111 protein-coding genes, 1 tRNA gene, 3 pseudogenes and 1 riboswitch (2 of these 116 only partly in view) are annotated in these 109676 nt (G+C 72.9%); of the genes and pseudogenes, 68 read left to right on the top strand and 47 right to left on the bottom strand.

Translation table 11 applies throughout. The features are described 5' to 3' along the window. Both ACH4N1_RS12400 and ACH4N1_RS12395 read right to left on the bottom strand, forming a co-directional pair. Positions 1-144, bottom strand: the start of a protein-coding gene (locus ACH4N1_RS12400; RefSeq protein WP_363086876.1) for a LacI family DNA-binding transcriptional regulator. It extends 879 nt beyond the left edge of the window; only the first 144 of its 1023 coding nucleotides appear in the window; it begins with the start codon at positions 142-144; the stop codon falls past the left edge of the window. 86 nt (positions 145-230) lie between these two features. Further along, positions 231-1010 (bottom strand): response regulator transcription factor, encoded by a 780-nt coding sequence (locus ACH4N1_RS12395; protein WP_398096599.1) that lies wholly within the window; start codon positions 1008-1010, stop codon positions 231-233. Positions 1011-1184: 174 nt separating this feature from the next. Between ACH4N1_RS12395 and ACH4N1_RS12390 the strand changes: the two genes are divergently transcribed. The 8 genes from ACH4N1_RS12390 to ACH4N1_RS12355 all read left to right on the top strand — a co-directional run bounded on the left by ACH4N1_RS12390 (position 1185) and on the right by ACH4N1_RS12355 (position 6510). After that, positions 1185-2024, top strand: a complete 840-nt coding sequence (locus ACH4N1_RS12390; protein WP_398096598.1) for an alpha/beta hydrolase — start codon at positions 1185-1187, stop codon at positions 2022-2024. A gap of 52 nt (positions 2025-2076) precedes the next feature. Continuing rightward, positions 2077-2331 (top strand): MoaD/ThiS family protein, encoded by a 255-nt coding sequence (locus ACH4N1_RS12385; RefSeq protein ID WP_398096596.1) that lies wholly within the window; start codon positions 2077-2079, stop codon positions 2329-2331. 1 nt (position 2332) lies between these two features. Beyond that, positions 2333-3643 (top strand): hypothetical protein, encoded by a 1311-nt coding sequence (locus tag ACH4N1_RS12380; protein ID WP_398096595.1) that lies wholly within the window; start codon positions 2333-2335, stop codon positions 3641-3643. 115 nt (positions 3644-3758) lie between these two features. Next, positions 3759-4493 carry a DUF2993 domain-containing protein gene (locus ACH4N1_RS12375; RefSeq protein ID WP_398096593.1) on the top strand — a complete coding sequence of 245 codons (735 nt, stop codon included), beginning with the start codon at positions 3759-3761 and terminating at the stop codon, positions 4491-4493. 207 nt (positions 4494-4700) lie between these two features. Next, positions 4701-4784 (top strand): Ms5788A family Cys-rich leader peptide, encoded by an 84-nt coding sequence (locus tag ACH4N1_RS12370; RefSeq protein ID WP_353850233.1) that lies wholly within the window; start codon positions 4701-4703, stop codon positions 4782-4784. A 139-nt stretch (positions 4785-4923) separates the two neighbouring features. Next, positions 4924-5763 (top strand): sulfurtransferase, encoded by an 840-nt coding sequence (locus ACH4N1_RS12365; protein ID WP_398096591.1) that lies wholly within the window; start codon positions 4924-4926, stop codon positions 5761-5763. A 44-nt stretch (positions 5764-5807) separates the two neighbouring features. Further along, positions 5808-6095: a DUF1416 domain-containing protein gene (locus ACH4N1_RS12360; RefSeq protein ID WP_004986406.1), complete on the top strand. Its 288-nt coding sequence runs from the start codon at positions 5808-5810 to the stop codon at positions 6093-6095. A 154-nt stretch (positions 6096-6249) separates the two neighbouring features. Continuing rightward, the gene (locus ACH4N1_RS12355) at positions 6250-6510 is read left to right on the top strand and encodes a DUF3099 domain-containing protein (protein WP_363086869.1); all 261 of its coding nucleotides are present in this window, start codon (positions 6250-6252) and stop codon (positions 6508-6510) included. Between the two features lie 49 nt (positions 6511-6559). Here ACH4N1_RS12355 and ACH4N1_RS12350 read toward each other — a convergent pair whose 3' ends face one another. Then, positions 6560-6922, bottom strand: coding sequence for a DsrE family protein (locus ACH4N1_RS12350; protein ID WP_073495028.1), 363 nt, complete (start codon positions 6920-6922; stop codon positions 6560-6562). Positions 6923-7024: 102 nt separating this feature from the next. On the opposite strand from ACH4N1_RS12350, the gene ACH4N1_RS12345 reads away from it, so the two are divergent. The 6 genes from ACH4N1_RS12345 to ACH4N1_RS12320 all read left to right on the top strand — a co-directional run bounded on the left by ACH4N1_RS12345 (position 7025) and on the right by ACH4N1_RS12320 (position 11927). Next, the gene (locus ACH4N1_RS12345) at positions 7025-7801 is read left to right on the top strand and encodes a hypothetical protein (protein ID WP_398096588.1); all 777 of its coding nucleotides are present in this window, start codon (positions 7025-7027) and stop codon (positions 7799-7801) included. Beyond that, positions 7798-8727 (top strand): hypothetical protein, encoded by a 930-nt coding sequence (locus ACH4N1_RS12340; RefSeq protein WP_398096587.1) that lies wholly within the window; start codon positions 7798-7800, stop codon positions 8725-8727. Before ACH4N1_RS12345 ends, ACH4N1_RS12340 begins: the two co-directional genes overlap by 4 nt. Beyond that, positions 8724-9608 carry a hypothetical protein gene (locus ACH4N1_RS12335; RefSeq protein WP_398096586.1) on the top strand — a complete coding sequence of 295 codons (885 nt, stop codon included), beginning with the start codon at positions 8724-8726 and terminating at the stop codon, positions 9606-9608. Before ACH4N1_RS12340 ends, ACH4N1_RS12335 begins: the two co-directional genes overlap by 4 nt. Positions 9609-9835: 227 nt before the next feature. Continuing rightward, positions 9836-10411, top strand: coding sequence for an FABP family protein (locus ACH4N1_RS12330; RefSeq protein ID WP_363086868.1), 576 nt, complete (start codon positions 9836-9838; stop codon positions 10409-10411). A 78-nt stretch (positions 10412-10489) separates the two neighbouring features. Next, complete coding sequence (locus ACH4N1_RS12325; protein ID WP_398096584.1) at positions 10490-10951, top strand: Fur family transcriptional regulator; 462 nt, start codon at positions 10490-10492, stop codon at positions 10949-10951. Positions 10952-10961: 10 nt separating this feature from the next. Next, positions 10962-11927, top strand: coding sequence for a folate-binding protein (locus tag ACH4N1_RS12320; RefSeq protein ID WP_366061056.1), 966 nt, complete (start codon positions 10962-10964; stop codon positions 11925-11927). Positions 11928-11961: 34 nt separating this feature from the next. Here ACH4N1_RS12320 and dtd read toward each other — a convergent pair whose 3' ends face one another. Next, complete coding sequence (gene dtd, locus ACH4N1_RS12315) at positions 11962-12387, bottom strand: D-aminoacyl-tRNA deacylase (protein ID WP_398096582.1); 426 nt, start codon at positions 12385-12387, stop codon at positions 11962-11964. Positions 12388-12544: 157 nt separating this feature from the next. Between dtd and ACH4N1_RS12310 the strand changes: the two genes are divergently transcribed. The 3 genes from ACH4N1_RS12310 (at position 12545) to ACH4N1_RS12300 (ending at position 15754) form a co-directional block, all read left to right on the top strand. Continuing rightward, entirely contained in the window at positions 12545-13123 is a 579-nt protein-coding gene (locus ACH4N1_RS12310) for an aerial mycelium formation protein (protein WP_398096581.1), read from the top strand. 137 nt (positions 13124-13260) lie between these two features. Next, a complete protein-coding gene (locus tag ACH4N1_RS12305; RefSeq protein WP_398096579.1) occupies positions 13261-14517 on the top strand; it encodes a GNAT family N-acetyltransferase in 1257 nt (418 codons plus the stop codon). Positions 14518-14830: 313 nt separating this feature from the next. Then, positions 14831-15754 carry a winged helix-turn-helix domain-containing protein gene (locus tag ACH4N1_RS12300; protein WP_398096577.1) on the top strand — a complete coding sequence of 308 codons (924 nt, stop codon included), beginning with the start codon at positions 14831-14833 and terminating at the stop codon, positions 15752-15754. On the opposite strand, the gene ACH4N1_RS12295 is transcribed toward ACH4N1_RS12300, so the two are convergent. Further along, complete coding sequence (locus tag ACH4N1_RS12295) at positions 15744-15926, bottom strand: hypothetical protein (RefSeq protein ID WP_398096702.1); 183 nt, start codon at positions 15924-15926, stop codon at positions 15744-15746. The genes ACH4N1_RS12300 and ACH4N1_RS12295 overlap by 11 nt on opposite strands. 165 nt (positions 15927-16091) lie before the next feature. Between ACH4N1_RS12295 and ACH4N1_RS12290 the strand changes: the two genes are divergently transcribed. The 3 genes from ACH4N1_RS12290 to ACH4N1_RS12280 all read left to right on the top strand — a co-directional run bounded on the left by ACH4N1_RS12290 (position 16092) and on the right by ACH4N1_RS12280 (position 20628). After that, positions 16092-16979, top strand: coding sequence for a GntR family transcriptional regulator (locus ACH4N1_RS12290; RefSeq protein WP_398096575.1), 888 nt, complete (start codon positions 16092-16094; stop codon positions 16977-16979). Positions 16980-17008: 29 nt separating this feature from the next. After that, the gene (locus ACH4N1_RS12285) at positions 17009-17731 is read left to right on the top strand and encodes an HAD family hydrolase (protein WP_398096573.1); all 723 of its coding nucleotides are present in this window, start codon (positions 17009-17011) and stop codon (positions 17729-17731) included. A gap of 725 nt (positions 17732-18456) precedes the next feature. After that, entirely contained in the window at positions 18457-20628 is a 2172-nt protein-coding gene (locus ACH4N1_RS12280) for a phosphotransferase (RefSeq protein ID WP_398096572.1), read from the top strand. A gap of 71 nt (positions 20629-20699) precedes the next feature. Here ACH4N1_RS12280 and ACH4N1_RS12275 read toward each other — a convergent pair whose 3' ends face one another. After that, complete coding sequence (locus ACH4N1_RS12275; protein ID WP_398096570.1) at positions 20700-21665, bottom strand: zinc-binding dehydrogenase; 966 nt, start codon at positions 21663-21665, stop codon at positions 20700-20702. Positions 21666-21778: 113 nt separating this feature from the next. Here ACH4N1_RS12275 and ACH4N1_RS12270 point away from each other — a divergent pair, with 113 nt between their 5' ends. The 3 genes and pseudogenes from ACH4N1_RS12270 (at position 21779) to ACH4N1_RS12260 (ending at position 25024) form a co-directional block, all read left to right on the top strand. Continuing rightward, complete coding sequence (locus ACH4N1_RS12270) at positions 21779-22396, top strand: TetR family transcriptional regulator (protein ID WP_398096569.1); 618 nt, start codon at positions 21779-21781, stop codon at positions 22394-22396. 70 nt (positions 22397-22466) lie between these two features. Continuing rightward, positions 22467-24509 (top strand): HelD family protein, encoded by a 2043-nt coding sequence (locus ACH4N1_RS12265; protein ID WP_398096567.1) that lies wholly within the window; start codon positions 22467-22469, stop codon positions 24507-24509. Between the two features lie 21 nt (positions 24510-24530). Next, positions 24531-25024, top strand: a pseudogene (locus ACH4N1_RS12260) (hypothetical protein). Here the strand turns inward: ACH4N1_RS12260 and ACH4N1_RS12255 are convergent. Together ACH4N1_RS12255 and ACH4N1_RS12250 are read right to left on the bottom strand one after the other, a co-directional pair. Further along, positions 25002-25844 carry a GNAT family N-acetyltransferase gene (locus ACH4N1_RS12255; protein WP_398096565.1) on the bottom strand — a complete coding sequence of 281 codons (843 nt, stop codon included), beginning with the start codon at positions 25842-25844 and terminating at the stop codon, positions 25002-25004. The pseudogene ACH4N1_RS12260 and the gene ACH4N1_RS12255 sit on opposite strands and share 23 nt — an antisense overlap. Before the next feature lie 162 nt (positions 25845-26006). Beyond that, complete coding sequence (locus tag ACH4N1_RS12250) at positions 26007-26483, bottom strand: hypothetical protein (RefSeq protein WP_398096564.1); 477 nt, start codon at positions 26481-26483, stop codon at positions 26007-26009. 276 nt (positions 26484-26759) lie between these two features. Between ACH4N1_RS12250 and ACH4N1_RS12245 the strand changes: the two genes are divergently transcribed. From ACH4N1_RS12245 to ACH4N1_RS12235, 3 genes are all read left to right on the top strand, one after another. Further along, the gene (locus ACH4N1_RS12245; RefSeq protein ID WP_366061073.1) at positions 26760-27212 is read left to right on the top strand and encodes a helix-turn-helix transcriptional regulator; all 453 of its coding nucleotides are present in this window, start codon (positions 26760-26762) and stop codon (positions 27210-27212) included. 89 nt (positions 27213-27301) lie between these two features. Beyond that, positions 27302-28000 (top strand): hypothetical protein, encoded by a 699-nt coding sequence (locus ACH4N1_RS12240; RefSeq protein WP_398096562.1) that lies wholly within the window; start codon positions 27302-27304, stop codon positions 27998-28000. 161 nt (positions 28001-28161) lie between these two features. Then, a complete protein-coding gene (locus ACH4N1_RS12235) occupies positions 28162-28500 on the top strand; it encodes a DUF2516 family protein (protein WP_398096701.1) in 339 nt (112 codons plus the stop codon). 262 nt (positions 28501-28762) lie between these two features. Here ACH4N1_RS12235 and ACH4N1_RS12230 read toward each other — a convergent pair whose 3' ends face one another. The 3 genes from ACH4N1_RS12230 to ACH4N1_RS12220 all read right to left on the bottom strand — a co-directional run bounded on the left by ACH4N1_RS12230 (position 28763) and on the right by ACH4N1_RS12220 (position 32806). Continuing rightward, a complete protein-coding gene (locus ACH4N1_RS12230) occupies positions 28763-30130 on the bottom strand; it encodes a PP2C family protein-serine/threonine phosphatase (protein ID WP_398096560.1) in 1368 nt (455 codons plus the stop codon). Between the two features lie 470 nt (positions 30131-30600). Next, positions 30601-31689: an NlpC/P60 family protein gene (locus tag ACH4N1_RS12225; RefSeq protein WP_398096559.1), complete on the bottom strand. Its 1089-nt coding sequence runs from the start codon at positions 31687-31689 to the stop codon at positions 30601-30603. Between the two features lie 325 nt (positions 31690-32014). Beyond that, positions 32015-32806 (bottom strand): class I SAM-dependent methyltransferase, encoded by a 792-nt coding sequence (locus ACH4N1_RS12220; protein ID WP_398096558.1) that lies wholly within the window; start codon positions 32804-32806, stop codon positions 32015-32017. A 287-nt stretch (positions 32807-33093) separates the two neighbouring features. Here ACH4N1_RS12220 and mshA point away from each other — a divergent pair, with 287 nt between their 5' ends. The 4 genes from mshA (at position 33094) to ACH4N1_RS12200 (ending at position 35909) form a co-directional block, all read left to right on the top strand. Further along, on the top strand, positions 33094-34431 hold the full coding sequence (mshA, locus tag ACH4N1_RS12215; protein ID WP_398096556.1) for a D-inositol-3-phosphate glycosyltransferase: 1338 nt from the start codon (positions 33094-33096) through the stop codon (positions 34429-34431). Then, positions 34424-34957 carry a YbjN domain-containing protein gene (locus tag ACH4N1_RS12210; protein ID WP_398096555.1) on the top strand — a complete coding sequence of 178 codons (534 nt, stop codon included), beginning with the start codon at positions 34424-34426 and terminating at the stop codon, positions 34955-34957. The genes mshA and ACH4N1_RS12210 overlap by 8 nt, the downstream gene beginning before the upstream one ends. 65 nt (positions 34958-35022) lie before the next feature. After that, positions 35023-35208: a hypothetical protein gene (locus ACH4N1_RS12205; RefSeq protein WP_398096553.1), complete on the top strand. Its 186-nt coding sequence runs from the start codon at positions 35023-35025 to the stop codon at positions 35206-35208. Beyond that, on the top strand, positions 35205-35909 hold the full coding sequence (locus ACH4N1_RS12200; RefSeq protein ID WP_398096551.1) for a hypothetical protein: 705 nt from the start codon (positions 35205-35207) through the stop codon (positions 35907-35909). Before ACH4N1_RS12205 ends, ACH4N1_RS12200 begins: the two co-directional genes overlap by 4 nt. On the opposite strand, the gene ACH4N1_RS12195 is transcribed toward ACH4N1_RS12200, so the two are convergent. Beyond that, positions 35807-36658 carry an AraC family transcriptional regulator gene (locus tag ACH4N1_RS12195; RefSeq protein WP_398096549.1) on the bottom strand — a complete coding sequence of 284 codons (852 nt, stop codon included), beginning with the start codon at positions 36656-36658 and terminating at the stop codon, positions 35807-35809. The two genes, ACH4N1_RS12200 and ACH4N1_RS12195, sit on opposite strands and share 103 nt — an antisense overlap. Between ACH4N1_RS12195 and ACH4N1_RS12190 the strand changes: the two genes are divergently transcribed. Next, positions 36657-37133 carry a DUF2000 family protein gene (locus tag ACH4N1_RS12190; RefSeq protein ID WP_398096548.1) on the top strand — a complete coding sequence of 159 codons (477 nt, stop codon included), beginning with the start codon at positions 36657-36659 and terminating at the stop codon, positions 37131-37133. The two genes, ACH4N1_RS12195 and ACH4N1_RS12190, sit on opposite strands and share 2 nt — an antisense overlap. A 53-nt stretch (positions 37134-37186) precedes the next feature. Here ACH4N1_RS12190 and ACH4N1_RS12185 read toward each other — a convergent pair whose 3' ends face one another. Continuing rightward, positions 37187-38512, bottom strand: coding sequence for an MDR family MFS transporter (locus ACH4N1_RS12185; protein ID WP_398096546.1), 1326 nt, complete (start codon positions 38510-38512; stop codon positions 37187-37189). A gap of 151 nt (positions 38513-38663) precedes the next feature. Between ACH4N1_RS12185 and ACH4N1_RS12180 the strand changes: the two genes are divergently transcribed. After that, entirely contained in the window at positions 38664-39425 is a 762-nt protein-coding gene (locus tag ACH4N1_RS12180) for a phosphoglyceromutase (protein WP_363086845.1), read from the top strand. A gap of 288 nt (positions 39426-39713) precedes the next feature. Here ACH4N1_RS12180 and ACH4N1_RS12175 read toward each other — a convergent pair whose 3' ends face one another. The 3 genes and pseudogenes from ACH4N1_RS12175 to ACH4N1_RS12165 all read right to left on the bottom strand — a co-directional run. Beyond that, complete coding sequence (locus ACH4N1_RS12175) at positions 39714-40319, bottom strand: hypothetical protein (protein WP_398096700.1); 606 nt, start codon at positions 40317-40319, stop codon at positions 39714-39716. 203 nt (positions 40320-40522) lie between these two features. Beyond that, the gene (locus tag ACH4N1_RS12170) at positions 40523-40762 is read right to left on the bottom strand and encodes a helix-turn-helix domain-containing protein (RefSeq protein WP_398096699.1); all 240 of its coding nucleotides are present in this window, start codon (positions 40760-40762) and stop codon (positions 40523-40525) included. Then, positions 40755-41012, bottom strand: a pseudogene (locus tag ACH4N1_RS12165) (replication initiator); the annotation flags it as partial. The pseudogene ACH4N1_RS12165 and the gene ACH4N1_RS12170, both read right to left, overlap by 8 nt. Before the next feature lie 2 nt (positions 41013-41014). Between ACH4N1_RS12165 and ACH4N1_RS12160 the strand changes: the two are divergent. The 3 genes and pseudogenes from ACH4N1_RS12160 to ACH4N1_RS12150 form a co-directional block, all read left to right on the top strand. Further along, a pseudogene (locus ACH4N1_RS12160) lies at positions 41015-41287 on the top strand (ATP-binding protein); the annotation flags it as partial. Further along, entirely contained in the window at positions 41281-41664 is a 384-nt protein-coding gene (locus ACH4N1_RS12155) for a hypothetical protein (protein ID WP_398096545.1), read from the top strand. The pseudogene ACH4N1_RS12160 and the gene ACH4N1_RS12155, both read left to right, overlap by 7 nt. Before the next feature lie 863 nt (positions 41665-42527). Beyond that, entirely contained in the window at positions 42528-43769 is a 1242-nt protein-coding gene (locus tag ACH4N1_RS12150) for a calcium-binding protein (RefSeq protein WP_398096543.1), read from the top strand. Positions 43770-44511: 742 nt separating this feature from the next. On the opposite strand, the gene ACH4N1_RS12145 is transcribed toward ACH4N1_RS12150, so the two are convergent. The 3 genes from ACH4N1_RS12145 to phoU all read right to left on the bottom strand — a co-directional run bounded on the left by ACH4N1_RS12145 (position 44512) and on the right by phoU (position 46114). Beyond that, the gene (locus ACH4N1_RS12145; protein WP_398096542.1) at positions 44512-44760 is read right to left on the bottom strand and encodes an SCO4226 family nickel-binding protein; all 249 of its coding nucleotides are present in this window, start codon (positions 44758-44760) and stop codon (positions 44512-44514) included. 221 nt (positions 44761-44981) lie between these two features. Further along, a complete protein-coding gene (locus ACH4N1_RS12140) occupies positions 44982-45134 on the bottom strand; it encodes a hypothetical protein (protein WP_363086841.1) in 153 nt (50 codons plus the stop codon). A 278-nt stretch (positions 45135-45412) separates the two neighbouring features. Then, positions 45413-46114 (bottom strand): phosphate signaling complex protein PhoU, encoded by a 702-nt coding sequence (gene phoU / locus ACH4N1_RS12135; RefSeq protein ID WP_398096540.1) that lies wholly within the window; start codon positions 46112-46114, stop codon positions 45413-45415. Positions 46115-46336: 222 nt separating this feature from the next. On the opposite strand from phoU, the gene ACH4N1_RS12130 reads away from it, so the two are divergent. Further along, positions 46337-47683: a sensor histidine kinase gene (locus ACH4N1_RS12130; RefSeq protein WP_398096538.1), complete on the top strand. Its 1347-nt coding sequence runs from the start codon at positions 46337-46339 to the stop codon at positions 47681-47683. Beyond that, the gene (locus ACH4N1_RS12125; RefSeq protein ID WP_015659563.1) at positions 47680-48360 is read left to right on the top strand and encodes a response regulator transcription factor; all 681 of its coding nucleotides are present in this window, start codon (positions 47680-47682) and stop codon (positions 48358-48360) included. The genes ACH4N1_RS12130 and ACH4N1_RS12125 overlap by 4 nt, the downstream gene beginning before the upstream one ends. A 138-nt stretch (positions 48361-48498) precedes the next feature. On the opposite strand, the gene ACH4N1_RS12120 is transcribed toward ACH4N1_RS12125, so the two are convergent. After that, the gene (locus ACH4N1_RS12120) at positions 48499-49152 is read right to left on the bottom strand and encodes a DUF461 domain-containing protein (protein WP_398096537.1); all 654 of its coding nucleotides are present in this window, start codon (positions 49150-49152) and stop codon (positions 48499-48501) included. Between the two features lie 651 nt (positions 49153-49803). Here ACH4N1_RS12120 and ACH4N1_RS12115 point away from each other — a divergent pair. The 6 genes from ACH4N1_RS12115 (at position 49804) to ACH4N1_RS12090 (ending at position 56470) form a co-directional block, all read left to right on the top strand. Beyond that, positions 49804-50286, top strand: coding sequence for a CarD family transcriptional regulator (locus ACH4N1_RS12115; protein WP_003953493.1), 483 nt, complete (start codon positions 49804-49806; stop codon positions 50284-50286). A gap of 307 nt (positions 50287-50593) precedes the next feature. Further along, the gene (ispD, locus tag ACH4N1_RS12110) at positions 50594-51346 is read left to right on the top strand and encodes a 2-C-methyl-D-erythritol 4-phosphate cytidylyltransferase (protein ID WP_398096535.1); all 753 of its coding nucleotides are present in this window, start codon (positions 50594-50596) and stop codon (positions 51344-51346) included. Continuing rightward, positions 51336-51842 carry a 2-C-methyl-D-erythritol 2,4-cyclodiphosphate synthase gene (gene ispF / locus ACH4N1_RS12105; protein WP_398096534.1) on the top strand — a complete coding sequence of 169 codons (507 nt, stop codon included), beginning with the start codon at positions 51336-51338 and terminating at the stop codon, positions 51840-51842. The genes ispD and ispF overlap by 11 nt, the downstream gene beginning before the upstream one ends. Before the next feature lie 251 nt (positions 51843-52093). Next, entirely contained in the window at positions 52094-53494 is a 1401-nt protein-coding gene (gene cysS, locus ACH4N1_RS12100) for a cysteine--tRNA ligase (protein ID WP_398096532.1), read from the top strand. Between the two features lie 111 nt (positions 53495-53605). Next, positions 53606-54547: a 23S rRNA (guanosine(2251)-2'-O)-methyltransferase RlmB gene (gene rlmB / locus ACH4N1_RS12095; RefSeq protein WP_398096530.1), complete on the top strand. Its 942-nt coding sequence runs from the start codon at positions 53606-53608 to the stop codon at positions 54545-54547. Positions 54548-54742: 195 nt separating this feature from the next. Then, complete coding sequence (locus ACH4N1_RS12090; protein ID WP_398096529.1) at positions 54743-56470, top strand: DoxX family membrane protein; 1728 nt, start codon at positions 54743-54745, stop codon at positions 56468-56470. Between the two features lie 83 nt (positions 56471-56553). Here the strand turns inward: ACH4N1_RS12090 and ACH4N1_RS12085 are convergent, their stop codons facing one another. From ACH4N1_RS12085 to ACH4N1_RS12075, 3 genes are all read right to left on the bottom strand, one after another. Continuing rightward, positions 56554-57285 carry an NDP-sugar synthase gene (locus tag ACH4N1_RS12085; RefSeq protein ID WP_398096528.1) on the bottom strand — a complete coding sequence of 244 codons (732 nt, stop codon included), beginning with the start codon at positions 57283-57285 and terminating at the stop codon, positions 56554-56556. Positions 57286-57757: 472 nt separating this feature from the next. Continuing rightward, positions 57758-58225, bottom strand: a complete 468-nt coding sequence (locus ACH4N1_RS12080; RefSeq protein ID WP_398096526.1) for a hypothetical protein — start codon at positions 58223-58225, stop codon at positions 57758-57760. Between the two features lie 247 nt (positions 58226-58472). Beyond that, complete coding sequence (locus ACH4N1_RS12075) at positions 58473-59561, bottom strand: ABC transporter ATP-binding protein (RefSeq protein ID WP_398096524.1); 1089 nt, start codon at positions 59559-59561, stop codon at positions 58473-58475. 243 nt (positions 59562-59804) lie between these two features. On the opposite strand from ACH4N1_RS12075, the gene ACH4N1_RS12070 reads away from it, so the two are divergent. Both ACH4N1_RS12070 and ACH4N1_RS12065 read left to right on the top strand, forming a co-directional pair. Next, positions 59805-59877, top strand: a tRNA-Thr gene (locus tag ACH4N1_RS12070). A 68-nt stretch (positions 59878-59945) separates the two neighbouring features. Further along, positions 59946-61343: an NAD(P)/FAD-dependent oxidoreductase gene (locus ACH4N1_RS12065; RefSeq protein ID WP_398096523.1), complete on the top strand. Its 1398-nt coding sequence runs from the start codon at positions 59946-59948 to the stop codon at positions 61341-61343. 194 nt (positions 61344-61537) lie between these two features. On the opposite strand, the gene ACH4N1_RS12060 is transcribed toward ACH4N1_RS12065, so the two are convergent. Beyond that, positions 61538-62509 (bottom strand): zinc-binding dehydrogenase, encoded by a 972-nt coding sequence (locus ACH4N1_RS12060; RefSeq protein WP_398096521.1) that lies wholly within the window; start codon positions 62507-62509, stop codon positions 61538-61540. Positions 62510-62712: 203 nt separating this feature from the next. Between ACH4N1_RS12060 and ACH4N1_RS12055 the strand changes: the two genes are divergently transcribed. Both ACH4N1_RS12055 and ACH4N1_RS12050 read left to right on the top strand, forming a co-directional pair. Beyond that, positions 62713-63423, top strand: a complete 711-nt coding sequence (locus ACH4N1_RS12055) for a pentapeptide repeat-containing protein (RefSeq protein WP_398096520.1) — start codon at positions 62713-62715, stop codon at positions 63421-63423. A 5-nt stretch (positions 63424-63428) separates the two neighbouring features. After that, the gene (locus tag ACH4N1_RS12050; protein WP_398096518.1) at positions 63429-64070 is read left to right on the top strand and encodes a hypothetical protein; all 642 of its coding nucleotides are present in this window, start codon (positions 63429-63431) and stop codon (positions 64068-64070) included. A gap of 21 nt (positions 64071-64091) precedes the next feature. Here the strand turns inward: ACH4N1_RS12050 and ACH4N1_RS12045 are convergent, their stop codons facing one another. Next, positions 64092-64592 carry a hypothetical protein gene (locus tag ACH4N1_RS12045; RefSeq protein ID WP_398096517.1) on the bottom strand — a complete coding sequence of 167 codons (501 nt, stop codon included), beginning with the start codon at positions 64590-64592 and terminating at the stop codon, positions 64092-64094. Positions 64593-64917: 325 nt separating this feature from the next. Between ACH4N1_RS12045 and ACH4N1_RS12040 the strand changes: the two genes are divergently transcribed. Next, on the top strand, positions 64918-66330 hold the full coding sequence (locus ACH4N1_RS12040; protein ID WP_398096515.1) for a M1 family metallopeptidase: 1413 nt from the start codon (positions 64918-64920) through the stop codon (positions 66328-66330). Between the two features lie 330 nt (positions 66331-66660). Here ACH4N1_RS12040 and ACH4N1_RS12035 read toward each other — a convergent pair whose 3' ends face one another. Continuing rightward, positions 66661-67236 (bottom strand): TerD family protein, encoded by a 576-nt coding sequence (locus ACH4N1_RS12035; RefSeq protein WP_055636540.1) that lies wholly within the window; start codon positions 67234-67236, stop codon positions 66661-66663. 147 nt (positions 67237-67383) lie between these two features. Between ACH4N1_RS12035 and arfB the strand changes: the two genes are divergently transcribed. Then, positions 67384-67821 carry an alternative ribosome rescue aminoacyl-tRNA hydrolase ArfB gene (arfB, locus tag ACH4N1_RS12030; protein ID WP_382791857.1) on the top strand — a complete coding sequence of 146 codons (438 nt, stop codon included), beginning with the start codon at positions 67384-67386 and terminating at the stop codon, positions 67819-67821. A 49-nt stretch (positions 67822-67870) separates the two neighbouring features. On the opposite strand, the gene ACH4N1_RS12025 is transcribed toward arfB, so the two are convergent. Further along, positions 67871-68362, bottom strand: a complete 492-nt coding sequence (locus ACH4N1_RS12025) for a GNAT family N-acetyltransferase (protein ID WP_398096513.1) — start codon at positions 68360-68362, stop codon at positions 67871-67873. Positions 68363-68410: 48 nt separating this feature from the next. Continuing rightward, positions 68411-68989 (bottom strand): flavin reductase family protein, encoded by a 579-nt coding sequence (locus ACH4N1_RS12020; protein WP_398096697.1) that lies wholly within the window; start codon positions 68987-68989, stop codon positions 68411-68413. 356 nt (positions 68990-69345) lie between these two features. Between ACH4N1_RS12020 and cdgB the strand changes: the two genes are divergently transcribed. Both cdgB and ACH4N1_RS12010 read left to right on the top strand, forming a co-directional pair. Continuing rightward, entirely contained in the window at positions 69346-71070 is a 1725-nt protein-coding gene (cdgB, locus tag ACH4N1_RS12015; RefSeq protein ID WP_398096512.1) for a diguanylate cyclase CdgB, read from the top strand. Between the two features lie 153 nt (positions 71071-71223). Continuing rightward, entirely contained in the window at positions 71224-72168 is a 945-nt protein-coding gene (locus tag ACH4N1_RS12010; RefSeq protein WP_398096510.1) for a carbohydrate-binding protein, read from the top strand. Between the two features lie 6 nt (positions 72169-72174). On the opposite strand, the gene ACH4N1_RS12005 is transcribed toward ACH4N1_RS12010, so the two are convergent. The 3 genes from ACH4N1_RS12005 to ACH4N1_RS11995 all read right to left on the bottom strand — a co-directional run bounded on the left by ACH4N1_RS12005 (position 72175) and on the right by ACH4N1_RS11995 (position 75413). After that, on the bottom strand, positions 72175-73119 hold the full coding sequence (locus tag ACH4N1_RS12005) for a 1-phosphofructokinase family hexose kinase (protein WP_398096509.1): 945 nt from the start codon (positions 73117-73119) through the stop codon (positions 72175-72177). A gap of 138 nt (positions 73120-73257) precedes the next feature. Then, positions 73258-74469, bottom strand: coding sequence for an N-acetylglucosamine-6-phosphate deacetylase (nagA, locus tag ACH4N1_RS12000; protein ID WP_398096507.1), 1212 nt, complete (start codon positions 74467-74469; stop codon positions 73258-73260). After that, positions 74469-75413 carry an ROK family protein gene (locus ACH4N1_RS11995; protein ID WP_398096506.1) on the bottom strand — a complete coding sequence of 315 codons (945 nt, stop codon included), beginning with the start codon at positions 75411-75413 and terminating at the stop codon, positions 74469-74471. The genes nagA and ACH4N1_RS11995 overlap by 1 nt, the downstream gene beginning before the upstream one ends. Positions 75414-75618: 205 nt before the next feature. On the opposite strand from ACH4N1_RS11995, the gene ACH4N1_RS11990 reads away from it, so the two are divergent. The 3 genes from ACH4N1_RS11990 (at position 75619) to otsB (ending at position 78170) form a co-directional block, all read left to right on the top strand. Beyond that, positions 75619-76842 carry an extracellular solute-binding protein gene (locus ACH4N1_RS11990; protein ID WP_398096696.1) on the top strand — a complete coding sequence of 408 codons (1224 nt, stop codon included), beginning with the start codon at positions 75619-75621 and terminating at the stop codon, positions 76840-76842. Positions 76843-76877: 35 nt separating this feature from the next. After that, positions 76878-77132 carry a DUF3263 domain-containing protein gene (locus ACH4N1_RS11985; RefSeq protein WP_398096504.1) on the top strand — a complete coding sequence of 85 codons (255 nt, stop codon included), beginning with the start codon at positions 76878-76880 and terminating at the stop codon, positions 77130-77132. 165 nt (positions 77133-77297) lie between these two features. Continuing rightward, the gene (gene otsB, locus ACH4N1_RS11980; RefSeq protein WP_398096502.1) at positions 77298-78170 is read left to right on the top strand and encodes a trehalose-phosphatase; all 873 of its coding nucleotides are present in this window, start codon (positions 77298-77300) and stop codon (positions 78168-78170) included. Between the two features lie 167 nt (positions 78171-78337). Here the strand turns inward: otsB and ACH4N1_RS11975 are convergent, their stop codons facing one another. Together ACH4N1_RS11975 and ACH4N1_RS11970 are read right to left on the bottom strand one after the other, a co-directional pair. After that, complete coding sequence (locus ACH4N1_RS11975; RefSeq protein ID WP_398096500.1) at positions 78338-79750, bottom strand: trehalose-6-phosphate synthase; 1413 nt, start codon at positions 79748-79750, stop codon at positions 78338-78340. 130 nt (positions 79751-79880) lie between these two features. After that, positions 79881-80852, bottom strand: coding sequence for a glucosyl-3-phosphoglycerate synthase (locus tag ACH4N1_RS11970; protein ID WP_398096498.1), 972 nt, complete (start codon positions 80850-80852; stop codon positions 79881-79883). Between the two features lie 169 nt (positions 80853-81021). Further along, a riboswitch (SAM riboswitch) is annotated at positions 81022-81192 on the top strand. Positions 81193-81210: 18 nt separating this feature from the next. Between ACH4N1_RS11970 and thrC the strand changes: the two genes are divergently transcribed. From thrC to ACH4N1_RS11945, 5 genes are all read left to right on the top strand, one after another. Next, positions 81211-82494 (top strand): threonine synthase, encoded by a 1284-nt coding sequence (thrC, locus tag ACH4N1_RS11965; protein WP_398096496.1) that lies wholly within the window; start codon positions 81211-81213, stop codon positions 82492-82494. Then, complete coding sequence (locus ACH4N1_RS11960) at positions 82491-82766, top strand: MoaD/ThiS family protein (protein ID WP_366061167.1); 276 nt, start codon at positions 82491-82493, stop codon at positions 82764-82766. The genes thrC and ACH4N1_RS11960 overlap by 4 nt, the downstream gene beginning before the upstream one ends. A gap of 477 nt (positions 82767-83243) precedes the next feature. Then, positions 83244-83450, top strand: a complete 207-nt coding sequence (locus ACH4N1_RS11955; RefSeq protein ID WP_007493268.1) for a cold-shock protein — start codon at positions 83244-83246, stop codon at positions 83448-83450. Between the two features lie 352 nt (positions 83451-83802). After that, complete coding sequence (gene groL / locus ACH4N1_RS11950; protein WP_363086811.1) at positions 83803-85425, top strand: chaperonin GroEL; 1623 nt, start codon at positions 83803-83805, stop codon at positions 85423-85425. 291 nt (positions 85426-85716) lie between these two features. Then, positions 85717-86841: an NADH:flavin oxidoreductase gene (locus ACH4N1_RS11945; protein ID WP_398096493.1), complete on the top strand. Its 1125-nt coding sequence runs from the start codon at positions 85717-85719 to the stop codon at positions 86839-86841. Between the two features lie 223 nt (positions 86842-87064). On the opposite strand, the gene ACH4N1_RS11940 is transcribed toward ACH4N1_RS11945, so the two are convergent. Then, positions 87065-87634 (bottom strand): hypothetical protein, encoded by a 570-nt coding sequence (locus ACH4N1_RS11940; protein WP_398096491.1) that lies wholly within the window; start codon positions 87632-87634, stop codon positions 87065-87067. Between the two features lie 305 nt (positions 87635-87939). On the opposite strand from ACH4N1_RS11940, the gene ACH4N1_RS11935 reads away from it, so the two are divergent. Next, complete coding sequence (locus ACH4N1_RS11935; RefSeq protein ID WP_398096490.1) at positions 87940-89025, top strand: hypothetical protein; 1086 nt, start codon at positions 87940-87942, stop codon at positions 89023-89025. Positions 89026-89067: 42 nt separating this feature from the next. Here the strand turns inward: ACH4N1_RS11935 and ACH4N1_RS11930 are convergent, their stop codons facing one another. From ACH4N1_RS11930 to ACH4N1_RS11920, 3 genes are all read right to left on the bottom strand, one after another. Next, complete coding sequence (locus ACH4N1_RS11930; RefSeq protein WP_398096488.1) at positions 89068-90492, bottom strand: PTS transporter subunit EIIC; 1425 nt, start codon at positions 90490-90492, stop codon at positions 89068-89070. Positions 90493-90508: 16 nt separating this feature from the next. After that, positions 90509-91444 (bottom strand): N-acetylmuramic acid 6-phosphate etherase, encoded by a 936-nt coding sequence (murQ, locus tag ACH4N1_RS11925; protein WP_398096487.1) that lies wholly within the window; start codon positions 91442-91444, stop codon positions 90509-90511. 70 nt (positions 91445-91514) lie between these two features. Further along, positions 91515-92399, bottom strand: coding sequence for a MurR/RpiR family transcriptional regulator (locus ACH4N1_RS11920; RefSeq protein WP_398096486.1), 885 nt, complete (start codon positions 92397-92399; stop codon positions 91515-91517). Positions 92400-92454: 55 nt separating this feature from the next. On the opposite strand from ACH4N1_RS11920, the gene ACH4N1_RS11915 reads away from it, so the two are divergent. Beyond that, positions 92455-92844 carry a hypothetical protein gene (locus tag ACH4N1_RS11915; protein WP_366061173.1) on the top strand — a complete coding sequence of 130 codons (390 nt, stop codon included), beginning with the start codon at positions 92455-92457 and terminating at the stop codon, positions 92842-92844. A 7-nt stretch (positions 92845-92851) separates the two neighbouring features. Then, positions 92852-93121, top strand: a complete 270-nt coding sequence (locus ACH4N1_RS11910) for a DUF4031 domain-containing protein (protein ID WP_398096485.1) — start codon at positions 92852-92854, stop codon at positions 93119-93121. An 11-nt stretch (positions 93122-93132) separates the two neighbouring features. On the opposite strand, the gene ACH4N1_RS11905 is transcribed toward ACH4N1_RS11910, so the two are convergent. Beyond that, on the bottom strand, positions 93133-94227 hold the full coding sequence (locus ACH4N1_RS11905; protein WP_398096483.1) for a GNAT family N-acetyltransferase: 1095 nt from the start codon (positions 94225-94227) through the stop codon (positions 93133-93135). Positions 94228-94254: 27 nt separating this feature from the next. Next, complete coding sequence (locus ACH4N1_RS11900) at positions 94255-94938, bottom strand: hypothetical protein (RefSeq protein WP_398096481.1); 684 nt, start codon at positions 94936-94938, stop codon at positions 94255-94257. Positions 94939-95047: 109 nt separating this feature from the next. Between ACH4N1_RS11900 and ACH4N1_RS11895 the strand changes: the two genes are divergently transcribed. Further along, the gene (locus ACH4N1_RS11895; protein WP_398096479.1) at positions 95048-95740 is read left to right on the top strand and encodes a copper homeostasis protein CutC; all 693 of its coding nucleotides are present in this window, start codon (positions 95048-95050) and stop codon (positions 95738-95740) included. Positions 95741-95950: 210 nt separating this feature from the next. Here the strand turns inward: ACH4N1_RS11895 and ACH4N1_RS11890 are convergent, their stop codons facing one another. After that, positions 95951-96115, bottom strand: coding sequence for a hypothetical protein (locus tag ACH4N1_RS11890; protein ID WP_398096694.1), 165 nt, complete (start codon positions 96113-96115; stop codon positions 95951-95953). Between the two features lie 2267 nt (positions 96116-98382). On the opposite strand from ACH4N1_RS11890, the gene ACH4N1_RS11885 reads away from it, so the two are divergent. Beyond that, entirely contained in the window at positions 98383-98598 is a 216-nt protein-coding gene (locus ACH4N1_RS11885; RefSeq protein ID WP_398096477.1) for a hypothetical protein, read from the top strand. Between the two features lie 69 nt (positions 98599-98667). Next, positions 98668-99057: a hypothetical protein gene (locus ACH4N1_RS11880; RefSeq protein WP_398096476.1), complete on the top strand. Its 390-nt coding sequence runs from the start codon at positions 98668-98670 to the stop codon at positions 99055-99057. A 281-nt stretch (positions 99058-99338) separates the two neighbouring features. Here ACH4N1_RS11880 and ACH4N1_RS11875 read toward each other — a convergent pair whose 3' ends face one another. Both ACH4N1_RS11875 and ACH4N1_RS11870 read right to left on the bottom strand, forming a co-directional pair. After that, the gene (locus tag ACH4N1_RS11875) at positions 99339-100985 is read right to left on the bottom strand and encodes a DNA repair helicase XPB (protein WP_398096474.1); all 1647 of its coding nucleotides are present in this window, start codon (positions 100983-100985) and stop codon (positions 99339-99341) included. A gap of 179 nt (positions 100986-101164) precedes the next feature. After that, a complete protein-coding gene (locus ACH4N1_RS11870) occupies positions 101165-103813 on the bottom strand; it encodes a helicase-associated domain-containing protein (protein ID WP_398096472.1) in 2649 nt (882 codons plus the stop codon). Positions 103814-104089: 276 nt separating this feature from the next. Here ACH4N1_RS11870 and ACH4N1_RS11865 point away from each other — a divergent pair, with 276 nt between their 5' ends. Both ACH4N1_RS11865 and ACH4N1_RS11860 read left to right on the top strand, forming a co-directional pair. Continuing rightward, entirely contained in the window at positions 104090-105082 is a 993-nt protein-coding gene (locus ACH4N1_RS11865; RefSeq protein WP_398096471.1) for a hypothetical protein, read from the top strand. A 385-nt stretch (positions 105083-105467) separates the two neighbouring features. Beyond that, positions 105468-106103 carry an HAD family hydrolase gene (locus ACH4N1_RS11860; RefSeq protein WP_398096470.1) on the top strand — a complete coding sequence of 212 codons (636 nt, stop codon included), beginning with the start codon at positions 105468-105470 and terminating at the stop codon, positions 106101-106103. 41 nt (positions 106104-106144) lie between these two features. Here the strand turns inward: ACH4N1_RS11860 and ACH4N1_RS11855 are convergent, their stop codons facing one another. Continuing rightward, a complete protein-coding gene (locus tag ACH4N1_RS11855) occupies positions 106145-106393 on the bottom strand; it encodes a hypothetical protein (protein ID WP_382785468.1) in 249 nt (82 codons plus the stop codon). A gap of 165 nt (positions 106394-106558) precedes the next feature. Here ACH4N1_RS11855 and ACH4N1_RS11850 point away from each other — a divergent pair, with 165 nt between their 5' ends. Continuing rightward, positions 106559-106942: a cold-shock protein gene (locus tag ACH4N1_RS11850; protein WP_366061187.1), complete on the top strand. Its 384-nt coding sequence runs from the start codon at positions 106559-106561 to the stop codon at positions 106940-106942. Between the two features lie 20 nt (positions 106943-106962). Here ACH4N1_RS11850 and ACH4N1_RS11845 read toward each other — a convergent pair whose 3' ends face one another. From ACH4N1_RS11845 to ACH4N1_RS11830, 4 genes are all read right to left on the bottom strand, one after another. Beyond that, the gene (locus tag ACH4N1_RS11845) at positions 106963-107838 is read right to left on the bottom strand and encodes a 1,4-dihydroxy-6-naphthoate synthase (RefSeq protein WP_398096468.1); all 876 of its coding nucleotides are present in this window, start codon (positions 107836-107838) and stop codon (positions 106963-106965) included. After that, on the bottom strand, positions 107828-108577 hold the full coding sequence (locus ACH4N1_RS11840; RefSeq protein ID WP_398096466.1) for a futalosine hydrolase: 750 nt from the start codon (positions 108575-108577) through the stop codon (positions 107828-107830). Before ACH4N1_RS11840 ends, ACH4N1_RS11845 begins: the two co-directional genes overlap by 11 nt. Beyond that, positions 108547-109026, bottom strand: a complete 480-nt coding sequence (locus ACH4N1_RS11835; protein ID WP_398096693.1) for a DUF2771 domain-containing protein — start codon at positions 109024-109026, stop codon at positions 108547-108549. The genes ACH4N1_RS11840 and ACH4N1_RS11835 overlap by 31 nt, the downstream gene beginning before the upstream one ends. Before the next feature lie 199 nt (positions 109027-109225). Then, positions 109226-109676, bottom strand: partial view of an MFS transporter gene (locus ACH4N1_RS11830; RefSeq protein WP_398096464.1) — the final stretch only. 983 nt of this gene lie beyond the right edge of the window; only the last 451 of its 1434 coding nucleotides appear in the window; its start codon lies off the right edge, out of view; the stop codon is at positions 109226-109228.

The raw sequence follows: 109676 nt of genomic DNA, 5'->3' as shown, positions 1-109676 counted from the left end.
GTACCCCAGCTCCTTGATGGCGGCGAGGACACGCTCGCGCGTGGCCGGGGCGACCGGCCGGGGTCCGTTGTTGATGACATAGCTGACGACGGCGGTGGACGTCCCCGCCAGCCGTGCCACATCATCCCTGGTTACCTTGGCCACGCGCGGAGTCTACGCGGATGGATCCGCCACGGGCAGGGCGTCGAGCAGCTTCCCCGAGCGGGAGCGACGCCCGGCCTGAGCGGCGGCTACGCCTCCGCGGAGATCCCCTCGGCACCCACGGGCACCTCATTGTCCGCATCTTCCGTCTTTGCCCGGTCCGCCGCGGCCTTGGCCTCCTCGGCGGCACGGTCGACCTTCTCGGGGGTAACGAATCGATAACCGACGTTGCGGACGGTTCCGATCAGCGACTCGTGCTCCGGGCCGAGCTTGGCGCGCAGCCGTCGTACGTGCACGTCGACCGTCCGGGTGCCGCCGAAGTAGTCGTAGCCCCAGACCTCCTGGAGGAGCTGGGCGCGGGTGAAGACGCGGCCCGGGTGCTGCGCGAGGTACTTCAGGAGCTCGAACTCCTTGAAGGTGAGGTCGAGGACCCGGCCCTTGAGCTTGGCGGAGTACGTCGCCTCGTCGACCGACAGGTCGCCGTTGCGGATCTCCATGGGAGAGTCGTCGTTGACGATCTGCTGCCGGCCCATCGCCAGCCGCAGCCGTGCCTCGACCTCCGCCGGGCCGGCGGTGTCGAGCAGGACGTCGTCGATGCCCCAGTCGGCGGTGACGGCGGCGAGGCCGCCCTCGGTGACGACCAGGACGAGCGGACAGCCGGGGCCCGTGGAGCGCAGCAGCTGGCACAGGCTGCGGACCTGGGGGAGGTCACGGCGCCCGTCGATCAGGATGACGTCGGCGCCCGGGGTGTCGACGAGGGCGGGGCCCTCCGCCGGAGCCACCCGCACGTTGTGCAGCAGCAGTCCGAGCGCGGGCAGCACCTCCGTCGACGGCTGGAGGGCGTTGGTCAGGAGCAGCAGAGAACTCATACGTCTGGTTCCTCCTCGGTCCCTGCGAGGACGTTTGCGGCACTGCGGCACTGCTCTGCGCGTCCCGGGGCCCCGTACACCCGCGGTTTCCCGCTTCGTATACAACGCTTCCGAAAGCACGAAAGGACCCGGGGGCTTCGCTGCCCGAGTCCTCTGCCCAGCAGAATAGCCCACATGAGCAACGGTCCGGCTGGTCATGGGGCACATTCCACCGTTCGTCCGAACCCTGAGACGGGCACGGGGGCACCATTGCGGACGTTTCTGCCCACGGCCGACGGCGTTTCCGTCGATTCCGTATACGACCCGGGTGCGGTCGTATACGACGCCTCCGCGTCACCTTCCCGTGGCCTGGTGTTCGTCGTGGCCCACGGCTTCACCGGGGACGCGGACCGCCCGCACGTGCGCCGGATCGCCTCGGTGCTCGCCCGGTACGGGGCCGTCGTCACCTTCTCCTTCCGCGGGCACGGACGCTCCGGCGGCCGCTCCACCGTCGGCGACCGGGAGGTGCTCGACCTGGACGCGGCCGTCGCCTGGGCCCGCCGGCTCGGGCACGCGCGCGTGGCCACCGTCGGCTTCTCCATGGGCGGCTCGGTGGTGCTGCGGCACGCGGCCCTGCACACCGGCACGGTCGACGCGGTGGTCTCCGTCAGCGCCCCCGCCCGCTGGTACTACCGGGGCACGGCCCCCATGCGCCGGCTGCACTGGCTGGTCACCCGCCCGGCGGGCCGCCTGGTCGGCCGCTACGGCCTGCGCACCCGCATCCACCACCGCGACTGGGACCCGGTCCCGCTCTCCCCGGTCGAGGCGGTCCCCGGGATCGCGCCCACACCTCTGCTGATAATCCACGGCGACCGCGACGGCTACTTCCCCCTCGACCACCCCCGCATGCTGGCCGAGGCCGCGGGCGACCACGGTGAACTGTGGGTGGAGCCGGGCATGGGCCACGCCGAGCACGCCGCGACCGACGGCCTCCTGACCCGCATCGGTGCCTGGACGGCCGCCCGGGCGGGCTAGCCTGGCCCTGTCGAAGCAACAGGCCGACCGAAGAAACCGACTGAGGGACGAGATGGCGAAGGTCACGGTGCGCTACTGGGCGGCCGCCAAGGCCGCGGCCGGAGTCGCCGAGGAGCCGCACGACGCGGACACCCTCGCCGAGGCGCTCCGGGCCGCGCGGGAGCGACACCCCGGCGAACTCCCGCGTGTGCTGCGGCGATGCTCGTTCCTCGTCGACGGTGACCCCGTGGGCACTCGCGGGCATGAGACGGTACGGCTGGCCGACGGCGGCACGGTCGAGGTGCTCCCGCCGTTCGCAGGAGGGTGAGATGACCGACCAGCAGCCGTACGAGGGGGGCCGCTACCCGCAGGGGTACGACCCGTATCAGCAAACCCCGCAGCAGACCCCGCAGCAGCAGGAGTGGCCGGGCCGGCAGGACCACGGGTACGAGGACCCGCAGGCCCACCTCCAGCACACGCAGCAGTGGCAGGGCCAGACCTGGGAGACCGGCGTGCAGCCGCCCGTCGCGGCGGCGGACCCGGCCGAGACGGCGTACCTGCCCCCGCAGACGGGCGAGGCCCCGGCCTGGCAGCAGCAGGCACCCCCGTACACGCAAGGCCAGTACCAGCAGGATCAGTACCAGCAGGATCAGTACCGGCAGCCCCGGCATCAGCAGGATCAGTACCAGCAGCCCCGGCATCAGCAGCCCGAGTACCAGCAGCCCGAGTACCAGCAGCAGGGGCGGCACCAGGCGTCCTACGGGCACCAGGTGCCGTACGGGCACCAGGCCGCCGCTCCCGCCCCCGTCGTCCCCGGGGCGGCGCCCGAGGGCGAGGCCGGGGGCCCGTCCTACGGGCCCGCCACCATGGCCGGCAACGCGCGCGTCACCGACGCCCAGCGCGCCCGCCTCGAAGGCCGCTCGCCGATCATCGAACCCGGCATGCAGCCCGCCGCCCTCACCGCCCTCCTCGGCCTGCTGCTGTCCGGTGCGGCGGCGATCGGCACGTACGCGCTGGTCGTCCCGCTCGTCGTCCTCCAGGCCGTCACGGCGGCCGGCTGGTTCCGGCTGAACGGCATGTGGCCGGCCCGGCAGGGCATCGCGCTCGCCTTCCTCGGCGCGCTGGTCTCCGACGTGGCACTCCTCGCGGCCGGCCGCGAGAACGCCCCGGCCGCGATCCTGGGCACCCTCGGCGTCTGGGTCCTGCTCTGTCTCGTCCTCCAGCTCCGCTCGCACGCCGACCCCGACGAGCGCATGTACGGCCTGATGGCGACGGTGGTCTCGGCCGCCCTGGCGATCCTCGCCACCGGCCACCTCGGGGCCGACCCGGACGCGGTGACGGTCGGCGCCGCCGCGGTCGCCGTCGCCGTGGTGGCCCGCGCGCTGCCGCTGCCGACGCCCGTGTCGGTGGTCGTCGCGCTGCTCGCGGCGGCGGGTGCCGGCATCGCGGTCGGCGGGATGACCGGGCTGGGCGCCGAGGGCGCGCTGCTCGGCGCGGGCGCGGCGGCCTGCGCGCTGATCGGCCACCGGGTGGCGAGCTACGACTACCCGTCGCGTTTCGTGCACTTCACGGCGGGCGTCGCCCTGCCGCTGGCCGCGGCGGCGCCGGCGGTGTACGTGCTGGGACGGGCGCTGGCGTAGGGGGTGGACGGTCGGCTGTGTCACAGGTGATCGACAAACTCCGGCCACCCTCCGCACGCGGAGTTACCGTGAGTGGTCACTGTCTGTCTGGCCGTCCGGGTGGGGGAACAACCGCATGCGAGCACTTCGAATACTGCTGGTCGTCGTCGTGGTCCTGGGCGGCCTGTTCGTGCTCGCCGACCGCCTCGCGGTGAACTTCGCCGAGGGCGAGGCCGCGGACAAGCTCCGGGCGAACGAGAACCTCGCGACCACCCCGGACGTGTCCATCAAGGGCTTCCCCTTCCTCACCCAGGTCGCCGGCGGCGAGCTGGACGACGTCGAGGTCGGCATCGACGACTACGAGGCCGTGGCCGGCGCCGAGGGCCAGAAGATCCGCATCGACGATCTCCGGGCGAACATGAGGGGCGTCGAGTTCTCCGGCGACTACAGCTCCGCCACCGCCACCAGCGCCACCGGCACCGCGTCCGTCAGTTACGCGGAGCTGCTGAAGACCGCCACGTCCGAGCCCACCGAGATCGGTCCGGTGACGGCCCGGGTCGTCGGCCTCTCCGACGGCGGCAACGGCAAGATCAAGGTCACCGTCGAGGCGAGCATCGGCGGCACCAAGCTGCCGCAGCCGGTCTCCGTGCTGAGCACGGTCACCGCCGAGGGCGACACCGTCCGGGTGCACGCCGACTCCCTGCCCAGCTTCGGTCCGTTCCGGGTCGCCGAGGACGAGGTGCGCGGCATCACCGACTTCGAGCAGAAGATCGACGACCTGCCCGGCGGCATCCGCCTCGACAGGGTCGAGGCGGCGAAGAACGGTGTGGAGATCACGGTGAAGGGTTCGAACGTCCGCCTCGCCGGGTAGGCCACCCCCGGTGGACGGCGAATGTCCGACAGGCGAGACGCCGCCGTCCGTACCGTAGATGTGACGACGGATGCAGACGGACGCGAGCGCCCGGAGGCCGTACGGTGACGGCCCGGGCGCTCTTCGCTTCTCACTATGCGGACGATAGCGTCTCACCATGCGGAGCACTGGTGACACGTCCGCCCTTACGTCCCTACGATCGACCGCATGAAGCAGCGACAGGCGGATCTCACGAAGCGGCGGGCAGTAGACCTGTGCCGCGTCGCCGCCATGCTCTGTCGCCCTGTCTGAGCGGAAGCGCCACCTGCCTTCCGCGCCCTCCCGGCGTCCTCGTTCGAGGGCGTCCTCGCGCCGGCCGCCGGCGAGACCCGGCCGCGCACCCTCCTTTCTTTGCACACCCCCGCCGCAACTGCCCCGGAGGAGAACAAGCATGAGCCGCAGCGACGTCCTGGTAGACGCCGACTGGGTCGAGGCCAACCTCGACAACCCGGACATCGCCATCGTCGAGGTCGACGAGGACACGTCCGTGTACGAGAAGAACCACATCAGGAACGCGATCCGGATCGACTGGACCCAGGACCTCCAGGACCCGGTCCGCCGCGACTTCATCGACCAGGAGGGCTTCGAGAAGCTCCTGTCGGCGAAGGGCATCGGCAACGACACCCTGGTGATCCTGTACGGCGGCAACAACAACTGGTTCGCGTCCTACGCCTACTGGTACTTCAAGCTCTACGGCCACGAGAACGTCAAGCTTCTCGACGGCGGCCGCAAGAAGTGGGAGCTGGACGCCCGCGAGCTGGTCGAAGAGGTGCCCGAGCGCCCCGAGACCAGCTATCAGGCCAAGCCGCAGAACACCGCCATCCGCGCCTTCCGCGACGACGTCGTGGCGGCCATCGGCTCGCAGAACCTGGTCGACGTCCGGTCGCCCGACGAGTTCTCCGGCAAGCTGCTCGCCCCGGCCCACCTGCCGCAGGAGCAGTCGCAGCGTCCGGGCCACGTCCCGAGCGCCCGCAACATCCCGTGGTCGAAGAACGCCAACGACGACGGCACCTTCAAGTCGGACGAGGAGCTGAAGGCCCTCTACGCCGACGAGCAGGTCGACCTGGCCAAGGACACGATCGCCTACTGCCGCATCGGCGAGCGCTCGGCCCTGACCTGGTTCGTGCTGCACGAGCTGCTCGGTGTCGAGAACGTCAAGAACTACGACGGCTCCTGGACCGAGTACGGCTCCCTCGTCGGCGTGCCGATCGAGCTCGGCGCCAACAAGTAACCCGACCGACCCGACCTTCTGGTCAGACCCCTCTGGAGAAAGACATGTGTGGAGCGAAGGCCGGCGGCCCGGACGCCTCGACGATCAAGCCCGGTGAGACCACCATCCAGGGTCAGGTGACCCGCGACGGCGAGCCGGTGACGGGCTACGTCCGCCTGCTCGACTCGACCGGCGAGTTCACCGCGGAGGTCCCCACCTCCGCCACCGGACAGTTCCGCTTCTACGCGGCCGAAGGCACCTGGACCGTCCGCGCCCTCGTGCCCGGCGGCACCGCCGACCGCACGGTCGTCGCCCAGCAGGGCGGCCTCGCGGAGGTCGCGATCGCCGTCTGAGACGTCCGCGGACGGACACGACGTCCGCAGGGCCGCACCTCTCGGGTTGGACACCTGAGGTGCGGCCCTGCGGCCTTTCCGGCTCCCGTCCGGCCCCGGTACGGCTCCCGCCCGGGCCCGCGCCGGACCGCCCGGCCCGGCCTACCCTGGACGTATGTACGCCCGCCGTCGGCACGCCTACTTCGCCATGATGGGCACCTGCATCGCGCTGTTCGTCCTGGCCTGGGGCGTCGTACGCCTCTGGTCGGTTCCGGTGGCCGTCGGGATGTGCGTGGTCGCGATGGTCATCCCGCCGGTGGCCGCGGTCGTCGCCAACCGGCGCGGCCCCGAGGACCGCTGGTGGGACGACCCGTCCGGCGACCCGAAGTCCGACGAGTGGTGGGACGAACTGGACGGCAAGAAGCGGCACCCGTAGGCCTGCGGAGCCGCCCCCGCGGAGCCGCCCCTCCGGATTGGCCTCAGCCTCAGTAGACGAGCGCCTGGGTCTCGTCCGCCAGCGCCTCCTGCACGAACACCTGCGCCCCGGCGATCCGTACGCCCTCCAGGACGTCCTTCTCGGTGATGTCCCGCCGGGCCGCGCACTGCGTGCACAGCGTGACCCGGCCGCCCAGCAGGAGCGAGTCGAGCAGGTCGGGCAGCGGGGCGGCGTGCGGCAGTTCGAACTCGGCGGCCCGGCCCGGCAGCGCGAACCAGGCGGACTCCCCGGTCAGCCACAGGGAGACCTCCACCCCGCTGGCCACGGCCACCGCCGCCACCGTGAACGCCTGCGAGCACCGTTCGGGGGCGTCGGCCCCCGCCGTCACCTTGATCACGAGCTTCTTCGCCATGGCCGAATCGTAATCAAGATCGCCACAACTCCCCCGGCCTGCCACGGGTCACCTGTGGAGCGCGCACACGGAACGCGCGCCTCACGTCATGAGGGGGACGTTGTGGAAGAACCCGAAGGGGCAGCGGAACCGGCGGCCGGGCCGGCCGACCAGGCCGCTGCCGCACCCCGGCCGCGCCGCCGGGGCCGTACCACGCTGCTGATCGCCGCGGCCGCCGTGCTCGGCGTCGTCGCCGGCACCTGCACCGGCTACCTGGTCCAGGCCGACCGCGAGCCGACGAAGCTGCCGCCGCTGTCCCAGCCGGTGCTCGCGCAGGCGAAGGGGCCCGGCCCCGAACCGTTGTCCGCCGCGCAGGACCGCAGGCTGCGGACCGACGGCGACCTGCGGAAACTGCTGCTGAAGAAGCCCAAGGGCGCCAAGGACGCCGAGTGGCTGGAAGGCCTGGACGGCTGGCTGGACATGGCCGGCTACGCCGGCCTGTACAAGGAACCGGGCGAGGTGTTCCCCGACCTCGTCGGGGACGAGTTCCGGCGGACCGCCGTCACCGGCTGGTCCGAGGGCAAGGCGTACACCGTGGAGATCCGCCTGGTGCAGTTCCGGCAGGAGGAGCGCCTGGGGGCCGCCGAATACAGCGACAACAACCAGCACTGGGCCGACGAGGAGGCCGCCACCGACAGCTGGGACCTCCCCGGCACCGGGGACGGCATGGTGTACGTCCACCGCAAGCCCGAGACCGAGCCGGGCTACCTGCCCCTCTACACCGCCGAGGCGCACGCCTGGCGGGGCGACGTGACGGTGGAGGTATGGGTCTCCGGCACCACGGCGATCCCCAAGAAGAAGATCATGGATCTGGCCCGCCGGCAGATGGAGCAGCTGTGAGCGAGCAGGGAAACCCTCCCACGGAACCGCCCGTGAAGGCCCCGGAGACCCCGGCTTCCTCCGAGGCGCCGGAGTCCTCGGCGTCCTCGGCGTCCCCGGAGACCCCGGCGTCCCCCGAAGTCCCCGGAACCACCCCCGCGTCCCCCGAGCCCGGGGCGTCCGCTCCCGCAGGGCGGCGACCCGACGGGCGGCGCGTCGCCCTGGTCGCCGGATCCCTGCTGCTCGCCGGGGCCGTCGTCGCCGGCGTCGGCACCACGGTCGTGATCGTGCGGGACGCCGACCGGGACGCGGGCGCGCCCGGCTGGAAGTTCCCCGCGGTCACGGCTGACGAGCCGGAGGCGGCCCGTGGACAGGGCCTCGCCGGGATGCTCCTGCCGTACGGGGGCACCGAAGGCTGGACGCGAGGGCCCGACCTCGACGAGTTCGGCTCCGACGTCCAGCTCAGTGGAGCGCAGGCCACGGCCCTGCGCAAGAAGTCGCTGAGCGACCTGCCCCGGTCCCAGCGCCTGCGGCTGGAGAAGCAGATCGACAAGCAGCGCATCCAGGGCATGGCGATGCGCAGTTACTACAACCGACCGGCCGACACCTACTCCTCCAACGAGGACGTCTACTCGGTGAGCGTCGTGCTCTCCCAGCTGGACAGCAAGGCGGCGGTCCGCGAGATCGCCACCTTCCAGAGCGACTTCCTGGACGCCCTGGACGTCTTCCGCAAGGGCCCCGAGATCAAGGGCTACAAGAACGCCAAGTGCTTCCTCCCGCCCAAGGACGACGACAGCGGTCTCAGCGCGATGCACTGCTCCGCCTACGTCGGGAACGTCCTGGTCAGCGCCACGGCGCACGGAGTGGAGCCGATCGACACCAAGGACGTGGCGGCGTTTCTGCGCGCGCAGCTCGACCGCGTGGCGAAGCCCGGGGAGGCGGTATGACCGAGCAGCAGCAGCTCACGGAGACGACGGAAGCCGTGGGTCTCACCGAATCCCCGGATCCCGCCCCTGCCCCGGATCCCGCCCCCGCCACCGGTCCCGGTCCCGCTCCCGCCCCCGGGGACCGCCGGGTCCTGCGGGCCCTGCTGCGGTGGACCGCCGCCGTCGTCGTCTTCGCGGCGGTCGGTGCCGGGTCGGCGTACGGCATCGCCGCGATGGAGCGCACGGACGTGCCGGGACTGGCGACCGAGTCGGACGGACGGTGGGCGTATCCGACGCTCAGCAAGCCGCCGCTGCCCTCGGGAAGCCCCGGCCCCTTCGCCGAGACGAACCCGGCCGGCACCCACCACGCCGACCTGCGCGCCCTTCTCCTGCCCGCCCCCGAGGGCGCCACGGAGGACAAGGCGCTGCGCGGCTCGGACGGCTGGCTGGCGACGAAGGACTACCTCGCGGAGTACGAGCAGGAGGAGCACCGCGAGGAGCTGGGCCAGAAGCTCGTCGACCACGGGCTGCGGCACATCGCCGCCCGCGGCTGGACGACCCCGGACGGCACCCGGACCCGGATCTACCTCCTCCACTTCGACACGGCGGCCGTGGTGGACCAGCTGGTGGCGAGCGAGGCCGTCGCCTTCGCGCCCCCCGTCCACCAGGTGCGGGGCGCCGCCGAGGCCGAGTACGACGAGGGCTTCCCGGAGCGCGCCGCGGTGTCGGAGGTGCGGAGCATCCCCTACGCCGAGGCCGAGCCGTACGGGTCGGAACAGGTGCGGTTCGCGCACATCGCCGCCGGTGACGTCCACGCCCTGGTCGTGCAGTCCCGCAAGGGCGCCGCCGCGGCCGTCCCCTTCCAGCAGACGGTGACGCTGCAGAGCCAGCTGCTGGGGTGACGCCGGCGAGGGCCACCTCGCAGGGAGGGCCGGTCCCCGGCCGCGTAAGCTGGGGCCCGGCCCTGTAGTACGTATCCCGAAGCACGCTCATCCGAGGAGCACCCCGTGGAGATCTTCTTCGAAGCCCTGCTGGTCCTGGTCTGCGTCGGCGTCCTCGCCTTCGCCGGGCTGACCGTGAAGAAGCTGTACCAGGGCCAGCGCTGACCCACGTCTAGGAAGTGCCACCGATGATCGAGATCCCGTCCGACCTCCACAAGGACCTCGTCCCCCTCGCCTTCCTGCTGGGCACCTGGGCGGGCGCGGGCGTGCACGACTTCCCCGGTGCCGAGAAGTGCAACTTCGGGCAGGAGGCCACCTTCACGCACGACGGCCGGGACTTCCTGGAGTACCACTCCCGCACCTGGGTCCTGGACCAGGACGGCAACAAGGTCCGCGCCCTGGAGACCGAGTCCGGCTTCTGGCGGATCGACGCCGACCGCAAGGTCGAGGTGACGATGGTCCGCGACGACGGCGTCGTCGAGGTCTGGTACGGCGAGATGGCCGACAAGAAGCCCCAGATCGACCTGGTCACGGACGCGGTGGCCCGCACGGCCGCCTCCGGCCCCTACACGGGCGGCAAGCGGCTGTACGGCTACGTCAAGAGCGACCTGATGTGGGTCGGCGAGAAGCAGACCCCCGAGGTCGAGCTGCGCCCCTACATGTCGGCCCACCTGAAGAAGGTCGTCACCCCGGAAGAGGTCGAACGCTGGGCGAAGGCCCTCCCGGACGACATGCCGGACGACGGCATCGCCTTCTTCAAGTAAGCCCTCCTCGCGCACGCGCGCGTCCGGCAGGCCTTCTCCACAGCCGGACTTCACCGAAAGAGTCCTAGACTCTGCTGTGTGGTGAGCACCGACTGGAAGAGCGATCTGCGGCAGCGCGGCTACCGGCTGACCCCGCAGCGGCAACTCGTCCTCGAAGCCGTGGACACCCTGGAGCACGCGACCCCCGACGACATCCTCGTGGAAGTGAGGAGGACGGCGTCGGGGGTCAACATTTCCACCGTCTACCGCACGCTGGAGCTGCTGGAGGAGCTGGGACTGGTCAGCCACGCCCACCTCGGGCACGGGGCGCCGACGTACCACCTCGCCGACCGGCACCACCACATCCACCTGGTCTGCCGCGACTGCGGCAACGTGATCGAGGCGGACGTGGAGGTGGCCGCCGAGTTCACGGCCAAGCTCCGCGCGACCTTCGGCTTCGACACCGACATGAAGCACTTCGCGATCTTCGGCCGCTGCGAGGACTGCGCGGCCCGCGCCGCCGGGGACGCGACCGGCGGGAACCCCCCTGCCGGGTCGTAGGCTTACGGTCATGAAGAGCCCCCTGCTGTCCCTGCCCGGCGCCGTCCCCGCCGAGGGCGTGGACGAAGGCGTCGCCGCCCACTACGGCGACCTGTTCCGCGAGCAGCGCGCCCTCGCCGAGGGCACCGGCTTCGTCGACCTCTCGCACCGCGGAGTCGTCACTGTCTCCGGCGACGACCGGCTGAGCTGGCTGCACCTCCTGCTCACCCAGCACGTCAGCGACCTGCCCACCGGCCGTGCCACCGAGGCACTGATCCTCTCCGCGAACGGCCACATCGAGCACGCCCTCTACCTGGTGGACGACGGCAGCACCGTCTGGGCGCACGTCGAACCCGGCACCCAGGACGCGCTGATCGCGTACCTGGAGTCGATGAAGTTCTTCTACCGGGTGGAGGTGGCCGACCGCACGGCCGACATCGCGGTCGTGCACCTGCCCGCCGGGTCCATAGCCGAGGTCCCCGAGGGCGTCGTCGTGCGCGAGACGGCGTACGGCCGTGATCTGTTCCTGCCGCGCGCGGACCTCGAGGCGTACGCCGCGAAGGCCGGTCCCGCCGCCGGGATCCTCGCCCACGAGGCCCTGCGCGTGGAGCAGCACCGGCCCCGCCTCGGCTTCGAGACCGACCACCGCACCATCCCGCACGAGCTGGGCTGGATCGGCACCGCGGTGCACCTCCAGAAGGGCTGCTACCGCGGCCAGGAGACCGTCGCCCGCGTGCAGAACCTGGGCAAGCCGCCGCGCCGGCTGGTCTTCCTGCACCTCGACGGCAGCGACGTGCACCTGCCGCCCGCCGGGACCGAACTGCGCCGCGCCGACGAGGGCCCCGACGCCCGCAGGATCGGCTTCGTCACCACGTCGGTACGCCACCACGAGCTGGGCCCGGTGGCGCTGGCCCTGGTGAAGCGGAACGTCCCCCTGGACGCGCCGCTGCTCGCCGACACCACGGCGGCCGCACAGGAGGTCGTGGTCGAGCCCTGAGACCGAGAACCCCTCGGGCCGGATCAGGGCCGGCTCACACCTCGATCAGCACGGTGAACGGGCCGTCGTTCGTCAGTGACACCCTCATCCGCGCGCCGAAACGGCCCGTCGCCACCGTCGCGCCCAGCGCCCGCAGCCGGGCGACCACCTCGTCGACCAGCGGCTCGGCGACATCGCCGGGGGCGGCCGCGTTCCAGGTGGGACGGCGGCCCTTGCGGGCGTCGCCGTAGAGCGTGAACTGGCTGATCACCAGGAGCGGGGCGTCGATGTCGCTGCACGACCGCTCGTCGCTCAGCATGCGGATCGACCACAGCTTGCGGGCCAGCCGGTCGGCCTTCTCCTCGGTGTCCTCGTGGGTGACCCCCACGAGGACGCACAGTCCCTCGCCCTCGATCGAGCCCACGGTCTCGCCGTCCACGACGACGCTCGCGCCGTCCACCCTCTGCACCACTGCACGCATGCGCCCCATCATGCCGTGCGGCCGGCGGGCCCCCGCAGGGGCTTCTTCCCCTATCCCCGTGCCGCCGTCTGGGCCGTTCGGGGGCACTCGGTCACCTCGCGGCCACTGAGGGTGGCACGATGCTTCCCACACGCCGGTCGAGGGGACGGTAGAGCACATGAGCACACCGAGTACCGGGCAGCTGGGCCTGACCGCCCGGCGTCCGCCCGCGCAGCGCAGGGAGAGTCCGCCCTGCCCGCCGCCGACGGGACCGCCCGCGCACGACCTGGTCCGGCTGAGCCTGCCCGAGCTGCGCACCCTGCGCCGGGACGCCCAGCGCGACGAGGCCGACCTCAGCTACGTACGACGACTGCTGCAGGGCCGTATCGACATCCTCGGCGCGGAACTCGCCCGGCGTTCCCCGGCCGGAGCGGCGTCCGTCGTGGACCGCCTCCCGGAGATCCTCACCGACGCCCCGGCCCGGCACCGCTCCTCCGCCCGGCACGTCACGCTCGGCACCCCGCAGAGCGAGGAGTACCGGCGCCTGGCGTCGGAGATGCTCTCCGAGGTCGAACTCTCCGACCTCGGCGCCCGCACCGACCCCGAACTCCACGAGGCGATGGCCCGCCTCATCGGCTACGAGCAGTACGTCTCCCGCCGCCGCCAGCACCTCCAGCACACGGCCGACGGGTGCGGCGAGGAGATCACCCGCCGCTACCGGGACGGCGAGGCCCAGGTGGACGACCTCCTGGTGTGAGACCGCCGGCCGGCCGCCGGTCAGGGACGAAGAACGGGCAGGGACGAAGAACGGGCAGGGACGAAGAAGGGGCAGGGGCGGCGGGGGCGGAAAAAAATCCCCCGCAGCACCATCCGCTCCCCGCCTACCGTGGCCCCATGACGACCACCCCCGCCGACATCGACGTACGCCGGATCACGGACGCCGAACTCCCCGCGTGGATGCGCACCGCGAAGACCGGCTTCCTGCGCACCCCCACCGTCACCGAAGCCGACGTCACCGCCCGCCGCACCGCGCACGTCGGCTCCCGCACCTACGGCGCCTTCGACGCGGGCGCGTGCGTGGCCACCTTCCGCTCCTTCCCCCAGGAGCTGACGGCGGTCGGCGGCACCGCCGTCCCCGCCGACGCCATCTCCAACGTCGCCGTCCTGCCCACCCACCGCCGCCGCGGCATCCTCACCCGCCTGATGGCCGAGGACCTGACCGCCGCGAAGGACCGCGGCGACGTCGTCGCCACCCTCATCGCCGCCGAGTACCGCATCTACGGCCGCTACGGCTTCGGCCCGGCGACCAGCGCCGCCGAGTGGACGGTCGACGTGCCGCGCACCGGCCTCGACCCGCACTGGCCGGGCCCCGGGGACGGCGGCCGCATCGACCTCGTCGGCCCGGAGGAGGTCCGCAAGATCGGCCCCGAACTGCACGAGCGGCTGCGCCGCGGCAGGCCCGGCGCGGTCAGCCGCACCGACGTGTGGTGGGACTCGGACACCGGTGCGCTGCGCGTGTTCGGCGAGTGGAGCGAGCCGTTCTACGCCGCCTACCGCTCGGCCGACGGCGAGGTGCAGGGGCTGGTCTCCTACAAGGCGGACGACCACTGGGGCGACGCCAAGCAGCCGTTGAACACGGCGACGGTGGACTGGCTGATCGCCACGACGGCGGCCGCCGAGCGCGCCCTGTGGCGCTACCTCTGCTCGATCGACTGGGTGACACGGGTCAAGTCGGGCCCCCGCGCCCCCGACGACCTCCTCCCGCACTTCCTGCCGGACCCGCGGGCCGCGAGCATCACCACGCAGACGGACTGGCTGTGGGTGCGGATCCTGGACGTCGTACGAGCCCTGGAGGCGCGCACGTACCGCGGGTCGGGCTCGTTGGTGCTGGAGGTGACCGACCGCTCCGGGTTCACCGGGGGTCGTTTCCTGCTGGAGGCCGGCCCCGACGGGGCGTCCTGCACGCCGACCGGCCGCGGCGCCGACCTCACCCTGGACGTGGCCGTGCTGGCCTCGCTGTGGCTGGGTGACGAGACGGCGCCGCGGCTGGCGGCGCTGGGACGGCTCGGGGAAGAACGAGCGGGCGCCGCCCTGGAGGCCGACGCCCTGCTGCGCACGCCCGGGCGTCCTTGGTGCCCGGACATGTTCTGAGTGCTCCTCCCTGCCGCGACCGTGCGGCCGGCCGTCCTGCGTGGTTCTGCATCCGTAGCTGTTCAGTTGTGGCTGTGCGCTGATGCCCTGTGAAGTTGTGGCTGTGCGGCGCTCTGAAGTTGTGGCTGTGCGTCGGTGTCGGCCGTCCGGGCTCCCGGCTCCCCTCCGGAAGGGAGCTCGACCGGCCAACCGTCTGGAAGTTTGACCATGTTGTGGAAGTTGGCTGCCAACTTCACTGTTCTTATGTCCGCTTGGAAGCGGCCTATAACCATCTCTCCCTGAACTGCCGCAAGATGGCGGGAAGTTGTACTGTTTGGCCGTGGAGCCGGAACATGCCTCCGTCAAGGGGCGGAAGAGACCGGAGCGGTCGCCGCGACCGCAGCCGTCCCCCCGTGACGTGGCCGACGAGCTGCGCACCCGGATCAGGACCGGGGTGCTGCGGCCCGGCGAGCGCATGCCCACCCAGGCGCGGCTCGCGGACGAGTTCGGCATCGAGCGCGGAGCCGTCCGCCAGGCCCTGCGCATCCTCCAGTCGGAACACCTGCTCACCAACGTCTCCAAGGGCGCGCCGGCGACGGTCGCCCCGGACCTGGGCGCCGGCTCCCTCCTGACCGGCCCCGGAACCCCGCCGCAGCCCACGATGGTGGCCCTGACCCCGCGCATCGCGGAGGCCTTCGCCGCCCCGCACGTCGAGATCGACGCCCTGTGCCTGACGGCCGTGTCGCTCACGCTGGCGATCGGTGAACCGCTGCGCCGGATCCACGCGGGGGAGCTGAAACCGGCCAAGATCGACGTCCGGGTCCTGCTGCCGTCGCGGAACATCGACCTGGCCTTCCCGGCGCCGGTGGACGGCGCGGCGACCGGACGGCTGCAACGGCGCTGGCTCGCCCACCGCAACGCCCAGGGCCAGGTGCTGCGGCACAACCTGCTGACGCTGCGCGCCACCCACGGCATCGACGTCCGCGTCAGCTTCCGCGCGCTGCCCTTCACCCCGCCGGTCAAGCTCTACCTCCTCAACGGGACGGAAGCGCTGTTCGCCTACTACACGGTCGAGCGGCACGAGCGGCAGATCGACCACGAGCAGCTGGAGATGTACGACGCCGAGGGCACGCGCTCGGTTCTGTTCGCCTTCGCGCAGGGCGCCGGGGCGCGTGACACGACGTTCGTGGAGCAGTCGATGCTGTGGTTCGACGCCCTGTGGGAGACGATCAGTTCGGAGCTGGTGCTCACGAGCTGACGGCGGGCCCGGTGACCAGGAGGGCGAGGATCACGGCGCCCGTGGAGCTGAGCACCGGCCGTCCGGACCTGATGCCGACGGTGAGCAGGAGCAGGCCGACGGTCCCGGCGGTGCCGTACTTCCACTGGACGGCCTGTTCGAGGACGGCGGAGGCAAGGGTGAGGGCGAGCACGGTGTTCCTCCCTTCGGAGGCGGGAAGCGCGGGGGAGGTGCTGGGGAAGAACATCCGCCAACTCGTCCAAGTTGGCAGCCAACTTCACTTATGTTGTCCCCGGTTGGCGACAAGTGCTAAACAACTTCCGGGTAACTCCCGCCAGATGGATGGAAGTTGTACCGTTTGGTCGTGACCCAGGAGAACGTGGCGGCGAACGCGGCAGTGAACGGCAGCCGCAGGCTTTCGCCCCAGGAGATCGCCGACGTCCTGCGCGAACGCATCCGCGTCGGGGATCTCAAGGCCGGTGACCGGCTGCCCACGCAGGCCGAACTCGCCGACGAGTTCGGCGTGGAGCGCGGTACCGTGCGCCAGGCCCTGCGCGCGCTCCAGGACGACGGTCTCCTCACCAACGTGAGCAAGGGCAGCCCGCCGCGCATCGCCGAGCAGGCACCGGCCCGGGAGGAACCCCAGCCCACCATGGTGGCCCTGGCCCCCCGGCTGACCGCGGCCTTCTCCGCCCCCCACGTCCGCATCGACGCCGCCTGCCTCACCGCCGAGAGCCTCATCCCGGCGCTGGGTGAACCCCTCCGGCTGATCCACGGCGGCAGCCTCCGGCCGCGGAGGATCGACGTCCGCATCCTGCTGCCGTCCCGCGACATCAACCTCGCCTTCCCCGTCCCGGTGGACGCGAGCGGAAGCGGCGACCCCGTCCACGAGCGCTGGCTTGCCATGCGCAACGCCCAGGGGCACGTCCTGCGCCACAACCTGCTCACGCTGCGCTCGCACGGCATCGACGTGAGCGTGTCCTTCCGGGCGCTGCCCTTCACCCCGCCGGTGAAGCTGTACCTCCTCAACGGGCAGGAGGCGCTGCTGGCGTACTACATGGTGACGCGCCGGGAGGAGGCGACGGACACCGGAGTGCTCGACATGTACGACGTGCTGGGCACCGAGTCGCTGCTGTTCTCCTTCGAGAAGACGACCGGTGCGCGCGAGGCCGCCTTCGTGGACGAATCCCAGAAGTGGTTCGACGCCCTCTGGGAAACCATCACGTCGGACCTGACACTCTCCTAGTGACTTCTGACACGACGCGGAACGAAAAGGTGGCATCCGAGACCGACAACGACAGGAAACCGGTGCTGGACGCACTGCTCGCGCCCGCCCACGTGGTCCTGTGGGACTTCGACGGGCCGATCTGCCGGCTGTTCGCCGGGCACTCGGCGGAGCGGGTGGCCGTCGGCCTGGTGGAGTGGCTGGAGGGGCAGGGCCTGCGCGGCCTGCTCACGGAGGACGAGCGGGAGTCCCCCGACCCCCACGCCGTCCTGCGTGCCGTGGACCTGCGCCACCCCGGCAGCGACCTGGTCGCGGAGCTGGAGGAGCGTCTCACCCAGGAGGAACTGAGGGCCGCCGCCTCGGCGATGCCCACGGCCTGGGCCGACCCGCTGATCCGCACCCTGACGGCGGTGGGCCGCCGGATGGCCGTCACGACGAACAACTCGCCGCGCGTCGTCACCACGTACCTGACGAGCCGCGGCCTCACCTCCTGCTTCGCCCCCCACGTCTACGGCCGCACCCCGGACCTGCACCTGCTCAAGCCCGACCCGGACTGTCTGAACCGGGCCCTGCGCGCCGTGGGCGCGGCGCCGTCCGCCGCGCTGATGATCGGCGACACCCCGTCGGACTGCCTCGCCGCCCGGCGGGCCGGCGTCCCCTTCCTCGGCTACGCGCGCACCAAGAAGAAGGCGGAACTGCTCAGGGACGCGGGCGCGACCCACGTGGTGGACTCGCTGGAGCCGGTGCTGGCCGCGGTCAGACGTCACGCCTGAGCCGTCATCACCACCAGCACGCCGACGGCCCCGACGGCCGGGCCGTCGTGCCGGGCGCGGACGCCTCTCCCCGCCGTGAGCACGAGCAGCGCGCCCAGCCGCGTCCGTCGTGCAGGACGAGCGGCGAGACCGTGCCCGCCCCGGACGTGCCGGGTTTCGGGGCCTCCCCACCCACCACGTGCAGGACGAGGACGGTACGTCACCCGGCCCGGTCCTCGTCGACCGCCGGCAGGGCCGGTTCGGCTCGGTGCGGGAGCACATCGCCGAGCGGGCCGCGGGGGTGCGCTAGCATGCCCGCATCGCGCGAGCCACGGCTTTCACCCCTCCGTGTGAGACGGCGAACCAGCCGGTCCCGGACGGCCGGCCCGGCGCGGACGAAGGGCGGACCACCCGTTCGGCCACTTCCCCGTCGTTCCCGGTCGTTCGGCGCCCCGTCCGGCGCTCAGGGCCTGTCCGGCGGATCAAGTCGGAGGAAACCGGCGGCGCCTTGCAGCCGAGGTGAGCGGGGTCTGGTGCGTGCGGCTGCGAGGCGGAGGAGAGCGTCGACGCGGTGGGGGCACCTCCCGGCCGAAGGCCGGGGGACGTCGGCGACCGACGACAACGCCGCTGGGGGCACCCCCTCCGGGGGAGGGCGTGCCAGCCCCCGCGTTTCCGGCATGATCCGCCGGACAGGCCCTAACGTGTGCCGTACCCATCCGATCGAGTGTGAGCAACCGGAGCGGCCAGTGGTCGAGCCCTTCGTTCCCCGTGACCTGCTCGGGGTTCGACCCCCCGGTGACCCGTCCGACGCCCTGCTCCAGCGGTTCGTCGCGGTCGCCGAGGCCACTCCCGCGACCAGCGGGCACCACCACCGGAACCACGTGCTGCCGCTGACGGAGGACGTGGCGGCGCTACTGGGCCGGCCGGCCGGCACACCGGTGACCGTGCGGATCCCGCGCGCCGACGCGCTGCCGGTGGTGATCAGGACCTGGCGGGACGAGGCCGCGATCCTCGACGCGGTCCACGCGGTCCTGCCCCACGTGCCCACATGCCTGGTCAGACGGCCGGGCTTCGCCCTCCACAGCCATGTGGAGGGTGTTCCGCTCTCCGCCGTCTGCGGGAACGGCAAGCCCGTCGACGCCCTGCTGATAGAGGCACTGGCCGAGCTGCTGTGCCGGACGACCGAGGTGCGCCGGGCCGCGCTGCCGCCCCTGCCGGCCGGCTGGCCCGGCAACCACACCGACAGCCAGGGCTTCCTCAGGGCCCTTGCCCACCTCGCCGACCGGCAGATCCGCCGCCCCAACGGGGAGCGGTTCGGCGGCCTCTTCAAGGCCCTCGGCATCCCCGAGGACGCCCTGGCCGACCTCGCCGACCGGATCCCCCCGATGGCGCGGCGGCCGTACAGCCTGCTCCACACCGACCTGCACCGGGACAACCTGATCGTGTCCTGCGACGGCTCCCCGCCGCTCGTCTGCGTCGATTGGGAACTGGCCACCTACGGCGACCCCCTGCACGAACTCGCCACCCACCTGGTGCGGATGCGCTACCCGGACAGCCAGTGGCCGGAGGTGGTGGAGGCGTGGGCGCGCGCCATGGGCCGCCACCGCCCGGCCGCGGTCAACGGCCTCGCCAAGGACCTGCGGCACTACCTCGACTTCGAACGGGCGCAGTCGGTCTACGCGGACGTCATGCGGGCCGCGCGCGCGGTCCGGGGCACCTTCACCCAGCAGGGCCTGGACGAGGTGACGGCCGAGGTGGGCCGCGCCCTGGAGGCGGCGGCGGAACCGCTGCGGCTGCGCGGCGTGCCCGCCCGCGGGGAGATCGAGGGTGCCCTCTTCCGGTGGCTGGCGTCGCGCGGCGACGTCGGCGGCCGGTCCTGGGCGGCGAAGGCCCACGACTGGCGGCCGGACCCGCGCCTGCCCGAACGTGACGCCTTCCCGGCGTCCGCGGTCCGCGAGGCCCTGCTGGCCGAGGGCGCCGCCCCGGCCGACCGCGTCTTCAAGGGCACCGCCCACCTCAACTCGGTGGTCCGGGCCGGGAACCCGGCCGCCCTCGTCGTCGTACGGCGCAAGCTGCCCGGCGTCACGCGGCGCGAGCCCAGTTACCTGAGCGAGCACGCCGTCCTGGAGGCCATCCAGCGGTCCGGGGCGCAGGTCGCCGCGCCCCGGGTGCTCGCCCTGGGCGAGAGCCACCCGAACGAGCCGTTCGCGATCCACACCTACGTCGGCCCGCCCCGGCACCCGGTCGACGGCCTGCTCCCGCACGAGGCCGACGCCCTCGTCGACCAGCTCTGCGAGCTGACCACGGTGGACCACGGCCTGGTCGAGCCCGACGCCGACCAGGTCGACTTCCACCGGTGGCTCACCGAACAGCTGGTCGGACTGGTGCGCAGCCTGCCGAAGGAGTCCCTCCGACTCGCCCGGACGCTCGGCCTGCCCGACGACACCCGGCTGCGGCAGCTCCTGTCCAGGCACCGGCTGAGCCGCCGCGAGCCCGCCCTGCTGCATGGCGACCTCAACCCGTGGAACCTGGTGCGGCGCGACGACGGGCTGGCGCTGACCCTCATCGACTGGGAGATGGCCCTCGTCGGCGACCCCCTGTACGACCTGGTCCGGCACATGCACCTGACCCCGACCAGGCCGGAGATCCGGGAACGCATGTTCTCGCGCTGGGAGCGGAAGCTGCCCGGCGCCTGCACGACGGACTGGCGCGCCGACTGGCGGGTGTACCGGGGGATCGAGATCGTCCGCTCGGCCTACATCGACCTCGACCGCCTGCGGACCGGCGCAGGCCTGGACGCCCCCAACGTCCGCCGCGCCGTCGACTCCTACGCCGACACCCTCGCCGCCGCGACCGCCTCCCTGGGCCTGCCCGTGCCGGTCACGGCGAACCCGTTCCTGACCCGGGCGCCGGCGTAGGCCCGGCCGGTCGCCGCCGTCCCGATCACGTCCGGCGGCGCACCCCGCCGGGCGCGGGGTGCGCCGGGCCCTCACGCCTTCAGGAGCACCTTTCCGACGACCGTGCGCCCCTCCACCGCCGCGTGCGCGGCCGCCGCCTCCGCCAGTGGGAAGACCCGGCCCACCACCGGCCGCAGCCGTCCGGCCGCGGCCTCCCGGAGCGCGGCCGTCCGCAGCCGTCGCACCTCGTCCTCGTCGAACTGCACGTCGGCGATGCCGAAGACGGTGACGCCCCGGCGTTTCGCCTCCTCCGGGTCGACGGGGGCGAAGTGGCCGGTCGGGGCGCCGTGCGCGGAGAAACGCCCGCCGTCGGCGACCAGTGCGAAGGACCGGGCGCCGGGTTCGCCGCCGACGCCGTCCAGGACGACGTCCGCGCCGGAGCCGCCGAGGGCCGCCCGCGCCGTCTCGGGCCATCCCCCGGCCGAGACGTCGACGACCGCGTCCGCGCCCAGGTCCCGCACCAGCGCGAGCTTGCGCCCGCCGCGCGCGCAGGCGACGACCCGGGCGCCGCGTGCCTTCGCCGACTGCACCAGCAGCGTCCCCATCCCGCCCGAGGCGCCCAGGACCAGCACCCGGTCGCCGGCCCCCACGCCCGTGACGTCGAGGACGCCCCGCGCGGTCACCCCGTCGTGCACCAGGGCCGCGGCGGTGCGCAGGTCGAGGCCGTCCGGGACCGGGGTGAGGGAGGTGACGGCGGCCGTCGCCCGCTCGGCGTAGGCACCCCGCACGAACGAGGTCACCCGCCGGCCCAGCCAGCCGTCCGCCACCCCCGCGCCGGCCGCGGCGACCGTGCCGGAGACGCCGCCGCCGGGGACGTACGGCGGCTCGGTGTCGAAGTGGGCGCGGCCCCAGCCCGCGCGGATCTGGGTCTCCACGAAGATCGTGTCCACGTGGTCGACCTCGATCAGGACCTCGCCCGGCCCGGGGGCCGGATCGGGAAGGCCGGCCGTCTCCAGGACCTCCGGTCCGCCGAACGCCTTCACCCGTACCGCTCGCATGACAACTCCCCGCCGTGGATCCGATGCATGTGCATGTGTATGCGCGGGGACAGCCTCCGACCTCAACCCGACTTGAGGTCAAGGCGCGCCCCGTCCGGTCGTAGGCTCGGCCCATGAGCGAGACGGGGCTGCGCGAGCGCAAGAGGCGGCGGATGTACCAGGCGGTGTCGGACATCGCCGTCCGGCTCTTCGTCGAGCGGGGCTTCGACGCGGTGTCCGTCGCGGAGGTCGCCGCCGCGGCCGAGATCTCCAAGCCGACGCTGTTCCGGTACTTCCCGGCGAAGGAGGACCTCGTCCTGCACCGGTTCGCCGACCACGAGCGGGAGGCGGCCGAGGCGGTCGCCGCGGGGCGGCTGGGAGGGGTCGCGCCGCTGGCCGCCCTGCGCCGGAACTTCCTCGCCGGGATCGCCGCGGCCGACCCGATCACCGGCGTCAACGACCACCCCGAGGTGCGTTCCTTCTGCGCCCTCCTCTACGGCACCCCGGCCCTGGTCGCCCGTCTCCACGCCTACCTGGAGCGGTCGGAGGCCGCGCTGGCGGAGGTCCTCGGCGGTGATCTGGACGCGCGGCTCGCGGCGGGGCAGATCGTCGCCGTCCGGCGGATCCTCGCCCAGGAGAACTGGCGGCGGATCGAGGCGGGGGAGACGGCGGCCGACGTGCGGCCGGTGGCGCTGGCGGCGGCGGAGCGGGCGTTCGCCGCCTTGGAGGCGGGGCTCCCGGCGCTGGCCTGAGGCGCGGAGCCATCGGCAGGACTCGGTAATAAATTTAACTCGGTAACGACATTCGGGTAGTCTCGCCCGCATGACGTCACCCGACCCCGCCCCCGCGGACCCGGCCGACCTCCTCCACGCCTCCCTCCTGCGGGAACGCGCCCACCACGACGCCTGCCGCGCCGCGCTCGCCGCGATGCGCCGGGGCGCCGACCACCACGTCGTCACCGGCGAGGACGTCTCCGCCTCCGGTGCCGACGCCGAGGTCCTCGGACACCGGCTGCGCAGCCGGGCCAAGGCCCTGCGCGAACTGCCCGACGGCCCCCTCTTCTTCGGCCGGCTCGACTTCGCCGAGGAGACCGGCGGAGAACACGCCGGCCTCGCCCACCACATCGGCCGGGTCCGCATCGGCGAGCACCCGGCCGTCCCGCCCCTGGTCGTCGACTGGCGCGCGCCCGTCTCCCGCGCCTTCTACCAGGCGAGCGCCCGCGACCCGCAGGGCGTCGCCGTCCGCCGCCGGTTCGGCTGGGCGCCCGGCAGCCGGGGCGACTCCGCCGACCTCACCGGTCTGGAGGACGAACACCTCGGCCGCGGCGAGTCCCGGCGGAGCGACCTCGTCGCCCGCGAGATCGAACGGCCGCGCGTCGGCCCGATGCGGGACATCGCCGCCACCATCCAGCCCGAGCAGGACGACCTGGTCCGCGGCGAGCCGTCCGCGTCGGTGTGCGTGCAGGGCGCCCCCGGCACCGGCAAGACGGCGGTGGGCCTGCACCGGGCCGCCTACCTCCTCTACACCCACCCGCAGCGGATCCGCCGGGGCGGACTGCTCGTCCTCGGCCCCCACCGCGCCTTCCTCTCCTACATCGCCGAGGTGCTGCCCTCCCTCGGCGAGACCGGCGTACGGCAGTCCACCCTCTCCGACGAGATCGCCCGCCACCCGGTCACCGGCACGGACCCCGCCCCGGCGGCCGCCGTCAAGCACGACGCCCGCATGGCGCAGGTGCTGCGCCGGGCCCTGTACGGCAGGGTGACCGCCGCCGCGGACGACCTCACGGTGGCGGACGGCTCCTCCCGCCTCCGGGTCACCGGTGCGGAGATCGCGCGGATCGTGACGGACGTGCTCGCGGAGGAACCGCCGTACGACGTGGGGCGCGAGCGGGTGCGCAGCCGGATCGCGCGGCGCCTCCAGGAGCGGGCCGAACGGCACGGCGGGCCGCGCCCGGCCGCCTGGCTGCGCCGCACCGAACGGTCCCGTCCGGTGCGCGCGTGCCTGGACGCCGTGTGGCCCGCCGTGCGGCCCGAGGAGGTCGTCGCCGCACTCCTCGGCGACCCGGCCGAACTGGCACGGGCCGCGGACGGCCTGCTGGACCCCGGCGAGCGGGAGGCCCTGCGCTGGGCCCGCCCGCCGCGCTCGTACCGCTCCGCGCGCTGGTCGGCCGCCGACCTCGTCCTCCTCGACGAGGTGGCCGGCCTGCTGGCCCGGCCGCAGGGGTACGGCCATGTCGTCGTCGACGAGGCGCAGGACCTGTCCCCTATGGAGTGCCGGGCCGTCGCCCGCCGGGTGCCGTTCGGTTCCCTGACCGTCCTCGGCGACCTGGCGCAGGGCACCACCCCGTGGGCGGCGCGCTCCTGGCGCGACCAACTCGCCCACCTCGGCAAGCCCGACGCGAGCGTGGTCCCGCTGACCACCGGCTTCCGCGTCCCCGGCGCGGTCCTCGCCCTCGCCAACCGCCTCCTGACCCGCCTCGACACCGACGTACCGCCCGCCCGCTCCCTGCGCCGCGACGGCGGACTCCGCGTCCGGCGGGCCGACGGCGACCTCACCGCCGCGGTCGTCTCCGCCGTGCGCGACGCCCTCACGCACGAAGGCTCCGTCGGCGTCGTCACCGCGGACGCGGACACCGCCCGCATCCGCCACGCCCTCACCACGGCCGGCCTCGACACCGACCCCCGACTGACCGTCGTCCCGGCGGCCCTGGTGAAGGGCCTGGAGTACGACCACGTCGTCGCCGTCGAACCCGCGGCCATCGCGGCGGCCGAACCACGCGGCCTGAACCGCCTGTACGTCGTCCTGACCCGAGCGGTCTCCTGCCTGGACGTCGTGCACGTGGAAGGGCTTCCCTGGGAGGGGTGAGGCGGGGGATCCTGGCCTGCGATGCTGCTCTTCCTCGACGTGGACGGCCCGCTGATCCCCTTCGGCGGCCCGGACCCGTACCCGCGGTACGGCCCACCCGCGCCCCACCACCCTCACCACCCCTCCTCCCTCGCCTCGACCCGGCCCTCGGTCCCGCGCTCCTGGCCCTCGGCTGCGACCTGGTGTGGGCCACGACCTGGGGCGAGGACGCGAACACGGTCCTCGGACCGCGGCTCGGACTGCCACCGCTGCCGGTGCCGGACCTGCCCGAGGAGCCGACCCCGTCCGGCGTCCACTGGAAGACGCGGCCCCTGCTGTCCTGGGCGGCGGGGCGCCCCTTCGTCTGGCTCGACGACGAGATCACCCCGGCCGACCGGGAGTACGCCGACGCCTGCCATCCCGCTCCCGCGCTGTTGTACCGGGTGGCCCCTGAACGGGGCCTGGTGAAGGGCGACTTCGAGGCGGTGGCGGCCTGGCTGTCGCGGGCGCCGGTCAGGAGAAGTCGTACACCGTGAAGTCGGTGACCGGGACGTAGCCCAGGCGCCGGTAGAGGGCGTTGCTGGTGGGGTTGGCCGCGTTCGTGTACAGCACCACCTCCTCGGCGCCCGCGGCGAGCGCGGCGCGGCTGACCTCGACCGTCACGGCGCCCGCGTAGCCCCGGCCGCGCAGGTGGGCCGGGGTGTAGACGGGGTCCACCCGGACCTGGCCGCCGACCATAGGGTTCGCGCCCGCCATGGAGACGGGCGTGCCGTCCGGCGTCTCCCAGAAGGTGTAGTGCTTCTCGGCGAAGCGGGTGCCGGCCCAGGTGCCGGCGTCGACGGTGACGTCCTCCTCCACATCCGCGGCGAACTCGCGGCACCAGCGCATGAGGTGCTCGTGGTCGTGCTCGCCCACGGGCCGCCCCCGGCCCGCCGGGAACGGCTCCGGCGGGGTGAGCGTGCCGAGGCGGTGCAGGCGGAGCCGCACCCGGACCGTCGGCGTCGCACCCGTGCGCCGCCGCCAGGCCTCGGCGAACGCCGCGGCGGTGCCGTCGTCCGCGGTGACCCACGGGAGGGAGTGCCCGAGGGCGACCAGGCGGGCGGCGAGCGTGTCCGCCTGCCCGGGAGCGAGGGAGGTGACGCTCAGACCGCGGGCCGGGAAACGGTAGAAGGTCGCCTCGACCCCGCCCGCCCGCTCCAGCACACCGAACACGACGCCTTCGGTGCGCTGCGTCCGCAGCTTCTCGGTCACCGACAGCGGCGTGGTGTGCAGGTCGGGGCGCGAACGCAGGAACTCCCCGGCGCGGGCGAGGAATTCGTCGACGTCTTCGGTGAGGTGCCAGTCATCGGTGCGCATGCCCCATCCTCGCGCGACCCACTGACAACGGCCGGACCGCCCACGGCGACACGGCAGTCGGGCGGTCTCCCGCACGTCGTCCCGCCTCCCGCACGTGGTCCCCACCCTGCCGCCGGTCCCGCGGCCCTCCGGCGAGGCGGCCGCGCAGGCGGCCGTCACGCCTCAGTCCCAGGCGTTGAAGAGCACTCCGCCCAGCGTGGTGACGCCGTACGAGCGGACCGCGCGCCACTCGGCCCGGGTCAGCACCGAGGTGTCGGCCTCGGAGAGGGGCGTGACGAGTCGAGCACGGTCAAGGACCGTGAAGCCCAGGTCGGAGAACGCGTGGGCCCACGGTGGTGGTGCCAGGAACTCATCGGCGTACCAGTTCCGGCGTTCCTCGGCGAAGGCGATCCACGGGTGGTGGGCGTGGCACAGGACGACGAACTCGCGTGCGTCGTCGATGACGGCCGCGATGTGGAACGTCAGGGGATACGTCTGCTCCTCCAGCTCGCCGACCTCGCCCCCGGCGGCGCGGGCGGCTGCGTACAGGGCGGTGCGGAAGGCCGGAAGGCCGGTCTCGGGAAGCGGCCCGTCCTTCGCGTGGCAGAAGCCCGTCGCGCCCCGCGGAATTCTGAAACCCGTGCTCTCGTCGTCGGCCATGCGGCCATCCTGCCCGTGGGCGGTGCCGGACGGTCAGCCGCGTGCGAGGCGCTGACGGCCTGCCCCGCTCCGATCGGCCGAGTCGAATCCCAGCGAGCCTCACGCGGTGACGATGTCCGGCCGGGCAGCCGGGTAACCGGACAGCCGGAGGGAGGGGGCGGGGCCGGGGCGGGAACGGGCGGCCGTTGAGCGGATCGGGTGGTCCCCGACGTGGCGTGGCGCACTTTTGCAAGCAGGTGCTTGCAATTGTTAGCGAGAGTGGGGCACTGTGGAGACATGGCATCGCTCAACGTCGGCAATCTCGGTGAGTACCTGCGCGAGCAGCGGCGAAACGCCCAGCTCTCGCTGCGGCAGCTCGCCGACGCCGCCGGGGTGTCCAATCCGTACCTGAGCCAGATCGAGCGCGGGCTGCGCAAGCCGAGCGCGGAGGTGCTGCAGCAGGTCGCCAAGGCGCTGCGGATCTCCGCCGAGACGTTGTACGTCCGGGCCGGCATCCTCGATGCCGAGCGCGACCGGGACGACGTCGAGACACGGGCCGTCGTCCTCGCCGATCCCACGCTGACCGGGCAGCAGAAGCAGGTGCTGCTGCAGATCTACGAGTCCTTCCGCAAGGAGAACGGGTTCGCGGGCGGCGACGGCGCGGTGGACGCCCAGCACGGTGAGGACGCCGCACCGGGCACCCGCACGGTCGGCGGCACCGACACAGACCCGCAGCAGACGGCCGGTTGACCGGTCCAGGGGACCGGCCGCCCGACTGCGGACCCGCACCAACCGACATCGACGAACGCGACGCACGCGAATACGGGAGGACCATCACCATGGCCATCAACGACGACCTGCGCAAGACCCTCAGCGACCCCACCCCGTTCTACTTCGCCGCCGGCACCGCCGACCTGGCCCTCAAGCAGGCGAAGAAGGTTCCGGGCCTGGTGGAGCAGCTGCGCACCGAGGCGCCCGCCCGCTTCGAGGCGGTCCGCAACACCGACCCCAAGGTCGTCCAGGAGCGGGCCGCCGCCCGCGCCAAGGAGGCCGGTGCAAAGGCCAAGGAGGCGCAGGAGACCTTCCAGACGAAGGTCACCGAGTTCATCTCCTCCCTCGACGGCGACCTCAAGAAGCTCGGCACCACGCTCGACGCCGACCTGAAGAAGCTCGGCGAGTCCGCCCAGGACATCGCGCTGCGCGGCGTCGGCGTCGCCGCCGAGTACGCCGTCAAGGCCCGGGAGACCTACGAGAAGGTCGCCGAGCACGGCGAGCAGGCCGTGAAGACCTGGCGCGGCGAGGCCGCCGAGGACATCGAGGAACTGGCCATCGTGGTCGAGGGCAGGAACGAGCCGGTGACCGAGCCGAAGCCCGCGCCGGTCGGGGTCAAGCCCGCGCCGGTCGCGGTCAAGGACGTGCCGAAGCCCGCCGCGGCCGCCATGGCCGACGTGGACGCCGCGGCGAGGAAGACCCCCGCCAAGAAGGCCCCGGCCGCCCGCAAGACCACCGCGAAGAAGACGACGCCCCCGGCCAAGTGAGACCGGCGGCGGACCCGCGGCGCGGACACGGAGACGGCGACGGGCCGGGCACTCGGGGAGTGCCCGGCCCGTTGTCCGGGTAGCGCGAGCGCGGTTGCGGGTACGGTGACCGCGTAAGGACGAGCGATGCCGTGCCGAGTCGGGTGGTGGACGTAGTGCTGATGCAAGGTTTCGCCGGGTTCATGTCTTTGCTGAGCCTGGCCCTGATCGTGTTCAGCGGCTTCGCCCTGTTCGACGCGGCGATCCGCCGCGAGGACGGCTACCGGGCCGCCGACAAGCAGACCAAGCCGTTCTGGATGATCATTCTCGGGATCGCCTTCGTGGTGAACCTGATCTTTCCCATCCTGTCGTTCCTGCCGATCATCGGCCTGATCGCGACCATCGTGTACATGGTCGACGTCCGGCCCGCCCTGCGCTCCCTGCCGGGCGGCGGCCGCAGCCGCCGCGGCGGCGGCTCCAGCAGCGACGGACCGTACGGGCCGTACAACGGCGGACGCTAGGGCCTCTCGTTCGGATCATGCCGGGCTCGCGGGGCCTGGCACCGCCCCTCGCCGCGTTGTCGTCGGTCGCCAGGGCTCCGCCATGGCGCCCTCCTCCGCCTTGCGATGCACGGCACCAGGCCCCGCTCCCTGATCCGGCCTGATCCAGACGAAAGACCCCAGGCACCGTCGTCAGCCCGCCGCACAGGCCGGCCGTGAGCGGCTGCCGTGAGTGCCGCCGGCCCTTACGGCGGGCTTCGCCACGGCAGCCGGTCCGGCAGGACTACGGCAGCCGGTCCAGCAGGACCACCGCCACGTCGTCCGTCAGCTCGCCGCCGTTCAGGTCGCGGACCTCGTTGACCGCGGACCGCAGCAGATCCTCGCCGCGCAGGCCCGCCGCGAGCTGGCGGCGGATCATCTCCACCATGCCGTCCTGGCCCAGCCGCTCCCGGCCGTCGCCGACGCGCCCCTCTATCAGCCCGTCCGTGTAGAGCATCAGGCTCCACTCCGCACCGAGCTCGACCTGCATGCGCGGCCAGCGGGCACCCGGCAGCAGCCCGAGCGCCGGGCCGTTGTTGTCGTACGGCAGCAGCCGGGCCGGCTGGTCGGGGCGGGCGATCAGCGGCGCCGGGTGCCCGGCCAGGCACAGGCCGGCGCGTCGGCCGTCGGGCGCGATGTCCACCGTGCACAGCGTCGCGAAGATCTCGTCGTCGTCGCGCTCGTGCTCCAGCACCTGCTGCAGCGTGTTCAGCAGCTCGTCGCCGCACAGGCCGGCCAGGGTCAGCGCCCGCCAGGCGATCCGCAGTTCCACGCCGAGCGCCGCCTCGTCCGGGCCGTGCCCGCAGACGTCGCCGATCATCGCGTGGACGGTGCCGTCCGGGGTGCGGACGGTGTCGTAGAAGTCGCCGCCCAGCAGCGCGCGTGAGCGGCCGGGGCGGTAGCGGGCGGCGAAGCGCAGCGGGGAGCCCTCCAGCAGGGGCGTGGGCAGCAGGCCGCGCTCCAGGCGGGCGTTCTCCTGCGCGCGCAGCTTGCCCTCGGCGAGCCGCCGCTCGGCGGAGTCCGACCGCTTGCGCTCCACGGCGTACCGGATGGCGCGGCTCAGCAGCCGCCCGTCCAGCTCGTCGCGGAACAGGTAGTCCTGGGCGCCGACGCGCACCGCCTCCGCGCCGCGCTCGGCGTCACCGGACGCGGTGAGCGCGAGGACGGCGTGCCGGGGCGCCAGCTCCAGGACGTGCCGGAGTACGGCCAGCTCGTCGTCGTCGGCGGCGCGGCCGGGTGCCGGCAGGGCGAGGTCCAGCAGGATGCAGTGGACGTCGTCGGTGAGCAGCCGTCCGGCCTCGGTGAGGTTGCGGGCGGTGCGCACCCGGATCGGCTTGCCGGCCGAGTCGAGCAGGTCGGGCACGATCGGGGCGGCCGTGGGGTCGTCCTCGATGAGCAGCAGTGTGAGGTTGGTGTGGCCGGGGCTCGCTCCGTGCGGGACGCCGTCGCCGGGTGCGGCGTTGTGTTCGACCTTCGCTTCCTTGCGATCGTCGGTCCGGTCGTCCGTGCGCGGGTCCACCTCCGGGGTGGGGCTCCCGCCTGCGGGCGCGGCCTGAGCCTGACCACACTCCGCGGCCGGGATCGCTCTCTGCCGCGGTACGGGTACGGGCATCGTTTCGGGTTCCTTCCCTCCCCCCGAGGGCCGGCGGGGACGAGGGACCTCGACCCACCGACGGGGACCATAGCGGCAGAAGGCGCCGCAGCGGAATGGTGTACGGCACGTCGCTTGATCTCTGGTCGCTGTCATATGCCGCGATCCGTACCGCAGTTGGGCAGGCCGGTGCGGGGGCGGGGATGACGAAGGTCACGTCCGTACGGGGTTTGGTGCCGGGGGGGACGTGCCGTGGGTCACGTGGCCACGGTCACGCGGGCGGGTGCGGGGGTCCGAGCGGCCGGCCGGTGTCGCCTCCGGGCCCCGTCCGGCGCCTCGTTCGGGTCGGCCGGGCGCCTTGCCGGACGCCTCGTCCGGTGCCCCGCCCAATGCCCCCGAGCCTTGCCGGACGCCTCGTCCGGTGCCCGGCCCGGGACGCCTCGTCCGGTGCCCGGCCCGACGCCCCCGCGCCTCACCCTCCGGCCGGTGTCCTACGCGTCGGGCCGCACCACCCCGAGGATCGGCATCGAACCCGCTCCCGCGAGGGTGACCGTCCGGCCGGGGCGCGGGGCGTGGACGATCGTGCCGCCGCCGACGTACATCCCGACATGGCTGGCGTCGTCGAAGTAGATGACGAGGTCGCCGGGGCGCATGTCCTGCACGGCGACCCGCTTCAGCTGCCGCCACTGCTCCTGCGAGGTGCGCGGAACGGCGACGCCGGCGCCGGCCCAGGCCCGGGAGGTCAGGCCGGAGCAGTCGAAGGAGTCCGGACCCTCCGCGCCCCACACGTACGGCTTGCCGATCTGCGCGGTGGCGTACCGGACGGCCTTCGTGCCCTGCGCGGTGCCCTTGCCGGTGGTGACGCCGTCGAGTATCCCGGTGTCCAGCCAGGCGGTCTGCGCCCTCTGCGCGGCCTGTTCCTGGAGGAGGGCGAGGCGCTCCTTCTCCTCCTTCTCCAGCTCCGACTCGAGCTTCTCGGCCGCCGCGATCTGCTTCTCTATCTTCTTCTGGGCGGCGGCCCTGGCCTTGCGGTTGGTCTCCAACTTCTGCCACTGGGCGGAGGCGTCCTTGGCGTACTGCTCCAGATCCCCCTGGGTGCGCGTCATTTCGCCGAGCAGGCCCTTGGTGGCGCGCTGACCCTGGATCACCCGGCCGGCACCGTCGAGGAACTCGCCCGGATCGTCGCTGAGCAGCAGCTGCGCCTCGTCGGGCAGACCGCCGCCGCGGTACTGGGAGCGGGCCGCGGCACCGGCGCGATTCTTCAGGTCGGCCAGCTTCTCGCGGCCCTCGACGATCTTCTTCGCCAGTTCGACCAGCTCCGCGGACTGCTTCTTCGCCTGTTCCTCGGCCGCGTTGTAGGCGTCGGTGGCGACGGCGGCGTCGTGGTAGAGGGTGTCGAGCTTCTCGCGGACCGCCTCGAGATCCTCGTTGGTCGCGGGCGGCGGGGTCAGGTCGGGGGCGGTCGTCGGTGCCGGGGTGGGGCTCGGACTCGCGAACGCCGTGCCCGGCACCGCCAGGACGGTGACCGCGCACACCACGGTCACGGCCGTCGCGAGCAGCCCGCGCTTGCCCGTACCCATAACGTCCCCCACAACTGATTTACCATCAGTAACTTACGGTCGCCCGGGGGATCGTGCCACGCCACGACGGAAAACGACAGAGGCAGTACTTCCCTCCGGTCCCGCTCCGGCATGACGATCTCCCCGCCTTTGTGACGAACGCCTCACGGGGATCGTTCCCGGGGCCGGGGCCGGGGCCGGGGCCGGGGCGGGGGCGGGGGTGGGGGTGGGCCGGAGGCGGAACGGCCGGGGCCGACGGGGCCGACGGGGACTGACGGGACGTCATCGGGAGGGGTCCCGTCCGGCGCCGGACCCCGCGAGCCCGGCCTGATCCGAACGACGGGCCCTAGCCGCGCGGCGCCAGCGCCTCCCACGCCACGGTCACCTCTCCCTGCCGCCACCGCACCGGCCCGTCGGTCACCGGCCAGTCGGCGGTCAGGGCCCGCGCCGTGCGGATCCACCGCTGGCGGGCGCCGTAGGAGGCGTAGGGAGCGGCCGCGGCCCAGGCGCGGTCGAAGTCGCGCAGGAAGGCGTGCACGGGTTCGCCGGGCACGTTGCGGTGGATCAGCGCCTTCGGGAGCCGTTCCGCGAGGTCCGAGGGCCGTTCCAGGGATCCCAGCCGGGTGGCGAAGGTGACCGTGCGCGGCCCCTCCGGCCCGAGCGCGACCCACACGTGCCGCCGCCCGATCTCGTCGCACGTCCCCTCGACGAGCAGCCCGCCCCGGCACCCGTTCACCGGGTCGGCGGGGGCGAGCCGGGAGCGCAGCCGCTCCCAGACCGCCGCGACCTCGTCCTCGTCGTACTGGCGCAGCACGTTCGCGGCGCGGATGAGGTGCGGCGGCCGGGCCACCGGGACCTCGAAGCCGCCGTGCCGGAAGACGAGGCCCTCGCGCGCGTACGGCTCGGCCGCGGTGACCCGGGCCGGGTCGATCTCGACGCCCACCACGCGCGTGTGCGGTGCGACGGACCGCAGCCGGGACAGCAGCTCGACGGCCGTCCAGGGCGCGGCGCCGTAGCCGAGGTCGACGGCCACGGGATCGTCGGCGCGACACAGTTCGCGGCCGTGGGCCGCGGCGATCCAGCGGTCCATGCGGCGCAGCCGGTTGGGGTTGGTGGTCCCGCGCGTGACCGTGCCCACGACGGGGGTCCCCCCGCTCGAGCGAAGCCGAGAGCGGGGGAGGGACGGCGGGCGGGGAGGCATGCCTACGAGGGTATGCCGTACCCGGCAGGCGAAGCCCCGCCGGCCGCCCGCACCCCGGACGTCTCCCGCACTCGAACGGTTGAGCGACAAACGGTAACGGTCAGGCAAAAACCACCCGGCAGCACATCCGTACGGAATGGGACTACCTCGCTCCGGCGTTGGAACCTCTTGGAGGGCGCCCCACACCCTCCGTCCGGCATGCCGCAGCAAGGAGGAAACGCCACGTGAGCCAGTACGTCAGCAGGCTCGGGCGTCGTTCTTCGGCGGCACCCTCACGACTGCGGCTGCACCGTCGTCCCCGGCGTGTCGCCATGCTCTCCGTGCACACCTCCCCCCTCCACCAGCCCGGCACCGGCGACGCCGGCGGCATGAACGTATACATCGTGGAGCTGGCGCAGCGCCTCGCCGCGATCAACATCGAGGTCGAGATCTTCACCCGCGCCACCACCGGCGGCCTCCCGCCCACCGTCGAGCTGGCGCCCGGAGTCCTCGTCCGGCACATCGACGCCGGCCCCTACGAGGGACTCGCCAAGGAGGAGCTGCCGGCACAGCTGTGCGCCTTCACGCACGGCGTGATGCAGGCCTGGGCCGGACACCGCCCCGGCCACTACGACCTCGTCCACTCGCACTACTGGCTCTCCGGCCACGTCGGCTGGCTCGCCGCCCAGCGCTGGGGCACGCCCCTGGTGCACGCCATGCACACCATGGCCAAGGTCAAGAACGCCAGCCTCGCCGACGGCGACACCCCCGAGCCCGCCGCCCGCGTCATCGGCGAGATGCAGATCGTCGCCGCCGCCGACCGTCTCATCGCCAACACGGCCGAGGAGGCCGGTGAACTCGCCCGGCACTACGGCGCCGACCCCGGCAAGATCGCCGTCGTCCATCCCGGCGTCAACCTCGACCGCTTCCGTCCGGCCGACGGCCGGGCCGCCGCCCGTGCCCGCCTGGGCCTCCCGCAGGACGCCCTGATCCCGCTCTTCGCCGGCCGCATCCAGCCCCTCAAGGCCCCCGACGTGCTGCTGCGCGCCGTCGCCGTCCTCCTCGACAAGCGTCCCGACCTGCGGTCGAAGACGGTCGTACCGGTCGTCGGCGGCCCCAGTGGCAGTGGCCTCGCCAAACCGGAGGGCCTGGAGAAGCTGGCCGCGCGGCTCGGCATCTCCGACGTCGTACGGTTCCGGCCGCCCGTCGGACAGGACCAGCTCGCCGACTGGTTCCGGGCCGCGTCCGTGCTCGTCGTGCCGTCCTACAGCGAGTCGTTCGGGCTGGTCGCCATAGAGGCGCAGGCCACCGGCACACCGGTGCTCGCGGCCTCGGTCGGCGGGCTGCCGGTGGCCGTCCGCGACGGGCAGACCGGCTTCCTGGTGCGGGGCCACGAACCGGCCCCCTACGCGCGCGTGCTCGCCGAACTCGCCGACCACCCCGAACTGACCGCCCGCATGGGCGCGGCAGCCGCCCGGCACGCCCAGTCCTTCGGCTGGGACACCGCGGCCGCCGCGACCGCCGACGTCTACACGGCCGCCGTACAGTCCCACCGCCGTCACGTACGCTCCCAGCATGGGTGACGCCAGCATGAGTGATGCCAGCAGGAGCGATGCCGAGAAGACGGCCGCGCGAGTCATCGAGGACGTCCTCGATGACGCCGAACTGGAGTGGGAGAGCCCCGATCCGGGCAATTACGTCGTCCAGCTCCCCGGCACCCGCAAACTGAGGACGACCGTCTCCCTCATCGTCGGCCGCCACTCCCTGTCGCTGAACGCCTTCGTCATCCGCCACCCCGACGAGAACGAGGCGGGCGTCCACCGCTGGCTCCTGGAGCGCAACCTCAAGCTGTACGGCGTGAGTTACGCCGTCGACCCCCTCGGCGACGTCTACGTCACCGCCCGCCTGCCCCTCGCCACGGTCACCCCCGAGGACATCGACCGGCTCCTCGGCCAGGTCCTGGAGGCCGCCGACGGCGCCTTCAACACCCTGCTGGAGCTGGGTTTCGCCTCCGCGATCCGCAAGGAGTACGCCTGGCGCGTCTCCCGCGGCGAGTCCACCGGCAACCTGGACGCGTTCCGCAACCTGACGCAACGACCCTCCGCGTAGCCCCCTCCTGACCTGCTGTCGGCCTGCCGCGTCCTGACATCCCCCGGAGAAGAACGAGGTCGCGCATGCGCGCAGGCAGATCCACCACCGTGGCCGTGGTCGCGGGAGCGCTCGCCCTGACGGCGTTCGCCGCACCGGCCGCGGAGGCGGCGGACACCGGCATCACGGTGTCCGGCGTGGTCGTCAACGGCGGCAGGCCCATCGTCGTGGGCACCACCAAGGTGGTCTACCCAGTCTGCGCTTCCGGGTGACCTGGCCCGCGGGCCACTCGCTCGACGACGTGGACGCGAGCCTGTTCCTGTACCACGGCACGACGGCCGCCCAGGGCGCCGACCACGGCGGCATCTCCTACAACAGCATCACCTGCTACGAGGACGGCTCGCGTGCCGCGGACTGCGAGGGCGAGTTCTACGTCGACCCCCGCTACCGGCTGGACTCCAACGGCGACGCCACCACCTGGAAAGTCGCCTCCCACGCGATGATCTGGGCCTCGGAGGACCGCGTGCAGAGCGAGGAGTACCTGACCGGTCTCGGCACCGCCCAGGTCAAGCGCGCCGCGAAGGCCACCGCCAACGCCTCCCCGGAACCGGTCGACAAGGGCGAGAAGCTCACCGTCACCGGCCGTCTCACGCGCGCGGACTGGGTCAGGCACGCCTACGTCGGTTACGGCGGCAAGGCGGCGAAGCTCCAGTTCCGCAAGGCGGGCACCAGCACCTGCTCGACCGTCAGGATCGTCGACGCCGACTCGGCGGGCTACCTGCGCACCACGGTCACCGCGAACGCCGACGGCTACCGGCGCTGGACCTTCGGCGAGACGGCCACGACCGGCGGCGCCTCGGCGGCCGGCGACTACGTCGACGTCAGGTGGCCGCCGCCGGGGCCGGGGGTGGCCGCGGAGCCGTACCGTCCCGGTGTCACCCCCACCAACCTGCGGAAGTGCCGGGTGAGATGAGCCTGGTCGTAGAAGCCCGCGGCCACCGCGACCTCACCCGGCGGCAGCCCGTCGAGCAGCAGCCGACGGGCCCGGTCCACCCGGCGGGCGGTCAGGTACTGGTGCGGCGCGATGCCGTACGCCCCGCTGAACGCCCGCACCAGATGCGCCGGATGCGCCTGGAGCAGCCCGGCCGCCGCGTCGAGCGTCAGCCCCTCCGCCACGCGCGCGTCGAGCAGTTCCCGCAGCCGGCGCGCCAGCACGGGGTCGCGCAACGGCGGCCGTACCGCCCGACCGGGCCGCAGCAGGCCGCGCAGCCGCTCGCCGACGAACGCCAGCCGGCTGTCGGCCTCCAGCTCGTCGCCGGGCCGGGACAGCGCGCCGTGCAACTGGCCCACCCGCCGCCGCAGCACCGGGTCCCGCAGATCGGGCCCGTCCACGGCCGGCCCGATCAGCTCCTCGCCGAGCACGCTCGCGTCCAGGTACAGCACCCGCTTGCGGAAGCCGTCCGGGGTCGCGGCGGAACCGTTGTGCGGCACGTGCGGCGGCAGCAGCGACACGGTGTCGTGCGGGGTGCCGTGCTCGTGCCGGTCGAGGTCGTACCGTACGGCCCCGTCGTCGACGATGAGCAGCGTCCACGCCTCGTGCACGTGCATCGGATAGGCGTAGCCGGTGAAGTGCGCGTGGAAGACCTCCACGACACCCGGGACCTGCGGGCGCCAGGCGGAGACGTCGGCGGTCGGCTGCCGGGCCGGGCGGGGAACGGCCATGCAAAGAACGTACAAGACGCCCCCGTACGCCGGACGGCAGTCTCACGGCATGAGCACTGAACCCCTCCGCTTCGACACGAAGATCGCCGTCCTGCTGCGCGAGGACCTGGAGACCTGGCAGCGCCTGAACGTCACCGCCTTCCTGGTCAGCGGCCTGGGCACGGAAGTCCCCGAGGTCGTCGGGGAGCCGTACGAGGACGCGGACGGCGTCCCCTACCTGCCCATGTTCCGCCAGCCCGTGCTGGTCTTCGAGGGCACCGAGGAGACCCTGACGGCGGCCCACGCGCGCGTGCTCTCGCGGTCCCTCCCGCGCGCGGTGTTCACCGGCGACCTCTTCGCCACCGGCAACGACCGCGACAACCGCGCGGCGGTACGGGCCGTGCCGACGGGCGCGCTGGATCTGGTGGGCCTGGCGGTGTACGGGCCGCGGAACGCGGTGGACAAGGTGCTGAAGGGAGCGCGGATGCATCCGTGAGGGGGCGGGACGTGTCCGGGCTCGGGGCCGGGCAGGTCCGGAGAGGGGGCCGCTCAGGCGGTGGTGGCTTCCGCCGGAGCCGGGGCGGGGCACTCACCCGCGGTCCCGGGCCGCTCCGCGGGCCCCTCCGCGCGCTCCTTCGCGGGCCCCTCCGTGGGCAGGCGCCGCATCAGCACCGCGTACCCGGCACCCGCCACCGTCCCGACGACCGCGCACAGTCCCCACAGCCACTCCGCGCCGTACCGGTCGATGACGACACCGGACATCAGCGGGGCGACGAGCGAGGCCACCGCCCACGACATGGTGTACATGCCCTGGTAGCGACCGCGTCCGTGGACGGGGGAGAGACGGACCACGAGCCCGGTCTGGGTCGGCGCGTTGACGATCTCGGCAAGCGTCCACACGCAGACGGTGAGCGCGAACACGCCGACCGATCCCGCGAAGGCGGTGAGGCCGAAGCCGTACCCCGCGAGCACGGACGAGACCACCAGCAGCCGGCCCGGATCGCGGTACTGGATGAAGCGGGTGACGGGGATCTGGAGGACGACGATCAGGACGCCGTTGACGGCGATCGCCATGCCGTAGTCGGCCGGGGTGAAGCCGGCCGCGCCCATGGCCACCGGCAGACCGATCGCGCCCTGCTGGAAGATGAACGCGACCAGGAACGACAGCCCGACCACCCCCATGAACCGCCGGTCGCGCAGCACGGTCCCCAGCCCGACGGCCTCCTCCGGCGCACCCCCGCCGCCCTTGCCGCCCGTGCCCCGCTGCTCCGGCCGTGACTCGGGCAGCTTGAGGAAGACGACGATCGCGCAGGCCAGGGTCATGCCGGCCTCGATCAGGAAGCCGGCGAGATAACTGAACTCGGCGATGAACCCGGCGCCCATGGACGAGATCGCGAAGCCGAGGTTGATGGCCCAGTAGTTCAACGAGAAGGCCCGGACCCGGTCCTCGGGCCGCACGATGTCGGCCATCATCGCCTGCACGGCGGGCCGGGAGGCGTTGGAGGCCATGCCGACGAGGAAGGCGACGCCGGCGATGGCGAGCGGGTGGTGCACGAAGCCGAGAGCCGCCACGGACAGTCCGGTGGCGGTCTGCGCGACGAGCATCGTGGGCCGCCGCCCCAGCCGGTCGGCCATGACGCCGCCGCCGAGGGAGGAGACGACCCCGCCCAGCCCGTGCAGCGCGGCGACGAGACCGGCGTACGAGGCGGAGTAGCCGCGGTCGAGCGTGAGGTACAGCGCCATGAAGGTGGCGACGAAGGCGCCGAGCCGGTTCACCAGGGTGCTGGTCCACAGCCACCAGAACTCGCGGGGCAACCCGGAGACCGTCTCCCGGGCGGCACGCCGGAAGGATCTGACGGAGACGACGGACGGCATGACGGATCCCCCGGGTGTAAGCGGCGCAGGCGGTGCCTAGAACTTACGAGGGGGCCGGTTCCGGCGACCACTCAATTAACGGATTCCGTCAACTGTCCGCTCCTCGGGCGCCGGGCACCGGCCCCCAAAACCTTGGATTACGCTCATAGCCATGGCCGACGCACCGTACAAGCTGATCCTCCTCCGCCACGGCGAGAGCGAGTGGAACGCGAAGAACCTGTTCACCGGCTGGGTGGACGTCAACCTCAACGAGAAGGGCGAGAAGGAGGCGGTCCGCGGCGGTGAGCTGCTCAAGGACGCCGGCCTGCTCCCCGACGTGGTCCACACGTCCCTCCAGAAGCGCGCGATCCGCACCGCGCAGCTGGCCCTCGAGGCCGCCGACCGCCACTGGATCCCGGTCCACCGCTCCTGGCGCCTGAACGAGCGCCACTACGGCGCCCTCCAGGGCAAGGACAAGGCCCAGACGCTCGCCGAGTTCGGCGAGGAGCAGTTCATGCTCTGGCGCCGCTCCTACGACACCCCGCCCCCGCCGCTGGACCGCGACGCCGAGTACTCCCAGTTCGACGACGCCCGCTACGCGACCCTGCCGCCGGAGCTGCGCCCCCGCACGGAGTGCCTGAAGGACGTCGTCGTCCGCATGCTCCCGTACTGGTTCGACGCCATCGTCCCCGACCTCCTCACCGGCCGCACGGTCCTGGTCGCCGCCCACGGCAACAGCCTGCGCGCCCTGGTCAAGCACCTGGACGGCATCTCCGACGCCGACATCGCGGGCCTGAACATCCCCACGGGCATCCCCCTGTCCTACGAACTGGACGCCGACTTCAAGCCGCTCACCCCGGGCGGCACCTACCTCGACCCCGAGGCGGCCGCAGCGGCCATCGAGGCGGTCAAGAACCAGGGCAAGAAGAAGTAAGCGGTACTGAAGAAGCCCCCTACCTGCGGTTTTTTCGCTGGTAGGGGGCTTGTCGCTGTGCTGGGGCCGTCCCTGGGCCGTCAGGCGTTGTCCTGGCTTCTCCACACGGCACAGCCCGCTCGGAAGGTCAGCACACAAGGGGAGACGGACAGGGATGGCCGCCGCGAAAGACGCAGCACTCCTGGGACACACTGAGATGTGCCAGTACGTCACAGCCGTCGTCGACGCCCTTCGAAAGGTTGGGGCCCCGCCGAGCGAACGATGGGACGAGGCGCGAGCCAGTGCCCTTTACTGGACGGAAGGCGAACCCGTCCTCGCTGGAGGACCGTGGACGCGCGGAACGGTCGTGTTCTGGCGGATGACGGACGGCTGGCACTGCGCTCCCTTGGACGCACACGGAGATCCCGAACGGAAGCACGCACATCCCCTTCCGATTGCCCCCCTGGCCCCGCCCGGCGCCCTTACCGAGTTCCTGCTGCGGCTGTTCCAGTCGGGTGTGACGCCCCATCCCGGTTCTGACGTGAATACCGAGGAAGGCCGCCAATGACGCTCAGACAGCTTTCGGGTTCGGCTGCATGCCACTGAAGACGGCAGCGACTGCCTTACGAGTGCGCTCCTGGCTGGACGGCATGAGGTGCGCGTATACGCGGAGATCGTCCGGGCGTACGACCCCCGGATGCCGTTCTCCTGCAGCCGCCCCACCCAGTCGCGGATGTGCGCGGGCTGGAAGGAGCCGAGGGGGCGCGGCCCCAGGTACGGGAACGCATGCAGCCGAAGCTGTGACTCCATCGAAGCTTGGGTGTTCGGATCGGGCGCGTGAGTCACCCACTTCTCCGCGTACTGCTGGAACGTGATCCGAGCCGCACGCGGGTCGATGTACTGCCCGCGCGCCATGTCCGCCTCGGTCTGTGCCAGCCACTGATCAGCAAGACGCTTCTGCCGGTCGGGGAAGCTCTTGGGCTTCTCCGTGCCGTCCGGGCGGACGTAACGGGCCCGGTAGCGCAGGCCGGAGCCATGGCGCTCAGTCTTGACCTTGTGTGTCTTCCCGTCCGGCCCGGCCTCGGTTCTGTACCAGCGGTCCTGGATGTGCCCGGCCATCAGGCAGCGACCCCCTCACGCCGGGAGTCCACCCAGGCCCGCACGTCGGCCGGGTCGAAGCGCAGGTGCCGGCCGACGCGGAAGCCACGGGGGCCGGTGCGCTTGCGCCGCCACTGGTAGACCGTCTCGACGCCGGGCAGGTCGAAGATCTCCACCAGGTCTTCGGGGGTCAGGTACCGCGCGGGCAGCGGGCGCGGTTCGGTGGCCGCGTCGGCCAGGGCGAGGCGGCGGTCAGCCAGGGGTGGGTTCTCCTTCGGTTCCGGGGGCGGGTTCGAGTGATGCGGCCAGCCAGGCTTCGGCGTCGGAGAGGCCGGTGCCGGCGAACACCCAGTGGGCGAGGACGTACGTCGTCTCTGTCTCGGGACCGTTCGCTGCGGCTTGTGCTCGCCGCCAGTCGGCGCGGGCGGTGCGGAGGGCGCCGAGGGTGGTGGAGTAGCGGCGGGACTTGGTGGAGAAGTGGCCGCGGAAGCCGAGCATGTGGGCCCAGGCGCATCCTCCACACGGCCAGCGGCCAGGCCTTCGGCAGTTTCCACCTGGCCGTGGCCGTCTCGGCGCAGGTGGTCGCCGTGTCGGTGACGGACGACGGAGGCACCGGCACGGCCCCGAAGGCCGAGCACGACCAGGAGCAGGACGCCGAACACGGCCGGGGCCTGGGCATGGTCAGCGCGATCGCCCACCGGGTCGTCGTCCACGACAGCGACCACGGCCACACCGTCACCGCGGAACTGTTCACCGACACCCGGTCAGGAGGTCACCCGTGCTGACGAAGGAACTCCGACGCGGCTACTGGTGCGAGTGCTGGACGGAAGACCTCGGCGAAGGGGAAGCGCCGGCGCTACGGGCATCCTTCGATGCCTACTCGGCACCCCAGGCGGACCGTTGGGTGGCGGTCACCCTCCGCACGATCTCACCGGCCCTCGACGCGGACGCCTCGAACGAGGCATGGCACTGGCTGCACGACGGCCGCATCGAGACCCGACGAGCCCTGCTGAACTCCGAGCCCTGCACGGTCTCGGTGACCCACGCCGGCACCCGCATCACGTGGACGATCCGCCCAGTGTTCTACCTGCCACTCGCACACCGCGACCAGGCTGAACTACCTGCCTGTGCACATGACTTCAAGCCCCACCGAACAGAGTGAGTTGCAACTTTCTCTACTGGTTCAAGGCGGCTCGCTCCGCTCCCCGCGCGCGGCCCGGCCCCCGGCCGGGCCTGCGCTCCTGTCTCCGCCCCGCTCCAGCCCGGCCGGCGACCATGCCGTGCACTAAGCAATCAGCCGCCTGATGCCAGAGAAGGGGTACGTCGTGGCTGGGGCGGTCGGCTCCGGGGCAGGAGAGGAGCCCGATAGCCCTCCCGTAATTGCCGAGGGCGCTGTGCCATAGCCCTGCCAGAGGCAGGGGGCAGCAGCGGTCAACGAGGGTTGTCAGCGGGAGCGTCCACGCACGCTAGCCCGGCCAGTGAAGCGGCAGTTCACCAAGCCGAAGCCCCAGCCCTTCTCCTAACCTCGATCTTGCATGAAGGTCCGTCAGCTTGCTGACGGACCTTTTCTGCTCGTTCAGAGCGGGGCTTTCTGGTTGTGGGCAGCCTGAGGGCCCGAGTGTCGCGCCGGGTGGGCACCGGGTTCCACGGCTCCGGGGTGTGCTGCTCGTAGGGACGCGACGCTGCTGGTCAGCCGTGGTTCGGGAGGGCATCGAGCCCGGCGATCGCGCTGGTGATCACGTTGGTCCACGGCCGGTTTCCGTCGCGCGGAGTGGGTGCGGCCGGTCGGCGGATCACGGTCCGGGTGGCGGTGTGTCTCCGCGGCCATGTCATCACAGGTGTGGCTTGATCGTCGGGCGGCTCCGGGTGAGGGGTCGGGCAGATCAGCCGGTGCCCCTGGTGCACTCCGTGTGGGTGGCAGGGACCGTTCGACGAGGAGTGGTGATGGTGGGACTGGTTCCGCTACGTGCGGTGATCGAACGACGGGGTGCGAGGGTTGGGCGGTCACGGGGTCTGGCGCGGCGTGTGGGTCTGCTGCTCACCACCGCCGTGCTGCCGGCAGCGGTGCTGGTGCTGCCCACGGCGACGCCCGCTGCGGCGGCGCCCATCACGGCCACCTTCAGCGCGGGCGCCGACCAGCCCTTCACCGTCCCGGCCGGTGTCACCCAGCTGTCCGTCACCGCCACCGGCGCCGCAGGCAACAACGGGTCCGACGGCGGCGGCGCCGGCGGGGCAGGCGCCACCGTCAGTGGCACCGTCACCGTGACACCCGGCAGCACTCTCTACGTCAACGTCGGCACCGGTGGCGGCAGCAGCGCCGCCACCTTCCCGGGCGGTGCCGGCGGCGGTTCCAGCGACGTCCGCACGTGCAGCTCGGCCAACGCCGGCTGTGTACTGACCGGCGTCCCCAGCACCGACCCCCGCCTCATCGTCGCCGCCGGCGGCGGCGGCGGAGGTAGTGGATACAGTGGATTCGGCGTCCCCGAGGCCACCGGCGGAGACGCCGGAGACGCCGGAGAGCCCGGCGGTGACCGGCCGGAGGGCGGCACTGGCGGTGGTGGCGGAACCCAGACAGCCGGCGGCACTGGCGGCGCCGCCTGCCCGACCGGCGGCGGTACATCCGGCACCGCAGGTCAAGGCGGTGCCGGTGGCCTGGGCGGCGGCGAATTCGGTGGTGGAGGAGGCGGAGCCGGCTGGTTCGGCGGCGGCGGAGGAGGGGGCTGCTCCACCATCAGCTCGGTCGGCACCTTCGGGCCCGGGGGCGGCGGTGGTGGGTCGAACTTTGTCCCGTCGGGCGGTACTTCCGGACCGGCCTCAGGATCGGCGCAGGTGACCATCACCTATGAGGTGACCTCCGCGAACTGCGCGACCGCCACGGCCACCATCACGGGCACGAACGGCAACGACACCATCACCGGCACACCGGGCAACGACGTGATCTTCGCGCTCGGCGGTAACGACGTCGTCGACGGCGCCGGCGGCAACGACCTCATCTGCGGCGGCGCGGGCAACGACAAGCTCAGTGGCAACGCCGGCAACGACCGCATCGAAGGCGGCACCGGCAACGACATCATCAACGGTGACAACAACGACGACACCCTCATCGGCGACGACGGCAACGACCAGATCAACGGCGGCGCCGGCAATGACGCCCTCCAGGGCAACAACGGCAACGACACCCTGAACGGCGGCGCCGGTACCAACACCAACGACGGCGGACCCGGCCGCAACACCTGCACCAACCCGGCCACCGGCCCCGGCTGCTGACCCTCCGCCACGGTGGTCTGACGGACAGCACACCCAAGAACGGCCCCGACCGGCTCAGATGGTCAGGGGCCGTACGCTTCTTCACGAGCAGCCTTCAGCCCGCCCGCACCAATGTTTCCAGGGAGCGAAGAGCGGCACTGGTGCGTGTCTAACTGCGTGACAACGCAGACGCACAACGGCGGACGTGCACGGACACCTGTGGACCGTCAGCGCAGGTGAGGAGCACACCGGCCCAGGGAGAGCCTCGCTCCAGTTGCTTCGGGACGAAGAGGCCGTCATCCAAGGTCTCACCGCCACGCTTCCGCCGACGCGGCTTGCTGTGGTCGACGGCATGGCAGCGTGGCTGAGGCCGGTGGGGGTGCGGCGAGGCACACGCGTGCGTGGTCGGTCGGCACGCCCGCCGTCGTGGCCGACTGTCGTCGGCTGAGGTTCAGACAGGTCATAGCGAAGTGCCGGTCGTCAGCCGAGTGCGCCGGAGCTGGGCCGTCCCTGGGCCGTCCGAGGTCGCTCGACAGTGGCCAATGACGACCGACGACGACTACCAGGTGCACGAGTCCACCGCCCCTGACCAGCAAAAACCCAGCTCCCCAAGATCCCCGGCAAGACCCAGGGCAAGAAGAAGTAACGCGACACCGACAAGCCCCCGACCTGCGAGTTTCTCGCGGGACGGGGGCTTGTCGGTGAGGTCGGGCACCGTCTCCGTCGGCTGGGGCGGTCAGTGTCGCTGGTGGCCGGGGCTCGGTCACGCCGACAGTGGTACCGCGTGGATCTCGTCCGCCTTGTGGCCCGCGCGTTCGTGGATGCGCTGGACCGCGTCCGCCGAGGGGCCCTCGGAGAGGCAGAAGACGGTGCCGGACTCCGGGTCCGCCCAGGCACCCTCGAAGTGCACGCCCTCCTCCGCCTCGATCTCGAGGTCGGCCTGATGGGCCTGGTGGAGCTGGTCGGCGGTGATGCCCTTCATGTCGTGGTGGACGTCCATGAACTTGGTCATGACCGCATCCCCTTTCTCATGCGGGCACGCCGCGCATGAGGGCCTGCCCGCTGTCGCTCTCTCCATGCTGCGCCTGTGTGCACGCGCTCGCGCGGGCAGGGGCGCGTCAGGAAAAGAGCCGGGAGGAGAAGGACGTCAGAAGAAGGACGTGAAAGGAGGAGAAGGGCGTGAGAAGAGGGGCCCGGCGCGTTCCGCGGCCGGTCCCCTCCCGTCGTGGCGTCTCAGCCGCACTGGCAGGGGCTGCCCGACTGGCAGCCGCAGCCGCAGCCCGAACCGCAGCCGCACGCCGCGATCAGGAGCAGGTTCTTGATCTCGGCGGGTTGCTCGGTCGGGCGTTCCTGGGTGGGGTCGGGCTTGCTGGGGGCTTCGGCCATGGGTTCCTCCTGGAGGCCTGGAGGCAGGAGCGCCTGTGCCCAGTTCATGCCCGTGGGGGCGGGCGCGTCAACGGCGCACGGAGGCTTCCGGGAGCCTCCGGCCCGTCCCGGAGAAGGCGTGGCACGCCCCCTCCGGTGCCGCGTCGGGGGCGCGTCCCGGGACGGACCGCCCCCTCCGGGAGCCTCAGCGAGGAGGGGCGGGGCGGAGCGTGCCGCCTCCGGTTCCGGCGTCGTGGGGCGGAGCGGACCGTACCGCCCCCGCCCCACCACCGAGCCGGCTACACCTCCTCCGGCCCCGCGACCGGCGGGATCTCGGCCTGCAGGTCCTGCTGGAGGTTGTCCGCGTGTTCGCCCGTCACCAGGAACACGACACGCTTGGCGACCGCCACCGCGTGGTCGGCGAAGCGCTCGTAGTAGCGGCCGAGCAGTGTCACGTCGACGGCCGTCTCGATGCCGTGCTTCCAACGGTCGTCGATCAGGTGCTGGAAGAGGGTGCGGTGCAGCAGGTCCATCGCGTCGTCGTCGGTCTCCAGCTGGAGCGCGAGGTCGACGTCCTTCGTGATGATCACTTCGGCCGCCTTGGCCATCAGGCGCTGCGCGAGCTGCCCCATCTCCAGGATGGTGGCGTGCAGGTCCTGCGGCACCGCCCGCTCGGGGAAGCGCAGCCGGGCCAGCTTCGCCACGTGCTGGGCGAGGTCGCCGGAGCGTTCCAGGTCGGCCGACATGCGCAGCGACGTGACGACTATGCGCAGGTCCGTCGCCACCGGCTGCTGGCGCGCGAGCAGCGCAATGGCCCGCGCCTCGAGGTCGTGCTGGAGTTCGTCGACCTTCTTGTCGGCTTCGATCACGCTCTCGGCCAGCTTGAGATCGGCATCGAGGATGGCGGTCGTGGCGCGCCCGATCGCCGACCCCACCAGCCGGGCCATCTCCACCAGTCCGTCGCCGATCGAGTCCAGTTCCTCGTGGTACGCGTCCCGCATCAGGGTTCCCTCTCGTACGTGGTTCTCGGGGGTTCAGGGGCCGGTACCGGCCGTGGAACCGGCGCTGCGAACCCCACGGTGCCACGGTCGGCCCCGTACGCGTCGGATTCCGTCACCTCAAATGAATCACCCCTGGCTCCCAGGTGAACTCTGGGCGACGAGTGTTCGAGGTCGCACCTCGATGGCTGTGGCCAGGACGTATCGCATGCCTAACCTGGACGCATGGACGTGAACGCGGCGGTCGCCGCAGCGGCAGCGATCGCCGGGGTGCTCACCGGTGTCATCGCCATGCTGGCGTTCCGTTGGAGCGAACGCGACCAGAACCGACCCACCAGGACCTCCTTGCACACCGATCCCGTCCTTCCGCCGGGCGTGGACACCGTCCTGTCCGTGCTCCGTTCCTCGGCCGTCGTCCTCGACGAGGCCGACGCCGTCGTCAAGGCGAGTTCCGCCGCGTACGCCCTCGGGCTGGTCCGCGGCGGCAAGCTCGCCGTCGAACCGATGCTCCAGATGGCACGCGACACCCGGCGTGACGGCGAGATACGGCAGGTGGAGCTGGACCTGCCCCGGCGCGGCACCGGCCGGGGCGAAGCCCTCGCGGTGTCGGCCCGGGTGGCTCCGCTCGGCTCCCGGCTCGTCCTCCTGCTCGTCGAGGACCTCACCGAGGCCCGGCGCATCGAGGCCGTCCGCCGCGACTTCGTCGCGAACGTCAGTCACGAGCTGAAGACCCCGGTCGGCGCCCTGTCCCTGCTCTCCGAAGCAGTCATGGACGCCTCCGAGGACCCCGAGGCGGTGGAGCGCTTCGCCGGCCGGATGCAGATCGAGGCGACCCGCCTGACCAACCTGGTCCAGGAGCTGATCGACCTCTCCCGGGTCCAGAACGACGATCCCCTGGAGGACGCCGAACCGGTCCGCGTCGACGAACTCGTCGCCGAGGCCATCGACCGCTGCCGGCACCAGGCCGGCGCCAAACAGATCACCATGGCCGCGAACGTGGGACCGACCGCAGGGCTCGAGCCCGGTGGCGGTCAGCGGGACGGCACCGCCGACCTGCGCATCTGGGGCAACCGTGGTCAGCTGGCCGCGGCCCTCGGCAACCTGGTCGAGAACGCCGTCAACTACTCACCCGCCCGCACCCGCGTCGGCATCGCCGCCCGCAGGGTCACCCTGCACGGCGGGGAACTGATCGAGATCGCCGTGACCGACCAGGGCATAGGCATCTCGGAGAAGGACAAGGAGCGCATCTTCGAGCGCTTCTACCGGGTCGACCCCGCCCGGTCCCGTGCCACCGGCGGTACGGGCCTCGGGCTGGCGATCGTCAAACACGTGGCCGCCTCGCACGGCGGGGAGGTCGCGGTGTGGAGCGCTGAGGGACAGGGCTCCACGTTCACGCTGCGACTGCCGGAGGCGGGCGCCGCCCGTGACCGTGCCCAGCAGCCCCCCGGCCTCGACGACGACGTGGAGGCCGGGACCTCCGCCGGCACCCCCCATGCCTCACCTGCCTCACCTGCTTCACCCCCCGAGTCAACCGCGTACCAGACGCTTTCCGCCCCGGAGGTCCATCCGTGACCCGAGTGCTCGTCGTCGAGGACGAGGAGTCCTTCTCCGACGCCCTGTCGTACATGCTCCGCAAGGAGGGCTTCGAGGTCGCTGTCGCGACCACGGGTCCCGACGGACTCGACGAGTTCGAGCGCAACGGCGCCGACCTCGTGCTTCTCGACCTGATGCTGCCGGGTCTGCCCGGCACGGAGGTCTGCCGCCAGCTGCGCGGCCGCTCCAACGTCCCCGTGATCATGGTGACCGCCAAGGACAGCGAGATCGACAAGGTGGTCGGCCTCGAGATAGGAGCCGACGACTACGTCACCAAGCCGTTCTCCTCCCGCGAGCTGGTGGCCCGCATCCGCGCCGTGCTGCGGCGCCGCGGCGAGCCGGAGGAGGTCACCCCGGCCGCCCTGGAGGCCGGCCCGGTCCGTATGGACGTCGACCGCCACGTCGTCACCGTCTCCGGCTCCAAGGTCGACCTCCCCCTCAAGGAGTTCGACCTCCTGGAGATGCTGCTGCGCAACGCGGGCCGCGTCCTGACCCGCATGCAGCTCATCGACCGCGTCTGGGGCGCCGACTACGTCGGCGACACCAAGACCCTCGACGTCCACGTCAAGCGCCTGCGCGCGAAGATCGAGCCCGACCCGGGTGCCCCGCGGTACCTGGTGACGGTGCGGGGGCTCGGCTACAAGTTCGAGCCGTAAACCGCCGTCGGTCGTAAACCGCCGTCGGCCGCAGACCGTGAACCGTGAGCGGTGACCGGCCGGGGCGCACGGCGAAGGGGCGGCACCCCCATGGGGGTGCCGCCCCTTCGCCGTGCGTGCGTGACGGGCGTACGGCGCTCAGCCTGCGGCCGTCTCCGACTGCGAGGCGCTCGGGGAGGCCGTGTCGGTCGGGCTCCCGCTCTCGGCGCCCGCGGTCGCGGAGGCCGACTCGCTCGGGGACGCCGACTCGGAGGCGGACTCCGCCGGGGCGCTCGGGATGTCGCTCGGGCCCCACTCGGCGAAGTAGTGCTCGGCCGGCACGACGAAGGCGCGCAGGCTGACCTCACCGGTCTCGCTGAAGGTGAAGGTGACCTTCTGGGCGTTGCCGTCCTGGATCGCCTCGGGGGTGCTGGAGAGGCTGGCGGTGGCGTTGTTCTCGCCGCCGATGACGACGGAGCCGCCGGCCGGGACGGTCAGCTTGCCGTCGCCCTCGGCGGGCTTGATCTCGGCGGTGCCGTCGGCACCGTCCACGGCGATGGACTCCAGGGTCTGCGCCTTGCTGCCGCTGTTGAAGACGGTCGCGGAGATGGCGGCGGGGCCCGTGGCCTCCGGGTCGGGCTGGGTGATGATGACGACGTTCTGCAGCTTGATGTCGCCCACACTGGTGGCGGCGTTGTCCGGCTTGATCTGCAGTGTCTGAGCGTCGTTCCCGGCGCCGCAGGCGGCGAGCGTGGCGATCGAGAACACGAGGGCGGAGGCGGCGAGGGCGCCGCGTCGAAGGCTGCTGCTCACGGCGGCGGCAACTCCTTGGGAATGCAGGGGCAGCTCCTTGGATAAAGCCGCCCTAAGGGTCTGTCAGCGGCCTCAGGTTACCGAGCCGTTCCCACGCGGCCGCACCCGACCCGCCTCTGGGGCGCTTCGGGCGCACATCGGCGCCTGTGCGAGGTGTCTCCGTCACCGTGGTCACCACCGTCCCGGCAGCCACAAGTGACCCGTGAGTCACATTGGCTTCCAGATGATCGCCGGGATGTGGTCGTGCATTCACATAAGCGCCGCTCACCGGCGGTCGCGGATTTTTCGCGAGGGAATGCGCGGGCGTCGGGAGAATTGATCACCGCCTGTTCGGCCGGTCGTGTGATCAATTCCGGAAACGGCGCGGATCCTGCTCCGGACACCGAACGGAGTAGCGGAAGTCGCACATCCGGAAGCGGACATTTGGGGATGTTCGGTCGCCTGGAGGAGCCTCCGGGCGGGTGTGGCGTGCGTGTTTCACGCCCCGCGGAGAGCCGCTCCGACCTGCGAATACCTGCTTCCGCCACCCGGTCGCAGCACGTTCCTGTTGCTGTTGTCAAGCCCCGAGATATGCCCTGACCTGCGAAAACGTCATTCAGAACCCGCAGTTTCCGTGTTACCCTGGATAGCCACGGAAGGGGTACCTGTCACATGACGTTCAAGGTTGGCGACACCGTGGTCTATCCCCATCACGGGGCCGCGCTGATCGAGGCCATCGAAACTCGCCAGATCAAAGGCGTGGACAAGACCTACTTGGTGCTGAAGGTCGCCCAGGGTGACCTGACGGTACGTGTGCCAGCGGACAATGCGGAGTTCGTGGGCGTGCGTGATGTGGTCGGTCAGGACGGGCTGGACCGGGTCTTCGAGGTGCTGCGTGCGCCGTATGCCGAGGAGCCCACGAACTGGTCGCGTCGTTACAAGGCAAATCTGGAGAAGCTCGCCTCCGGCGACGTCATCAAGGTCGCGGAAGTCGTGCGTGACCTGTGGCGCCGTGAGCGTGAGCGCGGACTCTCCGCCGGTGAGAAGCGCATGCTCGCCAAGGCCCGCCAGATCCTGGTGAGCGAGCTCGCGCTCGCGGAGAACACGAACGAGGACAAGGCCGAGGCCCTGCTCGACGAGGTCCTCGCGTCCTGACGCCGAGACCCGCCGGCCTCAGCTCAGCTCGCTCAGCGCAGTGAACATGCCGTGGTGCCCGATGACGTATTCCCGTCGCCGGGCGCTGCGGCATGTTCATGCCCGAAACGCCGACGCGTGGACGCGTCCGCGCCCATAACGGTGCCGCGCGTGCTCACCTCGGACATACACCCCCGAGGCCCGGCGTGCCGGGCCCGGGCCGTTCACTGCCTCGACCGGTGTCACGGAAGGGTCCGGTCAGGGCGTCGCACCCGGCACGCTGTCTCCGTACCCACGTAGGCCGAGCACACAAACCTGACAGGAACCGATGTCTGACGATTCGCTTCCCGCACCCGTCCCCGCCCGCGCGGCCGCGGTGATCCCGGCCGCCGGCCGGGGCGTACGCCTCGGCCCGGGCGCCCCCAAAGCGCTCCGCGCACTCGGCGGGACCCCCATGCTGATCCACGCGGTGCGGGCCCTGGCCGCGTCCCGGGCCGTCTCCCTCGTCGTCGTCGTGGCCCCGCCGGACGGCGCCGCCGAGGTCAGGTCGCTGCTCGACACGCACGCGCTGCCCGACCGCACCGACTTCGTCGTCGTCCCCGGCGGCGAGACCCGCCAGGAGTCGGTGAAGCTCGGCCTCGACGCCCTGCCGCCCGGCCACGACATCGTCCTCGTGCACGACGCCGCCCGGCCGCTGGTGCCCGTCGACACCGTCGACGCCGTGATCGAGGCCGTCCGCGACGGCGCCCCCGCCGTCGTGCCGGCGCTGCCGCTGGCGGACACCGTCAAGGAGGTCGAACCGGCCGAGGTCCCCGGCGCGCCCGAACCGGTGGTCGCCACGCCCGATCGGGCGCGGCTGCGGGCCGTGCAGACGCCGCAGGGCTTCGACCGGGCCACCCTCGTCCGCGCCCACGAGACCGTCACCGACGACGTCACCGACGACGCCGGCATGGTCGAGCGGCTCGGCCTGACCGTCGTGGCCGTCCCCGGTCACGAGGAGGCCTTCAAGGTCACCCGCCCGCTGGACCTCGTCCTCGCGGAGGCGGTCCTCGCCCGCAGGAGGCTCAACGATGGCTTCTGAGACGGCCCCGGTGCCGCCCCTGCTGCCCCAGGTCGGCATCGGCACCGACATCCACGCCTTCGAGGAGGGCCGCGAGCTGTGGTGCGCGGGCCTGAGGTGGGAGGGCGAGGGGGCGGGCCTGGCCGGTCACTCCGACGCGGACGTCGTCGCGCACGCCGCGTGCAACGCGCTGTTCTCCGCCGCCGGGCTCGGCGACCTCGGGCAGCACTTCGGCACCGGCCGACCCGAGTGGTCCGGCGCCTCGGGCGTGACGCTGCTGACGGAGGCGGCGCGGATCGTGCGCGCCGCCGGCTTCGGCATCGGCAACATCGCCGTCCAGGTCGTCGGCCCCCGCCCCAAGATCGGCAAGCGCCGCGAGGAGGCGCAGAAGATCCTCTCCGAGGCCGCGGGAGCCCCGGTGTCGGTGTCGGGCGCGACGACGGACGGCCTGGGTTTCCCCGGCCGGGACGAGGGCCTGATGGCGGTGGCGACGGCGCTGGTGGTGCGACAGGGCTGAGGACCGCGGCGCGGGGGCCGCGGAGTCCGGACCCGCCGGCCGGACCCGCCGGCCGGACCCGCCGGCCGGACCCGCCGGCCGGACCCGCCGGCCGGACCCGCCGGCCGGACCCGCCGGCCGGCCGGACCCGCCGGCCGGCCGGACCCGCCGACCGGCCGGGCGCGGGCTCCCGGCCCCGCCGGCGGCGGGCACCCCACCCGCAAACCGGTGGAAGGTGTCGTGCACTTGCCCACGCCCACTACCCTGGAGGGGTGACCATTCGCCTGTACGACACCAGCGCCCGGCAGATCCGTGACTTCGCCCCGCTCACGCCGGGTTGCGTCTCGATCTACCTGTGTGGTGCCACCGTGCAGGCGGCCCCGCACATCGGGCACATCCGCTCCGGCCTGAACTTCGACATCATGCGCCGCTGGTTCGCCCACCGCGGCTACGACGTCACGTTCATCCGGAACGTCACCGACATCGACGACAAGATCATCGCCAAGTCGCGCGACCAGGACCGCCCCTGGTGGTCCATCGGGTACGAGAACGAGCGGGCGTTCGACGACGGCTACCAGGCCCTCGGCTGCCTCCCGCCGACCTACGAGCCGCGGGCCACCGGGCACGTCCCCGAGATGATCGAGATGATGCGCGGGCTCATCGAGCGCGGCCACGCCTACGAGGCCGACGGCAGCGTCTACTTCGACGTGCGTTCCTTCCCCGGCTACCTGACGCTGTCCAACCAGGACATCGACGACCTGCGCCAGCCGGCCGAGGACGGCATCACCGGCAAGCGCGACCCCCGTGACTTCGCGATGTGGAAGGCCACCAAGCCGGGCGAGCCCGACTGGGAGACCCCGTGGGGCCGCGGCCGTCCCGGCTGGCACCTGGAGTGCTCGGCGATGGCCCACAAGTACCTGGGCTCCGCCTTCGACATCCACGGCGGCGGCCTGGACCTGATCTTCCCCCACCACGAGAACGAGATCGCCCAGGCCAAGGCCTACGGCGACGAGTTCGCGCGGTACTGGGTGCACAACGCCTGGGTCACCATGAGCGGCGAGAAGATGTCCAAGTCGCTCGGGAACAGCGTCCTGGTCTCCGAGATGGTCAAGCGGTGGCGTCCCATCGTGCTGCGCTACTACCTGGGCACCCCGCACTACCGCTCGATGATCGAGTACAGCGAGGAGGCCCTGCGCGAGGCCGAGTCGGCGTTCGCGCGGATCGAGGGCTTCGTGCAGCGCGTCGTCGAGAAGGCCGGGGGAGTCGTCGAGCCCGCCGCCGACGTGCCGCCCGCCTTCGCCGAGGCGATGGACGACGACCTGGGCGTCCCGCAGGCCCTCGCCGTCCTGCACACCACCGTCCGGCAGGGCAACTCCGCCCTGGCCGCCGACGACAAGGAAGCCGCCGTGGCCCGCCTCGCCGAGGTGCGCGCCATGCTCGGCGTCCTCGGCCTGGACCCCCTCGACCCGCACTGGGCCGGGGAGAGCGACCGGGGCGAGGACCTGTACGGCGTCGTCGACACCCTGGTCCGCATGGTCCTCGACCAGCGGGAGGCGGCGCGCGGCCGCAAGGACTGGGCCACCGCGGACGCCATCCGCGACCAGCTCAACCAGTCGGGGCTGTTCATCGAGGACGGCCCCCAGGGGCCGCGCTGGACACTCGGCCCGCGCTGAGCACCCCCTTGATCGATCCTTGATGCATTCTTGATCGATTGTGCCGCCCGGGTGTCCGGGCGGCACACTGCATTACGTACGCACGCACGCTTCACGACAGACGGGTAGGTCATGGCAGCCAACAACCGCCGCATGTCCGGCAAGAAGGGCGCGCAGGTCGGCAGTGGCGGCCAGCGGCGCCGGGGCCTGGAGGGCAAGGGTCCGACCCCGCCCGCCGAGATGCGCAAGGGCCACAAGAAGAACCGCCTCGCCACCGCGAAGGCCAAGCAGACCGCGCGCCGTCCGGTGCCGCGCGGCCGCGGCGGCAAGTCGCCCTCCGAACTGGTCGTCGGCCGCAACCCGGTCGTCGAGGCGCTCCGCGGCGGCGTGCCCGCCTCCACGCTGTACGTCCAGCAGTTCATCGACAACGACGAGCGGGTGCGCGAGGCGCTCCAGCTCGCGGCCGAGCGCGGCGGCATCAACCTCATGGAGGCCCCGCGCCCCGAGCTGGACCGCATGACCAACGGCCTCAACCACCAGGGCCTGGTCCTCCAGGTCCCGCCGTACGAGTACGCGCACCCCGAGGACCTGGCCAACGCCGCCTACGACGACGGCGAGGACCCGCTGATCGTCGCCCTCGACGGCGTGACCGACCCGCGCAACCTCGGTGCCGTCGTCCGCTCGGTCTCCGCCTTCGGCGGCCACGGCGTCGTCGTTCCCGAGCGCCGCGCGGCCGGCATGACCGCCGGCGCCTGGAAGACGTCCGCCGGCGCGGCGGCCCGCACGCCGGTGGCCCGCGCCACCAACCTCACCCGTGCCCTGGAGGCGTACAAGAAGGCCGGCATCACGATCGTCGGTCTGGCCGCCGACGGCGAGACCGAGATCGGTGAGCTGGCGGCCCTGAGCGGCCCGGTCGTCGTCGTCGTCGGCAGCGAGGGCAAGGGCCTGTCCCGTCTCGTCGGCGAGACCTGCGACCACCGGGTGCGGATCCCCATGCCGGGCGGCGCGGAATCGCTCAACGCCGGTGTGGCGGCGGGGATCGTGCTGTACGAGGCGGCTCGGCGCAGGACCTGAGACGGGTCGGGTCCGGGGCCGGGACAGGGGCGGGGAACGCCCCGTCCCGGGACCGGCGCCCGACGGCGGACGGGCCGCACGCCCGTCCACCGGCTCACCCGTACGGGGTAATTCCGGCGCGTCGGGCAACTTTGACGCTGTCCGGACAGATCCGGCGGGTCGAGGCAGTGTCCTCAGGACACGTCACTCGGTTAGATGAGTGTGGACACCAGAACACCCCGCACACCCACGGGGGACCTCTCGTCGGGCTTCGACGACGCTCCCGCGCTGAGCATGGTGAAGGTGCCGAGCGACCCGGCGCAGATCATCGTCAATCACGCGAGTTTCCGCGTGCAGCTGGGAGCGTCGGCACGACGCAGCCAATCCCCGCGGATCTCCCGGCACGCGGGCGTCGCCGAGGACACCGCGCGCATCCCCGTCGCCGGGGCCCGTGCCGCCCGTCGTCGGCCGGTCGTCTGGAGCGGCCGGTCCGCACCGGACGACACCGGCGCCCACCGGCTGCTCCAAGCCGTGCGGGCAGGCAGCGTCGGCCACGGCGAACCGCCCGCCGACGCCGGAGCCACCCAGGTCATCCCCCGCGTGGGGATCGGCGACGGCTACGACGGCGACTTCACCGCGCACACCCTCGAAACCCCCCTCGTCGGCGCCCAGCGCACCCACGGCGACGGCGAACAGCGGCTCCTGCCGCAGATGCGCACCGTCGGCAGCGCCTACGACGAGCCCGCCTACGACCAGTCCGGCTACGACCAGTCCGGCTACGACGGGTCCGGTTACGACGGGTCCGGTTACGGCGGGTCCGGTTACGACCGGCCGGCCCACGACGACGGCAGGTTCGAGGAGTTCGCGGAGGCCGCCGCCGCGGCGGACCCCGGTTCGCGCGGCAGACGGCAGCACGGCGACCCGGCCCGGCACGCCTACTACCCCGGCCGCCGGATGAACCTCGGCGTCGTCCTGCTCCCGCTGCGCATCCTCCTCGGCTTCATCTCCATCTACGCCGGCATGGGCAAGCTGTGCGACCCCGTCTACTTCGACGGCGGCGAGCGCGGCTCCATGGTGAAGTGGCTCAACACCCTCCACCCGTGGGAAGTCGCCGAGCCGCTGCGCCAGTTCGCCCTCCACCACCCCGTCGGCTCCGGTCTCGTCATCGCCTTCCTCCAGGTCGTCGTCGGCGTCCTCACCGTCCTGGGCTGCTGGCAGCGGGTCGCGGCCGGCTTCGGCGCCATGCTCTCGGCCGCACTCCTGCTCACCGTCAGCTGGAAGACCGTCCCCGTCTACGAGACGCCCGACATCATCTACCTCGCCGCCTGGTCGCCGCTGGTCATCGCCGGCGCCCCCGTCTACTCCGTCGACGGCCGCCTCGCCGCCGGCGCCTGGCGGCGGCTCGGCCCGCGGTCCGACCTGTGGGAGCTGCGCCGTTACGTGCTGCGCCGCGGCACCCTCGTCACCGCGATCGTCGTCGGGCTCACCCTGCTGACCGGGTCGCTGCTCGGCGGTGCCGTCCGCGACGCCGACCGCGTCGTCGTCCCCGGCCCGGGGGAGGCCCCCCGCAACGAACTGCCCGGCTCGCCCCTCCCCGAGGAGTCCGACGGCCGCCGGCCGAGCAGGACGCCGTCCGCGTCCACCTCGCCGACCCAGGGCAGCACCTCCGAGGCGCCGACGCGGGACGAGGACTCCGCTCCGGGCGCCACGCGGGACACCGGGACCGCCACCAGCGGAGCCCCCAGCCAGACCCAGGGCACCGGCGGCGAGGCCCCGCCGGAGCGGTCCAGCCCGGTCGAGGAGGCCCCCAGCACCACCTCGGGGCCCACCTCCGGCGGCACCAGCAGCTCCGGCGGCACCAGCACCTCCGGCTCCACCGGCGGCTCGGACGGCGGCTCCCCGTCGGCGGAGCAGCGCGGCCTGGTGGGCGGCCTCCTGGGCTAGCCGTTTCCGCCCGTACGACGCCGGGGTCCCGCTCGCTCGAGAAAGCGAGCGGGACCCCGTCGTCGTACGGAGGTGCCCGGCCGTCAGCGGCCCAGCGCCGCCAGCTCCTTGGCCGCCTCCGTGAGGTCCTTCGCCGTGTCGATGGCCCGCCAGTACGCACCCTGCGGGATCGGGAACCCGGCCAGCCGCAGCTCGCGGGCCAGCTGCGGGAACGTGGTCCGCTCGTGGTCCCCGCGCTCGGGCAGCAGCCCGGCGAACTCGGGGGAGAAGACGTAGACGCCGGCGTTGACCTCGTACGTCGTGGGCGGGGCCTCGATGAAGTCCGTGATGTGGCCGAAGCCGTCCGTCTGCACGGCCCCCCACGGAATGCGCGGCCGGGCCAGCGCGAGGGTGGCGACCGCGCCGCGCTCGGTGTGGAAGTCCGCCATGTCGCGCAGCGAGAAACGGGTCCAGATGTCGCCGTTGGTGGCGTACCAGGGCCGCTCGGGGTGGGGCAGGCGGGCGGCCGCGTACCTCAGGCCGCCGCCGCGGCCGAGGGGTTCGGTCTCGACGACCGTGGTGACCTTCAGCGGCAGGTCGGCGGAGCTCAGCCAGTTCTCGAGGACGTCGGCGAGGTGGCCGCACGAGACCACGACGTCCGTCACGCCCTCCTCGGCGAGCCAGCCCAGCTGGTGACCGATGATCGGCGTCCCCGTCCCGGGGATCTCGACCATCGGCTTGGGCCGGTCGTCGGTGTAGGGACGCAGCCGGGACCCCTGGCCGCCGGCCAGGATGACGGCTTGCGTGGGTCGGGACGCGGCGCGCGGATCGGTCATGCCCGAACTGTACGCGGCGCCCCCGACCCGTCGAGAGGCTCCCCTGTGGGGCGTACGACGGGGCATGCGACGCCCCGCGGTCCGCCGTCCGGATCGGGCCGGGCCGGTCCGGACGGCCCGGACGGAAGGCCCTAGGCCCTGTCGTCAAATTCCCGCCTGCCCCGCGGCGCCATGCACGCACTCTCGCCGCACCGGGCCCTGACCCGAGTACGTCCAGTACGAGGATCAGGGCCCGGCACGCCGAGAGCACGCACCTGACGCCGCAGAGCCCGCCCTCCAGGCGGACGGCAGGAATTTGACGACAGGCCCTAGGGCGTGTCTGACAATTCCCGTCGGGCGCGCGACGCCTGGCACGGCACCTCGCCGCGTTGTCGGATCACCCGAGTACATCCAGTACACGGGCGATCCTCCGCCTTGCGATGCACCGCACCAGACGCCGCGCACTGATCCGACGCGAATTGTCAGACACGCCCTAGCCGTGCGCCGCCAGGACGCCGGAGGCGAAGGACGTGTCGCACACCGGGCGGGTGTAGGACTGGGCGCGTGAGGGGCCGTAGACGCGGACGGCGGCGCGGCCCAGGGCGCGGGCGATGGAGGTGCAGTGCTTCGCCAGGGACGGCTTGCCGTTCACCGCGGCCTGGAGGTGGGTCAGCGCGGTGCCCGGGTCCTTCTCCTGCAGCTCGGTCAGCAGCCGGTCGCGCAGGACGTCCTGCGGGGCCTTGGCGGCACCCTGCGCGGTGCGGTGGACGGTGGAGACGTCGGAGGCGGTGAGCACCGAATCCGAGGGGTTCCCCGACCAGTTGACCCGGGTGACCGCGAGGGTTCCCGAGAGCACCATGACGACGGGCAGGACGAGGGCGAGCGAGCGGCCGATCCGTCGGGCGGGGCCCTGGCCGCGTCGCGACGGTTGGGTGGCGGAGTGGTTCACGGAGTGCTTCACGCGTGTGAGGGTAGCGCGGGGTAATGATTTGGCGACATTCAGTCACCCGGTCGGGGGATGGAGTGGTGCCTCTTTTTGGGTAAGGCGTTGACGCTCACTGCTCGAAACGCCCGTTGTGCCGGGGTTTCCGGCGTCCGTGCGGACCCCGTGCGAGAAGGGCCCCGCGGCAGCTGCCGCGGGGCCCTTCTCGTCGGTGCTGGCGGTCGGTGCGGGTGGGTCACCCGGCCGAGCGCGCTTCGGTCGTCGCTCAGTCGGAGAGGCGCGCGCCCGTGGAGGTCGAGAACACGTGAGTCTCGCCGGCGCGCGGCACGACGTGCAGCGTGCTGCCCTTCTCCGGGACGTTGCGGCCGCCGACACGGACGACGAGGTCCTTCGACTCGCCGCCGACCGTGGCGGTGCCGTAGACGAAGGCGTCGGAGCCCAGCTCCTCGACCACGTTCACGACGACCGCGAGGCCCTGCTCGGAGTCGGCGCCGGCCACGTCGAAGTGCTCGGGACGCACGCCGACGGTGACCGTCTTGTCGGTGGCCGCGGAGAGCGCGTCACGCTGCACCGGCACGACCGACTTGCCGAACTTCACGCCGCCGTCGGCGATCGGGACCTCGACGAGGTTCATCGCCGGGGAGCCGATGAAGCCGGCCACGAAGAGGTTCGCCGGGCGGTCGTACATGTTGCGCGGGGTGTCGACCTGCTGGAGCAGACCGTCCTTGAGGACCGCCACGCGGTCACCCATCGTCAGCGCCTCGACCTGGTCGTGGGTGACGTACACGGTGGTGATGCCCAGACGGCGCTGGAGCGAGGCGATCTGCGTACGCGTCGACACGCGGAGCTTGGCGTCCAGGTTGGACAGCGGCTCGTCCATGAGGAAGACCTGCGGCTCGCGCACGATGGCGCGGCCCATCGCGACACGCTGGCGCTGACCGCCGGACAGGGCCTTCGGCTTGCGGTCCAGGTACTCGGTGAGGTCGAGGATCTTCGCGGCCTCCTCGACCTTCTGCCGGATCTCCGTCTTGTTGACGCCGGCGATCTTGAGCGCGAAGCCCATGTTGTCGGCGACGGTCATGTGCGGGTAGAGCGCGTAGTTCTGGAACACCATGGCGATGTCCCGGTCCTTCGGCGGCAGGTGCGTGACGTCGCGGTCACCGATGCGGATGGCGCCGCCGTTGACGTCCTCGAGCCCCGCGAGCATCCGGAGCGAGGTGGACTTGCCGCAGCCCGACGGGCCGACCAGGACGAGGAACTCGCCGTCCGCGATGTCGATCTCGAGTGCGTCGACGGCGGGCTTGGTGGAACCCGGGTAGATCCGGGTCGCCTTGTCGAACGTGACAGTGGCCATGGTGATGGGCCCCCTTCTACCGGCAGGAACGTGCCGGACGATCCGTTGTAGGAAGGTGGTGAGCCGTCCCGGGCAGGACCCGGGAAGGTGTAGTCCACACGAGTGAACCGGATCTGGACGCTACCTGGCGTTCGCCCGCTCTGTCAGTACCCGGAGGCATGTGAACTTCGCGGAAATTCTCGACAGGGGTCCCCGGCGACCTGGGTACACTGCTCGGGCGCGCCCGCCGCACGCGACGCGCACGCCTCCTTAGCTCAGTTGGTAGAGCACCGCTCTTGTAAAGCGAAGGTCGTCGGTTCGAGTCCGACAGGGGGCTCCGTTTCCTCCTGCCGTCGACGGGATCCGAAGGAGACACCGGCCGCTCGGGCGGGTTAGCGTCCGGCCATGAGCAGCGGTGTCGTGAACGGCGGGATCTCCTACTGGTACGCGGACGACGGCCTCCCCGCGGTGCGGGAGCCGCTCTCCGCCGACGCCGCCGCGGACGTCGTGATCGTCGGCGGCGGCTACACGGGCCTGTGGACCGCGTACTACCTGAAGAAGGCCGCGCCCTTCCTGCGGATCACCGTCCTGGAACAGCGGTTCTGCGGGTACGGCGCCTCCGGGCGCAACGGCGGCTGGCTCTACAACGGCATCGCGGGCCGCGACCGGTACGCGAGGCTGCACGGCCGGGACGCCGCCGTACGCCTGCAGCGGGCGATGAACGACACCGTCGCCGAGGTGATCCGGGTGGCCCGCGACGAGTCGATCGACGCCGACGTGCGGCGCGGCGGGGTCCTCGAAGTGGCCCGTACGCCCGCCCAGCTGGCGCGGCTGAAGGCCTTCCACGCACACGAGCTGGCGTACGGCGAGCGGGACCGTGAGCTGTACGGCGCCCGGGAGACCGCCGCGCGGATCCGGGTGGCCGGCGCGGTCGGCTCCACATGGACCCCGCACGGGGCGCGGGTGCACCCGGTGAAACTGGTGAAGGGGCTGGCGGCGGCCGTCGAGGCGCTGGGCGTCGTGGTGCACGAGTCGACGCCGGTCACCGAGATCCGGGCGGGGCACGCGGTGACGCCGTACGGGACCGTGCGGGCGCCGTACGTGCTGCGGTGCACCGAGGGCTTCACGGCCTCGCTGAAGGGGCAGCGGCGGACCTGGCTGCCCATGAACTCCTCGATGATCGCCACCGAGCCGCTGACCGACGAGCAGTGGGCGGCGCTCGGCTGGGACGGCCGGGAGACGCTGGGCGACATGGCGCACGCCTACATGTACGCCCAGCGCACCGCCGACGGACGGATCGCGCTGGGCGGGCGCGGGGTGCCGTACCGCTTCGGGTCCAGGACGGACCACGACGGGCGGACGCGGGAGGCGACCGTCGAGGCGCTGCGCGAGATCCTCGTCGCGTTCTTCCCCGCGCTGGCCGGGGTACGGGTCGCGCACGCCTGGTCGGGGGTGCTCGGCGTGCCGCGGGACTGGTGCGCGACGGTCACCCTGGACCGTTCGACGGGCCTCGGCTGGGCGGGCGGGTACGTCGGCTCGGGCGTCGCCACCGCCAACCTCGCCGGGCGCACGCTGTGCGACCTCGTCCGGCTGGACTCCGGGCAGGCCGGGCGGACGGCCCTGACGGAACTGCCGTGGGTCGGCCACCGGGTCCGCCGGTGGGAGCCGGAGCCGCTGCGCTGGCTGGGCGTGCAGGGCATGTACGCCACCTACCGGGCGGCGGACCGACGGGAGACGGAGACCCACAGCGCCGGGTCGTCACGGCTGGCGCGGCTGGCGGACCGGGTCGCGGGGCGGCACTGAGGCGGGCCGTCGAGCGGCTGTGGTCGCGGTAGGGGCGGGACGGGTCGGCTGTCGAGCGGCTGTGGTCGCGGTAGGGGCGGGACGGGTCGGCTGTCGAGCGGCTGTGGTCGCGGTAGGGGCTGGACGGGTCGGCTGTCGAGCGGCTGCGGTCGGGTGAGGGACGGCCGGTCGGCCGTCGAGCCGCTGCGCCCGTGTCAGGGCTCCAGGACGACCTTGCCGGTCGTCCGGCGGGTTTCCAGGGCGCGGTGGGCGGCGGCCGCCTCGCGCAGGGGGAAGCGGTGGACGGAGGGGACTAGGCGGCCCGTGGCGGCCTCGGTGAGGGCGCGCAGTTCCAGGGAGCGCAGACCACCCGCCCTCTCCAGCATCACCGGGCCGAGGACCGACTGCGAGACGCCGTCCACGAAGTGGCCCCTGCCGTCCCGGACGCCCTCCGCCGACCAGCCGAAGACGAGGTGTCTGCCGCCGGGGCCGAGCAGCGCCACCGCCTCGCGGGCGACCTCGCCGCCGACGCCGTCGAAGACGACGGTGGCGGGCCGGCCGCCCAGGAAGGCGCGGACCTTCCCCGGCCAGGACGGGTCGGTGTAGTCGACGGCGAGGTCGGCGCCGTTCTCCCGGACCAGGGCCGTCTTCGCGGAACCCCCGGCGAGCCCGACGACCGTGGCGCCCGCGTTCTTCGCGTACTGCACGAGCAGGGTGCCGATGCCGCCCGCGGCGGCCGGGACGACGGCCACCGTGCCGGGGTCCGGTTCGGCGAACTGGAGGATCCCCAGCGCCGTACGGCCCGTGCCGATCATCGCGACCGCCCGGGCGGCGTCCAGGTTCGCCGGGATCTCGTGGAGGCGGTCGGCGTCGGTGACGGCGAGTTCGGCGTAGCCCCCGGGAGCGAAGCCCAGATGGGCGACGACGCGTCTGCCGAGCCATGCGCCGTCCACGTCCTCGCCGAGGGACTCGACGACCCCGGCGACCTCCCGGCCGGGTACGGTCGGCAGCAGCGTCGGCTGCGGCTGGGGTCCCTGGAAGCCCTCGCGCAGGGCGGTGTCCAGCAGGTGCACGCCGGCCGCCTCGACGGCGACGCGGACCTGGCCCGGCGCCGGGAGGGGGTCCTCGACCTCCTCGAAGGTGAGGTTCCCGGCCGGGCCGAAGGCGTGCAGACGGACGGCGTGCATGAGGTTCCCCCCGGAGTCGCTCGCGTGGACCGGGCCGGCCCCGCGCGGTCCCGCACGGTCGTGCGGGGCCCTGTGCGCCCACTCTGCGACCTCGAGCACGCTTGAGGTCAAGGCCGCTGCGGCCGGGGGCGAACAGGACGGCGGACCGAGGGCGTTCGCGCCGGCCGGCGGGGACTGTCAGTGGCGGGGTGCAGCATGGGGGCATGGCGAGGACGGGTGCGGGCGGCGGGAGCAGGGCGAGGGCGGCCACGGGCGGTGGCGGCCCGGTGAAGGCCGCGCGGCGGCCTGAGGTGCGGCTGCCGCCCCTCGAACCGTACGGCGGCGGAGGCCTGGAACCCGACGGGGACTACGACGGGCTGGAGTTCCGCGAGTCGGACCTCTGCGGGCAGGACGGCGGGGGCGCCCGCTTCATGGACTGCGCGCTGTCGGCCTGCGTGCTGGACGGGACGCGTCTGCATCACGCCCGCCTGCTCGACTCGGTCCTCACCGGCATCCGCGGCGTCGGCACCGACCTGGCCGAGGCGACCCTGCGCGACGTCGAGCTGGTCGACGCCCGCCTGGGCGGGACGCAGTTGCACGGCGCGGTGCTGGAGCGGGTGCTGATCCGCGGCGGCAAGATCGACTACCTGAATCTGCGTCAGGCCCGGCTTCGGGACGTCGTCTTCCAGGGCTGTGTGCTGGTCGAGCCGGACTTCGCGGGCGCCCGCCTGGAGCGCGTGGAGTTCGTGGACTGCGCCCTGAAGTCGGCCGACTTCACGGCGGCGACCCTGAGGGACACCGATCTGCGCGGTGCGACGGAGCTGGGCATCGCGGGCGGTCTGGACCGCCTGTCCGGTGCGGTGATCAGCACAGGTCAACTCCTGGATCTGGCGCCGGTGCTGGCGGCGGAGCTGGGGATCAGGGTGGAGGACTGAGGCGGATGGGGTCGTTCTACGGAAACGTGCTGGTGGCACGGCCGTGCGAGGAGGCGGTGCCGCTGCTGGCGGGGGAGGGCATCACCGGGTACGCGCTGCCGGTGGGACCGGGGCACACCGTCGTCCACCCGGACCCGGAGACCTCGTCGGGCGACGTCGCGGGAGGACTGAGCAAGCTGCTCGGGGCACCGGCGGTGGGGACGTACGTGTTCGATTCGGACGTCGTCGTGATGCTCGTCTTCGGGGACGGCGTGCTCCGCCTGCACTACGACTCCTGGCCCGGCTACTTCGACGAGCCGGAGACCGACGAGAACGGAAACCCGCTGACCCCCGTGGACGACTTCGCGTTCCCGGCACCGGAGGGCGTCGATCCGGACGCCTTCCTGCCCCTGGCCGCGGGTCCCGTGGACCGTGCGGCACTGGAGTCCGCGCTGCGCGGCGTGCCGCTGGATCCCGACGACGGGTACGACGGGCGGTACGCCCTAGCCGAAGCGCAGCACTACGACGTGATGACCTGCCTGCGGCTCGACGCGGCCCGGCTCACCACGGGCTTCCGGTACCTGGCCCGGGGAGACCTGCCGCACGGCACGGCGGCGGGGGATCTGGTGACGCTCGGTGGGGCGGTGCGGCCGGCGCCGGCCGGGTGAGGCAGGGCCGGCCGGCGCTGCTCAGCCCAGTCGGGGGAAGCGGGCCTGGAGGGTCCAGATCGCCGGGTTCTCGTCCAGGTCGTCGTGGAGGTCGACCAGGTCCGCGATCAGGTCGTGCAGGAAGTCGCGTGCCTCGCGGCGCAGTTCGGCGTGGGAGAAGGTCAGCGGGGGTTCCTCGGCCGGCATCCAGTCGGCCTCGATGTCGACCCAGCCGAAGCGGCGCTCGAAGAGCATGCGGTCGGTGGACTCGGTGAAGTCCAGCTCCGCGTGCTGGGCGCGGGAGGCGCGGGAGCCCCGGGGGTCCTGGTCGATCCGCTCGGCGATGTCGCACAGCGCCCACGCGAAGTCGAGCACCGGCACCCATCCCCAGGCTGTGGAGATCTCCCGGTCCGCCTTGGTGTCGGCCAGGTAGACGTCCCCGCAGAACAGGTCGTGCCGCAGCGCGTGGACGTCCGCGCGGCGGTAGTCGGTCTGCGGGGGGTCGGGGAAGCGGTTGGAGAGGGCGTAGCCGATGTCGAGCACGTAGGCGATGGTGTCACGGGTCCGAAGGGGCGGGCGCCCCTGAGATGCCCGGCGTCTCCCGGTCCGCGTGGTTCCGTGCTTCCTGGCGTCTCCCGGTCCGCGTGGTTCCGTGCTTCCTGGCGTTTTCCGGTCCGCGTGGTTCCGTGCTTCCTGGCGTTTTCCGGTCCGCGTGGTCCTGTGCTTCCTGGCGTTTTCCGGTCCGCGTGGTTCCGTGCTCCCCGGCGCCTCCCGGTCCGCGTGGTCCTGTGCTTCCTGGCGTCTTCCGGTCCGCGTGGTCCCGCGATCCCTGACATGTCCTGATCCGCGCCCGCCTAGGATCGCTCACATGTCCCGATCCGCGCGCCTTGTCAGGGCCGTCGCCGTGGCCGCCGTCTGGGGTCTCGCCCTGCCCCTCGCCCTCTCCGGGTGCGACGGGAGCGGGCCGGACGACGCCGGCGGCGCGGGGGCCGGCGACCCGTACTTCCCGAAGGCGGGCAACGGTGGCTACGACGTCCGTCACTACGGCCTCGACCTCGCCTACGACCCCGCCGGGCACCGCCTGTCCGGCACGGCCCGCCTCACCGCCCGCGCCACCGGGCCCCTCTCCGCCTTCGACCTCGACCTGACGGGCATGACGGTCGAGGAGGTCACCGTCGAGGGCCGCCAGGCGTCCTTCGACCGCGACGGACAGGAGCTGACCGTCCGCCCCGAGGACCGCCTCGACAAGGGCGAGACCTTCGAGGTCGCCGTGCGCTACGCCGGCCGCCCCGAGACGATCACCGACCCGGACGGCTCGAAGGAGGGCTGGCTGCGGACCGCCGACGGGGCGCTGGCGCTCGGCGAACCGACCGGCTCCATGGCCTGGTTCCCCGGCAACCACCACCCCTCCGACAAGGCGTCCTACGACATCGCCGTCACCGTCCCGCGGGGCCTGACGGCCGTGTCCAACGGGGAGCTGCGCGACGAGCGGACCACCGGCGGCCGTACGACGTTCACCTGGCACGCCGCCGAACCCGTGGCGAGCCACGTCGCCACGCTCGCGATCGGCCGGTACGCCGTCACCCGGTCCCGCACCGGCGACGGCCTGCCGGTGTACACCGCCGTCGACCCCACCCAGGCCGCCGCGAGCCGCACCGCGCTGGCCCGGCTGCCCGAGGTCATGGAGTGGGCGGCGGACAACTTCGGTCCGTACCCCTTCTCCTCCACCGGCGCGATCGTCGACCGCCCGCGCGACTCCGCGTACGCCCTCGAGACGCAGAACCGGCCCGTCTTCCCGGGCACACCCGAGGTCGAACTCCTCGTCCACGAACTCGCCCACCAGTGGTTCGGCGACTCCGTGACCCCGAGGACCTGGCGGGACATGTGGCTCAACGAGGGCTTCGCGACCTACGCCGAGTGGCTGTGGACGGAGGACGAGGGCGGCCCCACCGCGGAGGAGACCTTCACCGAGCTGTACGAGCACGGCGAGGACACCTACGAGGACCTCTGGGACTTCCCGCCCGCGCGGCCCACGAACGCCGCCGAGATCTCCGCCGACCCCGTCTACCAGCGCGGTGCGATGGTCGTCCACAAGATCCGGCAGGCCGTCGGCGACGACGCCTTCTACGACCTCGTCCAGGGCTGGACCGCCGCCCACCGCCACGGCAACGCGGACACCGGCGACTTCACGGCGTACGTGGAGGAGCAGGTCCCGGACCAGGACTTCGAGCCGCTCTGGCGCGACTGGCTGTACGGGAAGGACAAGCCGGAACGCCCCTGACCCCGCCGCCGTCACCGGCCGCCGCGCGCGGCCTCCCACGCGTCGAGCAGCCCGGCGAGGCCCTCCGGCCACACCGGCTCGGCCTCCTCGGCCGGTGCCCCGGCCCCTGCTCGGGCCGGATGCCTCCGCAAACGGCGGAGCCCCCGGAAACAGCAGAACCCCCGGAAACGGTAGAACCCCCGGAAACGGTAGAACCCCCGGAAACGGTAGAACCCCCGGAAACGGCAGAACCCCCGGAAACGGCAGAACCCCCGGAAACGGCAGAACCTCCGGAAACGGCGGAGCCCCCGGCCGGTGCGGCCGAGGGCTCCGACAGGGCGTCGCCGTCCGTCAGACGTTGACGCCGAAGTCCTGGGCGATGCCCACCAGGCCCGAGGCGTAACCCTGGCCGACGGCGCGGAACTTCCACTCGGCGCCGTTGCGGTACAGCTCGCCGAAGACCATGGCCGTCTCGGTGGCCGCGTCCTCCGACAGGTCGTAGCGGGCGATCTCGGCGCCGCCGGCCTGGTTGACGATGCGGATGTAGGCGTTGCGGACCTGGCCGAAGTTCTGCGAGCGGTTCTCCGCGTCGTAGATGGAGACCGGGAAGACGATCTTGTCGATGTCGGCGGGGAGGCCCGCGAGGTTGACGTTGATCGCCTCGTCGTCGCCCGCGCCCTCGCCGGTGCGGTTGTCACCGGTGTGGACGATGGTCTGGTCCGGCGTCTGCTTGTTGTTGAAGAAGACGAAGTGGGCGTCGGAGTAGACCTTGCCCTGCGTGTTGACCGCGATCGCCGAGGCGTCGAGGTCGAAGTCCGTGCCGGTGGTGGTGCGGACGTCCCAGCCGAGGCCCACGGTGACGGCGGTCAGGCCCGGAGCCTCCTTGGTGAGCGAGACGTTGCCACCCTTGGACAGGCTTACAGCCATTGTTGGGAGTCCTTCCCTCGTTGTACAACGGGCACGAAGCTACAGCTACCCCTATGAACGCCGCGAGGGGGCGCCAAGGTTCCCCGTGTCTTTACTTTCTTTGCCAAACCCTAATTCGCGTGACGTGGACGGGTCAGACAGGGGAACATGTACGGCATGTCCGGTCCCCATGTCATCAGAGGCTCCGTCTGCCTTCCCGAGGCCGAGCTGGTGTGGCGTTTCTCGCGCTCCTCGGGGCCCGGCGGGCAGCACGTCAACACCAGCGACTCGCAGGTGGAGCTGCGCTTCGACCTGGCGCGCACCGAGGCGCTGCCCGAGGTGTGGAAGGCACGCGCGCTGGAACGGCTCGCCGGCCGCCTCGTCGACGGCGTCGTCTCCGTCCGCGCCTCCGAGCACCGTTCGCAGTGGCGCAACCGCGAGGCCGCCGCCGTACGCCTGGCCTCCCTGCTCGCCGAGGCCACGGCGCCGCCGCCCAGGCCGCGCCGCCCCACCCGCATCCCGCGCGGGATCAACGAACGCCGGCTGCGGCAGAAGAAGCAGCGCTCGGAGACCAAGCGCGGCCGGACGGGCCGGGACTGGGGGTGAGGGCCGCGCCACCGGGCGGCCGTGGCTCTCGCCGCCGGGCTGTGCGCCTTCACTCCTGTGTACGCTCCAGCGCCAGCACCCCCACCGTCTCGCCCCCGCTGCGCTCCCCCGTGTCGCGGAAGCCCAGGCCGAGGTAGAAGTCCTCGGGGCCGTGGGCGCCGGGGTGCCAGGTGACGTACAGCTCCTCACCGCCGCGGTCGCGGATCCGCCGGGCGACGGACTCGACGGCGAACCGCCCGTAGCCGCGGCCCTGCTCGCCCGCCTGGATGTTCAGCCGCCACAGGCCGGAGCGGATCAGGCTGCCGTCCCCGCGCCAGTCGATGTCGAAGAAGGCCATCAGGAAGCCGACGGGCCGTCCGTCGTCGACGATCAGGCGCGGCCAGGCGACCCCGGGATGCACGTACGCCTCCGCGAGGGACTTCACCACGGGGGAGACCGCGAATTCCTGCTCGGGGTGGACCCGAATGCCGAGAGCGGCTTCCAGATTTGCGGCGGTTATTTCTTCGAGGCGGGGGGCGGAAGTCGTCGGCGGGGTCGTCATGGCACGAGCTTAGGAAGGGAGTTCCGCGCGCGGCCACTGAATTGCCGTTCAGTCCAGGTGGCGGTAACGGCCCTTGAAATAGAGCAGCGGTCCGCCCTGCGTGCTCGGCACGCGCGCGTGCAGCACCCGGCCGATCACCAGCGTGTGGTCCCCGGCCGCCACCCGCTGCTCGGTGCGGCACTCCAGCGTGGCCAGCGCGCCGTCGAGCAGGGGTGCGCCGGTGGCCTCGCCGCGGGTGTGCGGGAGGTCCCCGAAGAGGAGCCGGTCGCTGAGCCGGCCCTTCATCGCGAAGCGTCCGGCGATGTGCCGCTGGCTCTCCGACAGCACCGACACCGCCCACAGCGGCTGCTCGTCGATCAGGTCGTCCATCCGGGAGCCGGTGCGCAGGCTGACCAGCACCAGGGGCGGCTCCAGGGAGACGGACAGGAACGCCGTGGCCGTCATCCCGGCGTTCTCGCCCTCCGGCGCCCCCGGGTCGTCCGGGTCCAGCGGGGGCTCCTGTGCGGTCACCAGGACCACTCCGCCGGCCAGCCGGGACATGGCGGCACGGAACTCTTCGTCGCTCACCCCCACAGCATGCCCAAGGGGGCCGGCGGGAGCGGACGCGGCGGGTGGGGTCTTGATCAGGTCGGCAGGCACGCTCCGCACGCTAGTCCCCGGTCCGGCCGGCCCGCATCGGACCTTCGCCCGAGTACGGTCGTAGGCCCCCGGACCGATTCCCGTACCCTCTCCGGAAGGGGAGTCGTACGCTCAGTAAACACACAGGGAAAAACGCGGAAACCCTTCTCCATTGCTCAGGTTTTCCTGTGACTTGAGTCACAAGGGGCGGGAATTGTTGACCCTGTGTACCGAGTGGGCAGCGCGCTGTGATTCAGTGGCGGAGGCGTCACCGGTACGGACACAACGACATGCGCAACGACAGAAACGACGTTACGCCGAAGACAACCCTTGATTCGCTGCGAAGTCTCGGGGGGAGGGCGAGCATGGAGGCCGAGTCGGAGCCTTACGTCCGTCTTGCGTCCCTGCGACAGCTGCACCAGGTCATGGCCGACATGAACACGGCCCGCAGCCTGGCCGACACGCTGCAGACGGTCGCCAACGGCGTCGTGACCGCCCTCGGATACGAACTGGCCTGCGTCAACCTCGTGCGCCCCGACGGCGACCTCGTCGTCGCCGCCTTCGCCGGGGACTCCACCGCCGAGGCTTTCATCACCGGCCGGGTCGGCTCCCGCGACTCCTGGGAGCGACGGCTGAGCATGGGCGAGACCTGGGGCGACCTGGTCTTCATACCCCACACCGAGGGCTGGGTCCTCGACGACGACGACGTCCCGCAGTGGTACACGGACGGGCCCGCGCCCCGCTTCGAGGACGAGTGGCACCCCTCCGACCGCCTGTTCGCCCCCATGTACACGCCCGCCACCCCCGGCGGCAACGGCGCCTGCGGCGAACTCATCGGCGTCCTGTCCGTGGACCGCCCGCGCAACGGCCGCCGGCCCGGCGCCTGGGGCCGCGAAGCCCTCCAGATGTACGCCTTCCAGGCCGCCATCGCCATCAGCAACGCGCGTCTGCGGTCCAACATGCAGCGCGCCCTGGTCCGCCTCGAACGCGAGCAGCAGGCCCTGCGCGCCAGCGAGGAGAGCTTCCGCCAGGCCTTCGAGTACGCCCCCTCCGGCATGGCCATCGCCGAGATGGGCGGCGACCAGCACGGCCGGATCCTGCGCACCAACGACGCCCTGTGCCGCCTGCTGGGCCGCCCCGCCTCCGCGATGCGCCGCTACTCCTTCTCCGACCTCGTCCACCCCGAGGACATCGGCACCCTGCTGCGGACCTCCGCCGAGGGCGGCCGCGCCGAACTGCGCCTCGGCCGCCGCGACGGGACGTACGTCTGGGTGTCGCTGCGCAACTCCGTCGTCGCCGACGCCGCCGACGGCCCCCGCTTCCTCCTCACCCATGTCGAGGACATAGAGGACCGCAAGCGCCGCGAACTCCAGCTCGCCCACCGCGCCTCCCACGACTCCCTCACCGGCCTGCCGAACTCCGCCGAGCTGCGCTCGCGCCTGTCCTCCCGGCTCTGCGCGCGCCCGCAGTCCGCCCACCCCGCCGCCGTCGACGCGATGGACGCCCAGGGGCACCCCGCCTTCGGCACCGGCGACCACGGCTTCGACACCCGCGATCACGGCTTCGACTTCCGGTCCGACGGCGCGGAGCGGTTCGGTGGCGCGGAGCGGTTCGACGGCGCGGAGCAGTTCGACGCCTACGACCACCACGTGCACACCGTCGCCCCCGAGGACGGTGTCCGCGACGACGGCACCAAGGGGCTCGCGGTCCTCTTCTGCGACCTCGACGGCTTCAAGTCGATCAACGACCGGTTCGGGCACAACGCCGGTGACGCGGTCCTGATCGAGGTCGCCCGCAGGCTGTCCCGGGGCGTCCGCGACGGCGACACCGTCGCCCGGCTCGGCGGCGACGAGTTCGTGATCCTCGCCGACGGGCTCGGCCGCGCCGACGCCCAGGACCTCGCCGTACGCCTGCGCAACGAGATCATCCAGCCGATCCGCGCCGAGGGACGGGCCGTCCGGGTGGGCGCCAGCTTCGGCATCGGCTGGGCGCACTGCGGGATGACCGCGGACGAGGTGTTGAAGTCCGCCGACGAGCGGATGTACGTAGAGAAACGATCTCGTCCCAAACAGCACAGACGGGCGGGCTGATCCGCAGGTCAGCGCCCGGCTGCCCGCGACGATGCGATCCGGGTCACCCGTTCGGCGGGTCCGGAGCGGGTAGGCTCGCTCTTCTCCACACGTATGGACGCGTAGGGATACGCGGACCGCATCCGCCCCGCACCTGTTGAGGAGTACGAAGGGATGACGCCCGGCAACAACGGCGCGAGCACGCCCGAGGACGACGACCCGTTCGGCTACCTCTACGCCGACGGCCAGGCCAACGGAGCCCAGCCTCCGTCCGGCGGTGGCTACGGATACCCGTCGGTCAACCGGGTGCGCCCGGTCGGCGAGCGCCAGTACGGCCAGCAGCAGACCGCGCAGTACGGGCAGCAGGCGGTGCCGCCCCAGCAGGGTGCGTACGGTCGGCCGAACGGCGCTCCCGCGGGGCCCGAGAGCTTCTCCGGCGCCGGCGGCACGACCACCGGCAACCGGCAGCAGGGGCTCGGCGGCGGCCGGGGCCGCGGCCCCAACACCAAGGGCCTGCTGATCGGCGCGGTCGCGGTGGTCGCGGCCGTCGTCATCGGCATCGCGGTGGCGATGACGGGCGGCGACTCCGACGACGACAAGCAGGCCGGCGGCGAGGTCTCCCCCGCGCCCACCGTCTCCGAGAGCGCCTCGCCGAGCGCCTCCGGCAGCGGCGACACCGAGCAAGAGGTCGAGCTGCCCACGATCGACGCCAAGGCCCTGCGTCTCGGCGGCGCGGCCGCACTGGCCTCCGACGTCCAGGGCGCCAAGGCGGACGGCGGCATCTACGTCTCCCTGAACCAGCCCGGCAACTCCGTCACCTGGAGCGTCGACGGCATCCCCGAGGACGGCGCGTACACGCTCTTCGCGCACTACAGCACCGCCGGCGAGGACCAGTCGATGACCCTCACGGTCAACGGCAAGAAGTTCGGCCAGCCGCTGAGCATGAAGAACTACGCGAAGGCCGCCGACGGCGACTTCGCGAAGGGCTGGACCACCACCTTCGCCTGGCCCACCCTCACCAAGGGCACCAACACCATCAGCCTGTCCTGCGAGAACGGCGACAAGTGCAACGTGCTCCTGGACCAGTTCTGGCTGAAGAAGGGTCAGGTCGAGGACTGACCGCGGTCAGGCCGCGGTGACCTCCCCGGTCACCGCGACCCTGCCCAGCAGGTCCTCGTAGACGGCCCGGTCGAAATCGCCGGCCGTCGGGGACAGGGCGGTCGCCGTGGACAGGGCGAGCGCGCGGGCCAGGGTCTCGGGCCAGGGGAGCCGTTCGGCGAGGCCGGAGAGCAGGCCCGCGGAGACCGCGTCACCGGTGCCCGCCGGGGTGCCGCGCCGACGCGACCTCGGATTGCCGAGCGGCCGGGCCGGCGGGACGGCCCGCCAGCGGCCCTCCGGGGTGGCCGCGACCAGGCCCTGCGCGCCCAGGGACGTCACCACCGAGCGGGCGCCGCGCCGGCGGGCGTCCTGCGTCGCGCGTGACGGCTCGTGGGAGCCGGTCAGTTCGGCCAGTTCCTCGGCGTCGGGCTTGATCAGGTCCGGGCGCGCCGCCACCGCGCGGCGCAGCGCCTCGCCGCCGGTGTCCAGCAGCACGGGTACGCCCGCGGCCCGCGCGGTGCGCACCAGGCCCCCGTACGCGCCCACCGGCACCCCCGGCGGCAGGCTGCCGCACAGGGCCACCGCGTCGGCGCCGGCCAGCAGCCGCTCGTACGTCTCCTGGAAGGCGGACCACTCGGCGGGGGTGACGACCGGGCCCGGTTCGTCGAACCGCGTGGTCTGCCCGGTGCGTTCGTCGGCCACGGTGAGCGTGCGGCGGGTCGGGGCGGCGCACGGGACGAGCGCGTCGGTCACGCCGGTGAGCCGCTCCCGTACGACGCGGCCGGTGGGGCCGCCCGCGAAGCCGGTGACCGTCACCTCGTGCCCGAGGGCGGCCAGGACGCGCGCCACGTCCAGTCCCTTGCCGCCGGAACGTTCCGCCACCTCGGTCACCCGGTGCGTGGCGTGCGGGAGCAGGGCCGGGACGCGGTAGGTGACGTCCAGAGCGGTGTTCGGCGTGACCGTGAGGATCACCTGGCCCGACCTCCCCCGATCAGCGGCGTTCGGCCGCCGTTTGCTTGAATTCGCCCTTCCGGACGGCCTGATCATGCCAAAGAGACGGCGGTCGGCCCAGTCCCCGGGTAGGCCGCCGTCCCCGTGCGGGCGGATATTTCAGCCCAGTTGGGGATCCACCACCCAAACCCCCTGCCGCATCACGCCCTTGAGGTCGAAGTTCTCGTCCAGCAGGACCAGGTCGGCGTCCTTGCCCGGCTCCAGGGAGCCCACCCGGTCGGCCATGCCCAGCAGCCGGGCCGGGTTCGCGGACAGGGCCGCGACCACGTCCTCCACCGGCAGCCGGTCCACCGTCACCGCCCGCTTGAACGCGCGGTCCAGGGTCAGCGTGGAGCCGGCGATCGCACCGCCCTCCACCAGCCGGGCCACGCCCTCGCTGACCTCGACCTCCAGCGGGCCGAGCAGGTACCGGCCGTCGCCGGTGCCGGCCGCGTCCATCGCGTCCGTGATGAACGCGACCCGGCCCGCGCCCGCCCGGTGGAACGCCAGCTCCAGTGCCGCCGGGTGCAGGTGGACGCCGTCGTTGATCAGCTCGACCGTCACCCGCTCGTCCTCCAGCAGGGCGGCGATCGGGCCCGGCGCGCGGTGCCCGAGCGGGGGCATGGCGTTGAAGAGATGGGTGGCGACCGTGGCGCCCGCCGCGATCGCCGCCACCGTCTGCTCGTACGTGGCGTCCGTGTGGCCGACGGCCGCGATCACCCCGTGCTCGGCCAGCAGCCGTACGGAGTCGATGCCGCCCGGCAGTTCGGTCGCCAGGGTGACCATCTTCGCCCTGCCGCGCGCCGCGTCGACGAGCTTGCGCACCTGGGCCGGGTCCGGGTCGCGCAGCAGGCCCTCGGAGTGGGCGCCCTTGCGGCACGGCGAGATGAACGGGCCCTCGAAGTGGATGCCGGCCAGGTCGCCCTGTTCGGCCAGTTCGCTGAGCAGGCCGGCCTGCCGGACCAGGACGTCCATGTCGTCGGTGACGGTGGACGCGACGAGCGTGGTGGTGCCGTGGCGGCGGTGGGTGCGGATCGCCCGGTGCACCTCGTCGGCGGTGCCGGAGAAGGAGGCCCCGCCGCCGCCGTGGTTGTGCAGGTCGACGAAGCCGGGGACCAGCCAGTGGCCCGTCACGTCGACGACGTGGGCGGTTCCGGGCGGGGCGTCGGGGGCGATCTTCGTGCCGTCGACGGTGACGCGGCCGTCGGGCACCGTGCCGGTGGGGAGCACCACCCTGGCGCCGGTGAGTACCTGCGGGTGCGTGGTGGCGTCTCGCGCCCGTACGGCGGAGCCGCGTGCCGTGGCGCCTCGCGCCCCTGGAGGGGTGGCCATCAGGGTGTTACCTCCGTGCCGTCGGTTGTTTCGAGGAGATCCCAGGCCAGTAGGCCCGCGCCGAGGCATCCGGCGGTGTCGCCCAGCGCCGCCGGGACGATGTCCGGGAGCTTCTGGAAGGTGACCCGCCGGCGGACGGCGTTCCGCAGCGGTGTGAACAAGGTTTCCCCCGCCTCGGCGAGGCCGCCACCGATGACGAGGGCGCGCGGGTCCAGCAGGGTGAGGGCGGTGACCAGGCCGTCGGCGAGTGCGTCGACGGCCTGCTGCCAGATCCGGACGGCGTTCGGGTCGCCGGACGTGACGGCCTTCGCGCAGTCCGCGGCGTCCGCCTCCGGGTTCCCGCAGGCCGCCGCCCACGCCTCGCCGACCGCCGCCGCCGACGCGAACCGTTCCAGGCAGCCGCGTTGCCCGCAGGGGCAGGGCGTACCGCCGGGGCGTACGACGATGTGGCCGATCTCGCCCGCGCAGCCGTGCGCGCCCGCCTCCACCCGGCCGGCCGTGCCGATGGCGCCCGCGATGCCCGTGCCGAGGGCCACGAAGAGGTAGCGGTCGGCGCCCCGGCCCGCGCCGATCCGCCCCTCCGCGAGTCCGCCGGTGCGGACGTCGTGGCCGAGGGCCACCGGGATGCCGCCGAGCCGGCCGGTGAGGAGCCGGCGCAGGCCGACGTCGCGCCAGCCGAGGTTGGCGGCGTAGACGGCGACGCCGTTCGCCTCGTCGACGATGCCGGGGACCGCGACTCCGGCCGCGGCCGCGCCCTCGCCGAGGTGCTCGGCGCCGTACGCGTGCAGTTCGGCGGCGAAGTCGAGGATGCCGGCGACGACCTCGTCGGGACCGTGCTCGCGGCCCGTGGCCCGGCGGGCCCGGTGCAGCAGCGCGCCGTCCGCCCCGACGAGGGCGGCTTTCATCCCGGTGCCGCCCACATCGAGGGCGATGACATGTCTCACGGGGACAGTGTGGCCCGAGGACCCGCAAGAGGTCTAGTCCACTTGCGTGGTGTAGACCTTAATCCGCATATCGGTTTCATTGGTCGGAGCAATCATGTGTGGATGGTGTGTGCACACGGGGCCCGGCCGTCCAGGGGAGCGGGAGAGCACAGTGCAGTGGCGGGCAGCGAAGTCGGGAACGATCGCGGTGGCAGCCGCCCTGAGCATGACGGCGGCCCTCGCCGGCTGCGGAGTCACCGGCGGCTCCGGTGACGTCACCCTCACCCTCGTCGCCGCCGACTACGGCGACAGCGCCGCCAACAGCTCCGGCAAGTACTGGGACGCACTCGTCGAGGCCTACGAGAAGGACCACCCCGACGTCACCGTCGAGGTCACCGTCCACTCCTGGAACGACGTCGACCGCGAGGTCAAGGAGCTGGTCGACGCCGGCAGGGCCCCCGACATGGCGCAGATCGGCGCCTACGCCGACTACGCCGCCGAGGACCTCCTCTACCCGGCCGGCGACGTCCTCTCCATCCCCGTCCAGGCCGACTTCGTGCCCCAGCTCGCCGACGCGGGCGAGGTGCACGGCGTGCAGTACGGCATGCCGTTCGCCTCCTCGACGCGGCTGCTGTTCTACAACAAGACCCTCTTCGCCGAGGCCGGCATCACCGCGCCGACCACCTGGGCCGAGCTGGCGAAGGACGCGGAGGCCCTGAAGGCGGACGGCGTGAAGTACCCGTACGCCCTGCCTCTCGGTCCCGAGGAGGCGCAGGCCGAGACCATGCAGTGGTTGCTCAGCGGCGGGGGCGGCTACACCGGGACCGCCACCGGTTACAGCCTCGACTCCACCGAGAACGTCCACACCTTCACCTGGCTGAAGAACGAACTGGTCGGCAAGGGCCTCACCGGGCCGGTCGCGCCGGGCAAGCTCAACCGGGCCGACGCGTTCGCCGCCTTCGCCGCCGGCCAGGTCGGCATGCTCAACGGGCACCCCTCGCTGATGAAGACGGCCGCGAAGAAGGGCGTGAAGTTCGGCATGGTCCCGATGCCCGGCCTCGACGGGCCGACCAAGGTCTCCATGGGCGTCGCCGACTGGATGACCGCCTTCAGGCAGAACGGCCACGCCGAGCAGATCAAGGACTTCCTGAACTTCGTCTACAGCGAGGAGAACGTCGTCGACTTCTCCCGCGAGTACGACCTGCTGCCCGTCACCAACTCCGCCTCCCAGACCATGACGGCCGCCTCCCAGGACGCCGACCTCAAGCCCTTCCTCGACCAGCTGCCGGTGTCCGAGCTGTACCCGGTGGGGCGCACCTCCTGGGCGGCGGTCAGCGCGGACGTGAAGAAGCGGATCGGTCAGGCCGTGCAGCCCGGTGGCAGCCCGGCCGGGGTCCTCGGCCAGCTCCAGACGACGGCCACCACCGCGGAGAGCGGCACCGGCGGCTGAACCGCGTCCCGTGCGGTTGGGTTACCGTGCGGGGCATGGAGCGGGCGGCAGACGAAAACGGGCACGACGGGCTCGGGGCGCGGGAGCGGGACATCCTCGCCCTGGAGCGGCGCGGTTTCCCGGGGCCCGGCGCGAAGGAACGGGCGATCCGTGAGGAGCTGGACCTGTCGCCCGTGCGGTACTACCAGCTGCTCAACGCGCTGCTGGACGACGCACGGGCGCTGGCGCACGATCCGGTGACGGTGAACCGGCTCCGCCGGGTGCGGGAGGCCCGCCGGGCGGAGCGGTGAGCGTGCGTGGACGGGGAGTTCGTGCGGACGGGCGGGGAGCGCCGTCCCCGCAGGCCGCCGCCCCCGGACTGGCCGGGCCGCCGTGCCCGGCGCCGGGAAGTGCGGGCCCGTCCGGTCGTGGGCCCGTCCCCCTCGCCGTCGATCCCGTCCGGTTATCGTCACCGTATGGGCACCCACGAGACGCACTCCACGGACTCCCGCTCCGCTCTCCCCACCCCCACCCCCACCACCCCCCGCGGCCACGAGGCGCTCGCCGCGATCCTGGCCGCGCCGCGCACCGTGCTCGTCGCGCTCGACTTCGACGGGACGCTCGCGCCGATCGTCGAGAACCCGCAGGACGCGCGGCCGCATCCGGACGCGCTCGCCGTGCTCGCTGAGCTGGCGCCGAAGGTGGCCTCGGTCGCCGTGGTGACCGGGCGGCCCGCCGCCGTGGCGGTGAGCAACGGCGGGTTCGCCGGGGTGCCGGGGCTGGAGCGCCTGGCCGTGCTCGGGCACTACGGGGCCGAGCGGTGGGACGCCCGCACCGGGACCGTCTCCGCGCCCGCGCCGCATCCCGGTGTCGCGGCCGTGCGGGCCGAGCTGCCCGCCGTGCTGGAGGCGGCCGGGGCGTGGCCGGGGACCTGGGTCGAGGAGAAGGGGCGGGCCGTCGCCGTGCACACGCGGCGGGCGGAGGACCCGCAGGCCGCGTTCGAGGCGCTGCGCCGCCCGCTCGCCGACCTCGCGGCCCGGCACGGACTCGTCGTCGAGCCGGGCCGGATGGTGCTGGAGCTGCGGCCGCCGGGCGTGGACAAGGGCGTGGCGCTGACGGAGTACGTCCGCGAGACCGGCGCCGGGGCGGTTCTCTACGCCGGCGACGACCTCGGGGACCTGCCCGCCTTCGCCGCCGTCGAGAAGCTCCGCTCCGACGGCGTCCCCGGTCTGCTCGTGGCCAGCGGCAGCTCCGAGGTGACCGAACTGTCGGAGCGGGCGGACCTGGTCGTCGAGGGCCCCGCCGGGGTGGTGGGGCTGCTGCGGGCACTCTCGGACGAGCTGCGGTGAGAGGCCGACGAGCTGCGGTGAGAGGCCGGGGCCACGAGCCTGCCGGGGGCGGGCCGGGGGATCAGGACCGCTGCGGGTGACCCCGGCGGGCGGGCCGGGGGATCAGGACCGCTGCGGGTGACCCCGGCGGGCGGGCCGGGGGCAGGACCGCTGCGGGTGTTCTCCGGTCAGTCGCGGCGGAGGGCCTGGAGGGCCTGGAGCTGCTCCAGGAACCACTGGGCCGGAGGGAGCGCGGTCGCGGCCGCAGCCAGCCTCTTGCCGCGCTCCGCCCGCTCCTCCGGCGCCATGCTCAGCGCCTCGTGCAGGGCGTCGGCGGTCTCCAGGACGTCGTAGGGGTTCACCACGATCGCGTCCTCGCCCAGCTCCCAGTACGCCCCGGCCTCACGGGACAGCACCAGGGCGCAGCCCTCGTCGGAGACGATCGGGACCTCCTTGGCGACCAGGTTCATGCCGTCGCGGATGGGGTTGACCAGGGCCACGTCGGCGAGGCGGTACGCGGCCAGGGAGCGGGCGAAGTCGTCCTTCACGTGCAGCACGACCGGGGTCCAGCCGGGGGTGCCGTACCGCTCGTTGATCTCCTCCGCCAGCCGCCGCACCGCGGCCGTGTAGTCGCGGTAGACGGCGAGGTCCTGGCGGGAGGGGTAGGCGAACGCCACGTGGACGACGCGCTCGCGCCACTCGGGGTGGTCGTCGAGGAGCTGCCGGTAGGCCAGCAGGCCGCGCACGATGTTCTTCGACAGCTCGGTGCGGTCGACGCGCACGACGGCCTTGCGGCCCTCGCCGATCTCCTCGCGCAGGGCGGTGATGCGCTCCTCGACGTCGCTCTCGTGGGAGCGGGCGCGCAGGAAGTCGGCGTCGGCGCCGAGGCCGTGCACCCCGATCCCGGTGCCGCCGGTGCCGCCCACGAACTCCGCGCAGCACGCGGTGAAGGCGTCCGCCCAGCGCCTGGTCAGGAAGCCCAGGCGGTCCGCGCCGAGCATGCCGCGCAGCAGCTGCGCGCGGATGTCGGTGGGGAGCAGCGCGAAGTAGTCCACCGGCGCCCACGGCGTGTGCGAGAAGTGGCCGATGCGCAGGTCGGGCCGCAGCTCGCGGAGCATGCCCGGGACCAGGCAGAGGTGGTAGTCCTGCACCAGGACCGCCGCGCCCCGGCCGGCCTCCTCGGCGAGCGCCTCCGCGAACGCGCGGTTGTACGCCTCGTACGACGCCCACTGGCGCCGGAACTCCGCGTCGAAGACGGGCTCCAGCGGGGTCTGGTACAGCAGGTGGTGGATGAACCAGAGCACGGAGTTGGCGATGCCGTTGTACGCGTCGGCGTGCACGTCGGCCGGGATGTCGAGCATCCGGACGCCGTCCTCGCCGACCCCGCGCCGCACCGCCTCGCGGTCGTCGTCGGAGAGCGCCGAGCACACCCACAGGGCGCCCGCGTCCGGCCCGATCGCCGACAGGCCCGAGACCAGTCCGCCGCCGCCCCTTCCGGCGTGCAGCGAACCGTCCTCGCGCACCTGGTAGGAGACCGGGCCGCGGTTGGACGCGACCAGCACCTGAGCACCCTCAGCAACAGCAGCACGCGTGGAAGCCATACGCCACAACCTAGCCCGGTCCGTAAACGCTCAAACGTACGGATGCGGTCCGTGGCCGGGTCATGTCCGGCCGTATGCGGCCGCCGGGCCGTGGGTGCGCTCGTGCCCGGCCGGCCGCACCCGCGGCCCGTCAGGCGACCTTGCGTTCCGCGTACTCGGCGATCTCCGCCATCGGCGGCCGTTCCTCGGTGTCCACGGAATAGGTGCGCGGCTCGAAGCCGTCCGCGCCCCGCTCGAACTGGGTGAGGGCGGGGCGGATCAGGTGCCCGCGGGCCAGCCGGAGCTGCGCGGTGCGGTAGATCGCCGCCGCCATCCTGCCGAGCGCCTGCCCGTCCTGGTGGCGGTGCTTGCGGACGCCGACGTCGACCTGGGCGAGGGCGTCCAGGCCGACCAGGTGCAGGGCGTCGACGAGCATGCCCAGCTCCACGCCGTAGCCGACGGGGAACGGGAGCTGTTCCAGCAGGCTCCGGCGGGCCGCGTACTCGCCGCCGAGCGGCTGCACGAAGCCGGCCAGCTGCGGCCAGTGCATGTTGAGCAGGGGGCGGGCCATGAGTTCGGTGACCCGGCCGCCCTGGCCCGCGGTCCTGCCGGAGGCGGGCGAATCCGGCTCGGTGCCCAGCGGGCGGTCGTACATCGCCTTGACCAGGTCCACGCCGGGGTCGGTGAGCAGCGGGCCCACGATCCCCGAGACGAAGTCGGAGGAGAACTCCTTGAGGTCGGCGTCGACGAAGCAGACGATGTCCCCGGTCGTCACGAGCAGCGACCGCCACAGCACCTCGCCCTTGCCGGGCACGGCCGGTATCCGGGGCAGGATCTCGTCCCGGTGGACGACGCGCGCCCCGGCCGCCGCGGCGACCCGCGACGTGCGGTCGGTGGAGCCCGAGTCGACGACGACGATCTCGTCGACGAGGGGGACCTGCCGCATCAGGTCGTGGCGGATGACCGCGACGATGTCACCGACCGTCTCCTCCTCGTTCAGGGCGGGCAGCACCACGGACACCGACTGGCCCGAGGCGCGCTTCGCGGCCAGGACGCGGTGCAGCGGGCGGTCGGTCACGGACCAGGAGCGGGTGGCCAGCCAGGCTTCAGCTTCTTTCAGCACGGTCTGCGGCTCCTCACTGTCGTGATCACACGCGGTGCACGTGGGGTGACCGTGTGATCCATCTCGCGGTTCGGACGTCTGTCTCAACTGTCCTGGCCTTCGGTTACAGTCTTGAACAACGCGGATGACCATCGCATGTCCGAGGTGGCCGCTGTTCACAACTTCATACCGCTCATCCAGAGGGGCAGAGGGACACGGCCCGATGAAGCCCCGGCAACCCTCCAGCCGCGCGCGCCGCCAGGCGTGACCGCCCACGCGTCACGTCGATGTGGTGAGGCTCCCGGCTAGGGAAGGTGCCAAATCCGTCTCACGGCGAGATGCGTCGTGAGGAAGATGAGGAGAAAGGGCCTCGCCTCACATGGCTGCGCAGACAGTTGCAAGCACCACGAACTCCGTCGATCTCGGTCCCGCCGCGGCGCTCTCCTGCCGCGAGTGCGGACACCGCGTGCCCCTCGGCCCGGTCTTCGCCTGCGAGGAGTGTTTCGGCCCGCTCGAGATCGCGTACGACTTCTCGTCCTACGAGACCGAGGAGCTCCGCAAGCGCATCGAGGCGGGCCCCGCGAACATCTGGCGCTACGCGCCGCTGCTGCCCGTCCCGGCCGACGTGGCGGACAAGCCGAACATCAACCCCGGCTGGACCAAGCTCGTCCAGGCCGACAACCTGGCCCGCGAGCTGGGCGTCGACGCCGGCAAGCTGTTCGTCAAGGACGACTCCGGCAACCCGACGCACTCCTTCAAGGACCGCGTCGTCGCCCAGGCCATCGAGGCCGCCCGCGCCTTCGGCTTCACCACCCTGTCCTGCTCCTCCACGGGCAACCTGGCCGGTGCCGTCGGCGCCGCCGCCGCCCGCGCCGGTTTCCGCTCCTGCGTGTTCATCCCGCACGACCTGGAGCAGGGCAAGGTCGTCATGGCCGCGATCTACGGCGGCGAACTCGTCGGCATCGAGGGCAACTACGACGACGTGAACCGCTTCTGCTCCGAACTGATCGGCGACCCGGCCGGCGAGGGCTGGGGCTTCGTCAACGTCAACCTGCGGCCGTACTACGCCGAGGGCTCCAAGACGCTGGCGTACGAGATCTGCGAGCAGCTCGGCTGGCGGCTCCCCGACCAGCTCGTCGTGCCGATCGCCTCCGGCTCGCAGCTCACGAAGATCGACAAGGGGCTGCAGGAGCTGATCAAGCTCGGCCTCGTCGAGGACCGGCCGTACAAGATCTTCGGTGCGCAGGCCGAGGGCTGCTCGCCGGTGTCCGTCGCCTACAAGGCGGGTCACGACGTGGTCCGGCCGCAGAAGCCGGACACCATCGCCAAGTCCCTCGCCATCGGCAACCCGGCGGACGGGCCCTACGTCCTGGACATCGCGCGCCGCACCGGCGGCGCGGTGGAGGACGTGAACGACGAGCAGGTGGTCGACGCGATCAAGCTGCTGGCGCGGACCGAGGGCATCTTCGCGGAGACCGCCGGCGGCGTGACCGTCGGTGTGACGAGGAAGCTGATCGAGAACGGTCTCCTGGACCCGACGAAGACCACCGTCGTCCTCAACACGGGGGACGGCCTCAAGACCCTCGACGCGGTGGCCGGCACCGGCCTCACCGCCACCATCCGCCCCACCCTGGACTCCTTCCGAGAGGCTGGCCTCGCATGAGCGTGACCGTCCGCATCCCGACCATCCTGCGCACCTACACCGGTGGCAAGGCCGAGGTCCCGGCCGAGGGCGCGACCCTCGGCGAGGTCATCACCGACCTGGAGAAGAACCACACCGGCATCGCCGCCCGCGTCCTGGACGACCAGGGCAAGCTGCGCCGGTTCGTCAACGTGTACGTCAACGACGACGACGTGCGCTTCGAGCAGGGGCTGGAGACGGCGACCCCGGACGGCGCCGGCGTCTCCATCATCCCGGCCGTGGCCGGCGGCTGACCGGTGCTCCGCGCCCCGTTCCGTACCCGTCGGTAGTACCTGCCGGTAGTAACCGTCGGTAACAGGAATGACCGAGAGTTCATCGAATTGCCCCCTCCGCGAGAGAAGCGGAGGGGGCAATTCAGTGTGGTTGAGCGCGGTAGAGTTGGGGAACGCGTCGCCCATCGCCTGCCGACCGCGGGGGAGTTCCGTCGGGGCAGGCGATGAGAAACAGCCAAACTGCGCATGTGTTTTGCGCCTTTCATTCCCTTTGTCGGGCCCGACTTGCCCTGAACTCGGGCGAATCCTCACTCTTCTCCGGACCCTTCGCGTCCAGATTTCTCGTCCGATTGACCTGTTGCAGAGGGCAGTTGGACAGATACATTCGGCCGCGGTCGACGCGTTCCGGCGCACACCCCCAACCAACTGGGGGGTGAGGTCTGACCCGGATCCGCGAAGTGTGGATCTGTGCAAGGGCCAGTAATAGGGGAGTTAGGCATGGCTCAGGGCACCGTCAAGTGGTTCAACGCGGAGAAGGGGTACGGCTTCATCGCGGTCGACGGTGGTGCGGATGTTTTCGTCCACTACAGCGCGATCCAGATGGACGGATACCGCACCCTGGAAGAGGGCCAGCGGGTCGATTTCGAGATCTCGCAGGGTCAGAAGGGGCCGCAGGCGGACATGGTCCGGCTCGCGACCGGCTGAAGCACGCGCCGACTTGCAGCGACGTTCTTCTGTTCCATCAGCTCCATCAGCGAAGGGCCCGCACCTCCCGGGGTGCGGGCCCTTCGGTGTGCCCGGAGCCGTGCGCGGTCACCCGGCGGCGTCCGCCGCCACCCCCCGTTCACCTGCGGATCCCGGAGGGGCGCTTGCACTCGGCACAGGCGAGTGCTAATCATTGCGTTAGCACTCTGAAGGTGAGAGTGACAACGAAGGACCGGGTCGGTGAGGCCCGCAGGCCAGGTGGGGCAAGGAACCACGGGGCCGGCGAGCCGTCCGTCGCGGGCGCGGGCGCGGTCCGAAGGAATCACCCCCAGTCCTGGAGGGACCACTTCACATGGCCAAGATCATCGCGTTCGACGAGGAGGCGCGGCGCGGCCTCGAGCGCGGCATGAACCAGCTCGCGGACGCCGTCAAGGTGACGCTCGGCCCCAAGGGCCGCAACGTCGTCCTCGAGAAGAAGTGGGGCGCCCCCACGATCACCAACGATGGTGTCTCCATCGCCAAGGAGATCGAACTCGAGGACCCGTACGAGAAGATCGGCGCCGAGCTGGTCAAGGAAGTCGCCAAGAAGACGGACGACGTCGCCGGTGACGGTACGACCACCGCGACCGTCCTCGCCCAGGCGCTGGTCCGCGAGGGCCTGCGCAACGTGGCGGCCGGCGCCAACCCGATGGCCCTCAAGCGCGGTATCGAGAAGGCCGTCGAGGCCGTCTCCGGTGCCCTGCTCGAGCAGGCGAAGGATGTCGAGACCAAGGAGCAGATCGCTTCGACGGCCTCCATCTCCGCCGCCGACACCCAGATCGGCGAGCTGATCGCCGAGGCCATGGACAAGGTCGGCAAGGAAGGCGTCATCACCGTCGAGGAGTCGCAGACCTTCGGTCTGGAGCTCGAGCTCACCGAGGGCATGCGCTTCGACAAGGGCTACATCTCGGCGTACTTCGCGACCGACATGGAGCGTATGGAGGCCGTCCTCGACGACCCGTACATCCTGATCGCGAACTCCAAGATCTCCAACGTCAAGGACCTGCTCCCGCTCCTGGAGAAGGTCATGCAGTCGGGCAAGCCGCTGCTGATCATCGCCGAGGACGTCGAGGGCGAGGCCCTGTCGACCCTGGTCGTCAACAAGATCCGCGGCACCTTCAAGTCCGTCGCCGTCAAGGCCCCGGGCTTCGGCGACCGCCGCAAGGCGATGCTGAACGACATCGCCATCCTCACCGGTGGCGAGGTCATCTCCGAGGAGGTCGGTCTCAAGCTCGAGAACACCTCCCTGGACCTCCTGGGCAAGGCCCGCAAGGTCGTCATCACCAAGGACGAGACCACCATCGTCGACGGGTCCGGCTCCTCGGAGCAGGTCGCGGGCCGGGTCAACCAGATCCGCGCCGAGATCGAGAACAGCGACTCGGACTACGACCGCGAGAAGCTCCAGGAGCGTCTGGCGAAGCTGGCCGGCGGCGTGGCCGTCATCAAGGCCGGCGCCGCCACCGAGGTGGAGCTCAAGGAGCGCAAGCACCGCATCGAGGACGCCGTCCGCAACGCGAAGGCGGCCGTCGAGGAGGGCATCGTCGCCGGTGGTGGCGTGGCCCTGCTGCAGGCCACCTCGGTCTTCGAGAAGCTCGACCTCGAGGGTGACGAGGCGACCGGCGCCAACGCCGTGAAGCTCGCCCTGGAGGCCCCGCTCAAGCAGATCGCCGTCAACGGTGGTCTCGAGGGTGGCGTCATCGTCGAGAAGGTGCGCAACCTGCCCGTCGGACACGGCCTGAACGCCGCGACCGGTGAGTACGTCGACATGATCGCCGAGGGCATCATCGACCCGGCGAAGGTGACGCGCTCCGCGCTGCAGAACGCCGCGTCGATCGCCGCGCTGTTCCTCACCACCGAGGCCGTCATCGCCGACAAGCCGGAGAAGGCCGCGGCCCCGGCCGGCGGCGGCATGCCGGGCGGTGACATGGACTTCTGAGCCTGATCGAGGCTCGGGTTTCCCACCGAGGGCGGTACTTCCTGCGTCAGCAGGGGGTACCGCCCTCGGGCGTTTCCGGGCGTCGGCCCCGGCGCCGTGGTGAGGGGCGACCGGGGCCCGCCCCGACGGACCCGGCCGGCGTGGTTCGGATCACAGGGGTGGTGGGGGAGCGGGCGGAATGGCGAGGGCGGGGCCGCCGTTGAGAGGGAGGGCGGTGCTTGCATGTGCACATACCGTCCGGAATGTCCACTGCCCGATGTCCACCGCGACCTCTCCGAGGAGTCCCCTGTCGTGACTGCCACCCCCGCCGCCGCCCGTGCCGCCGAGATCCTCGCGCGCCCCGTCTCCCTCAACGGCCTGACCGTCCCGAACCGCATCGCCATGGCGCCCATGACCCGCATGTTCTCGCCCGGCGGCATCCCCGGCGAGGACGTGGCGTCGTACTACGGCCGCCGCGCCGCCGCCGGTGTCGGTCTCGTCGTCACCGAGGGCACGTACGTCGGCCACGACTCGGCCGGGCAGAGCGACCGGGTGCCGCGCTTCCACGGCGAGGAGCAGCTGGCGGGCTGGGCGAAGGTCGCCGAGGCCGTGCACGCGGGCGGCGGGACGATCATGCCGCAGCTGTGGCACATCGGCATGGTCCGCGAGCAGGGCCAGCCGCCCGTCGCGGACGCCCCCGCCGTCGGCCCCTCCGGCCTGCGCCTGGACGGCGCCGAGGGCACCGGCAAGGCGATGACCCAGCGCGACCTGGACGACGTCATCGGCGCCTTCGCCGAGGCCGCCGCCGCCGCGGAGCGCATCGGCTTCGACGGCGTGGAGATCCACGGCGCCCACGGCTACCTGGTCGACCAGTTCCTGTGGGCGGGCACCAACCGCCGCACCGACGCCTACGGCGGCGACCCGGTCGCCCGCACCCGGTTCGCGGCCGAGATCGTCGCCGCCGTGCGCCAGACCGTGTCGCCGGAGTTCCCGGTCGTCTTCCGCTACTCGCAGTGGAAGCAGGAGGCCTACGACGCGCGCCTCGCCGAGACCCCCGAGGAGCTGGAGGCCGTCCTCACCCCGCTCGCCGCGGCCGGCGTCGACGCCTTCCACGCCTCCACGCGCCGCTACTGGGTCCCCGAGTTCGACGGCTCCGACCTCAACCTCGCGGGCTGGACGAAGAAGCTGACCGGCCGGCCCACCATCACCGTCGGATCGGTCGGTCTCGACGGCGAGTTCTTCAAGGCCTTCCAGGGCGAGGGCTCCGCCCTCAGGAGCATCGACGACCTGCTCGACCGGCTGGAGCGCGACGAGTTCGATCTGGTGGCCGTCGGCCGCGCGCTGCTCCAGGACCCGGAGTGGGCGGCCAAGGTCCTGGCCGGCCGCCTCGACGAGCTGAAGCCGTACGACGCCGCCGCGCTGAAGACCCTCAGCTGAGCGGCAACGCGCGGGTGCGGTCCGGGAGACGGGACGCCTTCCTCTCCCGGCCGGGCCCACTAGTGCTGTGACCGGAAAGGTTTGCCGGAAAGCTCGCGGCGTCCGGTGCGGTGCATCGCAAGGCGGAGCATGACCCGCGTACTGGATGTACTCGGGTGATGCGACAACGCGGCGAGGTGCCGTGCCGGGCGTCGCGAGCCGGTGAACCTTTCCGGTCACAGCACTAGAGATTGCCCAGCGGCTCGATGTCGACCTTCACCGGGGTGCCCCAGATGCGCACCACCTCGTAATCGGTGAACTCGTGGACGAGACGGTAGGCCATCGCGGGGCGGGAGCCGCGGCGCAGGGCGTTGATGTACAGCTCCGCCTCGCGCCGGTCCCGCCTCGGCGTGCCGCACAGATGCCACTCCTGTCCGGTCCACAGTTCCGCGAGCCACCGCTGCTGCGGCTGCGGGCGGTCGGCGCGGGCGCCGTACCGGGAGGGGGCCGGGGCGGTGGGGGGCGCCTGCGGGGCGGGGCCGTTGTACTCGGCGCGCCGGGCCGCGCGGCGACGCGTCTCGCACAGCAGGCACAGGTCGTGCGCCGCGTTGTCGACCGGGCCGTTCGGGTGCTCGGCGCAGCGGGTGGTGGGCGCGGCTCCGACGACGCTGTCGTCCAGCAGGTCCAGGGCGCGCCGCAGATCGGCCTTGACCTCGTGCAGCCGGGCGTCGGGGGTGTCGGCGCTCAGGGCCTCGCCGTGCTCCCCGAGCAGTCGGAGAGCGCGACCGAGAGCGGTGAGCTGGGCATGATTCATGACACCCAGGGTAGGGCGGCCCGGCCGGACGCGGTTCCTCACCGTCAGGACGTCGGCGGCGGCGGCCCACCCGCCGCCCGTGTCCGGCCCCGCCCGGTGCTCCCGGCATCCCGGGCAGCACGGCCGCCCGGGCGCTCGCCGGGCCTCCTCGGCACACAACCGGTGCACGCACGCGCAAGTCCGGTGGGTGTTTCCTCCCTAGAGTGCTCCGGGCCCGGGCGGGGGATTCCGACCGGCAGGCGGCAGCCCGGTCCACGGACCGCCGCGGTGCGCTGACGAGGACGAGGACGAGGACGAGAGGACAGATGATGAGGACAAGAGGCTTACGGACCAGGGGAACCGGACTCCTGCCGCGCGCGTGGACGGCCCTGCTGGCCGGGCTGGCGCTGCTGCTCGGCGTGTCGGCCGGACCCGCCACGGCCACCGAGGGATCGTGGATCAACGAGGGCGGTGACGCCAGGTCGCCCGACGCGCTGTCCGCACAGTGGTTCCGCGGAGACCTCTACGAGGTGGTACGCGGGAACGACAACCAGATCTGGTGGCGGTACCGCAACGGCGCCTGGCAGGTGATGCCGGGGGGCGCCCGCACCTACCACCGCCCCGAGGTCGTCTCGCTGCTCAACATCGGCACCGGCGGCTTGCAGGACTCCCGCCTCGTCGTCTTCCACGTCGGCACCGACGGCGTGGTCTACTACAGCATCCTCCGCGGCGCGGCAGGCAACCTGTGGTCGGACTGGGACAACGTACCGGGCAATTTCCGCACCGATACCGGCATCACCACGGCGAGCGGTATCAACAATGTCGTCCTCTACACGGTGCGCGACCAACAGGTGTACGTGCACAACATGGAGCTGTGGAACGGCGCACCGTCGTTCCCGCTGGGCGACTGGGGCACGCAGCACTCCCCGCGGGTACACGGCATGGTGGCCAGCGTGTCCACGTACAGCAGGTCCATCAGCACGAACATCATGAATTTCGAGGTCGCACGGGGGCTGAACGACCGCGTCTACGTCTCCCGTTCGCGCACCGACATGAACAGCGTGCGGAACGCGTCCTTCACCGAACTGCCCGGCGGCGGCGAGTGCGAGTCCGTCGCGGTCGGCCGCGGGGGCCCCACCTCTCCCACGACCAACACCAATGACCCCGACTACCAGGCGCAGCAGAACCTCGCCATCGGCTGCATCAGCCCCAACGACCACGAACTCTGGGTCAACCGCTCCACCGACGGCGGCCGGAACTTCACGGGCTGGTCCCGCGCCAGTACCGGGGCCGCGGCCACCGCCTCGCCCGAGATCCACGGTGCTCCCGGCGGGGAGGTCTTCGCCGTCCTGTCCTGGGGCGGGGACACCCCCTTCAAGCAGCGCACGATCGTCATGAAGCGGATCATCTGACCCGCGGGCACCCCGGCGTCAAAGTGTCGGCAGCGCCGTATCTCAGGATCGGTGCGGGTCGCGGACCGGGGTGACGGCCGCGGCCGCCGCCGCGACCCCGCCGAAGGCGTAGGTCGCGGCGAACCCGACCGCGTACCCCGTCAGCAGCCCGCCCGCGTAGATCGCCGCCGTCACGCCCAGCCCCCGGTTGCCCGCCAGCAACGGGAACAGCGCCCAGCCGGACGGCCCGATCGCGGTCGCCCCCACCCGGTCCCCGAGCATCGCGAAGAACCCGACGAAGGCCCCGCCCGCCGCCCCGCCCGCACATGCGGTGAGGAAGGGGCGGCCGAGCGGCAGCGACACCCCGTAGATCAGGGGCTCGCCGACGCCCAGCAGGCCGGCCGGCAGCGCCGACCTGATCGTCGTGCGCAGGGACGTGTCGTGGCGCAGCCGGACGTACACCGCCATCGCCGCGCCCACCTGGCCCGCGCCCGCCATCGCCAGGACGGGCAGCAGCACGGTGTGGCCCTGCTGTTCGATGAGCGTGGTGTGGATGGGGATGAGGGCCTGGTGCAGGCCCAGCATCACCAGCGGGAGGAACAGCCCGCCCAGGACCAGGCCGGCGAACGCGCCCGTCGTCGTCAGCAGCCAGTTCGCCGCCGTGCCGATGGCGGTCGAGACCGCGCCGGCCGCCCACATCAGGCCGTACAGCGTGGCCAGGCCCGCGACGAGGACGGTCAGGGTCGGGGTCAGCAGCACGTCCAGGGCCGCCGGGACCCGGCCCCGGCACCACCTCTCCACGCGCGTCGCCAGCAGTGCCGCCGCCAGCGCGCCGAGGACCCCGCCCTGGCCGGGGGCGAGCGCCACCCCGAACGCCGCGACCTTCGTGACGCCCGGATACACCACGATCGCGGCCACCGCCCCGCCCAGTACGGGCGTGCCGCCGAACTCCTTCGCCGTGTCGACGCCGACGAACACCGCGATCAGCGCCATGAAGGCGGACGCCACGGCGGCCAGGGCGGGTGTCAGCCAGGGCAGCAGGCCGGCGTTGACCAGCAGCCCGTTGACGCCGGCGAGGACTCCGCAGCCGATCAGGGCGGGGACGAGGGGCACGAAGACGGCGGCGAGGCGGCGCAGGGCGGCCCGGCCGGGCGTCGCGCCGCGCCGCTGCCGCTCGCCCTTCAACTCCGCTCCCCGCGCGGCCAGTTCCGCCGCCACCGTCGGCCCTTCCACCAGCTCCTCGAACGCCGCCGTCACCCGCCCGACGACCCCCGGCCCGAGCACCACCTGGTACGAACCGCCGTCCACGACGAGCCCCAGCACCCCGGGCACCGCCCGCAGCGCCTCCTCGTCCGCCCGGGACGGATCGGCGAGGCCCAGCCGCAGCCGGGTCATGCAGTGGGCGACGGAGGTCACGTTCGCGGGGCCGCCGACCAGGGGCAGGAGCGCGGCGGCGGTGGCACGGTCGGCACGGTCATCGGTAGGCACCTGCTGAGCGTGCGGGTCAGGAGCGCGCGGCGGCGAGCGCGGCGCGCAGATGACCGCCGGACTCCTCCAGAAGGCGGGTGGCCGACGGCCCGTCGACCCCGGCGAGCAGCACGAGGACCGCGTTCTTCACCTCGCCGCCGGTGACGTCGAGGGCCCGCTCGATCTCCGCGTCGTCCGCGCCCGTCGCCAGCGAGACGATCCGCCGCGAGCGGGCCCGCAGCTTCTCGTTCGAGGCCCGTACGTCGACCATCAGGTTCCCGTACGTCTTGCCCAGCCGGATCATCGTGATCGTCGACAGCATGTTCAGCACCAGTTTCTGCGCGGTGCCCGCCTTCAGCCGGGTCGACCCGGTGAGCAGTTCGGGCCCGACGACCACTTCGATGCCGTGCTCGGCGGCCGCGGCCAGCGCACTGCCCGGGTTGCAGGCCAGCCCGACGGTCAGCGCGCCGGCCGAGCGCGCGTACTCCACCGCGCCGATCGCGTACGGGGTGCGCCCCGAGGCGGAGATCCCGACCACCGTGTCCCCGGCGGTCAGCGCGAGGCCGGCCAGGTCCGCCCGCGCCAGCTCCCGCGAGTCCTCGGCGCCCTCGACGGAGGTCACCATCGCCGGCGGCCCGCCCGCGACGAGTCCCACGACCTGGCCGGGGGCGGTGTTGAAGGTCGGCGGGCACTCGGACGCGTCCAGCACGCCGAGCCGCCCGGCCGTTCCCGCCCCGGCGTACACCAGACGGCCGCCGCGCTCCATCCGCGCGGCGATCGCGTCGACGGCGGCCGCGATCTCGGGCAGTCGCGCGGCCACGGCGGCGGCCACCAGGGTGTCCTCGCCGTTCATGAGCCGGGCGATGTCGAGGGTGGGCAGCCGGTCGATCTCGGCGAGTTCGGGCCGGAAGGCCTCGGTGGTGAGCGATCCGAGCTGGGCGAGCAGGTCGTCGGGGCGGGGGGTCGAGGTCATGGCAGCGGCTCTTTCTCTCCGGCGCGGGACGGCCGACTCCGGCGCGGGTCGGCCGACGTGTCCCCACGGTCTACCGGTGCCGGTGGGCCAGGGCCTCGTACGACGCGGCCAGCGCCGGTGCCGCCGTGTCGTACGTGCGCTGCGCCACCCCCACGAACAGGCAGTCCACCACCAGCAGCTGGCCGGTCCTGGACGACATCGCCGCGGGCCGCAGCTCGCTCTCCCGGGCCGTCGACGTCGTCAGCACCTGGTCCGCGTACTGCGTGACCGTCCCGCCCGGCCGCCCGGTGACGGCGACGGTCGTGGCGCCCCGCTCGAAGGCGACCCGCAGCGGTTCGACGACGTCCCGTGTCGACCCGGAGTGCGTGATCGCCACGGCGACGTCCCCCGCCCGCAGCTGCACCGCGTTCGTGACCGCGAGGTGCGGGTCGCTGTGGGCGTGGGCCACGAGCCCTATCCGCAGCAGCTTCTGCGCGAGGTCCTGGGCGACGAGCCCGGACGCGCCGACGCCGTAGACGTCCGTCCTGCGGGCGGCGGCCACCGCCGCCACCGCCGCCCCGAGCTGCACGGTGTCGAGACCGGCGGCGGTGTCGGCGAGGGCCTGCCGTTCGTCGTGGGCGAGTTTGGCGACGACGTCCGCGATCGGGTCGTCGACCGCGATGTCGGTGGTGAGGGCGGGGGCCCGGCCGGACCGCTGCTGCGCCGCGAGTCCGGCGAGGGCGAGCCGCAGGTCGCGGTAGCCGGGGTAGCCGAGCAGCCGGGCGGTGCGCACGACGGTCGCCTCACTGGTGCCGGTGCGTTCCGCGAGGCGCGTGACGGTGAGCGCCGCGCAGCCCGCGGGGTCGCCCGCGACGGTCTCGGCGACGCGCTGCACCGAGCGGGTCATGGACGGGGCGAGCGCGCGGACCCGGGCGGCGAGGGCGCCGCCGAAAATTTCCGTCACGTCCTGTGGCACCCCGGAAAAATATTTCCGGCTCCGTGTCACGGTCAAGAGTGCGCACAATGGATGCATGGACCCCTCCCCTCCCCGCATCAGCCCCCTGGAACAGGCGTTGCACGCCGCGCGCGCCCTCGTCCTCGCCGACCTGGCCTCGGGCGAGGTGGCCGCGGCGGACGTGGTGTCCCTGGTCGAGGAGTCCGTGACGCAGCGGCGCTGGTGGGTCGAGCAGTGGCCGGACGGCGTGGCCTTCGTGGCCGGACTGGTGGCGCAGGACGTGCAGGACGCCCTGCTGGAGCGCCACGGCCGCTGGCCGATCTGCCCGGTGTGCGGCTCGGGTGACCCGCACGCCCTGGAGGTCGAGCCCGAACTCGGGCCCGACCCGCACTGGGTGTGCCACCGGGCGGGTGTGAAGGTCGCGGCGGTCGGGGCGCTGGGGTCGGCGTCCGGCCGGGCCTCGTGAGGCGCGCGTGACGATCTACGTCGATCCGCCGGACTGGCCCGGCCACGGACGGATGTGGTCCCACCTCGTCAGCGACGTGTCCTTCGACGAACTGCACGCGTTCGCCGACGGGTTGGGCGTGCCGCGGCGGGCCTTCGAACGCGACCACTACGACATTCCCTCGCACCGGTACCCCGACGTGGTCGCGGCCGGCGCGGTGCGGGTCAGCAGCCGCGAGGTGGTTCGGCTGCTGACGGCGGCCGGACTGCGACGGCCCAAGGGGCGCTCCCGGGCGTGACGGTGGACGGCTCAGGGGGACGCGCGGCGCGTGTACAGCCGTAGCGTGTCGTCCTCCAGGAGGGACTCGCGCGCCACGTCGGCCCGGACGAACCCGGCGCGGGTCAGCACGGCCTGCGAGGGGGTGTTCGCCTCCTCCACCGCCGCGTACAGCAGGCCCACGTCGTCGCGGGCGAGCGCCCACCGCGCGAGGGCGTCGACCGCCTCGGTGGCGTAGCCGTGGCCGCGGGCGGGCTCCACGAGGTCGTAGCCGATCTCGGCGCGGCCCTCCTCGTCGGGCATCCCGTGGAAGCCGAGGCTGCCGACGGCCCGGCCGTCCGCCCGCCGGACGAGGACGAACACCCCGAACTCGGGCCGGTGCACCCCGGCGTCGTACGCCTTCAGCAGGCCGGCGGCGACCTCGCGGGTGCCCTCGTAGGGCGCGTCGCCGAGCCAGCCGAAACCGCCGTCGCCGCCCGCGACCAGGTCGGCGGCGGCGGCCGGGGTGACGCCTTCGAGGGTGAGGCGTCCGGCGGGCAGGACCAGGTTGTTGTTCCAGCGCCAGCCGGTGACCGGGGCGCGGCCGGGCAGTTCACCGCGGCCGGTGGCCCACAGCAGGGTCGGCCAGGGCTCGGGGCCCGGCCGGACGTGCGGGAAGATCCGGCCGAGGACGGCCTCGCACAGATCGGCGGGCGGCTCGTACGCCAGGCCCAGGCCCTCGGCGATGTCGTGGGTGTGCAGGAGGACCTCGGCGATGCCCATCGCGGCGAAGCCCTCGCGGTTCGCGCTGCGGAAGGGGTAGGGGTGGAAGGCGCGGACCCGGGGCGGGGCGGTGCGGACGGCGGCGGCCAGCAGGGCGCCGGTGGTCTCGACGACGTCCAGGACGCCCGCCTGGTCGGTGCCCTCGTCGAAGGCGATCTCGAAGGGCACGTACGCAGTCTGTGCCCGGCCCGCCAACTGCCCGGCGTAGGCGATGAGATCGCTCGCCATGTGTTCCGCCGTCCGCCGGCAGGTCCACTCCAGCCGGCCGGCCCGCACACCGGCCCAGTCCCTGTCCGTCACCGTCCGCAGCAGCTCCACGCTGCCCGCGACGGCCTCCGTCACCTGATCCCCGCCCCATGCGCGCATGACAGGCAGGGTAGGCGGGCGCGGGGCTCAGACCGACAGCATGTCCAGCTCCGCGCGCATGTTGTACCGGGCGGTCGCCTCCCACTCCCGCGCCCCGTACGGGGTGCGGAACAGCCGGGGCAGGCCGAGGAGATGGCGCAGTACGGCGCCCCGGCCCTCGCGGAAGGCGTCGTTGGGCACGAAGTGGTACTCCTCGCGGATCTCGGCCGTGTAGGCGGCGTACGCCGACGGCGGCGCGGCGAGGATCGCGAGGTCGGCGTCGCACAGCACCTGGCCGTCGCGGTCGTCGTCGGCCGGGTCGTGGGTGACGGTGAGCCGGACCAGGCGGGCCACCTCGGCGGTCTTCGCCGGCGGCAGTCCGGCCTCGGGGAGCGCGCGCTCGGCGAGGCGGGCGGAGCGCTCCTCGTTCTCGGAGCGGTCGGGGAGGTGGACGGCGTCGTGGAACCAGGCGGCCAGGCGGACGACGTCCGGGTCGCCGGCGTACTCCTGGAGCGTGTCGATCCGGTCGAGGACCGCGGTGAGGTGGGTGAGCGTGTGGTAGCGGCGCTGCGGCTCCCGCCAGCGGCCCAGGAGGTCGTCGGCGTAGGGGAGGGGGTCCGGGCCGGGGGCGGGGGCGCGGGCCGCTCCGAGGGCGCGGGCGAAGCGGGTGCGCAGGGCGTCGAGGGCGTCGTCGCGGAGTTCGGCGTCGCGGAGTTCGGGGTCGTCGGCCATGCGGTCATTCTCGCCCGGCCCGGCCGGGGACGCGGGGGTGAGCGGGGCGGCTCGCAGGCGTACTCTGGAATTGGACTAGACCTGTAGAGCCGTCGACGAATGGGGTCCCATGAGCAAGCGTGCAGTCCTGGAGGTGATCGCCCTCGACGCGCAGGACGCGGTCGCCGCCCGGGCCGGAGGTGCCGACCGCCTCGAACTGGTCACCGACATGGCCGCCGACGGGCTCACCCCGCCCGCCGCGACGTTCGCCGCCGTCCGGGCCGCCGTCGACATCGACCTGCGCGTCATGCTGCGTCTGACAGACGGGTTCGCCGCCGGGGACGTCGGGCGGCTCGTCCGGACCGCCGGAACCCTGCGGGCGGAGGGGGCGGACCAGTTCGTGCTCGGCTTCCTCGACGCGGAGGGCGGCGTGGACCTGGCCGCCGTCGAGCGGGTGGTCGCGGAACTGGACGGCTGCCCGTGGACGTTCCACCGGGCCATCGACCACACGGCCGACCGGGACGCCCTGCGCAAGCAGTGCGAGGGGCTGCCCGGACTCGACACCTACCTCACGGCCGGATCGGCCGCGGGCGTCGACGACGGGCTGCCCGTGCTGGTCGCGGAGGCGGGCCGGCGGGGGGAGCAGGGGTACGAGCAGGAGGTCCTGGTGGGGGGAGGGCTGCGGCTCGACCACGTGCCGGCGCTGCGGGCGGCGGGCGTCGACGCGTTCCACATCGGCGGGGCGGCCCGGCCGGACGGCTGGCGGGGGCCGGTGTCGGCGGAGGCCGTGGGGGAGTGGCGGCGGGTGCTGGACGAGGGGTGAGGGCCGCCGGGAGTGGGGGCGGGGCGGCGCCGCCCGGCGCCGCGGGGGCGCTCCCCCGCGCACGGATTCACCCGGGCGGGGTCGGCCCACCGCCCGCTCCTCCCGCGCCGCCGCACACCGTGCCGCTCCGCTCACCGGGTGGCCGGGCCGCCCGGGTCGTGCGGTCGGCCCGACCCTTGCCGGAAAGCCCGCTACTGGTCGGAAAGCCCGCTACCGGTCGGCCAGTTGGGGCGGCAGGCCGGTGGAGTGGGTGACCACCAGCCCCGAGACGGCTCGGGTCAGCGCCACGTACAGCCGTCGCAGTCCCGTCCGTTCGTCCGGCTCGGCGTCCACCACCGCGCTCGGCTCGTCCAGGACGACGTGGTCGTACTCCAGGCCCTTGGCCAGGGAGGCCGGGACCAGGGTCAGGCGGGTCTCCCGGGTGGTCTCCTCGCCCGGTGCCAGGAAGGGGATCCCCGCCGCCTTGAGGGCCTCCGCCAGCGCGGGCACGCGGGCGTCGGCCGCGACGAGGCCCGTCGACCCCTCGTTGCGGAGCGACTCCTCGCAGGCGGCGACGACGTCCCCGTCGTCCGACACCGCGCGGATCTCGAAGGAGCCGGGGTTCTCCCGGACGGAGGCGACCGGCGTCAGGCCCGGCGCGATGTGGGGCAGCAGCCGGGAGGCGTAGGCGATGACGTCCGTCGGGACGCGGAAGCCGGCCGTCAGTTCCTCGATCACCGCGTCGGCCTTGCCGAGGTGCGCGAGGGCCTCCTCCCAACTGCGCGTCGCCCAGGGCGTGGTGCCCTGCGCCAGATCGCCCAGGACGGTCGCGCTGCCCGTGGTGCAGCGGCGGCCGACCGCGCGGTACTGCATGGGGGACAGGTCCTGCGCCTCGTCGAGGACGACATGGCCCAGGGAGTGCGTGCGCTCCACGAGGTCGGCGGCCTCGTCGATCAGCACCGCGTCCGCGGCGGACCACCTGGCCGACCTCACCGACCGCACCGGCTTCGCCCACAGGATCGTCGCGCGCTCCTCCTCGGTCAGGATGCCCTCCGCGTGCTCCGCGAGGAACTCCGCGTCCGTGAGCAGCCGCAGCACCAGCTTCGCCGGGTCGACGGGCGGCCAGACGGCCTTCACGGCGGCCTTGACGGCGCTGTTGCGGGCCACGGCGTCCTGCACCCGGTCGTCGGGCGCCTCCCCGGCCCGCTCCATCTGCACCAGCACGGCGTGCGCGACGCGCTGCGGGAGGGCGTCGCGGGCGGCGCCGTAGCGGATGCCGCGGTCGAGCAACTCGCGGACGATCTGCTCCAGTTCGTACGCCGGGACCCGCCAGCGGCGCGATCCGCGGACGACGACGACCGGCTCGGTCGGCAGGGTGACGTGGGAGTACAGTGCCCGCCGCAGCACCTCGGCCATCCTCGCGTCGCCCTTGACGACCGCCGCGGGGGCCTCGTCCGTGCCCCGTACCTCCACCCGCGCGACGAGGTCGTCGACGGTGGCCTGACGGACCGTCAACTCGCCCAGTGCGGGGAGCACCTGCTCGATGTAGCCGAGGAAGGACCGGTTCGGGCCGATGACCAGCGTGCCGGTGCGGGCCAGCCGCTCGCGGTGCGCGTACAGCAGGTACGCCACCCGGTGCAGACCGACGGCCGTCTTCCCGGTGCCGGGGCCGCCCTGCACGCACACCGAGCCGCCCAGCCCGCTGCGGACGATCTCGTCCTGCTCGGGCTGGATGGTGGCGACGATGTCCCGCATCGGACCGACACGCGGCCGCTCGATCTCCCGCTGGAGCAGCTTGCTGGTGGTGGCCGCCTCGGCCGGGTCCGAGAGGTGCTCGTCCTCGTACGCGGTGAGGTCACCGCCGGTGTAGCCGAAGCGGCGCCGCAGGCCGACGTCCATCGGGTCCTTCCTGGAGGCCCGGTAGAACGGCTGTGAGACCGGCGCCCGCCAGTCGATGACCATCGGGTCGCCGTCGTGGTCGTGGACGTGCCGGCGCCCGATGTAGAAGCGTTCCCCTTCCGCGCCCTCGGCCCGCTCGGCGCCGGGTGCGTGGAGGTAGTCCAGCCGGCCGAAGAACAGCGGGGTGTCGCTGAGGTCGGCGAGCGCCTTGACGCGGTCCGCGATCTGGCGCTCCAGGATCTGTGCGTTGACCCAGTTGGCGGTGACGTCGCTGATGTCGAGGGACTGCACGTCCTCGCGCATGGCGCGCAGCGCGGCGCGGGAGGCGGCGAGGTGGGAGCGCTCACGGAGGAGCGGGTCGGCGGCGGACACGGGCGTGGACAAGGGGGTGCCTCCGGGCCTGCGGAAAGGGGTGACTGCGGGAAAGCCGTCCGGTTTCCGTCCGGGCGGCGGCGCTCCCTGGGGAGGCGGGCAAGAGCGGAGATTCTAGGACCTGGGGCCCCCGCGAAGCCAACGGGTTTCCGCCCGGCCCCCGTCCTGCCTGCCGCCGTGCTGCCAGCCCGCCCCCGTGCTGCCGGCCTGTCGCCTGCCCGCCGCCCGTCTGCCTCTCTTGCCTCTTGCCTCTTGCCTTCCGGCCCCGTCCCCTAGGGGACGGGGCCCCTCTCCCCGGAGGAACCGCTCCGCCCGGGGGTGGACGGAAAGTCCACCCGAAGTGGCTCCCCAGACCGATGCCGCCCTTATGTCCGCGATCGCACCATGGAGGCATGAGCGCAGCGACCTTCCACCCAGCCCCCGCCCCGGGCCGCCCGCCCGGCGCGACCTCCGTCTCCGGCACCCCCCACCACCACCGCCTGGGCGACGCCCTGCACGCGGTACGCGTCTTCGCGGGCGCGGCCTTCGACGTGGTGATCCTCGGCGAGTACGGCGAGGAGGTGGGCGTCCGCCGCCGGGAACCCCCGCCGGTCCCGCCACGCGACTGAGTACGCGCGGCGCCCGGCTGAGTACCCGCGCCGATGCCCGCCCGCACCGCCCGGCGGTTCACTCGGGGCATGACGACACCGCACCCCGCGTATCCGGCACCGCACGCGACCCCCGTCCCGGTCCCCGCCGACCAGGACCGCCATGCCTGGGTGGCCCCGCTCGTCGCGACCGTTCTGCTGGTCCTCCTGGGACCGGCGGCCCTGTTCCTGGGCGGCATCTCGGCGATGGCGACCGACAGCTGCGGTCCCGACGACTGCTCGTCGGCGCTGAACACGTCCCTGGCGCTGATCTACGGCATCCTCGACTTCGGCGGGCCGGTCACCCTGGCCGCCTTCGTCACCGCCTGGGCCCTGCCCTGGAAGCGCCGCTGGTCGGCCCTGCGCGCCTGCCTGGCCGCCGCGTCACTGCTGCCGTCGCTGACCGTGCTGTTCCTGGTGCTCACCCTGCCCGCGCCGTAGACCCCGCCCCGGCCAGGGCCTGTCCGGCGGATCATGCCGGAGACGCGGGGCCTGGCGCGCCCCCCCGGAGGGGGTGCCCCCAGCGGCGTTGTCGTCGGTTGCCGGCGGCCCCCGGCCTTCGGCCGGGAGGTGCCCCCACCGCGTCGACGCCCTCCTCCGCCTTGCAGCCGCACGCACCGGGCCCCGCTCACCTCGGCTCCAAGACGCCGCAGGTTTCCTCCGACTTGATCCGCCGGACAGGCCTTAGCGTCCTCCGCCCGCGCCGCGGTCCCCGCTCCCGCTCAGGCGTCCTCCGCCAGCAGTTCGTCCGCGTCCATGATCCGGTAGGCGTAGCCCTGCTCGGCGAGGAAACGCTGCCGGTGGGCGGCGAAGTCCTGGTCGAGGGTGTCGCGGGCGACGACCGAGTAGAAGTGCGCCTGGTGGCCGTCCGCCTTCGGCCGCAGCACCCGCCCCAGCCGCTGCGCCTCCTCCTGGCGCGAGCCGAAGGTGCCCGACACCTGGATGGCGACCGTCGCCTCGGGCAGGTCGATCGAGAAGTTCGCGACCTTCGACACCACCAGCACGCTGATCTCGCCCTGCCGGAACGACTCGAACAGCTTCTCGCGCTGGGCGTTGGACGTCTCACCCTTGATGACCGGCGCGTCCAGGTGCTCCCCCAGCTCGTCGAGCTGGTCGATGTACTGCCCGATGACGAGGATCTGCTGCCCGGCGAACCGCCGCACGATCGCCTCCGTCACCTTCCGCTTGGTCTCGGTGGTGGCGCAGAAGCGGTACTTCTCCTCGGCCTCGGCGGTCGCGTACGCGAGCCGCTCGGAGTCCGTCAGGTTCACCCGGACCTCGACGCAGTCCGCGGGCGCGATGTAGCCCTGCGCCTCGATCTCCTTCCACGGGGCGTCGAACCGCTTCGGGCCGATGAGGGAGAACACGTCCGACTCGCGGCCGTCCTCGCGCACCAGCGTGGCCGTCAGGCCCAGCCGGCGCCGTGCCTGGAGGTCGGCGGTGAACTTGAAGACCGGCGCCGGCAGCAGGTGCACCTCGTCGTAGACGATCAGCCCCCAGTCACGGGAGTCGAACAGCTCCAGGTGCGGGTAGACGCCCTTCCGCCGGGTCGTCAGCACCTGGTAGGTGGCGATGGTGACGGGGCGGATCTCCTTGCGCGTGCCGCTGTACTCGCCGATCTCCTCCTCGGTCAGCGACGTCCGCTTGATCAGCTCGTGCTTCCACTGCCGGGCGGAGACGGTGTTGGTGACGAGGATCAGCGTGGTCGACCTGGCCTGCGCCATCGCCCCCGCCCCCACCAGCGTCTTGCCCGCGCCGCAGGGCAGGACGACGACCCCGGACCCGCCGTGCCAGAAGTTCTCCACGGCCTGCTTCTGGTAGGGCCGCAGCGCCCAGCCGTCCTCGGCCAGCTCGATCGGGTGCGCCTCGCCGTCGACGTACCCGGCGAGGTCCTCGGCGGGCCAGCCCAGCTTCAGCAGCGTCTGCTTGATCTGCCCGCGCTCGGAGGGGTGCACGGCGACCGTGTCGGGGTCGATCCGGGCACCGACCAGCGGGGCGACCCGCTTGGACCGCAGGATCTCCTCCAGGACCGGCCGGTCCGTGGTGGTCAGCACGAGACCGTGCGCGGGGTGCTTGCTGAGCGTCAGCCGCCCGTAGCGGTCCATCGTCTCGGCGATGTCCACCAGCAGCGCGTGCGGCACCGGGTACCGGCTGAACTCCACGAGCGCGTCCACCACCTGCTCGGCGTCGTGCCCGGCGGCGCGCGCGTTCCACAGGCCCAGCGGGGTCAGCCGGTAGGTGTGGATGTGCTCGGGCGCCCGCTCCAGTTCCGCGAACGGCGCGATGGCCCGACGGCACGCGTCGGCCCGCTCGTGGTCGACCTCCAGGAGCAGGGTCTTGTCCGACTGGACGATGAGTGGACCATTCACGCGCGGCACCCTTCCCTTCACGGCCGTGGCACGCGGCCAAACGTCCAGTGTGCCCTACCGGCCACGACGGGGGCGGGGGTGCGTCAGAGTGGCCTTCATGACAGCCACGGGCGAACGGATCGAACGAATGGATGAAAAGGAACGGGTGATCGGGGTGGCGGCCCTGCGCCGCCACCCGGCTACGCCTCGTCGTCCGCCAGCTCCGCCACGCCCGTGATCCGGTGCAGCGGGTACGTCCTGACCTCGTCCGCCGTGTGGTCGTACGCCGTCACGAAGCCGCCCTCCACCCGGACCGGGGCGATGACGCGCTGGCTGGCGGCCCCCTCGGCGTTGACGTAGCCGATCCACACGGCCTCGCCGGTGAGGACGGCGGCCTGCACGGTGGCGAGGGTCTCGGCGGGCGAGGTGCGGGGCAGCGCGCCGGGCGCCCGCGCCGCGGCGTCGTCGGCCGGCTTGCGAGGGGCCGTGGACGCCAGGTCACCGGCGCGGATCGCCCGGATCGCGGCCGACAGCAGGGTGCCGTCGGGGACGGGCGGACCCTCCGGCACCGGTTCCGGGGCGGTGCGGGGCGGGCTGCGGTGGGCGTCGGCACGGGTGATCAGGACGTCGCCCTCCGCCGACTCGGCGGCCGGCGCGAACCCCATCGCCCGCAGCCCGTCGAGGAGGGCCGGCGGGGCGGCCTCGGCCGCCAGCACGGTCGGCGCGAGACGGCGCAGCCGCAGGGCGACGGCGCGCTTGTCGGCGAGGATCTCGTTCAGCATCGCGTCGTCGTCGCAGCGGACGTACGCCGAGGCCGCGCCCACCCGGAGGTGCCCGTGCCGGCGCGCCACGTCGTCGATCAGGTACGCCAACGGCTGCGGGACCGGCGTACGGGAGTGCTCCGCGAGGAAGGCGTGCAGGTCGGCGGCGGTACGGCCGGCGTCCAGAGCACGGCGTACGGAACCGGGCGTGAAGCGGTAGACGGTCGCCCCGCCCTTCGACTCGACGTCGGCGAGCACGCCCAGCGTGTCGGCGAGCGGCCGGTGCAGCGGGCCCGGCGCCACCGCGGTCAGGTCCGCCTGGAGCAGCACGTGGTCCAGCGGCTCGGGGAGCAGCGGCGCCAGCAGCCGGACGGCGGCGGCGGAGGCGACGGCCTGCTCGGCGGCCGGGAGAGGACCGGGGGCGAGGGGCGTCGCGGCCGCGGCCGTGGCCGCGGTGTGGTGGGGGAAGGGAAGCTTGTCCCCGGGGCCCTGCGCCGAGTCCGTGTCCTGCGGGGAGTTCGCGTCCTGCGGGGAGTCGCCGCTCCGCCCGGCGGTGCTGTCGGCCGCGGGGAGCGCCCCGTCCCGTCGGCCGGCCTGCCGGTCCGCCGCCGGGCCGAGGAGGGCCCGGCCCTGGGACGACAGGGCGCCCCGGCCCGTGACGCCCAGCAGCTCCGCCTCCGTCAGGGTCCAGCCGGCCAGCCGGGCGCGCAGGTCGTCCTCGCGCTGGGGTCCGCGCAGGGGGCGTTCCCAGCTCAGCCGGGCGAGCACCGACTCGGTGGTCGGCGCGGTGCCCTCCGCGAGCCCGGCCAGCAGCGCCAGCACCCGGCGGCGTACCTCCGGCGCGGCCGAGCGGTCCAGGCCCGGCCCGAGCGCCGACAGCGTCCGCTCCTTCGTGTCCCGCCCGCCGACCAGTCCGGGCGTCCGGGTCCCCGCCAGCCAGGCTTCCGCCAGCCGGACCCAGCGCTCGGCGGCCGGAAGCTCCAGCCACTCGTCGTAGGCCGGGGTGGCCGCGTACCGCTCGTCGGCCTCGCCGTCGGAGGCGATCAGCCCGGCGGCGTACGCCAGCTCGACCCAGAACGCGGCCATCGGCTCCGACACGTCCAGGGCGACGGCCGTCCGCTTCAGGTCCCGCAGGCTCAGCCCGCCCGCGCGCAGCACCGCGGGGCCGCCCTCGTCCCACTCCTTCAGCAGCTCCTCGACGGTCGCCAGCGCGGTGTACGCCTGCCCCGCCGCGGCCGCGTCCACCACCTGCCGACGGTGCGTCGCGGCCGGCTCGACGGCGGGCGGCACCGGCTCGGGCGCGCGGTGCGCGCGGCCGGCCCGCAGGTGCAGGGCCACCTCGCGCGGCAGGACGACCGTGCCGGGCGAGGTCGGCAGCAGCAGCCCCCGGTCCAGCAGCCAGCGCAGCCGGGCCCCCGGCTCGGCGGTGACCTGCCCGTACGGCGGCCCCCACACCAGCCGGTCCAGCACGTCGAGGGACTCGGCGGGAGCTCCGGCGAGCAGGGCGCCCATCCTCCGGCGGTCGCCGAACAGGCCGGCCAGCGCGGTGGCCGCGGAGACGGGGTCATGGGTGGACGGCAGCCCGGCGGCCGTCACGATCTCCTGGATCCGGCCCGGCGACATGCCCGCGGTGGCCTCCCGCACGGACGGGCCCAGCCCGGTCGGCGAGGGGTGCTGCGGGGACGGGGCGAGCAGCTCGCGGGCGGTGCGGACCAGCCGGAGCCGGTCGTCGTCGCCCCAGACCAGGGCCTGCTCCCGCAGCACGGCCACCGCCCCCGGAAGGGCGGCCCCGACGACCGCGTCCCGCTCGTCCCCGGCCATCAGCCCCAGCAGCTCCTCGTACGCCGCCGGTTCCGCCGCCACGGCCAGCGCCTCCGCCGTCTGGAGCGTGAACCGGTCCAGCCGCTCCAGGGCCCGCACCACCGAGGCGCGGGTCCCGGCGCGGGTGGCGAGCTGGGTGAGGTCGGTGGGGACGGGCGTGACGAGGTCGGGGCGGGCGCGCAGGAGTGCGGCCAGAGACGTGTCGTCCCGGGCACGGAGCGCCTCCGCGAGGGAACGCGGGGCCGAGGGCTTCTCGTCGCTGCTCATCCGCTCCACGGTAGCGGGTGGCGGGCCCGGGGAGAGGGCGCCGCCGGGGCCGGGAACCCGTGTGCCGGGCGGGTGGCGGACGAACGGAACAATTCCCCGGTCATCCCGGAGCCGCGGAACCTCCGCCGTGAGTGCGGCGACCGCGGCGGCCGCCGCCGCCGCCCGCGGGCGCCGAACTCCCGCCGCCGTCCGCCGTCATGAACGGCGGGGCGGCGGCCACGCTGCGCTAACGTCGTGTCGCGGGGTATCCAAGGCACCGGCCCCGGAGGGGACTTCGTGGGTATCGAAAGCGATCAGGTCGTCTACGAGTATCTGAGCCGCGTCGGCGACGTGGCGCAGCAGCGGCAGTTGTCGTCGGCCACGCGCATGCGGCTCGTGTCCGAGCTGCGCAACGAGATCGACCGGCGCCGCGCCAAGGCGCCCGTCGACAGCCCGGCCGCCGTCCGCCGCATCCTCGACCGGCTCGGCAGCCCCGACGAGGTCGTCTCGGCGGTCGGCGGCACCCGCGACGACGCCGCCCCGCAGGCCCCGCCCGCCGCGGTGCCCGTCCAGCGGCAGCAGGAACCGCCGGACGACGCCGGACGCCGGCCCAGAGGACTGCGGCGCGTCGTGCCCCGCCCCCGGCCGCGCCCCGACGCGCCCGCCGCCTCCCCGGACGTCCCCTCGCCGCCGCACCGCGCGGGCGCGCACGAACTGGGCGGTGTCGGGGAGACCCCGGACTGGTGGCGCCGGGAGGCGACCCCGTTCGGGCCGGGGGAGGAGGTGCCGGGGTTCGTCGGCGGGGTGGAGATCGCGGACATGCTGAGGCCGCCCCCGCCGGCGAAGGAGAAGACACCCCCGGCGGCGCCGGCACCGGGGTCCGGCCCGGAGGAGTCCGGCCCCGGGGAGCCCGCCGCCCGCCGTCGCCGCTTCCTCCCGGCGCCGCGCGGCGGCCGCTGGACCAACCCGCTGCTGCTCCTGGCCGCCGCCTGCCTGGTGGCGGGCACGGTGACCGGGGAATGGATCGTGCTGCCCGTCGGCTGGGCCATCGCCTACGTCTCCCGGCGGCTGTCCGACCGCGAGACCAAGTGGGCGGTCGTGGTCCTCCCCGGTCTCGCCGTCACCGCGGGCGTCGTCTGGCTCTGGGGCCGCACGGCCGGCCGCTGGGGCGCCCCGATCCCCGAGGGCCACATGAACGAGGCACTGGCCGAGACCTGGCCGTGGGTCCTCCGCGGCGCGGCCCTGGCCTCGGCCCTGTTCCTGGTGTGGCGATCCCAGCGGACCAGGTAGCGGACCACGTGGCGGACCGGCCGGCGGGCCGCACGCCGAGGGCGGGCCGGGGCCGGGGACGGTGCCGGCGGGCCGGTGCCGCCGGTCGGGCCGCGCGCCCGGCGCTGCGGGGTGCCCCCTCCCGGTCCCGCCCGGGCGGAGGCCCGTGACACCGCGGCCCCGCGTGGCCCGTGATGCCGCGGCCCTGCGTGGCCCGTGACACCGCGGTCCTGCGTGGCCCGTGACACCGCGGTCCTGCGTGGTTCGTGACACCGCGGTCCTGCGTGGTTCGTGACACCGCGGTCCTGCGTGGCCCGTGACACCGCGGCCCCGCGTGGCCCGTGATGCCGTGGCCCCGCGTGGGCCGCGACGCCCCGCCCGGGCGGGGGCTCGGCAGAATGGGGGCATGACTTCCGCGCGCACCGCCGCTCCCGTCGTCGGGTTCGATCTCGACATGACCCTCATCGACTCCCGGCCGGGCATCCACGCCGCCTACGTGGAACTGGCCGCCCGCAGCGGGACGTACATCGACGCGGATCTGGTGGTGACGAGGCTGGGGCCGCCGCTGGAGGACGAGATGGCCCAGTGGTTCCCGGCGGAGCGGGTCGCGGTGATGGCCGATCTGTACCGGGAGATCTACCCGGAGTACGCCGTCACCCGCACGTCCGCGATGCCCGGCGCGCGGGAGGCGGTCGAGGCGGTGCGGGCGGCGGGCGGCCGGGCGATCGTGGTCACCGCGAAGTGGGAGCCGAACGCCGAGCTCCACCTGACGCACCTGGGCATCGAGGCGGACGCCGTCGTCGGCAACCTGTGGGCGGAGCGGAAGGCGGTGGCGCTGCGCGAGCACGGCGCCGGCGTCTACGTGGGCGACCACGTCGGGGACGTCCGCGGCGCCCGCGCCGCCGGCGCGCTGTCGGTGGCCGTCCCCACGGGCCCGTGCGGCGCGGACGACCTGCGCGAGGCGGGCGCCGACGTGGTCCTGCCGGACCTGACGCACTTCCCGGCCTGGCTCACCGCACACGTGGCCGCCGGAGCGGCCTGACCGCAGGCCGCCGCGCCCCGCAGGCCGCCGCGCCCCGCCGGCTACCGCGCCCCGCGCGCCTGCCGGCGCCCGGCCGCGACGGACCGCAGCACCCCCGCGCCCGCGATCAGGAATCCGACACCCATGAGCATGCTCAGACCGAACATGTAGGTCGGAAACGGCGTCGTGCCGAGGAACAGCGGGGCCACCGTGACCAGTGTGGCCACGGCGCCGATGAAGAACACGATGGCACCGGCACGGATCAGTCGGTCACCGGGAGCGGCGGAATTCGTTTGGGTTTTGTCACGCACCCGACCAGGGTAGTTCCCAGCGCGAAGGAACAACCCGGAGACGTCTTGTCACCCGGGCGAAGACCATTAGCCTTGGTAGCGGCGGGTCGAGGTCGACCCGCCGCGGTGTTGTCGAGAGCCGTTTCCCCTGCAATTTTTCCGACGAGTACGAGGACGAGGACAGACGTGCCCACCGGCAAGGTCAAGTGGTTCAACAGTGAGAAGGGCTTCGGCTTTCTCTCCCGTGACGACGGCGGTGACGTCTTCGTCCATTCCTCGGTCCTCCCCGCCGGAGTCGAGACGCTCAAGCCGGGCCAGCGCGTGGAGTTCGGCGTCGTGGCCGGACAGCGCGGTGACCAGGCGCTCTCGGTCGTGGTCCTCGACCCGACGCCCTCGGTCGCGGCGGCCCAGCGCAAGAAGCCGGACGAACTCGCTTCCATCGTCCAGGATTTGACGACCCTCCTCGAGAACATCACACCGATGCTGGAGAAGGGCCGTTACCCCGAGAAGAACTCCGGCAAGCAGATCGCGGGTCTGCTGCGCGCCGTCGCCGACCAGTTGGACGTGTGACCGGAAGGCGGTCGACCCGTTTACGGGAAATCGAGTGACCGCGGGCCGAGGGGCGGCACCAGCCCCTCGGCCGCCGCACGCGTGAGGAGTCCGCGTACGGCCGCGTAGCCGTCCTCGCCGAGGTCGGCCGTGAACTCGTTGACGTACAGCCCGATGTGCTGGTCGGCGACGGCCGGGTCCATTTCCTGGGCGTGTTCCATGACGTACGGGCGCGAGGCCCCGGGGTCGTCCCAGGCGGCGTGCACCGAGGCGCGGACGGCGTCGGCGAGGCCGGTCAGCACCGCGGCACCGAGCGACCGCTTCGCGATGATGGCGCCGAGCGGGATCGGCAGCCCGGTGGTGGACTCCCAGTGCTCGCCCATGTCCGCGAGTTTGTGCAGTCCGTAGTTCTGATAGGTGAAGCGTGCCTCGTGGATGACCAGGCCCGCGTCGACCTTCCCGTCCCGCACGGCCGGCATGATCTCGTGGAAGGGCATGACGACGATCTCGCCGACCCCGCCGGGCACCATGTCGGCCGCCCACAGCCGGAACAGCAGGTACGCCGTCGACCGCTCGCTCGGCACGGCGACGGTCCGGCCGGCCAGATCCGCGGCCCCGGCGGCGGGCGAGGTGCCCGCGCCGGCCGCCCCGGTCAGCACCAGCGGCCCGCACCCCCGCCCCAGCGCGCCCCCGCAGGGCAGCAGCGCGTAGTCGTCGAGGACGTACGGCAGCACGGCGTACGACACCTTGAGCACGTCGTGCTCGCCGCGCTCGGCCATGCCGTTGGTGAGGTCGATGTCCGCGAACGTCACGTCGAGCGCGGGCGCGCCGGGGACGCGGCCGTGGGCCAGGGCGTCGAAGACGAAGGTGTCGTTCGGGCAGGGGGAGTACGCGATCTGCAAGGGTTCACCGGTCATGTGGGTTCCAACTCTCCAGGACGGGTGCGAGCTTCCCGAAGGCCGTCGTCAGGGCGGCCAGCGCCTCGCCGATCCGCCAGGCGGCGCGGTCGCGCGGGCCCACCGGGTTGGAGACCGCGCGGACCTCCAGCACGGGCACGCCGTGCGCGACGGCGGCCTCGGCGACGCCGAAGCCCTCCATGGCCTCGGCGAGGGCACTCGGGTGGCGGGCACGCAGGGCGGCGGCCCGGGCGGCCGTGCCGGTGACGGTGGAGACGGTCAGGACGGTGCCGGTGCGCGCTCCGGTGGCGGTCGCGGCCGACCGGACCAGGGCGGCGGGCGGGCGGTGGGTGACGGTGCCGAAGCCCAGCTCGGTCACCGGCAGGAAGCCCTCGGCGGTCTCCGCGCCCAGGTCGGCGGCGGTGATCGCGTCGGCGACGACCAGGGAGCCGACGGGTGCCTCGGGAAGGAACCCGCCGCCGATGCCGGCCGAGACGACGAGGCCGTACGGCGTGTTCTCCAGGGCGGCGGCGGTGAGGGCGGCGGAGACGGACGCGGCGGCGAGGGCGGGGCCGACACCGGCCGCGAGGAGGTCGTACGCCGCGCCGGTGCGGTGCAGGGTCGCACCCGGCGTGCGCACCGGGCGGCCGGGCTCCGGCAGGGCCCGTGCCACCGCGTCCCGCTCGGCGGGGACCGCGGTGGCCACGAGGACGCGGACGGAGGACGTGGTCAGTCGTCCTTCTTCAGCTTGAACGACCACAGGCCGGTGACCGCCTGGCCGTCCTTCTTGCCGTCGCCCGCCTTGATGGAGACCAGGGTCGAGTCGCCCTGGGCGCCGTACTGGGCGTTGAAGAAGACGCTGCCCGGGATGGTGCGGTAGGTCTTGGTGCTGTCCTCGGTGAGCGGCTGACCGTTCATCAGGATCGTCCAGCGCTGGTCGGCGATCTCCGGGTCGACGCCGAAGCGGACGGTCTCGTCCGGGTCGACGGTGATGGACTTGATGTCCTTGTCGGCCAGGCACTTCGTCAGCTCCGCGGCCTTGAGGACGCCGTCCTCACCACCGCAGGTGGCCTCCGAGCTGACCGAGGAGGAGCCGACGGTGATCGTGGACAGCGGGGTCGGCTTGTCACACGCCGACAGGACGAGCAGTCCGGCGGAAACGGCGCCGGCGGCGGCGACGGCGCGGCGGCGTCGCACAACGGATCGCATCGAGGTCATGGGGCGAAGGCTATCTGGCACGTCCGGCGCTCCTTCTACGTGGGGTGCGGCGCGGCCGCGGGTTACGCCACGCGGGCCCGGGGCCGCCCGCCCGGCCGGGCGGCTTCCGGCCGGAGCGGGGCGCCGTGCCGGGCGGGCGGGGCGCCGGGCGGGCGGCGGGGCGCCGGGCGGGGCGGGCGGTGGGGCGAGGTCAGGCGATCTTCGTCCGGGACGGCCCCTTGCGCCGGGCCGAGCCGATCAGGCTCCGTGCGGTGGTCGCCCAGCCGGCGGCGATGACCAGGGCGGCCACGGACAGCCCCAGGGTGCCGTTCAGCGGCATCACGATGCCGACCGCGCCCCCGAACACCCACGACATCTGCAACAACGTCTCCGAACGGGCGAACGCCGAGGTGCGCACCAGTTCGGGCACGTCCCGCTGGATCAGCGCGTCCAGGGACAGCTTGGACAGCGCCTGCGAGAAGCCGGCGACGGCCGTCAGGCAGGCCACCAGGAACGCCCCGAAGAAGACCGCCGCCGTGACCGCCGCGCCCAGCACGACCGCGACCACGGTCACGATGATCAGTTCCGGGGCGCGTGAGCGCAGGGCCGCGCCCACGGAGGTGCCCAGCGCGTTGCCGACGCCCGCCGAGACGGCCACGATG

The organism is Streptomyces sp. NPDC017202 (assembly GCF_044331705.1).
Lineage (GTDB): Bacteria > Actinomycetota > Actinomycetes > Streptomycetales > Streptomycetaceae > Streptomyces.
This window is presented reverse-complemented; position numbering and strand designations above follow the sequence as displayed.

Bases quoted from the DNA above. Each gene is read 5' to 3' on its own strand.
- otsB (WP_398096502.1), top strand. From the start codon at position 77,298: ATGGGCACCCACGAGACGCACTCCACGGACTCCCGCTCCGCTCTCCCC.
- groL (WP_363086811.1), top strand. From the start codon at position 83,803: ATGGCCAAGATCATCGCGTTCGACGAGGAGGCGCGGCGCGGCCTCGAG.
- ACH4N1_RS12330 (WP_363086868.1), top strand. From the start codon at position 9,836: ATGATCGAGATCCCGTCCGACCTCCACAAGGACCTCGTCCCCCTCGCC.
- ACH4N1_RS12050 (WP_398096518.1), top strand. From the start codon at position 63,429: ATGGGGTCGTTCTACGGAAACGTGCTGGTGGCACGGCCGTGCGAGGAG.
- ACH4N1_RS12090 (WP_398096529.1), top strand. From the start codon at position 54,743: ATGAGTGTGGACACCAGAACACCCCGCACACCCACGGGGGACCTCTCG.
- ACH4N1_RS12375 (WP_398096593.1), top strand. From the start codon at position 3,759: ATGCGAGCACTTCGAATACTGCTGGTCGTCGTCGTGGTCCTGGGCGGC.
- ispD (WP_398096535.1), top strand. From the start codon at position 50,594: ATGTCTGACGATTCGCTTCCCGCACCCGTCCCCGCCCGCGCGGCCGCG.
- ACH4N1_RS12370 (WP_353850233.1), top strand. From the start codon at position 4,701: ATGAAGCAGCGACAGGCGGATCTCACGAAGCGGCGGGCAGTAGACCTG.
- phoU (WP_398096540.1), bottom strand. From the start codon at position 46,114: ATGCGGGACGCGTACCACGAGGAACTGGACTCGATCGGCGACGGACTG.
- ACH4N1_RS11955 (WP_007493268.1), top strand. From the start codon at position 83,244: ATGGCTCAGGGCACCGTCAAGTGGTTCAACGCGGAGAAGGGGTACGGC.
- arfB (WP_382791857.1), top strand. From the start codon at position 67,384: ATGTACGGCATGTCCGGTCCCCATGTCATCAGAGGCTCCGTCTGCCTT.
- ACH4N1_RS12235 (WP_398096701.1), top strand. From the start codon at position 28,162: ATGCAAGGTTTCGCCGGGTTCATGTCTTTGCTGAGCCTGGCCCTGATC.
- ACH4N1_RS12360 (WP_004986406.1), top strand. From the start codon at position 5,808: ATGTGTGGAGCGAAGGCCGGCGGCCCGGACGCCTCGACGATCAAGCCC.
- ACH4N1_RS11895 (WP_398096479.1), top strand. From the start codon at position 95,048: ATGAGCAAGCGTGCAGTCCTGGAGGTGATCGCCCTCGACGCGCAGGAC.
- ACH4N1_RS12060 (WP_398096521.1), bottom strand. From the start codon at position 62,509: ATGCACGCCGTCCGTCTGCACGCCTTCGGCCCGGCCGGGAACCTCACC.
- ACH4N1_RS12010 (WP_398096510.1), top strand. From the start codon at position 71,224: ATGACGCCCGGCAACAACGGCGCGAGCACGCCCGAGGACGACGACCCG.
- ACH4N1_RS12115 (WP_003953493.1), top strand. From the start codon at position 49,804: ATGACGTTCAAGGTTGGCGACACCGTGGTCTATCCCCATCACGGGGCC.
- ispF (WP_398096534.1), top strand. From the start codon at position 51,336: ATGGCTTCTGAGACGGCCCCGGTGCCGCCCCTGCTGCCCCAGGTCGGC.
- ACH4N1_RS11975 (WP_398096500.1), bottom strand. From the start codon at position 79,750: ATGGCTTCCACGCGTGCTGCTGTTGCTGAGGGTGCTCAGGTGCTGGTC.
- ACH4N1_RS11845 (WP_398096468.1), bottom strand. From the start codon at position 107,838: ATGACCGGTGAACCCTTGCAGATCGCGTACTCCCCCTGCCCGAACGAC.
- ACH4N1_RS12270 (WP_398096569.1), top strand. From the start codon at position 21,779: ATGAGCGAGACGGGGCTGCGCGAGCGCAAGAGGCGGCGGATGTACCAG.
- ACH4N1_RS12395 (WP_398096599.1), bottom strand. From the start codon at position 1,010: ATGAGTTCTCTGCTGCTCCTGACCAACGCCCTCCAGCCGTCGACGGAG.
- ACH4N1_RS12275 (WP_398096570.1), bottom strand. From the start codon at position 21,665: ATGCGAGCGGTACGGGTGAAGGCGTTCGGCGGACCGGAGGTCCTGGAG.
- ACH4N1_RS12140 (WP_363086841.1), bottom strand. From the start codon at position 45,134: ATGGCCGAAGCCCCCAGCAAGCCCGACCCCACCCAGGAACGCCCGACC.
- ACH4N1_RS12320 (WP_366061056.1), top strand. From the start codon at position 10,962: ATGAAGAGCCCCCTGCTGTCCCTGCCCGGCGCCGTCCCCGCCGAGGGC.
- ACH4N1_RS12335 (WP_398096586.1), top strand. From the start codon at position 8,724: ATGACCGAGCAGCAGCAGCTCACGGAGACGACGGAAGCCGTGGGTCTC.
- ACH4N1_RS11940 (WP_398096491.1), bottom strand. From the start codon at position 87,634: ATGAATCATGCCCAGCTCACCGCTCTCGGTCGCGCTCTCCGACTGCTC.
- ACH4N1_RS11860 (WP_398096470.1), top strand. From the start codon at position 105,468: ATGACTTCCGCGCGCACCGCCGCTCCCGTCGTCGGGTTCGATCTCGAC.
- ACH4N1_RS11985 (WP_398096504.1), top strand. From the start codon at position 76,878: ATGGAGCGGGCGGCAGACGAAAACGGGCACGACGGGCTCGGGGCGCGG.
- ACH4N1_RS11990 (WP_398096696.1), top strand. From the start codon at position 75,619: ATGACGGCGGCCCTCGCCGGCTGCGGAGTCACCGGCGGCTCCGGTGAC.
- ACH4N1_RS11880 (WP_398096476.1), top strand. From the start codon at position 98,668: ATGACGACACCGCACCCCGCGTATCCGGCACCGCACGCGACCCCCGTC.
- ACH4N1_RS11835 (WP_398096693.1), bottom strand. From the start codon at position 109,026: ATGCGATCCGTTGTGCGACGCCGCCGCGCCGTCGCCGCCGCCGGCGCC.
- ACH4N1_RS11885 (WP_398096477.1), top strand. From the start codon at position 98,383: ATGAGCGCAGCGACCTTCCACCCAGCCCCCGCCCCGGGCCGCCCGCCC.
- ACH4N1_RS12390 (WP_398096598.1), top strand. From the start codon at position 1,185: ATGAGCAACGGTCCGGCTGGTCATGGGGCACATTCCACCGTTCGTCCG.
- ACH4N1_RS12385 (WP_398096596.1), top strand. From the start codon at position 2,077: ATGGCGAAGGTCACGGTGCGCTACTGGGCGGCCGCCAAGGCCGCGGCC.
- ACH4N1_RS12265 (WP_398096567.1), top strand. From the start codon at position 22,467: ATGACGTCACCCGACCCCGCCCCCGCGGACCCGGCCGACCTCCTCCAC.
- rlmB (WP_398096530.1), top strand. From the start codon at position 53,606: ATGGCAGCCAACAACCGCCGCATGTCCGGCAAGAAGGGCGCGCAGGTC.
- ACH4N1_RS12035 (WP_055636540.1), bottom strand. From the start codon at position 67,236: ATGGCTGTAAGCCTGTCCAAGGGTGGCAACGTCTCGCTCACCAAGGAG.
- ACH4N1_RS12240 (WP_398096562.1), top strand. From the start codon at position 27,302: ATGGCCATCAACGACGACCTGCGCAAGACCCTCAGCGACCCCACCCCG.
- ACH4N1_RS12055 (WP_398096520.1), top strand. From the start codon at position 62,713: ATGGCGAGGACGGGTGCGGGCGGCGGGAGCAGGGCGAGGGCGGCCACG.
- ACH4N1_RS12210 (WP_398096555.1), top strand. From the start codon at position 34,424: ATGGGTGACGCCAGCATGAGTGATGCCAGCAGGAGCGATGCCGAGAAG.
- ACH4N1_RS12205 (WP_398096553.1), top strand. From the start codon at position 35,023: ATGCGCGCAGGCAGATCCACCACCGTGGCCGTGGTCGCGGGAGCGCTC.
- ACH4N1_RS11905 (WP_398096483.1), bottom strand. From the start codon at position 94,227: ATGCGCGCATGGGGCGGGGATCAGGTGACGGAGGCCGTCGCGGGCAGC.
- ACH4N1_RS11900 (WP_398096481.1), bottom strand. From the start codon at position 94,938: ATGGCCGACGACCCCGAACTCCGCGACGCCGAACTCCGCGACGACGCC.
- ACH4N1_RS12075 (WP_398096524.1), bottom strand. From the start codon at position 59,561: ATGGCCACTGTCACGTTCGACAAGGCGACCCGGATCTACCCGGGTTCC.
- ACH4N1_RS12040 (WP_398096515.1), top strand. From the start codon at position 64,918: ATGTCCCGATCCGCGCGCCTTGTCAGGGCCGTCGCCGTGGCCGCCGTC.
- ACH4N1_RS12230 (WP_398096560.1), bottom strand. From the start codon at position 30,130: ATGCCCGTACCCGTACCGCGGCAGAGAGCGATCCCGGCCGCGGAGTGT.
- ACH4N1_RS12355 (WP_363086869.1), top strand. From the start codon at position 6,250: ATGTACGCCCGCCGTCGGCACGCCTACTTCGCCATGATGGGCACCTGC.
- ACH4N1_RS12085 (WP_398096528.1), bottom strand. From the start codon at position 57,285: ATGACCGATCCGCGCGCCGCGTCCCGACCCACGCAAGCCGTCATCCTG.
- ACH4N1_RS12185 (WP_398096546.1), bottom strand. From the start codon at position 38,512: ATGCCGTCCGTCGTCTCCGTCAGATCCTTCCGGCGTGCCGCCCGGGAG.
- ACH4N1_RS12250 (WP_398096564.1), bottom strand. From the start codon at position 26,483: ATGGCCGACGACGAGAGCACGGGTTTCAGAATTCCGCGGGGCGCGACG.
- ACH4N1_RS11915 (WP_366061173.1), top strand. From the start codon at position 92,455: ATGGACCCCTCCCCTCCCCGCATCAGCCCCCTGGAACAGGCGTTGCAC.
- ACH4N1_RS11960 (WP_366061167.1), top strand. From the start codon at position 82,491: ATGAGCGTGACCGTCCGCATCCCGACCATCCTGCGCACCTACACCGGT.
- ACH4N1_RS12225 (WP_398096559.1), bottom strand. From the start codon at position 31,689: ATGGGTACGGGCAAGCGCGGGCTGCTCGCGACGGCCGTGACCGTGGTG.
- ACH4N1_RS12195 (WP_398096549.1), bottom strand. From the start codon at position 36,658: ATGGCCGTTCCCCGCCCGGCCCGGCAGCCGACCGCCGACGTCTCCGCC.
- ACH4N1_RS12365 (WP_398096591.1), top strand. From the start codon at position 4,924: ATGAGCCGCAGCGACGTCCTGGTAGACGCCGACTGGGTCGAGGCCAAC.
- ACH4N1_RS12065 (WP_398096523.1), top strand. From the start codon at position 59,946: ATGAGCAGCGGTGTCGTGAACGGCGGGATCTCCTACTGGTACGCGGAC.
- ACH4N1_RS12190 (WP_398096548.1), top strand. From the start codon at position 36,657: ATGCAAAGAACGTACAAGACGCCCCCGTACGCCGGACGGCAGTCTCAC.
- ACH4N1_RS11870 (WP_398096472.1), bottom strand. From the start codon at position 103,813: ATGAGCAGCGACGAGAAGCCCTCGGCCCCGCGTTCCCTCGCGGAGGCG.
- ACH4N1_RS12305 (WP_398096579.1), top strand. From the start codon at position 13,261: ATGACGACCACCCCCGCCGACATCGACGTACGCCGGATCACGGACGCC.
- thrC (WP_398096496.1), top strand. From the start codon at position 81,211: ATGGCTGCGCAGACAGTTGCAAGCACCACGAACTCCGTCGATCTCGGT.
- ACH4N1_RS12310 (WP_398096581.1), top strand. From the start codon at position 12,545: ATGAGCACACCGAGTACCGGGCAGCTGGGCCTGACCGCCCGGCGTCCG.
- ACH4N1_RS11935 (WP_398096490.1), top strand. From the start codon at position 87,940: ATGATGAGGACAAGAGGCTTACGGACCAGGGGAACCGGACTCCTGCCG.
- ACH4N1_RS12350 (WP_073495028.1), bottom strand. From the start codon at position 6,922: ATGGCGAAGAAGCTCGTGATCAAGGTGACGGCGGGGGCCGACGCCCCC.
- dtd (WP_398096582.1), bottom strand. From the start codon at position 12,387: ATGCGTGCAGTGGTGCAGAGGGTGGACGGCGCGAGCGTCGTCGTGGAC.
- ACH4N1_RS12380 (WP_398096595.1), top strand. From the start codon at position 2,333: ATGACCGACCAGCAGCCGTACGAGGGGGGCCGCTACCCGCAGGGGTAC.
- ACH4N1_RS12025 (WP_398096513.1), bottom strand. From the start codon at position 68,362: ATGACGACCCCGCCGACGACTTCCGCCCCCCGCCTCGAAGAAATAACC.
- nagA (WP_398096507.1), bottom strand. From the start codon at position 74,469: ATGGCCACCCCTCCAGGGGCGCGAGGCGCCACGGCACGCGGCTCCGCC.
- murQ (WP_398096487.1), bottom strand. From the start codon at position 91,444: ATGACCTCGACCCCCCGCCCCGACGACCTGCTCGCCCAGCTCGGATCG.
- ACH4N1_RS12255 (WP_398096565.1), bottom strand. From the start codon at position 25,844: ATGCGCACCGATGACTGGCACCTCACCGAAGACGTCGACGAATTCCTC.
- ACH4N1_RS12130 (WP_398096538.1), top strand. From the start codon at position 46,337: ATGGACGTGAACGCGGCGGTCGCCGCAGCGGCAGCGATCGCCGGGGTG.
- ACH4N1_RS12245 (WP_366061073.1), top strand. From the start codon at position 26,760: ATGGCATCGCTCAACGTCGGCAATCTCGGTGAGTACCTGCGCGAGCAG.
- ACH4N1_RS12180 (WP_363086845.1), top strand. From the start codon at position 38,664: ATGGCCGACGCACCGTACAAGCTGATCCTCCTCCGCCACGGCGAGAGC.
- ACH4N1_RS12175 (WP_398096700.1), bottom strand. From the start codon at position 40,319: ATGGCGCGCGGGCAGTACATCGACCCGCGTGCGGCTCGGATCACGTTC.
- ACH4N1_RS12145 (WP_398096542.1), bottom strand. From the start codon at position 44,760: ATGACCAAGTTCATGGACGTCCACCACGACATGAAGGGCATCACCGCC.
- cdgB (WP_398096512.1), top strand. From the start codon at position 69,346: ATGGAGGCCGAGTCGGAGCCTTACGTCCGTCTTGCGTCCCTGCGACAG.